The sequence below is a fragment of the Mycobacterium sp. 852014-52450_SCH5900713 genome, from assembly GCF_001667075.1.
GTDB lineage: Bacteria > Actinomycetota > Actinomycetes > Mycobacteriales > Mycobacteriaceae > Mycobacterium.
Genome location: NZ_LZIL01000011.1, coordinates 113,133 through 221,278 on the forward strand (window position 1 = coordinate 113,133; position 108,146 = coordinate 221,278).

Sequence of the window (108,146 nt, forward strand, 5' to 3'; positions counted from 1 at the left end):
GATTGGTCTGTCGATGCTCGGCGAGCTGCCGTGGTGGGTCACGGTCGTGATCCTGGTCCGCGAGTTCGGGGTCACGGTGCTGCGGCTGGCGGTCATTCGCCGGGGGGTCATCCCGGCCAGTTGGGGCGGCAAGGTCAAGACCGTGGTCCAGGCGGTGGCGATCGGCCTGTTCATCCTGCCGCTGGCCGGGCCGTTCCGGGTGACGGCGGCGGTGGTGATGGGTGCGGCCATCGTTCTGACGATCGTCACCGGCATCGACTACGTGGTGTCGACCGTTCGGGAAGTGCGCCGGACGACCGACTGATTTTTCCGGTCGCCGAACGGGAACCAAGACCCCGCCACCCGCGTTTCACGTAGTGAGCATCTGCCGCGGTCGATTTCGTGCCGAGCGGGGCTGACTGGACGAAGGAGGGCAGGGATGCCGTCATTAGTGCGCGAGGTCATCGGCGACGTGCTGCGCGAGGCCCGGGTGACACAGGGCCGGACGCTGCGCGAGGTGTCCGATTCGGCGCGGGTGAGCCTCGGATACCTGTCCGAGGTGGAACGCGGGCGCAAGGAGCCCTCCAGCGAGCTGCTCAACGCGATCTGCGAGGCATTACGGGTGCCGCTGTCGTCGGTGCTCACCGACGCCGGCGAGCGGATGGCCGGCCAGGAACGGGCGGCCCACGGTGCGTCCGTCGATGGCGCCCGCGGTCCCAGCATCGACGCCGGCACCAAGGTCGTCATCCCGCCGGTGGCGTCCCTGGCGATCGCCTGAGCGCAGCCCGGCGCGGCGATCCAGCGCCAGGGGTAGGGCGATCGGCCCCGACCCACTAAATTGAGCGACAAGCGACGGCCCATCCAGGGACCATCCGGCCTACAAGAAGCGAAGGTGGAGCTCACTCATGGCCAATCCGTTCGTCAAAGCGTGGAAGTACCTGATGGCGCTGTTCAACGCGAAGATCGACGAGCACGCCGACCCCAAGGTGCAGATCCAGCAGGCCATCGAGGAAGCGCAACGCACGCATCAGGCGCTGACGCAGCAGGCGGCGCAGGTGATCGGTAACCAGCGCCAATTGGAGATGCGGCTGAACCGGCAACTCGCCGACATTGAAAAGCTGCAGGTCAACGTTCGGCAGGCCCTAACGCTCGCCGACCAGGCCACCGCGGCCGGTGACGCCGCCAAGGCCACCGAGTACAACAACGCCGCCGAGGCGTTCGCGGCCCAGCTGGTGACCGCCGAGCAGAGCGTCGAGGACCTCAAGACGCTGCACGATCAGGCGCTGAGCGCGGCCTCGCAGGCCAAGAAGGCGGTCGAGCAGAACGCGATGGTGCTGCAGCAGAAGATCGCCGAGCGCACCAAGCTGCTCAGCCAGCTCGAGCAGGCCAAGATGCAGGAACAGGTGAGCGCCTCGCTGCGGTCGATGAGCGAGATCGCCGCCCCTGGCAACGTGCCCAGCCTCGACGAGGTGCGCGACAAGATCGAACGCCGCTACGCCAACGCGATCGGCTCCGCCGAACTCGCACAGGGTTCGGTGCAGGGCCGCATGCTCGAGGTCGAGCAGGCCGGGGTGCAGATGGCCGGTCACTCCCGGCTCGAGCAGATCCGCGCGTCGATGCGGGGCGAAGCGCTGCCGGCCGGGGGGACACCCCCCGCCGGGGCCACTCCGGAGGCGAGGCCCGCGTCCGCCGAGACTGGCGCGGTCACCGAGAAGCCGTTTGGCCAGTAACGCGGGTGTCGTGGCGGTGAGCGAGACGCGGCGCGGGCTCTGGCGCACGTTGCTGGGGCGCGGGTTGGCCACGGCCGCCGACCTTTCCGATCTGGTGGCCCAGAAGATCAGCGCCGCCGCGGATCCGCGTGCGCGGCTGCTGCGGCGGCAACGTCGCGCGCTGCGGTGGGGCCTGATCTTCGCCGCCGGCTGCGTGTTCTGGGCGTTGGTGACGATGCTGCTGGCGGCCTGGGGATGGTTCGCGCTGCTGCTGGAGATCACCGGCGCCGTCTCGGTCATCATGGCCATCCCGGCGACGCTGTTGTTGTTCCGCTACCGGTGGCTGCGCTCCGAGCCGCTGCCCACGCCCCGGCCGGCGAACGCGCGCCGGCTGCCGCCACCCGGGTCGGCGGCGCGGCCCGCCATGTACGCGCTGGGCGCCTCCGAACGCGGATTCCTCTCGCTGCTGAACGTGATCGAGCGCGGCTCGATGTTGCCGACCGCCGAGATCCGTGACCTGACCGCGGCGGCCGGCAAGACCTCGGCGGCCATGGCGGCCACCGCCGCGGAGGTGGTGTCGATGGAGCGGGCGGCACAGTCCAGCGAATCATCGCGGGCGTATCTGGTGCCCACCATCAACGCGTTCACCGCGCAGTTGAGCGCCGGCGTCCGTCAGTACAACGAGATGGTAACCGCCGCAGCCCAATTGGTGTCTTCGGCCAACGGCGATCAGTTGGCCGCCTCGCAGCGCTACCGCGCCGAGCTGGCCGGGGCAACCGACCGGCTGGTCGGCTGGGCGCAGGCGTTCGACGAACTCGGCGGCTTGCGCGGCGCGAGCTAGCGGGCTAGAACGTCGCTTTCAGCGACGGCAGCACCACGGCGGCCAGGCCGCGAAGGGGGGCCTTGAACATGTCGAAGAAGTCAAAGTAGTCGCGCCACAACGTGATTCGCCCATCGTGGACTTCGAACACGCCGCACACCCAGAACTGCAGCCGCAACGGGCCGAAGATCAGGGCGTCGGTGCGCTCGGTGAGCACCGCCCCGCCGTCGGCGGCGATGCGGTGGATCTTCACCTCGAAGGCGGCGCGGCCGTCCATCTGGCGAAACAGCTTCATCGCCCTGGCGCGGCCGTGAATCGTCGGCAGCCCGACATTTTCGTACACGAGGTTGTCGTCCAACGCCGCGTCGGCGGCGTCGTAATCCGCATCCTGCAGGGCGTTCAGAAAACCCTCGACCGTGCGGGTGTTCGCAACGGTTGTCCCAGTCAGCTCGGTCATGGGTGCCAGCGTAGGCGAGCGTTTCGCCGGCGCGCTGTGGCAGGGTAAGGCCGATGCGCGTCGCCGTGGTCGCCGGGCCTGATCCCGGGCACTCGTTTCCCGCGATTGCGCTGTGCCAACGCTTCGCCCACGGAGACGAGCCCACGCTGTTCACCGGCGCCGAGTGGGTCGACACGGCCCGCTCCGCCGGCATCGACGCCGCCCCGCTGGACGGGCTGGCCGCCACCGACGACGACGCCGACGCCGGGGCCCGAATCCATCGGCGCGCGGCGCGGATGGCCGTCCTCAACGTGCCGGCCCTGCGCGACCTCGCGCCTGACCTGGTGGTGTCCGACGTCATCACCGCCGGGGGCGGCATGGCCGCCGAGCTGTTGGGCATCCCGTGGATCGAGCTCAACCCGCATCCGCTCTACCTGCCGTCGAAGGGACTGCCGCCGATAGGGAGCGGACTGGCGCCGGGCACCGGCATTCGCGGCCGGCTCCGCGACGCCACCATGCGGGCGCTCACCGCGCGCTCCTGGCGCGCGGGCCTGCGGCAGCGCGCGACCGTGCGGGTCGAGATCGGACTGCCTGCCCGCGACCCCGGGCCGCTGCGGAGGCTGATCGCCACCCTGCCCGCCCTCGAGGTGCCGCGGCCGGACTGGCCGGCGGAGGCCGTGCTGGTGGGTCCGCTGCACTTCGAACCGACCGATCGGGTGCTGGAAATCCCGCCGGGCTCCGGACCCGTGCTGGTGGTTGCGCCGTCGACCGCGATGACCGGGACCGAGGGGCTGGCGGAGGTCGCGCTGGCTCACCTGCGGCCGGGGGAGACGCTGCCGGCCGGATCGCGGCTGGTGGTCTCGCGGTTGGGGGGAGCGGATCTGCAAGTGCCGCCGTGGGCGGTGGTCGGGCTCGGCAGCCAGGCCGAGTTGCTGCGCCACGCCGACCTGGTGATCTGCGGCGGTGGGCACGGCATGGTGGCCAAGACGCTGCTGGCGGGGGTGCCGCTGGTCGCGGTGCCCGGTGGCGGGGATCAGTGGGAGATGGCGAACCGGGTGGTCCGGCAGGGCAGCGGGCGGCTGATCCGGCCGTTGACCGCCGAGGCGCTGGTGGCTGCGGTGAACGAGGTGCTGTCGTCGCCCCGTTATCGGGAAGCCGCCCAAGCCGCCGCAGCTAGCATCGTCGGCGTGGCCGATCCGGTCCGGGTGTGCCACGAAGCGCTCGCTCCGGCGGGATGATCGGACGGGTTCGCGAAGGGAGGGCGTCGGCAATGAGAACGATCGCCGCGGGCTGCCTGCTTCTTGCCTTGCTGTTCGGCTCGGGCGTGGCCCGCGCCGACAGCGGCGACGAGCAGCAGGCATGCCAGCTGATGGACGACCCGGCGGCCGCTGAGCAGGGCTATGCGCCGGCCGAATACGCCTTCATGCAGTTGCGCTCCCGAATGTCGGCGCAGCGGGCGCGCACGACCATGTCCGAGGCCGTCCAGGGCTTCTGCCCCAACCACCTGATCGACCTGCCGGCCAGTTGGCGGTAATGCGGCCGGTGTCCGATCGCTGCCCGGTGGGTATCTTGCTGGCGTGCGGCTAACGGAATTCAACGAGCGCGTCGTCCTGCGATTCGGTGCGGCGTACGGCTCTTCGGTGCTGGCGGACCATGTGCTGAGCGGTTTCGACGGCCGTACCGCCGCCCAGGCGATCGAGGACGGGGCCGAGCCCCGCGACGTGTGGCGGGCCCTGTGCGTCGACTTCGACGTGCCGCACGACCAGTGGTGACGCGAGCCGCAACCTCATTCGTAGGGCGGGTACTCGTTCTGCCGCAATAGAGCCGCGAGGTGAACGGCGTTGCGGGCCGCCGTTTCCGTGGTGGTGGCCACCGCTTCCGGCACATCGTCCAAGTCGTTGAAATTCGTCCCCTGCATGGCCTCGCCGTTCCAGTACGTACACCCCTGAGCGGGAATCGAGAATCCGATGTCGTTGAGCGCCTGGAAGAGGTCGGCGACGATCTTGTGCGCGCCGTCTTCGTTTCCCACGACCGCCGCCAGTGCTACTTTGCCCACCATCCGGGGCCGTCCGGCGTCGTCCTTATCGGAGATGGCAGCGTCGAGGCGCTCCAGGACGCGCTGCGCGACGCTGGACATGTGGCCGACCCAGGTGGGCGTCGCCAGCACCAGGATGTCCGCCGCGGTGATCTTCTCCAGCAGCCCCGGCCACTCGTCGCCCGGACCCATGTCGGCTTCCACGCCGGGCAGCAGCGCCAGGTCCACGCAGCGCACCTTCTCGCCGTCGACGCCCGCGCTGCGCAGTTGGGCCATCACCTGATCGGCGATCAGCTCGCTGCTCGACGGCTCCGGGCTCTTCTTCAACGAGCAGGTCAACGCGAGGGCGCGCAGGGATTGCGGTGCGGCTGTGGACATGATGCTCGAATACCCCTGCACCACAAGCGCAAACGACGCACCGGCTAAGTCCGGTCCGACGGTGGCGCCTCGAACACGCAATCGCCGCAGACCGACCGACCCGGCAGGCGATAGAAGAGGCAGCAACTATGACGTTTGAAGCCCAGGCGTGGGCCGGTGACGCCCGATCCGGCCAGCGCGCCGGTACCGAGCAGCGCATGGGTCATCTCGGCGATCCGCGGGCCGAGGTCGGACCGCACCGCGAGCAGGGCCCGGGCGGCGCCGGTCAGCGCGGAGGCGACATTGCCCGCCAGCAGCGCGGGCGCCAGCTTGACCCGCAGCCCGGCGGCGAGCGGCTCCATGTGCTCTTGCACCACCACCCGGTACAGCACGTCGGATGAGTTCGCGGGGATCCCGACGGGCGCGGGCAGCCGCAGTTGCGCCCCGTCGTCGGCGCGTTGCAAGTCGTTGAGGTCGGGGACGACGCCGTGACCCAGCGCGCATGCGAGCACGGGTGACCACAGCCGGGTGGCGTGGCCGAGGTGAACCAACGAGGCGGCGACGCGCAGGTCCGTCGTGCGATACCGCCTGGCGGTGGCGTCGATCAGGTCGGTGAAGCCGTCGGCGTAGGACCGCCCGACCGGGTGCCAACCCGCGGCATCACCCACGGGCAACGTGAAAAACCCTTTGTAGCAGGCTATTTCGGCCAGCTCAGCGGAGATGTCCATGTATGCGCAAACCAAGCCTTTAAGGGAGATCCGCCCCGGTTGTGGTGAGGAGCGCCGACGGTGGCTCTCCGGTGGGGACAGCCCGGTCCCGGTCACAGTGGCTGGACCGCGCCGGATTCACCCCGGTTTCCTCGGGCTTATGCCCCGTCGGCGCCTTTCGGTAGCAGATGTTGCCATACGGGTGACGGGCTCGGCGTGTCCACTTGAATCGAACAGGTGTTCGGCTACTGTGGAGAACGTTCGGTGAGTCAACTTGTCGGTGGCCTTCTCTAGTGTCACGGCCAACCGACCGACACCGGTCACCGAACACACCGAATCATAGGAGAGGCACCATGACGCAAGCCCCCGACCGCGAGAAGGCTCTCGAACTGGCGATGGCCCAGATCGAAAAGAGCTATGGCAAAGGCTCGGTGATGCGTCTCGGCGACGAGATGCGTCAGCCGATCTCGGTCATCCCGACCGGATCCATCGCACTGGACGTGGCCCTGGGCATCGGCGGCCTGCCCCGCGGCCGGGTCGTGGAGATTTACGGCCCGGAGTCTTCGGGTAAGACCACCGTCGCCCTGCACGCGGTGGCCAATGCCCAGGCGGCCGGCGGCGTCGCGGCGTTCATCGACGCCGAGCACGCCCTGGACCCGGACTACGCCAATAAGCTGGGCGTGGACACCGATTCCCTGCTGGTCAGCCAGCCCGACACGGGGGAGCAGGCCCTCGAGATCGCCGACATGCTGATCCGCTCCGGCGCGCTGGACATTTTGGTCATCGACTCGGTGGCGGCGCTGGTGCCGCGCGCGGAGCTCGAGGGCGAGATGGGGGACAGCCACGTCGGTCTTCAGGCCCGGCTGATGAGCCAGGCGCTGCGGAAAATGACTGGCGCGCTGAACAATTCGGGAACCACCGCGATCTTCATCAACCAGCTGCGGGAAAAGATCGGGGTGATGTTCGGCAGCCCGGAAACCACCACGGGCGGTAAGGCTTTGAAGTTCTACGCGTCGGTGCGCTTGGACGTGCGCCGGATCGAGACGCTCAAGGACGGCACCAACGCGGTCGGTAACCGTACCCGGGTCAAGGTCGTCAAGAACAAGGTGTCGCCGCCGTTCAAGCAGGCGGAATTCGACATCCTCTACGGCAGGGGAATCAGCCGCGAGGGTTCGCTGATCGATATGGGCGTGGAGCAGGGCTTCATCCGCAAATCCGGTTCCTGGTTCACCTACGAGGGTGAGCAGCTCGGTCAGGGCAAGGAGAATGCCCGCACCTTCCTGATGGAAAACGGCGAGGTGGCCAACGAGATCGAGAAGAAGATCAAGGAGAAGCTCGGCATTGGCGCGGTCGTGACCGATGACGACGTCCTGCCCGCCCCCGTCGATTTCTGAGCCCTCTCGCGAGGAGCAGGCGCGGACGCTGTGCCTGCGCCTGCTCACCGCGAGGGCGCGCACCCGGGCCGAGCTGCACGGCCAGCTGGCGAAACGTGGTTACGCCGAGGACATCAGCGCTACCGTGCTCGACCGGCTCGCCGCCGTTGGCCTGGTCGATGACGGCGACTTCGCCGAGCAGTGGGTGCAGTCCCGCCGGGCGAAGAGCAGGCGGGCCCTGGCCGCCGAACTGCGCACCAAGGGTGTCGACAGGGACGTGATCGCCACCGCGCTGTCCGGGATCGACGCCGGTGCCGAGCGGGACCGGGCCGAGCAGTTGGTGCGGGCCAAGCTGCGCCGGGAGACGCTGGACGGCGATGACGCGCGCGTGACCCGCCGGCTGGTCGGGATGTTGGCGCGCCGTGGCTACAGCCAGAACCTGGCGTGCGAGGTCGTCCTCGCCGAACTGGCCGCCGAGCGGGAGCGCCGCCGGGTCTAGCCCGGTGACGTGCGGTTTCTCGCCCGCCGACCGGTCGCCGTACCATGGCCCCGTGACTTCGATGGTGGCCCGAGACGTCTCGGGGGCGCGTACCTACCAGGTGCGCACCTACGGCTGCCAGATGAACGTCCACGATTCCGAGCGGTTGGCGGGTCTGCTGGAAGCGGCCGGCTACCAGCGGGCGGTCGAGGGTGCCGACGCCGACGTGGTCGTCTTCAACACCTGCGCGGTCCGCGAGAACGCCGACAACAAGCTGTACGGCAACCTCAGCCACCTGGCGCCGCGCAAGCGCGGCAACCCCGAGATGCAGATCGCGGTCGGGGGTTGCCTGGCTCAAAAAGACCGGGATGCGTTGCTGCGCAAGGCGCCCTGGGTGGACGTCGTCTTCGGCACGCACAACCTCGGATCGCTGCCCACGCTGCTGGAACGGGCGCGGCACAACAAGGTCGCCCAGGTGGAGATCGCCGAGTCGCTGCAGGAGTTTCCGTCGTCGCTGCCGAGCGCGCGCGAATCGGCTTACGCCGCTTGGGTTTCCGTTTCCGTCGGGTGCAACAACAGCTGCACCTTCTGCATCGTGCCCTCGCTGCGGGGCAAGGAGGTCGACCGCAGCCCGGCCGACATCCTGGCCGAGGTGAAGGCGCTGGTGAACGACGGCGTACTCGAAGTCACGCTGCTGGGCCAGAACGTCAACGCCTACGGTGTCTCGTTCGCCGACCCGGCGCTGCCCCGCGACCGCGGCGCCTTCGCGCGCCTCCTGCGAGCCTGCGGCGACATCGACGGTCTGGAACGGGTGCGGTTCACCTCCCCGCATCCGGCCGAATTCACCGACGACGTCATCGAAGCCATGGCGCAGACGCCGAATGTCTGCCCCGCCCTGCACATGCCGCTGCAGTCGGGCTCCGACCGGGTGCTGCGGGCGATGCGGCGCTCGTACCGCGCCGAGCGCTACCTCGGCATCATCGACCGCGTGCGCGCGGCCATGCCGCACGCCGCCATCACCACCGACCTGATCGTCGGATTTCCCGGTGAGACCGAGGAGGACTTCGCGGCCACCCTGGACGTGGTGCGGCAGGCCCGGTTCGCGGCCGCGTTCACTTTCCAATACTCCAAGCGGCCCGGTACCCCGGCCGCCGAGCTCGCCGGGCAGCTCCCGAAAGCCGTTGTGCAGGAACGCTATGAGCGCCTGGTCGAGCTGCAGGAACAGATCTCGCTGGAGGGCAATCGCGCGCTTGTCGGCCACACTGTCGAGCTGCTGGTCGCCGCCGGCGAGGGACGCAAGGACACCCGCACGGCGCGGATGACCGGACGCGCCCGCGACGGCCGCCTGGTGCACTTCAGCTTGGACGAATCCGGGGCCGACCGAATCCGACCGGGGGATCTCATCACCGCGATGGTCACCCAGGCCGCGCCGCACCACCTCATCGCCGACGCCGGCATCCTCAGCCATCGCCGCACCCGCGCTGGGGACGCGCACGCCGCCGGGCAGCGCCCGGGTGGCATCGGGCTCGGCATGCCCCCCGTCGGACCGCCGGCCGACCCAATCGAACCCCTTGGATGTGCCCGATGAACGAAGAACACCCCGACCTCGACGCCCTGCGCACCGAAATCGAGGCCGCCGAGCGCCGCGTGGCACGCGGATTCGACCCGGGCCCACGGGGTTTCGTCGTGGCCATCCTGGTCTTCGTGCTGCTGGGATCGTTCATCCTGCCGCACACCGGCGCGGTGCGCGGCTGGGACGTGTTGTTCAGCAGCCACGGCGCCGGCGCGGCCGCGGTGGCGCTGCCGTCGCGGGTGTTCGCCTGGCTGGCGCTGGTGTTCGGCGTCGGCTTCTCGATGCTGGCGTTGGTCACGCGGCGCTGGGCGCTGGCCTGGATCGCGCTGGCGGGTTCGGCGCTGGCCGGCGCGGCGGGACTGTTGGCCATCTGGTCGCGCCAGACGGTGGCCACGGGGCATCCGGGCCCGGGGGTGGGGCTGATCGCGGCCTGGATCGTCGTCCTCACGCTGACCTACCAATGGGCCCGGGTGGTGTGGTCGCGCACCATCGTGCAACTCGCGGCCGAGGAGCAGCGGCGCCGCGTCGCGGCGCAGCAGCAGTCGATGACGCTGCTCGACAGCCTGGACGATGGGTCCGCCGCCCCGAACGGCCGGGGAGGGCCGAACGACGCGCCCCCCAGGGATCCCGAAGCCTAGGGCTTGCGGGTCAGCGCCTCGGCGGCCGCCTGCGCCCACTGCCGCCACTGCTCGGCGTTGGCCCTGGCCTCTTCGGCCTCTTTAGTTCGGCCCGCCGCCGCGGCCTTCTCGGCCTGCTGCTCGAATTGTTCGGCGCGGGTGCGGAACTGCTCGGCGCGGGCCTGCGCCTGCGGATCCGACCAATCGGCCTCGCCCGCGTCGCGCACCTTCTTCTCGATCGCGCGCAGCCGGCGCTCCAATTCGGCGGACCGCTCCCGCGGCACCTTGCCGATCGCGTCCCACTTCTCGGCAATCGACCGCAGCGCCGCCCTGGCCGCGTCGTGGTTGCTCGTGTCGATCTTCTCCGCCTCGGCCAGCAGCGCCTCCTTGGCGGTGGCGTTGGCCCGCAACTCCGCGTCCTTCTCCGCCGTCGCCGCGTTGCGGGCCGCGAAGAAGATGTCCTGGGCCGCCTTGAACCGCCGCCACAGGGCGTCGTCGACGTCGCGGGCCGCTCGGCCCGCCGCCTTCCACTCCGTGAGCAGCTTGCGGAATTCCGCGCTGGTGGCGGTCCAGTCCGTCGAATCGGACAACTCCTCGGCCCGTTCGCACAGCCGTTCCTTGGCCTGCCGGACTCCCACCCGTTCCCGGTCCAGCTCGGCGAAATGCGATCCCCGCCGCCGGTTGAACGCCTCCCGGGCCGCCGAATAGCGCTTCCACAGCGCGTCGTCGACCTTGCGGTCCAGGCCGTTGATGGTCTTCCACTCGTCCAGGATGGCCCGCAGCCGGTCGCCGGCCGCCTTCCACTGCGTCGAGTTGGCGCCCAACTCCTCGGCCTCGGCGGCCAGCGCCTCCTTGCGCGCGGTCTGGGTGGCGCGATGCTCGTCGCGGCGGGAGCGCTCCTCGGCGACGGTGCTCTCGACCTGGTCGATGAGGCCGGTCAGCCGGCGCGCGAGCGCGTCGATGTCGCCCAGGACGGACGCCGTCGGCAACGTTTCGGCCAGTTCGGTGGCGTGGGCTTTGATCTTGCGGGCGTCACCGGTTCCGGCCGCGAGCCGCTCCTCCATGAGGGTGATCTCGGTGCTCAGGTCGTCGAAGCGACGGCCGAAGTGGGCGAAGGCGGCTTCTCGGTCGCCGGCCTGCCAGGAGCCGACGATGCGCTCGCCGGCGGCGGTGATCAGCCAGACCGTCCCGTCGTCGTCGACCCGCCCGAACTGATGCGGATCGCTGCGCGGGGGCGCCGGTATGGGATGGGCGGTGGGCCGCGGCCCCGGACTGAGCGGCCGGGGCCCGGGACGTGGTCCCGGACGTGGCACCGGGCGCGAAACCGGTTGGGCCACCGGGTCAGCCGGGTCTCCGCCGTGTGGTTCGTCAACCGTCATGCGCTCGTCACCTACCCTTCGCGCGTTCGCTATTCCGCGCGCACCTGCCGCGCGTAGCGGCACCGTCTGCTGCGGCCGTCGGCCGGGCCGTCTCGGCTCTCCCAACAGCTGCTTAACAGTATTCAAGCAGCTTGGCTGCCCCTGCGCCGCCACCCTGGTGTTCTCGTTCCGGATGCGTTCGCCCGGACGCAGCGGTATGACAGTTGTCCGTACCCCGACTCGGACGGAGAACGCATGGCCAAGGCGGACATCGCCGCGTTGCTCGCGTTGGCGTCCGCACTCTGCGTGGCGATCGGCGACGTCCTGCAGCAGCGCGCGACGCACCGGATCACCGACACGTCGGTCGGGCAGCTCGAGCTCTTCCGCAGGCTGCTGGGCAACCGGCGCTGGCGGTGGGGCGCCCTGATGCTGGTGGTCAGCATCGTGCTGCAGGCCGCCGCACTGGACCAGGGTTCGGTGTTGCTGGTGCAGGCGTTGCTAGTCCTGTCCCTGCTGTTCGCGTTGCCGATCAGCGCCAGGCTGGCCGATCGCGCCGTGACCGCCCGGGAGTGGGCCTGGGCCGTCGTGCTGACCGCCGCGGTGACCGTGATCGTTACCGTCGGCAACCCGCAGGCGGGCCGTTCGACCGCGCCGCTGCGGACCTGGGCCACCGTGGCGGCGGTGTTGGTTCCGTTGCTGGTCGGATGCGTGGTGGCCGCCCGGATCTGGGGCGGCGCCCTGGCCGCGGCGCTCCTCGCATTCGTCTCCGGTTCGCTCTGGGCCGTCTTCGCGGTGCTCGCCAAAGGCGTCGTCCATCGGGTCGGCGACGGTGGGTGGGCGGTGGTCCGGACACCCGAGCTGTACGCCTGGCTGCTGGTCGCGCTGGCGGGGTTCGCTTGGGAGCAATCGGCCTTTCGGGCCGGCTCGCTGACCGCGTCCATGCCGACGCTGGAGGTATCCCAGCCGGTCGTGTCGGCCGTGCTGGGCGTCGTCGTCCTCGGCGAGACCCTCGGTACCGGGCGCGCCGGAATGCTGGCGCTGGCGGTGGCCGCGCTGGTGATGACGGCCGCCACCGTCGAACTCGCTCGCGTCGACGCCTCCGCGACGCGCGATAGGGTCGCGGCGCGGCTCGGGGACATAGCCGCACAACCGGCGTAGCCTGGCCGCCGGTGTAACCGAATCGCGGCGGTACGCACAGGGCCTACTTATGTTGATGAAGTATCAACAGTGGATGAACCGGTCAAAGAGCAGTGACGTGCTGCACGTCATAGAGTTGTTGCTGAACTGATCGCGAATTTTTGGTGTATTTCCCCGCACCCCAGGGAAAGCTGGTCGGGGCAGTTGTGAGGTGAGGGGTCGCACGTGTCAAAGGTTGATGTCGCGGCGCTGATAGCGCTGTGTGCGGCGTTGGCGTCCGCGGTCGGCGATGTGATCCGCCAGCGCTCTGCGCAGGAGATCACGGACAAGAAGGTCGGCCATCTCGAGCTGTTCCGCATGTCGCTGCGGGACACCCGGTGGTGGTTGGGCGGCCTGGCCGCGATCGTGAATTACAGCCTGCAGGCCGGGGCCCTGGCGTGGGGCTCGGTGGTGTTGGTGACCGCGCTGCAGGTGACCGCGTTGCTGTTCGCCCTGCCGATCTACGCGCGGCTGACCAAGCGCCGGGTGACCCGCTGGGAGTGGGTGTGGGCGGTGATACTGGCCGGCGCCCTGGCGGTGGTCATCATCGTCGGCGACCCGGCCTCCGGCCATCAGCGCGCGCCGGTTCAGACGTGGGCCATCGTCGCCGCGGTGATGGTGCCGCTGCTGGTGGCGTGCGTGGTGGCCGCGCGGATCTGGTCGGGCAGCCCGTTCGCGGCCGCGCTGCTCGCGGTGGTGGCGGGTTCGGCCCTGGCGTTGTTCGCGGTGCTCACCAAGGGGATCGTCGAGATCGGCGAGGACGGCCCGCTGGCCGTGCTGACCGCGCCCGAGTTCGTCCCGTGGCTTCTGCTGGCGCTGACCGGGATGATCTTCCAGCAGTCGGCGTTCCGCGCCGGCGCGCTGACGGCCTCGATGCCGACGATGACCGTGGCGAAGCCCGTGGTGGCTGGCCTGCTCGGCATCTTCGTGCTCGGCGAAACGCTGAACGCCGACGGTCCCAAGGCCTTCGTGCTGGTAGCGGCGATCGCGGTGGTGATCGTGGCAACTGTCGCTCTGGCCCGCGGCGAGGCCGCCACCATGGTCGCGGAGGTGGGGCGCGACGACGGACGCATCGCGCCGGACGCGTGGTCATCCGAGGACGGTGACCCCGGCCCTTTTAACACCGGCCCCGTCGTCGTGGCGGCCGAGGCCTGAGCGGACGCGTCGGCGAACCATTAGTTTGGTGGCGTGCTCAGCGGGATTGCCATCGTTCCTTCGGCTCCGCTGCTGGTGCCCGAGCTCGCCGGAGCGGCCGCCGCGGAGGTGACCGACCTGACGGCCGCGGTGCTGGCGGCGGCCGCCCTATTGCCCGCGCGCTGGACCGTCATCGGGACCGCCGGGCGTGACGACGTTTTCGGCCCCGACACGGCCGGCTCGTTCGCGGGTTTCGGCGCCGACGTGCGGGTCGGGTTTTCCCCGCAAGCCCCGTCCGGGCCGCCCGCCGAGCTGCCCGTGTGCGCGTTGCTGGCCGGCTGGGTCCGGGCCCAGGCCCGGCCCGACGCGACCGCGCAGGCCCGCGTCTACTCCGCCGACCACGACGCCGAGACCGCGCTGGCCCAGGGGCGACGCTTGCGCGCCGACATCGACCGATCACCGGAGCCGATCGGCGTGCTGGTCGTGGCCGACGGCGCGAACACCCTGACGCCGGCCGCCCCCGGCGGATTCGACCCGGGCAACGCCGGCGCGCAGGCCGCCCTCGACGACGCGCTGGCGACGGGCGACGTCGCGGCCCTGACGCGGCTGCCTCGGCAGATCCTGGGCCGGGTCGCCTTTCAGGTGCTGGCCGGCCTGTCCGAACCCGGGCCGCGATCGGCCAAGGAGCTGTACCGGGGTGCGCCCTACGGCGTGGGCTACTTCGCCGGCGCCTGGCAGCTCTGAGGTGGCCGTGCGACCGCTGGCGATCATCGGCCCCACCGGAACCGGCAAGTCACAGCTGGCGCTCGACTTCGCAGAACGGGTCGAACGGCTCGAGGGCCCCGCCGAAATCGTGAACGCCGACGCGATGCAGTTCTATCGCGGAATGGACATCGGGACGGCCAAGCTTCCCGTCGACCAACGCCGCGGCATCCCACATCACCAGCTCGACGTCCTGGACGTCACCGAGACCGCGACCGTCGCCCGCTACCAGCGCGCGGCCGCGGCCGACGTCGAGGCGATCGCCGCCCGCGGCGCCGTCCCCATCATCGTGGGCGGCTCGATGCTCTACATCCAGTCCCTGCTCGACGACTGGTCGTTCCCGGCGACCGATCCCGCCGTGCGGGCGCGCTGGGAACAGCGGCTGGCCGAGGTCGGGGTCGGCGGGCTGCACGCCGAGCTGGCCCGCCGCGACCCCGCCGCCGCAGCGGCCATCCTGCCCACCGACGCGCGGCGCACCGTGCGGGCGCTCGAGGTGGTCGAGCTGACCGGCCGGCCGTACGCCGCGTCCGCACCCCGAATCGGCCCCCCGAGGTGGGACACCGCCATCGTCGGACTCGATTGCGACACAACGATTCTGGACGAGCGGTTGGCCCGCCGCACCGACGCCATGTTCGACCAGGGCCTGGTCGGCGAGGTGAGCGCGCTGCTGGGCGGGGGCCTGCGCGACGGGGTCACCGCGTCGCGCGCCCTGGGCTACGCCCAGGTGATCGAGGCGCTCGACGCCGGGGGCGGCGCGGATCGACTGCGCGAAGCGCGGGAACAGACCTACGTGGGCACCCGACGCTACGTGCGACGGCAGCGGTCGTGGTTCCGCCGCGACCACCGGGTCCACTGGCTGGACGCCGCGGATAGCAAGCGGCTCGTCGACGAAGCCCTGCGAGTCTGGCGCCACGTATCCTGAGCAGGTGAATCGCGCGGCGCACCTGACTTTCGTCAAGGGCCACGGCACGGAGAATGACTTCGTGTTGTTGCCCGATGTCGACGCGGCGCTCACACTCACCGCGCCCCGGGTGGCCGCCTTGTGCGACCGGCGGCGCGGGCTGGGCGCCGACGGGGTGCTGCGGGTGACCACCGCCGGTGCTGCCCATTCGGCCGGCGTGCTCGACCGGCTGCCCGACGGCGTGGACTCGGCCGACTGGTACATGGACTACCGCAACGCCGACGGCTCCGTCGCCCAGATGTGCGGCAACGGCGTCCGGGTGTTCGCGCACTACCTGCGGGCCAGCGGGATGGAGTCCCGGGACGAGTTCGTGGTCGGGTCGCAGGCCGGCCCCCGGCCGGTCACCGTGCACCGCGTCGATGCGACGTATGCCGACGTCACCGTCGACATGGGCAAGGCCAACACGCTGGGCGCGGGCGAGGCGACGGTCGGCGGGCGCCGGTTTTCCGGCCTGGCGGTCGACGTGGGCAATCCCCACCTGGCGTGTGTGGATCCCGACCTGACCGCCGAGGAGCTGACGAGGCTCGACGTGGCGGCGCCGGTCAGCTACGACCACGCCCAGTTTCCGGAGGGGGTCAACATCGAAGTTCTCACGGCACCGGCCGGTGGCGCGGTGCGGATGCGGGTGCACGAGCGGGGCGTGGGTGAGACCCGCTCCTGCGGCACCGGCACGGTCGCGGCCACGGTGGCCGCACTGGCCGCCGGCGGGGCGGACACCGGCACCCTCACGGTCCGGGTGCCGGGCGGCGACGTCGTCGTCACCGTCACCGATGCCACCAGCTACCTGAGGGGGCCCTCGGTGCTGGTGGCGCAGGGGCAGCTGAGCGGGGAATGGTGGGACGCGCAGTAGCGTTAATTCGAGTGCACGACGCCGATCCGCCGTGCATCATCTTGTATTGCCTATGACATATCCAGAATCTCCCAATTTCGCTCCCGCAGTAGCGGAGCCAAGCACCGGCGAACTCGCCCTGGAAGAACGGTCGGCGCTGCGCCGCGTCGCCGGTCTCTCCACCGAACTCGCCGACGTATCCGAAGTCGAGTACCGCCAGCTCCGGCTGGAACGCGTAGTGCTGGTCGGCGTGTGGACCGACGGCACCGCCGCCGACAGCGAGGCCAGCATGGCCGAGTTGGCCGCCCTGGCCGAGACCGCCGGTTCCCAGGTGCTCGAAGGGCTCATCCAGCGTCGCGACAAGCCCGACCCGTCGACCTACATCGGCTCGGGCAAGGCCCAGGAGCTACGCGAAGTGGTGCTGGCCACCGGCGCCGACACCGTGATCTGCGACGGCGAACTGTCCCCGGCGCAGCTGACCGCGCTGGAGAAGGCGGTGAAGGTCAAGGTCATCGACCGCACCGCGCTGATCCTGGACATCTTCGCCCAGCACGCCACCAGCCGGGAGGGCAAGGCACAGGTATCGCTGGCCCAGATGGAGTACATGCTGCCGCGGCTGCGCGGCTGGGGTGAGTCCATGTCCCGGCAGGCCGGCGGCCGCGCCGGCGGCAGCGGGGGAGGCGTGGGCCTGCGTGGCCCCGGTGAAACCAAGATCGAGACCGACCGCCGCCGCATCCGTGAACGCATGGCCAAGCTGCGCCGCGAGATCAAGGACATGAAACAGGTCCGCGACACCCAGCGCAGCCGCCGCCTGCACAGCGACGTGCCCTCGATCGCCATCGTCGGCTACACCAACGCCGGCAAGTCCAGCCTGCTCAACGCGCTGACCGGCGCGGGGGTGCTGGTGCAGGACGCGCTGTTCGCCACGCTGGAACCCACCACCCGCCGCGCCGAGTTCCCCGACGGGCGGCCGCTGGTGCTCACCGACACCGTCGGGTTCGTCCGGCACCTGCCCACCCAACTGGTCGAGGCGTTCCGCTCCACGCTGGAGGAGGTCGTCGACGCCGACCTGTTGCTGCATGTGGTCGACGGCTCCGACGCCAACCCGCTGGCCCAGATCAACGCGGTTCGCGCGGTGATCTCCGACGTCATCGCCGACCACAACGGCGACCCACCCCCGGAGCTGTTGGTGGTCAACAAGGTCGACGCCGCGAGCGGCTTGACCCTGGCCAAGCTTCGTCACGCGCTGCCCGGCGCGGTCTTCGTCTCGGCCAGGACCGGCGAGGGCATCGACGCGCTCCGGCGCCGGATGGGCGAGCTGGCCGTTCCGGCCGATACCGCGGTGGACGTGGTGATTCCCTACCACCGCGGTGACCTGGTGGCCCGGCTGCACGCCGACGGTCGCGTGCAGCAGGAGGAGCACAACTCCGACGGCACCCGGATCAAGGCCCGCGTACCGGTGGCGCTGGCCGGGCGCCTGCAGGAGTTCTCGACGCGCTGATCTGCCCGGCGACCGGACCCCGCCGGCCGCCGACCAACCGTCTGGTTGGTATATGTTGGGCGACAGAGTTTCCAGTCGCCGGAGGTCATTCACATGGGCAGTGCCGTCAAGTACCAGCGCACTCTTTTCGAGGCGGAGCACGACCTGTTCCGTGAGTCCTACCGGGCCTTCCTCGATCGCCACGTCGCGCCCCATCACGACGAATGGGAGAAGGCGAAGATCGTCGACCGGGGCGTGTGGCTCGAGGCCGGCAAGCAGGGCTTCCTCGGCATGGCGGTGCCCGAGGAGTACGGCGGCGGGGGCAACCCCGACTTCCGGTACAACACGATCATCACCGAGGAGACCACCGCCGGTCGCTATAGCGGGATCGGCTTCGGCCTGCACAACGACATCGTGGCGCCGTACCTCCTGGCCCTGGCCACCGAAGAGCAGAAGCAACGCTGGCTGCCGAAGTTCTGCAGCGGCGAGATCATCACGGCGATCGCGATGACCGAGCCGGGAACCGGCAGCGACCTGCAGGGCATCAAGACCCGCGCGGTCGCCCACGGCGACCACTTCGTGCTCAACGGTGCAAAGACGTTTATCACCAACGGAATCAACGCCGACTTGGTGATTGTGGTGGCGCAGACCGATCCCGACAAAGGGGCGCAGGGCTTTTCGTTGCTTGTCGTCGAACGCGGCATGGAGGGTTTTGAACGCGGCCGGCACTTGAACAAGATCGGGCTGGACGCGCAGGACACCGCCGAGTTGTCGTTCACCGATGTCAAGGTGCCCGCTGAAAACCTGCTGGGGCAGCAGGGCATGGGATTCATCTACCTGATGCAGAACCTGCCGCAGGAGCGGATTTCGATCGCCATCATGGCCGCCGCGGCAATGGAGCAGGTGCTGGAAGAAACCCTGCAATACACCAAGGAACGCAAGGCATTCAACAAGCCGATCGGCAGCTTCCAGAACAGCCGCTTCGTGCTCGCGGAGCTGGCGACCGAGGCGACGGTGGTGCGCATGATGGTCGACGAGTTCATCCGGCTGCACCTGGACGAGAAGCTGACGGCGGAGCAAGCGGCGATGGCCAAGTGGTACTCCACCGAAAAGCAGGTGCACCTGATCGACCGTTGCCTGCAACTGCACGGCGGCTACGGCTACATGCGCGAATACCCGGTCGCCCGTGCCTATTTGGACGCGCGGGTGCAGACCATCTACGGCGGAACGACCGAGATCATGAAAGAGATCATCGGGCGCAGCCTCGGGGTCTAGCGCTAACACGTTGGTCGACAACGCCATCGGGCCGGCCAATTCGCACCCCGACGGCAAACCTCATCAATGCCCGGCGCGCGAGGCGATTTTTCGGGTAGATCGTTGAAGAGTTAATGGCTTCACGTACCGTCGGCACATGTGTTCGGGGTACGTCGCCCGCGTAATGGCGCATCGTCGAGCCGAAAAGCGCGACGCCGCTGACGACCCCGGTAGGTCCGGCAACTCCCGCGGGCGCGGAATCGCAACGCGCGACGGCGGCCGTGCGCTATTGCGCAGGCGGGCGTCGGGTTCGGATACCCATGCGTCGCGCGACCGATGCTGCTGTCGGTCGCGATTTGAGCGTGGCTCTGCATCATTTCGACATCGGCGTGGTATCCGTTTTTGTAATATTCGTGATTTGACTTCGCATTTTTCGTCCGCGGGAGCAAAGTTATGCGCGCCCGGTGGTAATGCGGATCGGAACGGGGTTGTTTCCCCGCGGTCGGACTACGGCCCGCCTGCCGGCTGTGCAGGCACGGGCCTAGTCGCTGACAGGGGCATGGCCGTCGGCTGGGAGGCTTGGTGAACGGGCAGAGAGGTCACATGCGCAGGCTGGTCGCGAGCGCGCTGGTCACCTTGACCGCCACGGCAATAGCCGCCGCCTTGCTGGCGCCGCCGGCAGCGGCGTCTCCCATCGGCGACGCCGAGGCGGCCATGATGGCGGCCTGGGAGAAGGCCGGGGGCGACGGTTCACCCTTGGGCGCCCGGAAGGGCGATGTGTACCCCGCCGGGGATGGTTTCGCGCTGGACTTCGACGGCGGCAAGATGTTCTTCACCCCGGCGACCGGCGCCAAATTCGTCTACGGGCCGATCCTGGACAAATACGAGATGCTGGGCGGGCCCGCGGGCAGCGATCTGGGGTTTCCCGCCATCAACGAAGTGCCCGGGCTTGCCGGACCCGACAGCCGCGTGAGCACCTTCTCCGCGAGCGACAAGCCGGTGATCTTCTGGACGCCCGAGCACGGCGCGTTCGTGGTGCGCGGCGCGATCAACGCCGCCTGGGACAAGCTGGGCAGTTCGGGCGGCGTCCTCGGCGTCCCGGTCGGCGACGAAACGTACAACGGCGAGGTGTCCGCCCAGAAGTTCAGCGGCGGCCAGGTCTCGTGGAACAGGCAGACGAAACAGTTCTCCACCGACCCGCCCGCATTGGCCGACCAGTTGAAGGGCCTGCAGGTGGCGATCGATCCCACCGCGGCCATCAACATGGCCTGGCGCGCGGCCGGCGGGCCCAATGGGCCGTTGGGGGTGAAGAAGGGTGCGCAATATCCGATCGGCGGTGACGGGATCGTCCAGGACTTCGCCAACGGCAAGGTCTATTTCAGCCCCGCCACCGGCGCGAACGCCGTCGAGACCAACATCCTGGCCAAATACGAGTCGCTCGGCGGACCCGCCGGCAGCGACCTGGGTTTCCCCACCGCCAACGAATCCGACGGCGGCATCCCGTCGAGCCGTATGGTCGCGTTCTCCGGCGCCGACAAACCGGTGATCTTCTGGACGTCGGAGCGCGGCGCGTTCGTGGTGCGCGGCGCCATGAAAGCGGCATGGGACAAGCTCCGCGGACCGACCGGCAAGCTGGGCGCGCCCGTCGGTGACCAGGCGGTCGACGGCGACGTCGTCTCGCAGCAGTTCGCCGGCGGCAAGATCTCGTGGAACCGGGCGAAGAACACGTTCAGCACGGATCCCGCCAACCTTGCGCCGCTGCTGTCCGGCCTGCAGGTGTCGGGCCAGACCCAGCCGAGCAACTCGGCGATGCCCACCCACGCCAAGAAGTTCACGTGGCAGTGGTGGTGGCTGCTGGCCGCCATCCCGGTGCTGGTGCTGATCGCCTTGGCCGGATTGCTGGCGGTCGGTTGGCGTCGGCGTCGCGCCATTCGCGAGGATGCCGGCTACGAGCCTCCCCGCGACCTCGATGCCGGTTACGACGCCGGCGCCGAGCGGCAGTGGGGACGCGACGACGTCAGCACCGAGCATTTCGCGGGTCAGCAGGAAGCGCCCGAGGCGGCCGGCCGGGTCAGCTGGCGGCGCGGCGGCGCCGATGAGGATTCATTCGAGCAGGACCCCGACGCGGTGGACACCGACTCCTTCTCCGCGGTCTCGCCGGCGGCCCTGTCGGAGGCCGGCTACCCCGAAACGGAGACCGAGTACGTCGAATCCGATTACGGCGCATCCGATTACGCCGAGGGGGATTACGCGGACGAGGATTACGCCGAGGTCGAGTACGCCGACGATGAGCGGGAGTCCGCCTACCCGGACGCCGCCCGTGGCGACGATGACTACGTGGAGGCCGAATACCTCGACGTCGCCGTGGCGCCGACGCCCCCGGACCCCGAATTCGACGCGGGTGGCCCCGACTTCGGCGCCCCCGAGGGCGATTATCCGGATGTTGCGGTCACGCACGTCCCGGCGGACGTCGCCGAGGCCCCCACTCCAGAAGCCGCCGCTCCGGAAGCCGTCGTGACGGCCGCGGCCGCGGCCGCTGCCGAGCAGCGCAGCGGGCGGCACGCGGCCACGGATGACGAGGACACCGCCGGAGGGGCCGGCCCGGCCGGGCGCCCGACCATCCACCTGCCGCTCGACGATCCCTATCAGGTGCCCGACGGATACCCGATCAAGGCGAGCGCCCGCTTCGGTCTGTACTACACACCGGGCAGCGAGCTCTACCACGACACGCTCGCCGAAATCTGGTTGTCCAGCGAAGAAGTGGCGCAGGCCAACGGCTTCGTCAAGGCGGACTGAGCCGACCAAAAGTCCGCGACGGGCTAGACCTTGCGGATCACCGTGACGACCTTGCCGAGCACGGTCGCGTCATTGCCGGGAATGGGGTCGAACGCGGGGTTGTGCGGCATCAGCCATACCTGACCGCCCGCGCGCTTGAACGTCTTCACGGTGGCCTCCCCGTCGAGCATGGCAGCGACGATGTCGCCGTTGTCGGCGACGTTCTGCTGGCGCACCACCACCCAGTCGCCGTCGCAGATCGCCGCCTCGATCATGGAGTCGCCGACAACCTTGAGCAGGAAGAGCGTGCCCTCGCCGACCAGCTCGCGCGGCAGCGGGAAGACGTCCTCGACCGCCTCCTCGGCGAGGATGGGGCCACCTGCAGCAATGCGCCCGAGGACCGGAACGAACGTCGGCTCCGGCAGGGCGTCCGAGCCGGCGACATCGGTGGTGCGGGCCGTCACCTCTTCGTCCGCGCCGCGGACATCGACCGCCCTTGGGCGGTTCGGGTCGCGACGCAGGTATCCCTTGCGTTCCAGGGTGCGCAGTTGATGAGCCACCGACGAGGTCGACGTCAGACCGACGGCGTCGCCGATCTCCCGGATGCTCGGCGGGTAACCGCGACTGGTGACCGACGCGCGAATGACGTTCAGGATCGTGCGTTGCCGTTCGGTCAGCGCTGAATCCACGGCGTGCAGCCGACCGCCCGCGCCGGCCGATGAAGTGTCGTTGCTGTCGCTCATGGCACTGAATGTAACCCCACGGCGGCCGAGAATCAAACATGTGTTCGACTAGCGTGTCGCCCTGCCGGCGCAGCCGCGAGATCGCCCGCCGAAGTCGTTAATCACAAAGGTGTAACTCTTCGGCAGATCGGGTATTTCAGCCGCATGTCAGCTCTAGCGACCGCGGCCTTGTCGGTGGCGTGGTCTAGCGTTCGACTCGTGCGACACGCTTCGCTCACATGTTCGGATTTCGAACACACGAGCGATACAGTCGAACAGCTGAGCGAATCAAGTTGACCGGAGGAACGCAGATGACAACGATCCACACGCTGGCGCCGCGTACCAGCAGCCCCCGGCGTCCGGTCAACGGACCGGTCCACGGGCTTCGTTACGGCCGGGACGGGCTGGCCGGTTCCCGCCGGCCCGGTCCGTCGAGGCCGGCGGGCGCGCCCACGCGCTATTCCGGCACCGGCGTCGCGATGTCCGCCGCGCCGCACCGCAAGCGGCCCGTCACGGTGGCGACCACCGTCTGGTTGGCTTTGGCGGCCGGAGCGATCACCCTGTGGCTGGGCCTGGTCGGGAACGTCGGTCAGGTGCTCAACGGCGACGCCGGAAGTTCGGCTGCTCACGTACCCGACCGGTTGGCCGTGGTTCGCGTCGAGGCGGGGGAGTCGCTGCAAGACGTCGCTCACCGGGTGGCGCCCGACGCGCCGGCGCGCCAGGTTGCCGACCGCATCCGCGAACTCAACGACATGAACTCACCGACGCTGGTGGCGGGCCAAACGCTGATCGCCCCGGTCGGCTGACCGCCGCCCTCGCGGGGGCCGGCTGCATTCGCCGCGCAGGTGAGCGCACGGGTACGCTCGTGCTGCGGTACCTGGTGTTTGTCGGCACGGCGAAGGAGCGGCCATGCATTGCCCGTTCTGCCGGCATCCCGATTCCCGGGTGATCGACTCGAGGGAAACCGATGAAGGGCAGGCCATCCGGCGCCGCCGATCCTGCCCGGAGTGCGGGCGGCGTTTCACCACCGTCGAGACCGCGGTTCTCGCAGTGGTCAAGCGCAGCGGCGTCACCGAACCCTTCAGCAGGGAGAAGGTCATCAGCGGTGTCCGCCGGGCATGCCAGGGCCGCCAGGTGGACGACGACGCGCTGAACCTGCTGGCTCAGCAGGTCGAGGACACCGTGCGCGCCGCGGGGTCCCCGGAGGTCGCAAGCCACGAGGTCGGGCTGGCCATCCTCGGCCCGCTGCGCGACCTCGACGAAGTGGCGTACCTGCGGTTCGCGTCGGTATACCGCTCCTTTGAGTCCGCGGACGATTTCGAGCGGGAGATCCAGGCGCTGCGCGAACACCGCCAAGTGACGACACCGAGCTGACAGCCCGGCCCAAGCCGCCCGGGCTAGTTTGGATTGCCCGCCTCCTCAGCAGGCCGTCCCGGCCTGCATCGTCACCTGGCTAAGCTCGGTTCCATGCCCACCGACTTGCATCCCGATCTCGAGGCACTGGCACCACTCCTGGGAACCTGGGCTGGCCAGGGTGCGGGCGAGTACCCGACGATCCAGCCCTTCGACTACCTCGAAGAAGTGGTCTTCTCTCACGTCGGAAAGCCGTTTCTGGCCTACGCGCAAAGGACCAAGGCGCCCGACGGCAAGCCGTTGCACGCCGAAACCGGATACCTTCGCGTGCCGCAGCCCGGTCACGTCGAGCTGGTGCTGGCGCATCCGAGCGGCATCACCGAAATCGAGGTCGGCACGTATTCGGCCGCCGGCGGCCAGATCGAAATCGAGCTGTCCACAACGGACGTCGGGCTCACCCCGACCGCCAAAGAGGTGACCGCGCTTGGCCGTTCCTTCCACATCGATGGCGACGAGCTGTCGTATTCGGTGCAGATGGGCGCGGTCGGGCAGCCCTTGCAGCACCACCTCGCCGCGGTGCTGCGCCGGCAGCGCTGAACCGGGCCCGGGGTCAGTTCAGGTGCGTCACACCGTCATTGACAACGCGCCCGGCCACCCCCACCCAGCCCTCGGCGTTCCACGTCGTCTCGATGACCGATCCCTTGCCCTGGGTGATGTGTAGGTCGCGGCTGAGGTAGTCGGTGATCCGCATCGCTGCCGAGCCGGTTGCCTCGTCTTCCGGCACACCGAGGTTGGCGGCAAACATGCGGGCGCGTACCGATCCGGCGGCCCGGTCGGTCCACGCCCACAGGTAGTGCGCCGTGTCGTCGGAAAAATCTCCCGGGTCGGCGGCGAGAAGGTCCTCTGCTGAACCGAATTCGTGCAGGGCGACCTCGGGAGCCCAGTCCGACCGTGCGCTGATGCCCGCGCTTTCCGCCCCATAGCTCACCTGCACGATGCCGGCCGTCACCTGCAGCGTGTTGATCGGCGTTCCGTTCTGGCGCAGCCACCACGCCGCGCCGACGGTCGGGTGCCCGGCGAACGCAATCTGGATCAGTGGGGTGTAAATGGTGGCGTGCGCCGTCGCTGATCCGGCAGCCGGAAGATCGACGAAAACCGTTTCGCTATAGCCCAATTGAGTTGCGAGCCGTTGCCGAGCCGCGGGCTCGACCTGGGCGGCATCCACGACACCGAGCGGATTGCCGAAATTCCCCTCCGGATCGGTGAACACCCGCAACACGGTGACGTCGATACCCATGGCCCGACTGTACGGCCCGTGGCGCGGCCGCGGGGTTCAGGTAGCGCTGCGCTCGTCGGATCCCATGGCGTTCAGCACGGCGACGCGGGTGGGGGCGGGGCCGGTGACGGCCTTCTCGCCGCCGCCGCTGCGGAGCAGCTCGCGCAGGGCGGCCTGGTCGTAGTCGGCGGGCGCGGTGGTGTCGATGAAGCGTTCGACCACGTCGATGAAGCGAGCCGGGTCGTCGTGGAAGGGGAAGTGGCCGGAGCCCTGGAAGATTTCCAGGCGGGAGCCGGGCATCGCGGCGTGCGCCATCCACGCATGACGAACCGGGACGACCACATCCTTGGTGCCCCAGACGATCTGCACCGGAATGGCTTCGGTCAAATAGCACCGGTCGAGCATGGTGACGATCTGCCCGCGCCAATCCACCACCGCACGCAGCGTCCGGCTGAACGCCGCCGACGCCGTCGGCTCCGGCAGGTCGTCGAGGATCCGCAGGACGTTGGGCAGGTCGCGACCCAGGCCGGTCGATCCGATCGCCAGGCCCGCGATCCGTCCCGCCAGCTGCACCGCCGGCAGCACCAGGGGAAGCCGCAGCAAGGCCAGCGCCTCGCTGCCCATCGGCAACGAGGCCAACCGCAAGGCGACGTTGACATCCTTGGTGACGCCGCCGGCCGCGACCAGGATCAGCCGGTCGACCAAATGCGGGAACTGGTAGGCGAATTGCATGGCCACGCCGCCGCCCAGCGAATGGCCGACAACCGTGACCCGCTCGATGTCGAGCACGCTGAGCAGGTCGCGCATCCCGTTGGCATAGGCCGCGACCGAATAGTCGGCGCGTGGCTTGTCGGATCGCCCGTGGCCCAACAGGTCCGGGGCGATGACCGTGAACCGCTGGGCGAGCTTGGCCTGCACGGTGTTCCAGGTCGTCGAATTGTCACCGATGCCGTGGACCAGCAGGATCGGCGGCCCGTCACCGGCGATGCGGTAGGCCCGCTTGTAGCCGTGGATGGTGCGGAACTCCAGCCGCGGCGCGCTGACCTCCCGCACCGGGCGGAGAGTGCTCTTGCGCTTCCGCTCGGTCATGTCGCCACCTTTGGTGTCGGGCCGGGCTGAGGCCGGGCGGAAAGGTCAGGCCTGGTCGTCGTCGCCGCGCTTCTTCTCCGCCTCCTGGGCGAGGAATCGCTCAAACTCTGCACCAAGCTCGTCGCCGCTAGGCAGGTCCTCGTCGCGAGTTAGTAACGACCTGTTCTCCTGAGCGTCGATGAAGGCATCGTACTGGCGCTCGAGCGCGGTCACCACTTGAGCAACCTCCGCGCTCGCCTCGACCTGCTCGTCGATCTTGCTCCGGATCACCGCCGCGGCTTCGGTCAACGCCGTCAGCGGCAGCTCGAGCGACGCGATCTTGGCCACTTGCTCGAGCAACGCCTCTGCGGCCGCCGGGTAGTCGGTTTGCGTCAGGTAATGCGGCACATGCACGGTGTAGCCGACGACCTCGTGGCCGTGCTGTGCCATCCGATATTCCAGCAGATTCGACGCGCTGCCGGGGACCTGGATCTCCGAAATCCACGGCGTGAACTCGGCGATCAACTCGGGGTTGTTGGAGTGCGCGGTCATCGTGATGGGCCGCGTGTGCGGAACCGCCATCGGCACGGTGCCCAGGCCGATGGTCTGGCGAACGTTGAGACGCTCCGCCAGCAGGCGGACCGCGGTGATGAAGCGCTCCCACTTCAGGTCCGGTTCCATTCCGGCGAGTAGCAGAAACGGCGTGCCGATGGTGTCGCGCAACGCGTACAGGCTCAGCTCGGGGTCGTCGTAGTTCGTGAAGTGATCGGTCTTGAAGGTCATCAGCGGCCGCCGCGACCGGTAATCCAGCAATTCGTCGATGGCGAAGGACGCCACCAGCTCGGAGTCCAAGGCCGCTTTCAGATGCGACGAGGCCAGCCGGATCGCGTGACCGGCATCCGAAAATCCTTCCAACGCGTGCACCAGCACCGGGCCTCGCCCGTCCGACGTCGACAGCTGGGGCGCGGGCAACTCGAGCTCGTACATGCCGGCCTGTCCCGGCTGGTAGTGCTGCTCCTGCGGGTCCTGATCGTGAGCCATCGGAATCGCCTCCTCTCGGGGGGTTCTCCAGCGTGCCCTACCAGTGTCCCCCGAATCGATGGGCACCAATATCAAACAGCGATGTGAAGTTCGCGTTTAATCCACAAGTGAACATGGCGGGGGGTCGCTCGTGAGTTTTGCCGGCGAGCCGGGTGGCACGCGACGCGTCGAAATCTGCTCTCTGTGCAGGTGTCAGGCATGATGAAACCGATGCGCGTTCCGACCGTGATGCTGTGCCTGGTGGTCGCCGTGGCGACGTCACTGACGTCGTGCAAACGGCCGCCGGGCGATCATGCGTCGGCCCCTCCGGCGGCCCCGCCGCACAGCAGTGCGCCGGTGCAGCGGCTCGGTCAGCCCCAGCAAAAGGCGGTGGCGGGGCCGGTGGACCCGGACAAGCGCGTCGGCGCCATCTTCATCGACGGCGGTCCGCTGCACGTGTGCACGGGCTCGGTGGTGCATTCCGCGGGCGGCAACCTGATGATGACCGCGGCGCACTGCCTGGCCGGGGCCACCAAGATCACCTTCGTGCCGGGTTTCGTCGGCAACGCGCCCCCCGCGCCGGCCGACGTGTGGAAGGCCGATGCCGTCTACCTCGACCCCCGCTGGACCGCCAGCAAGGATCCCAACGCCGACTACGCGATCGCGCGGTTGAGTAACGACGCCGGGGGTTCGGTGGAGTCGCACGCCGGCCTGGCGCTGACGCTGGGCACGACACCGCCGCCCGGTAGCCACGTCACCGTGATGGGCTATCCGGCCGGTGTGGGTGGCGCTCCCATCGGGTGTCAGGCGAGCACGTCGTTGACCGAGGCCGGATTTCCCTCGTTTCCGTGCGAGGGGCTGGTGGACGGCACCAGCGGTGCGCCCTGGGTCAGCGGTACCACGTTGACTGGGGTGATCGGTGGTTTCGAGCGCGGTGGGTGCGCCGCGAACGTGTCGTATTCGGCGCCGTTCGACGCGCAGACCGCGCAGCTGTTGGCCCGCGCCGATGCCGGCGGCCCCGGCGACCCGGTTCCCGGGGAGCTCGACGAGAGCTGTTAGGCGCGGAACTGGTTGAGCGCGCGCACTTTGTTCATCACGTCGAGCGCGGCCACCTTGTAGGCCTCGGAGAACGTGGGGTAGTTGAAGACGGCGTCCACCAGGTACTCGACGGTGCCGCCGCAGCCCATGACGGCCTGCCCGATGTGCACCATCTCGGTGGCGCTGGTGCCGAAGATGTGCACGCCCAGCAGCTTGAGATCGTCGGTGGACACCAGCAGCTTGAGCATGCCGTAGGAGTCGCCGGCGATCTGGCCGCGGGCCAGTTCGCGGTACCTGGCCACGCCGACCTCGTAGGGGACCGCGTTCTTGGTCAGCTCGACCTCGGTGGCACCAACGTAGGAGACCTCGGGGATTGAGTAGATGCCGATCGGCTGCAGTTCGGTGATGCCGTCGGTCTGCTCCCCGAACGCGTGGTAGGCGGCCAGCCGGCCCTGTTCCATCGATGTCGCGGCCAGCGCGGGGAAGCCGATCACGTCGCCGACGGCGTAGATGTGCGGCACCTTGGTCTGGAAGAAGTCGTCGACGAAGATCCGGCCGCGGTTGTCGGCCTCCAGCTCGGCGTTGTGCAGGTCGAGGTGGTCGGTCTGGCCCTGCCGCCCGGCGGAATACATCACCGTCTCGGCGGGGATCTGCTTGCCGCTTGCCAGGGTGGTGACGGTGCCCGCCGAGCCGACGTCGACCGCAGTCACCTCCTCGCCGAACCGGAACGTCACCGCCAGGTCGCGCAGGTGGAACTTCAGCGCCTCGACCACCTCGGGGTCACAGAAACCCAGCATGTCGCTCTGCTTCTCCACGACGGTGACCTTGGTGCCCAGCGCGGCGAACATGGAGGCGTATTCGATGCCGATCACCCCGGCGCCGACCACCACCATCGAGGTGGGCAGCGATTTGAGGTCGAGGATCCCGTCGGAATCGAGCACCCGCTCCTCGTCGAACTCGACGCCGGACGGCCGCGCCGGCCGGGTGCCGGTGGCGATGACGATGAATTTGCCGCTAACGGTTAACTTTTCGCGACGGGACGGGTCTTCGACCTCGATGGTGTGCGGGTCGACGAACCGGCCGTGGCCCAGCAACAGGTCGATGCGGTTGCGCATCAGCTGGTTGCGCACCACGTCGACCTCCTTGCCGATCACGTGCTGGGTGCGCGCCAGCAGGTCGGCCGGGGTGATCTTCTCCTTGACCCGATAGCTCGCGCCGTACAGTTCCCGTTGACTCATGCCGGTCAGGTAAAGGACGGCCTCGCGCAACGTCTTTGACGGGATGGTGCCGGTCTGGACGCACACCCCACCGAGCATCTGGCCGCGTTCGACGATTGCAACCGACTTGCCGAGCTTGGCCGAGGCGATGGCGGCCTTCTGGCCGCCGGGCCCCGAACCGATGACCACCATGTCGTACTCTTGCGCCGAACTCATGGGCTAACAGTAGATCAGCAGAACTCACAGTGCTGGGTTCATTCACAGGCCCGGGATTGCATCCGTTCTCCCGAGCGCCGGATGACGGTGCGGCCCGTCAGCGTGGTGCCCATGACGACGCATCGACCTGACTTCAAACTGAACCGGCCCGGCGCACTCATCGCCGCGCTGCCTGCCGTCCTCGGCTTCGTTCCCGAAAATTCATTGGTACTGGTGTCTTTGGATGGTGGCGACCTTGGAGCGGTGATGCGGGTCGACCTCTCCGACGAGCTCGCGGGGCGGGTCGGACACCTCGCGGAGGTCGCCGCCGCGGCCCGGCCCGACGCCGCGATCGCGGTGATCGTCGACGCGGAGGGGGCGCACTGCCCCTGCTGTAACGACGATCACCGGCTGGTGTGCGATGCGCTCGCAAAGTCGTTGTCCGAGCACGACATCGAGCTGTGGGCCGCACACGTGGTCGACCGGGTCGCCCTCGGTGGGCGCTGGCACTGCGTGGACGGTTGCGGCTCGAGCGGTCTCGTCGACGATCCGTCGGCGTCGCCGCTGGCGGCCGCGGCGGTGCTCGACGGCAGGCGGCTGTACGCGCGGCGCGCCGACCTGCAGGCCGTCATCGCGATCGAGGACACGGCGCGCAGCGCCAAATTGACCGCCGTGATCGACCGGCAGGAGACCAGGCGCCGGGCCGCGCACCGCGCGGATCCGGCCCGCTGCGCCCGCGCCGACGTGAAGCACGCGATGGCGGCCGCGTCCCGTGTCGCCGCCGGCGAGGCGCTGACCGCAGGCCAGCTGGCGAAGCTGGGCTGCGCACTCGTCGACCCGCAGGTGCGCGACATCCTCTACGCCCTGGCGGTCGGTGAGCATGCCGACGAGGCGGAGTCCTTGTGGGCGCTGCTGGCTCGCACCCTGCCCCCGCCCTGGCGGGTGGAGGCGCTGGTGCTGCTCGCGTTCAGCGCCTACGTCCGCGGCGACGGACCGCTGGCCGGGATATCGCTGGAGGCCGCGCTGCGCTGCGAGCCCGGGCATCGAATGGCGGGCATGCTGGACACGGCGTTGCAGTCCGGCCTGCGGCCCGAGGACATCCGGGAACTGGCGCTTACCGGCTACCGGCTGGCCAAAGAGCTCGGCGTGCGGTTGCCGCCGCGACGGCCGTTCGGGCGCCGGGCGTGCTAGCCCCTACGTCAGACTTTCTCGACCTTGACGGCGTGCGCCATCTCGTGCGGCAGGGTGACGTTCTCGTGGCCCGGGATGACGATGGTGACCCCGGCGGGCCCGGTCTCGACGGTCACCCGGGCGTTGGGGACGACGCCGGCGTCCTTCAGGCGGGTGATCAGGTCGATGTCACCTTGCACGTGTTCGGTCAGCTGGCGGACGACCACGGCCACCGGCGAACCGGGCGGCAACTCGGTCAGCCGGACGAGGTTGGCGTCGTCGGCGCCGGACTCGGGGCCGACGCCCAGGTCCAACAGCCCCGGGATCGGGTTACCGAACGGGGAGGTGGTCGGGTGGTTGAGCACCTTCACCAGTCGCCGCTCGACGTCCTCGCTCATCACGTGCTCCCACCGGCATGCCTCGGCGTGCACTTCCTCCCAGGGCACCCCGATGACGTCGACGAGCAATCGCTCGGCGAGACGGTGCTTGCGCATGACGGAGATGGCCAGCGCGCGGCCCTTGTCGGTGAGCTCCAGGTGGCGGTCGCCGGCGACGTGGAGCAGCCCGTCGCGCTCCATACGGGACACGGTCTGGCTGACTGTCGGCCCGCTCTGGTCGAGGCGTTCCGCGATGCGCGCACGCAGCGGGGTCACGCCCTCTTCTTCGAGGTCGTAGATGGTCCGCAAGTACATCTCGGTGGTGTCAACCAGGTCGTTCATTCAGCACCTTCCATCGACGCCGAGTCTACTTGGCCAGCTGCGCGAATGGGTGTAACGCTGCCCCGACAAGCAGTATGCCCGCCGCGTGCGCGGCGGGCATACCGTCTGCTACCTAGCTGGGGGTCTTAGCTTGCGTACGACCGTAGCCGGTCGGCGCGCTCGCCGTGGCGGAGTTTGGACATTACATCCCGCTCGATCTGCCGGACCCGCTCGCGGGAGAGGCCGAACAGCTTGCCGATCTGATCGAGGGTGCGCGGCTGGCCGTCGTCCAGGCCGAAGCGCAGCCGGATCACCTGGTGCTCGCGCTCGTCGAGAGTGGCGAGCACGCTGCGGATGTCGGTGTGCAGCAGCTCGGCGATCACCGCGTTCTCGGCGGACATCGCCTCGGCGTCCTCGATGAAATCGCCCAGCGGGGCCTCTTCTTCGGAGCCGACCGGCATGTCCAGGCTTACCGGGTCGCGGCTGTGCTCGAGCAGGTCGTTGATCTTCTCGACCGGGATTCCGGACTCGGCCGCGAGTTCCTCGTCGGTGGCCTCGCGTCCCAGGTTCTGGTGCATCTCCCGCTTGATTCGCGCCAGCTTGTTGACCTGCTCGACCAGATGCACCGGCAGCCGGATGGTGCGGCTCTGGTCGGCCATGCCACGGGTGATGGCCTGACGAATCCACCATGTGGCATAGGTGGAGAACTTGAATCCCTTTGTGTAGTCGAACTTCTCCATCGCGCGGATCAAGCCCAGGTTGCCCTCCTGGATGAGGTCCAGCAGCGGCATACCGCGACCCGTGTAGCGCTTGGCCAGCGACACCACCAGGCGCAGGTTGGCTTCCAGCAGGTGACGGCGCGCGGCCTGTCCATCGCGCGCGACGGCCTCGAGGTCACGCCGGCGGTTCTCGCCGAGGCGCTTGCGAGTTTCGAGCAGATGCTCGGCGTAGAGCCCGGCCTCGATGCGCTTGGCCAGTTCAACCTCGCCCGCAGCGTTCAGCAGCGCCGTCTTACCGATGCCATTGAGATACACGCGCACGAGGTCCGCGGCGGGGCTTTGAGCATCCAGATCGCCGTCAAATCTGCTCGTGCTGGCGTTCGCCATAGCGACCTCCCGTTCGGCTTGTACTGTCATCGAGTTCAACGACAGATCAGCTCTGAGAGTTCCCGGCGTTTTGTGATCTCACACGTCTTGACGTGCGGGAATGTGCCGTCGACCTGAGAATGTCCTGAGAAGTGCGGACTATTCCCAGCCCTGCGGTCCGGTGGGCCAGCTCGAGGGGGGATGCCGGGGCGGTTCGATCGCCGGCCGCTCGGCGCTCGGGAAGAGCGGCGTGCGCCGCCGGGCATCGTCGAACCGCCGCGGTTCGTCGGGGCTGCGCGGTGGCCGGTCGTTGGCGATCAGGACCGCCATCCATGGCAACGGGATCGACACGGCCACGATCGCCAGTGAGATCAGACCGTTGTGCCACGCGCCGTACGCCAGCGCGGCCAGGATGAGCGCCGGGATCCGGAACCCCATCAGCGTCAAGTATTTCCGGACCCGCGCGCGGTGCTGCTCTTCGTAGGAGGGTGCTGCGGCGGTGATGAGCACCGGCCGGCCCTCATCGTCGAACCCCAGATCGGATTCGCGCTTCATTTCTCCACTCTCCCACACCTGACCAATTCCGGCAGAAGCGAGTTACGGGGCACAATGTCAGGTATGGAGACCCAGACGATCGAACGCACCGAGACCGACGAACGCGTCGACGACGGGACGGGCAGCGATACGCCGAAGTACTTCCACTACGTCAAGAAGGACAAGATCGCCGAGAGTGCGGTCATGGGCAGCCACGTGGTGGCGTTGTGCGGGGAGGTCTTTCCCGTCACCAAGGCGGCCAAGCCGGGCTCGCCGGTCTGCCCCGATTGCAAGCAGATCTACGACCGGATGAAGAAGGGCTAGGTCGGCCGCGACGGCTCGGCCGTCAGCGTCGCGGTGTCGGCGGGCGCCGGCTCCGGTGCCGAAGCCGCCGGCCGCTTGAGCGCCGTCACCCGGGATTCCAGCCACTTGCGCAGCCGGTGGGCGTGAGTCTTCGGCGCCGGGAATTCCTCTTGGATCGCCGCGTTGAGTTCGGCGCCGAGCATGACCGCGAAACCGCCGAAGAACGCAAAAAGCAGGAACGCTATCGGTGTGGCCAGCGCGCCGTAGGTGTAGCCGGTGCTGGTGATCCACCGCAGGTAGATCCGAAGGCCCAGCGTCGCGACCAGGAAGACCGCCGTGGCGAGCACGGCGCCGAAGATCAGCCGGTGCGTCGGCAGGGGCTCGGGTAGTGCCACCCGGTACAGGATGACCACCCCGACCAGCAGGCCCAGGATCAGCGCCGGGTAATACCCGTAGCGCAGGACGTTGGCCAGGCTGTCCGGGATGTGTTCGCTCAACTTGCGCGGCCCCACCACCAGTACCGGCGCGGCGACCACCACGAACACCAGCATCACCACGTAGAGGAACAGGGCGAAGAGCCGCTGCCGCACGGGGTGCCGCAGCGGGGTCTGGTCGTGCGCCTCCACCACTGCGTCGACGTAGGCCGAGATCGCCGACGATCCCGCCCACATCGAGATCAGGAAGCCGACCGAAACCACCTCGCCACGCGCGTTGGCGGTGACGTCACGGATGGTCGGCTCGATGATCTCGTTGACGACGCTGGGCGAGAAGAAACTGCGGATCGCGGAGATGATGCTCTTCTCGACCGCCGTCAACGTGTCGGGCCCGAACAGCGGCGCCACGTACGCCAGGCTTCCCAGGATCCCCAGGAGCAGTGGTGGTAGCGACAGCGCCGACCAGAAACCCGCCTGCGCGGACTCGGAAAAGATGGAATCGTCCCAGCTTTTCGAGAGAGTCCTCAGACTGAGTCGCCTGATGTGATGGCGGGACGGTTTTGCGACTTGATCGCTCATACCCGTCCAGCATTACCGAAGACTGCCCCACAAGCCCACATTGGCCGTGGGTGAGTTGAGCCAAACTAGCTTCCGCTGATCTCCAGGACGGCGGCAAGCTCGGTCAATTTCGCCTCGTGCTCGTTGGCGTGATGCTGGCAGAAGAGAAGCTCAGCTCCGGAAGGCAGCTTGGCGCGGACTCGAGCGGCGGCACCGCAGCGATCGCAGCGGTCCGCACGGGTTAGCTCGGGACTGGTCAGAGTTGCATTCATGGCTTCTCCGTTCTTGCTTTCATTCACTCTCTCAGACGTATGGGGTTTTCGCGTTGTTCCCTGATCGTTATCGGGTGTGTCGTTTCTCACGGCCTGTAAACGTTTCGTTTCCGACGCATCTCTAATGTGTTCATCCATGACTTCCGCTCCTGACCTGCTGGTACATCTGTGTGGGGTCGACGAGTGGGCCCGTGCCCGCGCGTGCGGTGAGCTCCACGCGTCCGGCGGCCAGTTCATCCATCTCTCGACGCCGGAACAGGTTCACCTGCCGGCGAACCGGCTCTACCGGGGCCGCGATGACTTGGTGCTACTGCACATCGATCCGGCGCGGCTGCACTCCGAAGTGCGTTGGGAGCCAGGAGCTGCAACGGATCCGGAGTCGATGCTGTTCCCGCATCTGTACGGTCCGCTGCCCACGGATGCTGTGATCAGAGTCACGGCCTACCGCCCGGGCCCCGACGGAACCTTCCCGCCGGTCGCGGGATCCACGTAGGCGTCGGCCTCGATCTCGACCAACAGCTCGGGCGCTATCAGCGCGGACACCTCCACCATGGTGGCCGCGGGACGGATGACGCCGAAGACCTCCGCGTGCACCGCCGCTACCTCGCGCCAGCGGGAGATGTCGGTGACATAGATCCGGGTGCGGACCACGTCGGTAAGCGCCGCTCCCGCCTGCCGCAGTGCAATCTCGATCCGGCGCAAGGCATCTCGGGCCTGGGCCGCGATGTCGCCAGCGGGTCCCGCGCCTGTCGTTCCGGCTACCGACACGTGCGGGCCGACCCGCACCGCGCGCGAATAGCCGACGGCCGCTTCGAACTCGGAGCCGGATGACACCACTGTGCGGTTGGCTGACATGGGAGTCACCGTACGACGGCCACGCCGGCGGCGCGACGCATTTTCTGGGGGCGCTGAGCGTCCTTGCGCGGCAACGGGTCCGGCGAGGACGCTCGGGGTTACTAGTCGAGGTAGTCGCGCAAGACCTGGGAACGGCTGGGGTGGCGCAACTTTGACATCGTCTTGGACTCGATCTGGCGGATGCGCTCGCGGGTGACGCCGTAGACCTGGCCGATCTCGTCGAGGGTGCGCGGCTGGCCGTCGGTGAGGCCGAAGCGCAGCCGTACTACGCCGGCTTCGCGCTCCGACAGCGTCTCCAGCACCGACTGCAACTGGTCTTGCAGCAGGGTGAACGACACCGCGTCGACGGCCACCACGGCCTCGCTGTCCTCGATGAAGTCACCCAGCTGGCTGTCGCCCTCGTCGCCGATGGTCTGGTCCAGCGAGATCGGCTCACGGGCGTATTGCTGGATCTCCAGCACCTTTTCGGGCGTGATGTCCATTTCCTTGGCCAGCTCTTCAGGCGTGGGCTCGCGGCCCAGGTCCTGCAGCAGCTCGCGCTGGATGCGGCCCAGCTTGTTGATCACCTCGACCATGTGCACCGGGATGCGGATGGTGCGGGCCTGGTCGGCCATGGCGCGGGTGATGGCCTGCCGGATCCACCACGTCGCGTAGGTGGAGAACTTGTAGCCCTTGGTGTAGTCGAACTTCTCGACCGCACGGATCAGGCCCAGGTTGCCTTCCTGAATGAGGTCCAGGAACGCCATCCCGCGGCCGGTGTACCGCTTGGCCAGCGACACCACGAGGCGTAGGTTGGCTTCCAGCAGATGGTTTTTCGCGCGGTCGCCGTCGCGGCAGATCCACATCATGTCGCGACGCTGAGCGGCCGGCAGCTTGTCGCCGCGCTCGGCCATCTCGGCCATCAGCTGCGTGGCGTACAGGCCGGCTTCGATCCGCTTCGCCAGCTCGACCTCTTCCTCGGCGTTGAGCAGCGCGACCTTGCCGATCTGCTTGAGGTACGCGCGAACCGAGTCCGCGGATGCGGTGAGTTCGGCGTCCTTGCGCGCCTGACGCAGCGCCTCGGACTCGTCTTCGTCCCAGACGAAATCGCCGGAGGCTTTGTCCTTTTCGGAGGGCTCGGCGATTTCCTCGTCCTCGTCGGCGGGAGCCGCGACGGCCACGACGGGCGGGGTGGTTGCCTCTTCCTCGCTGTCGTCGGTGTCGGGCGGGTCGACTTCGGCGTCCTCGCCGTCGGCCGCGACGTCGTCTTCCTCCAGGTCGTCGAGGCTCAGGTCGGCGGCGTCGATCTCGAGGTCTTCGCCGGGCTCGGCGTCGAGCTCCGCGTCGTCGAGATCTTCGACGGCCTCCAGGTCGACCTCGGCCTCCGCCGGCGCACCCTTGGCCGCTTTGGTCCCGCGGCCCGATGGTGCCTTGGCGGCGCGGGTCTTCTTGGTGTCGGCGGCGGAGCCGGCCTCGGCCGCGCTTGCCGGCGCCTTGGCGGCGCGTTTCGCGGGAGCGGCGGACCCATTAGCGGCCTTGGCCGCCGAGCGCTTGGCGGGGGAGGACGGAGACTTGGTGGCGGTCCGTTTCACCGGCGCATCGGTTGCCGGGCTGGCCTTGGTCGGTGCCACTTACACCCCTTCGTTTGGGCTCACCTTCGGTGGGTAATGGGCATGGTTAACCGAAAGTGTCTGCTATGTCGATGTCGGCGTTGGATCAGCGTGGGTGTTTGCACGCTAACGTTCGGGCGGTCGCCGATGACCATTGTAACGACAGTGAGCGGCCGAACGGCTCTGCCGGGCGAAAATCAGTGCGTCACGTCCGAGGTGGAGGCCATGGCCGCGCCGACGATTCCGGCGGTGTTGAGCAGGGCAGCCGCCACCACCGGGGTGCGATTTTCGAGCAGCGGTAGCCACTTGTCGGCCTTGCGGCTGATGCCGCCCCCCGCGATGAACAGGTCCGGCCACACCGCGTTCTCGATGGCCACCAGCACCCGGGTGACCTGCTTGGCCCACCTTTCGAAGCTCCAACCGTTCTTCTCTTTGACCGACGACGCCGCGCGCTGCTCGGCCTCTTTGCCGCCGACCTCGAGATGCCCGAACTCGGTGTTGGGTATCAGGACGCCGTTGTGGATGACCGCGGAGCCGATTCCCGTGCCGAACGTCAGCAACACCACCAGACCCGACTGATTTCTGCCCGCGCCGTAGTGCTCCTCGGCCAGCCCCGCGGCGTCGGCATCGTTGAGCACCGTGACGTCCTGGCCGTCCAACTCCGCGCTGATGATGTCGCGCGCGTTACAGCCGATCCACGATTTGTCGACGTTGGCCGCCGTCTGGGCGACACCGTGGGTGACGACCCCGGGATAGGTCACCCCGAGTGGACCGGTCCAGCCGAACGCGTTGACCACCTCGGCGATGGTCTTGGCAACCGCCGGCGGCGTTGCCGGCTGCGGGGTGAGCAGCTTGATCCGCTCGCCGATCAGCTGCCCGGTGTCCATGTCGACGATGCCGCCCTTGATGCCGCTGCCGCCGACGTCGATGCCGAATCCCCGACGCTGTGGGGTGCCGACGGCGGCGCCGGTGCCGGGCGTATCCGTGGTCGAGTCCGTGCTGGTCATCGAAGCTCCTGGACGTGGCTGAGGCTGTCCGCCCACCTTAGCCCGGCGCCGGTGCGGCTACGGGGCATCTGCGGGGCCGTGCCGCCTGTGATGCGATAGACGGGTGACCCGAGGAGATGACGAGCCCGCCCGGCTGCGCACGGTGGCCGAATCGCTGGCCACGGAGGCCGCCGCGTTCGTGCGGCGCCGCCGCGCCGAGGTCTTCGGCGAGGCCGCGGCGGCCTCGCAACTTCCGGGCAACGGCGCGGTGCGGTCGAAGAGCACCCCCACCGATCCGGTGACCGTCGTCGACACGGAGACCGAACGCCTGTTGCGGGACCGGCTGGCCGAATTGCGGCCCGGTGACCCGATTCTCGGCGAGGAGGGCGGCGGCCCGGCCGACCCGGCGGGGACCCCCGCGGGCGCGGTGACGTGGGTGCTCGATCCCATCGACGGCACGGTGAACTTCGTCTACGGCATCCCGGCGTACGCGGTGTCGGTCGGCGTGCAAGTCGACGGCGTGTCGGTCGCGGGCGCGGTCGCCGACGTCGTCGCCGGCCGGGTGTACTCGGCCGCGACCGGCCTGGGCGCGCATGTCATCGACGATCAGGGGGTGCGGACGCTGCGGTGCGCCGCGGTCGACGATTTGTCGATGGCGCTGCTGGGCACCGGGTTCGGGTACTCACGGCAGCGACGGGCGACGCAGGCGGCGCTGTTGGCGCGGCTGCTGCCGGTGGTTCGCGACGTCCGCCGGATCGGTTCGGCGGCGCTGGATCTGTGCATGGTCGCGGCGGGCCGGCTCGACGCGTTCTACGAGCACGGCCTGCAGCCGTGGGATTGCGCCGCCGGCGCGCTGATCGCCGCCGAGGCGGGGGCGCGGGTTTCGTTGCCGGCGAACGACATTGAGGGCGCCGGCCTGGTGTTGGCCGCCGCGCCGGGAATCGCCGACGAGCTGCTGGCCGCCCTGGACGAAATCGACGGCCTCGACCCGATTCTCGATTGACGCCGCCGTCAGCAGCTGCTGGCGTGAATCTTCGTGAGCAGCGCAGGGTCTGACGGCTCGGTGGCCCCGGGACGCAGCGTGGCCAACACGGCATCGATGTCGTCGTTGTGGGCCAGCGCGGTGAAGTCCGTACCCAACGCCAGGTCGACGGAGTCGTCGGCGCGGCTGTCGTTGAACAGCTCCATGCACGGCGCCACCAACCAGACCGCTGCCGCGGTGGCCTGCCCCGCCGTCCCGAACCGGATCTGGCCCTGGCAGGTCAGCCGCGTGCCGGCATACAGAGGATCGTTAGCGGCCGTCGGCTGGGCAAACCCGAGGTCTTTGAGGGCGCCTGAGACGTCGCCGGCCTGCCCGCCACGGCCGCTGGCGTTGAGCACGCGGACCTTGGTGTCGCTGAGTTTGGCGGGTGTGACGTCCATCATCGCGCTTCGCGACACCTGCTCACCGAGCTGAGCCGGCGCCCCGGACCCGGCCCCTTTCGGCGGCGGGTTGCACACCGCGACCTCGTGCACCTTCGCCGGCCGGGTCAGTGCGATCGTCCACACCACGGCCGTCACCACCACCAGGAAAACGACGACGACGATGGCGGGGCGGGGATTGCGTCGCCGGAAGGGCCGGCCGTGCTTGTCGAAGGCGGTACCCTCGGTGATTTGTGCGACCACAGGTGCACTCTAGTCACACCCTAAACGCACTGTTCAAAGGCGAACGCAAGGGCAAAGATGGGTGTGTGACGTAAATCACACATAACCGGGCGGCCATCCGGGCACGAATCATTTGGTGGATGCGTTCGACGCTGGTACAAAGCGATGCCTGAGACACGAGGCATGAAGAGGCAATAGGGCAGGGGAAACGAATATGCCTACCGACTACGACGCTCCACGGCGTACCGAGACCGACGACGTCTCGGAAGACTCGCTGGAGGAGCTCAAAGCGCGACGCAACGAGGCGGCTTCGGCCGTGGTGGACGTCGACGAATCCGAAACCGCTGAGTCTTTCGAGCTGCCCGGCGCCGATCTGTCCGGGGAAGAACTGTCAGTTCGCGTCATTCCGAAGCAGGCCGACGAATTCACCTGCTCGAGCTGTTTCCTGGTGCAACACCGCAGCCGGTTGGCCAGCGAGAAGAACGGCCTGATGATCTGTACCGACTGCGCGGCCTGACCGGGCTTCGGGATCAGCTGCGCAATGCCGAAAGCACCCGCTCGGGGTGGCGGCAACTCACCAGCCAGTACGGCGTCGGGTCGTCCGGGTCATCGAGGACGACCAGGATCATCGGCCCGATCCATGCCCGATGCAACACGAAAGCGGCCGGGTCGAGTTGGCGGCCCAGGGCCGCGGACTTGGCCGACGGGGCGACCGCAGCGGACCGGGCGATCACGGTGACCGGCAGGTGCGCCTCGCCGGCCCACAGTTCGACCCCGCCAGGGACGTTCGGGTCGGCGGTCACCCGGATCTCGACGCGGCCCAGCCACAGCAGGGCTCCGGCCGCCACCGCGAAGAGCGTTGCGTACGGCAACCAGGAAGGCCGGGGGGCGACACCCATGTTGACTTCGAAAGCGATCAGCCCCGCCAGCCCGAAGGCCAGCGGCCACCACCACCATGGCACCCACAGTCGTTCGCGATATCGCACACTGTGCGGCGCGACGCGCGTACCGGACACGCAGTCAAGGGTAATCTGTGGCCCCGTGTCGACCAGTCTCGCCATCGTCCGTCTTGATCCCGAGCTTCCTCTGCCCACGCGCGCCCACCAAGGCGACGCCGGGGTGGACCTCTACAGCGCGGAAGACCTCAAGCTGGAACCCGGGCGACGCGCCCTGGTCCGCACGGGCGTGGCCGTGGCGATCCCGTTCGGGATGGTCGGGTTGGTGCATCCCCGTTCGGGATTGGCGTCGCGCGTGGGGCTTTCGATCGTCAACAGTCCGGGAACCATCGACGCGGGCTATCGCGGCGAGATCAAGGTCGCGCTGATTAACCTCGACCCCACCGAGCCCATCGTGGTGCACCGCGGCGACCGCATCGCCCAGTTGCTCGTGCAGCGGGTCGAGCTGGTAGAGCTGGTCGAGGTGTCGTCGTTCGACGAGGCCGGCCTCGCCGACACATCCCGTGGCGACGGTGGCCACGGTTCCTCCGGCGGACATGCGAGTTTGTGATGGCACTCAACAGACGTTCCAGCAACGACGACAGCGACGAGTCGGTGGACGCAGTCGCCGATCCGATCGACGAAGAGTTCGACGAAGAACTCGACGGCCCGTTCGACATCGACGATTTCGAGGACCCGTCGGTCGCGGAGCTCGCGCGCCTGGACCTGGGCTCGGTGCTCATTCCGATGCCGGAGGCCGGCCAGCTGCAGGTCGAACTGACCGAGACCGGCGTTCCGAGCGCCGTGTGGGTCGTCACGCCCAACGGCCGCTTCACCATCGCGGCCTACGCGGCGCCGAAGACGGGCGGCCTGTGGCGCGAAGTGGCCAGTGAACTCGCGGATTCGCTGCGCAAGGACTCGGCCAAAGTCAGCATCAAGGACGGCCCCTGGGGTCGCGAAGTGGTCGGCTCCGCCTCCGGTGCGGTGCGCTTCATCGGAGTCGACGGCTACCGGTGGATGATCCGCTGCGTCATCAACGGCCCCCACGAGACCATGGAAGCCCTCGAGCAGGAGGCGCGAGCGGCGTTGGCGGACACCGTGGTTCGCCGCGGTGACACACCGCTTCCGGTGCGCACGCCGTTGACCGTGCAGCTGCCCGAGCCGATGGCGCAGCAATTGCGGGAAGCCGCGGCCACCCAGCAGGCCCAGCAGGCGGAGGCGCAACAGGCCCAACAAGGCGAGGAGCAGGAGGGGTCCAACCAGCCGGCGGCGCGCCGCAGCGTCGACGGTTCGGCCATGCAGCAGCTGCGCACCACCTCCGGGGGCTGAACCAAAGCCGCTAGCTCAGCTCGGCGAGAGCGGCCAGGCATGCCGCGCCCAGCGCGGCGGGGTCCGAGCCGATCTGGTCGAGCGTCACCGTCCGCAGCGCGGCCCGCGGCGCGGCGGCGACCCACTCCACACCGACCTGGAGTGGGTGGATGGGATCGTCGACGGCGGATGCGACAGCAAGTGGCACGGCCAGCCGGGCCAGCTCGGCGTGGTCGGGCGCCACATGGCCGGCGGCTTCGTCCATGGCGTCGGGCAGTTGTGGCCACTGGGCGCGCCACGACCGCGCCAGCTCGTCGGCCAGCCACGGCGGGCTGGACGCCCGCATCTGGTTGGTCGTCGCCTCCAGTCCGTCGGCACGGAGCTGCGATGCCGTATGCCGCGCCGCGAGTGCCGCGGGCGCCGTTTCGGGCTCCCCGGCCCAGGCCGGCAGCGCGGCCAGGACGGCGACCGCCGTGTCCGGGTGCGCCAGTGCCCAGGCGACCGCCACCGCCGCGCCGATCGAGACGCCGCCGACGGCGATCGGGCCCGTGCGCGCGGCGGCATCCAAAGCGGACACGTAGCCGTCGATCAACCGATCCGGGTTGGGCGGCGGGGTCACCAGCAGGGCACCGGCCTCGCGCAACGGACCCGAAAAAGCCCGGCGAACGTAGTCGTCGTCGGACCCCGTGCCGGGCAGCAAGACGGTCGTGACACCCCGCAGATCGACAGTCATCCCCTGATATTGCCCCGGCGTTCAGTTGTGCCCAACAGCGGTGTTTGAGTCGGTTGGCGCGCGGGAACCAACAGGTCTACGGTGTCCGTTGGCATAAATGGAAGCGCCAAGGCTTATCGGCATTGTCAGGAGGGGCCATGGGGGCCCAGGGATATCTGCGCCGGCTCACCCGCCGCTTGACGGAGGCTCCGGAGCAACGCGACTCGGAGGAGTTGTCCGACGAGGTCGCACTTACCGGCGCGCAACGAGTCATCGATTGCGAGCGTGGCCAAGAGGTCACCATGGTCGGCACGCTGCGCAGCGTGGAATGTAACGGCAAGGCCTGTGCGGGCGGTGTCCGCGCCGAGCTGTTCGACGGCAGCGACACCGTCACTTTGGTCTGGTTGGGCCAGCGCCGGATACCCGGCATCGACTCGGGCCGCAAGCTGCGGGTGCGGGGCCGGCTGGGCAAGCTGGAGAACGGCACCAAGGCCATCTACAACCCGCACTACGAAATTCAGCGGTGACTCGACCCGCCGATCGGGGGTCAAGTCCGGGACCGCATGAGTCGGGCTCGCCCGAACCCGCGAGCGCCAGCCGCATCACACCGGAACGTCTGCTGGGGCAGGTGGGTGGCGTCAGCGGTGTCATCTATTCGTCGCTGCCCGTTGTGATCTTCGTCATTGCTTCGAGCGTGTCCGGCTTGCTCGTGGCGATCGGGTCCGCGCTGGCCGTCGCCGCGCTGGTGTTGGTATGGCGGTTGATCCGGCGCGAATCGCCGCAGCCGGCATTCTCGGGCTTCTTCGGCGTCGCCATCTGCGCGCTCATCGCCTACATCGTGGGGGAGTCCAAGGGTTACTTCCTGCTGGGCATCTGGATGTCATTGGCGTGGGCGGTGGTGTTCGCCGTGTCGGTCGTCATCCGACGGCCTCTGGTCGGCTACGCGTGGAGCTGGGCCAGCGGGCGTGGTCGCGGATGGCGCGACGTGCCCCGGGCCGTCTACGCGTTCGACATCGCCTCGGTCTGCTGGGTGCTGGTGTTCGCCGCCCGGTTCGTCGTCCAGGGCCTGCTTTATGACGCCGACCAGACCGGGTGGCTGGCGGTCGCGCGGATCGCGATGGGGTGGCCACTGACCCTTGCGGCCGCGCTGGCGACGTACGCGGCGATCAAAGCGGTGCAGCGTGCCCTGCCGGCGGTCGGTGACATCGGCGTCCAGGTCGACGCCGATCCCGTCCGGGACTAGCCCTCGAGCGGCGGGCCATCCGGCAGCAGGAGCTTGCGCAGGTCCTCTTCGACCTCCGCGACCGCGACGAAGAGCAGCTCGTCGCCGCCCTCCAGCGGCTCGTCCGCCTCGGGCACGATCACGCGCGGGCCGCGCAGGATCGTCACCAGCGAGGCGTCCCGGGGCAGTTGCAGGCGGCGCACCGGCTTGCCGCCCCAGGGCGTGTCGTCGGGCAGGGTGATCTCGACGAGGTTGGCCTGCCCCCGACGGAATTCCATGAGCCGCACCAGATCACCGACGGCGACGGCCTCTTCGATGAGCGACGCGAGCATGCGCGGCGTGGACACCGCGACATCCACGCCCCAGGCGTCGGTGAACAACCACTCGTTGCGGGGATCGTTGACCCGGGCCACGACCCGCGGCACCGCGAATTCGGTCTTCGCCAGCAAGCTGAGCACGACGTTGGCCTTGTCGTCGCCAGTCGCGGCCACCACGACGTCGAAGTCCTGTAGGTGCACCGATTCCAGCAGGCTCAGCTCGCAGGCATCGCCGAGCCGCCAGTGGGCGGCGGGGATGGCGTCGACGTCGACGTGATCGGGGTTGCGCTCGATGAGCGTCACGTCGTGGCCGTTGCCGATGAGTTCGCGACTGACGGAGCGGCCGACCGCGCCGGCGCCGGCGACAGCTACCTTCATGTTCGCCGCTCCTTAAACCCGGCTGCGCCGGCTTCTTCGTCGTCGGCGGTCTTCATATTCGCCGCTCCTTAACCGAGGTCTTCACTGGGTGGCATGGCCGCGATGGCGATGGCCTCGGCCGCACGGCCGGAGATCGCGGCGACGTAGACCTGATCGCCGGCCTGGATGACCGTCTTCGGTTCCGGCAAGACACCGGCACCGAACCGGATCAGGAACGCGACGCGGGCGCCGGTGGCCTGCTCGAGATCGGTGACCCGGTGCCCGATCCACTCCTCGTGCAGGACGACCTCGGCGACGACCACGGTGCCGGTCGGGTCCCGCCATTTCGCGGTCTCGGTGTCGCGGAGCAGCGCGTTGAGCAGGCGGTCGGTGGTCCAGGGCACGGTGGCGATGGTCGGGATGCCGAGGCGTTCGTAGACCTCGGCGCGCTTGGCGTCGTAGATCCGGGCGACGACGCGCTTGACGCCGAAGGTCTCCCGGGCCAGCCGCGCCGAGATGATGTTGGAGTTATCCCCGGATGACACGGCGGCGAATGCGTCGGCCTCCTCGATGCCGGCCCGCAGCAATACGTCCCGGTCAAACCCCTGCCCCAGGACCCGCTCCCCGGCGTACTCGGGGCTGAGCCGGTTGAAGGCGGTGCTGTCGCGGTCGATGACCGCGACATCGTGGCCGATCCGCGATAACCCGTCGGCCACCGAGGAACCGACGCGGCCGCAGCCCATCACCACTACTCGCACTTTCCGATCCTCTCGGCTGCGTCCTGCGTCCCCGATCGGCAACCGACGTCGGCCAGCCGATTTCGGGTCGGCAAACATTCTCGAATACGAAGCTACCGCCAAACCCTTGTGGGCTTACTCTTGGCTCTCGTGTCCAAACTTTCAACCGCAGCGCGTCGGTTGCTAATTGGCCGGCCGTTTCGCAGCGACCGGCTGAGTCACACCCTGCTGCCCAAGCGGATCGCCTTGCCGGTGTTCGCCTCCGACGCGTTGTCCTCGGTGGCGTATGCGCCCGAAGAGGTCTTCCTGATGCTCTCGGTGGCCGGCCTGTCCGCGTACGCGTTGACGCCCTGGATCGGCCTCGCCGTGGCCGCGGTGATGCTGGTCGTGGTGGCCAGCTACCGGCAGAACGTGCACGCCTACCCGTCGGGCGGGGGCGACTTCGAGGTGGTCACCACCAACCTCGGTGACACCGCCGGCCTGGTGGTGGCCAGCGCTCTGATGGTGGATTACGTTCTCACCGTTGCCGTTTCGACGGCGTCGGCGATGTCTAACATCGGCTCCGCCATCCCGCTGGTGGCTCAGCACAAGGTGTGGTTCTGCGTGGCGGCCATCCTGCTGGTGATGGCGCTGAACCTGCGCGGAATCCGGGAGTCCGGGCTGGCGTTCGCCATTCCGACCTATGCGTTCATCGTCGGCGTCTTCATCATGATCGGCTGGGGCCTGGTCCGGATCTTCGTGCTGGGCAACCCGCTGCGCGCGGAGTCGGCCGGCTTCCAGATGCACGCCGAGCACGGCCAGGTCGTCGGCTTCGCGCTGGCATTCCTGGTGGCGCGGTCCTTCTCCTCGGGCTGCGCGGCGCTGACCGGTGTGGAGGCCATCAGCAACGGCGTTCCGGCCTTCGAGAAGCCCAAGTCGCGCAACGCGGCGACGACGCTGCTGATGCTGGGGGCGATCGCGGTGGCCCTGCTGATGGGCATCATCGTGTTGGCCCAGCAGATCCGCGTTCAGCTGGTCGAGGATCCCGCCACACAACTGGCCGGCGCCCCGCCGGGCTACTACCAGAAGACCCTGGTCACCCAGCTGGCGGAAACGGTGTTCGGCAGCTTCCACATCGGCTTCCTGCTGATCGCCACGGTGACCGCGCTCATCCTGGTGCTGGCGGCCAACACCGCGTTCAACGGGTTCCCAGTGCTCGGCTCGGTGCTGGCGCAGCACAGTTACCTGCCGCGCCAGCTGCACACCCGCGGGGACCGGTTGGCGTTCTCCAACGGAATCCTGTTCCTGTCCGGCGCCGCGCTGCTGGCCATCATCGCGTTCCGCGCCGAGGTCACCGCCCTGATCCAGCTGTACATCGTCGGGGTGTTCATTTCGTTCACCCTGAGCCAGATCGGCATGGTGCGGCACTGGACCCGATTGCTGCGCACCGAGACCGACCCGCGTGCGCGCCGCAAGATGATGCGCTCCCGGGTCGTCAACACGGTCGGATTGCTCTCCACCGGCGCGGTTTTGTTGGTCGTCCTGGTGACGAAGTTCGTCGCCGGCGCGTGGATCGCGCTGTTCGCGATGGGTTTGCTGTTCGGGATGATGAAGATGATCCACCGGCACTACGGCACCGTCACCCGGGAACTGGAGGAGCAGGCCGCCGCCCAGCACGACGTGGTGTTGCCCAGCCGCAATCACGCGCTGGTGCTGGTATCCAAGCTGCATCTGCCGACGCTGCGCGCGCTGGCCTACGCCCGGGCGACCCGCCCCGACGCCCTCGAGGCGGTCACCGTCAGCGTGGACGACGGGGAAACCCGCGAGTTGGTGCACCAGTGGGAGGAAAGCGACATCAGTGTGCCGCTCAAGGTCATCGCCTCGCCGTACCGCGAAATCACCCGCCCCATACTGGATTACGTCAAGCGGGTCAGCAAGGAATCGCCGCGCACCGTCGTCACCGTGTTCATCCCCGAGTACGTGGTGGGCCATTGGTGGGAGCAGGTGCTGCACAACCAAAGCGCGCTGCGGCTCAAGGGCCGGCTGTTGTTCATGCCCAACGTAATGGTGACTTCCGTTCCGTGGCAACTGAATTCGTCGGAGCGGCTGCAGACGCTGGAGCACCACGTGGCTCCGGGGGACACTCGTCGGGGAATCTTCGATTGACCCGCGAATCCCCCCGCGCACCCGCGGCGGTGCTGCCCCCGCACGAGGAGCTCACGTTGGTCACCCGCGCCCCGGCCAACGGCGGCAGCTGCGTGGCGCACCACGAGGGGCGCGTGGTGTTCGTCCGTTACGCGTTGCCGGGTGAGCGGGTGCGGGTGCGGGTCACCGCCGACCGTGGATCTTATTGGCACGCCGAGGTTGTCGAGGTGCTCGAGCCGTCGGCCGACCGCGTCGAGTCGCTGTGTCCCATCGCCGGGGTGGACGGTGCCGGGTGCTGTGACCTCGCGTTCGTCGCCCCGGAGGCGGCCCGCGCGATCAAGGCGCAAGTGGTGGTCAATCAGCTGGAGCGGCTGGGCGGACACCGCTGGAATGGCGAGGCGGAACCGCTGTCGGACTCCGGGCCGACGGGTTGGCGCACCCGGGTCCGGCTCGACGTGGGCGCCGACCGCCGCGCCGGGTTTCACCGGTATCACAGCGACGAGCTGGTGACCGACCTGCGCTGCGCGCAGTTGCCGGCCGGCATGCTCGACGGAATCGCCGAATCCGACTGGCCGCCGGCCGCCCAGCTGCACGTCGTCGTGGACGACGACGGTGCGCGCCACGTGGTGCGCACGCTGCGGCAGGGCAGGAAGACCGCGACCAAGGTCGTCGAGGGCAGCTACGAGGCGGTGCAGCGCGTCGACGGCCGCAGCTGGCAGATCCCGGTGACGGCCTTCTGGCAGGCGCACCGCGGCGCGGCGACGGTGTACAGCCGCCTGGTCGCCGACTGGGCCCAGCCCGGCACCGGCGCGACCGCGTGGGACCTGTACGGCGGCGCCGGCGTTTTCGCCGCGGCGCTCGGCGCGGCGGTCGGGGAGTCCGGTCGGGTGCTGAGCGTCGACACCTCGCGCGCGGCCACGCGCGCCGCCCGGGCCGCGCTGGGCGACCTGCCGCAGGTGCACGTCGTCACCGACTCGGTGCGGCGGGTGCTCAACGCGCAACGATCCGGCGCCGATGTGGCGGTGCTGGATCCGCCGCGCGCGGGGGCCGGGCGCGAAATCGTCGATCTACTGGCCGCCGCCGGCGTCCCGCGGATAGTGCACATCGGTTGCGAGGCAGCATCTTTCGCCCGCGACATCGGGCTCTACCTCGGCCGCGGCTATGCCGTCGAGAAGATCAAGGTGTTCGACGCGTTCCCGCTGACTCATCACACCGAATGCGTCGCGCTGCTGACCGCTGGCAATTAGAAGAAGGGCGCCGCAGCCGATAGACTCCATCGCGGTGTGCCGGGAAGTCTGGTCGGCGATGTCCCTGTCGACCAACCGAAAGGCACGAGTGCCTACCGACAAAGCGCCGTCGCGTCTGCGGGTGCCGCGATCGTGAACGATGGTCTGCGGTTCGCGCTCATCATCTTGTTCTCCAGTGCGGTAGGTCTGGTCGCTGTCTTGGCGAACCGCCTGACAGAGCGGGTCAAGGTCCCCGTTCCACTGCTCGTGCTCGTCGGGACGGCAGCGGTGGTGCACTCCGTGCCCGCGGTGCAACCACCGTCCGAGCGGATCGTGCAACAGGTAATCACCATCGCCCTGGTGCTGGTGCTGTTCGACGGCGGAATGCATATCGGGCCTTCTCGTTTCCGCGCGGCGGTGGCCCCCATCCTGTCGGCCGGCGTCGTGGGCACCGCCCTCACCGCCGCCGGCGCAGCCTTGGTCCTGCACTACGCATGCGGAATCAGCTGGTTCCCCGCGGTGCTCGTCGCAACCGCCGTAGCCCCCACCGATCCGGCCGTGGTGTTTTCTGTCCTGGGCAAACGCGAGATCAGAGGCCGCAGCAGCACCATCTTGGAGGGCGAGTCAGGCGCCAACGATCCTGTGGGCATCTCGTTGATGTCCGGCCTGATCGCTGCCGGCGGCCTCAGCGCGGCCGGATTCGCCAGCGTCGGAACTCAATTCGCTCTGCAGATGGCGATCGGCCTGGGCGTCGGGGTGATCGGCGGCCGCGCCTTGCTCGTCTTCATGCGCCGCGTGGCGCTGCCGAGCGAAGGTCTCTATCCGCTACGAACGCTGGCATCCATCCTGATGCTGTACGGCATCGCCACGCTTGCACACGGATCGGGATTTCTGGCGGTGTTCGTCGCCGGCATCGTGATCGGCGACGCTCGCGCGCCCTACAAGCCGGAGATCAAGCGATTCCACGCCGCCTTGGCCGGTCTGGCCGAGATCGTCGCGTTTGCCATTTTGGGTTTGACCGTCGACCTCAACGTGCTTACCCATCCCGATGTCTGGATTCCCGGGCTCGTCCTCGGTGTGGCCCTAACATTGGTGATTCGCCCGTTGGCGGTGGGTTCCTGCCTGGTTCCAGTCCGACTGCAGCGAAACGAACGCGTCTTCATCCTGTTCGCCGGCCTCAAAGGGGCGGTGCCGATCCTGCTCGGCGAGTTGCTGCGCGCCGCGCACATTCCCAACGCCGAACGCCTCTACGGCATCGTCGTCGTCGTCGTGATCTTCTCGGTTCTGGTGCAAGGCAGCTCGGTGCCCGGCGTCGCAAGACTGCTGGAACTGCCCATGCGCACCGTGCAGACCCAGCCATGGGAGATAGGTGTGCGGCTCGCGGACGAACCGGAGGGGGTCCATCGCTTCAGCGTTGCCGCGGGCTCTGCCGCCGAGGGGTGCACGGTCGAGGGGCTCAGTGACCGTGTCGGCGACATCTGGGTGAGCATCGTGGTCCGCACCACCGGCCTGGTGCCGGTGCGGGGCGACACCGAACTTCAGACCGGTGACGAGGTCGTCGTGCTGGCGGATCCCGAGCTTCGCGACACCCTGGCCGAGCTTTTCGGGCCCTCGTAGTCCGGCCCTCGTAGTCCGGCGACATCAGGCTCCCTGCTGTTCCGGCGCTCGCTGCGTAGACTATCGGGATGCTGGAACAGATCCGCGGGCCCGCTGATCTGCAACACCTGTCCCAACAGCAGCTGCGCGAACTGGCCGCCGAGATCCGCCAGTTCCTGATCCACAAGGTCGCTGCGACCGGGGGACACCTCGGGCCCAACCTCGGCGTCGTCGAACTGACGCTGGCGCTGCACCGGGTGTTCGACTCGCCGCATGATCCGATCGTCTTCGACACCGGTCACCAGGCATACGTCCACAAGATGCTGACCGGGCGCTCGCAGGACTTCGAAAGCCTGCGCAAAAAGGGCGGGCTGTCGGGCTATCCCTCGCGCGCGGAGAGCGAACACGACTGGGTCGAGTCCAGCCACGCCAGCGCGGCGCTGTCGTACGCCGACGGCCTGGCCAAGGCGTTCGAGCTGACCGGCCACCGCAACCGGCACGTGGTCGCCGTGGTCGGCGACGGCGCGCTCACCGGCGGCATGTGCTGGGAGGCGCTGAACAACATCGCGGCGTCGAAGCGGCCGGTGATCATCGTGGTCAACGACAACGGCCGCAGTTATGCGCCGACGATCGGCGGCGTCGCCGACCATCTGGCCACCCTGCGGCTGCAGCCGGCCTACGAGCACGCCCTGGAGAGGGGCCGCGAAGCGGTGCGCTCGATGCCGTTCTTCGGCGAGCTCGCCTACCGGTTCATGCACAGCGTCAAGGCCGGCATCAAGGACTCCCTGTCACCGCAGCTGCTGTTCACCGACCTCGGGTTGAAGTACGTGGGACCGGTCGATGGCCACGACGAACGCGCGGTGGAGATGGCGCTGCGCCACGCGCGGGGCTTCGGCCGGCCGGTGATCGTGCACGTCGTCACCCGCAAGGGCATGGGTTTCGGCCCGGCGGAGGACGACGAAGCCGAGCAGATGCATTCCTGCGGCGTCATCGATCCGGTCACCGGGCAGGCCACCAAGGTCGCCGGTCCCGGTTGGACCGCCACCTTCTCCGACGCGCTGATCGGCTACGCCAGGAAGCGCCGCGACATCGTGGCCATCACCGCGGCGATGCCCGGTCCGACCGGCCTGAGCGCCTTCGGGCAACAGTTCCCGGATCGCTTGTTCGACGTCGGAATCGCCGAGCAGCACGCGCTGACGTCGGCCGCAGGGCTGGCGATGGGCGGCATGCACCCGGTGGTGGCCATCTATTCGACGTTCCTCAACCGGGCCTTCGACCAGATCATGATGGACGTGGCGCTGCACAAGCTGCCCGTCACCATGGTGCTCGACCGGGCCGGGATCACGGGTTCGGACGGCGCCAGCCACAACGGCATGTGGGACATGTCGATGCTGGGCATCGTTCCCGGCATGCGGGTGGCCGCGCCCCGGGACGCCACCCGGTTGCGCGAGGAACTCGGCGAGGCGCTCGACGTCAACGACGGGCCGACGGCGCTTCGGTTCCCCAAAGGCGATGTGGGAGAAGACATTCCGGCCCTCGAGCGGCGCGCGGGTGTCGACGTGCTCGCCGTCCCGGCCGCCGGGCTGAACCACGACGTGCTGCTGGTGGGTGTCGGCGCGTTCGTCCCGATGGCGCTCGAGGTCGCCAAGCGGCTACACAACCAGGGGATCGGCGTTACGGTGATCGACCCGCGTTGGGTGCTGCCGGTGTCCGAGGGCGTGATCGAGCTCGCCGGGCAGCACAAGCTGGTCGTCACGTGCGAGGACAACGGCGTCAACGGCGGCGTGGGGTCGGCGGTATCGGCGGCCCTGCGGCGCGCGGAGATCGACGTGCCGTGCCGCGACGTCGGCCTGCCGCAGCGGTTCTACGAGCACGCCTCGCGGGGTGAGCTGCTGGCCGACCTGGGGCTTACGGATCAGGACGTGGCCCGCCGCATCACCGGATGGGTGGCCGCGCTGGGTAACGCCGTCACCGAAGCGGAGATCCGCGAGCACCTCGACTAGCGGCGATCGGGAGCGCGGCGGAGCCGGGCGAACCGGGTCGCCGCTATCGGGACTAGTCGCTTTCGGCCTCCGGCTCGTCGGGCGGTTGCAGCGCCCGGGCCAGAGCGGGATCCACCAATTCGCGCTGCCAGCGCCGGGCCTGCCCGGCCCGCAGAAACGTCTCGACGGCCTCGAAAGGGTCGGGGGCGGGCTCCCAGTCCCAGCACAGCCGTCGCACCAGGTCGGGCGAGACCAGGTTCTCGGTGGGGACGTGCACCTGCTCGGACACCTCCGACAACGCCGCCCGCGCCGCCTCCAGCCGTGCGGCCGCCTCCGGTTTGCGCCTGCTCCACCGCGCCGCCGGCGGGGGCCCGTTTGGCGGTTCGGCATCGACGGGCGGGTTCTTGGTTTGCCGGGCCGACTCCAGCGCCCCCAACCACGTGGCGGCGCTGCGACGTTGATTGCGCCCACCGAACACCGGCAAGGCGGTGAGGTCCTCGATGGTCTTCGGGTCGGCGATGGCGGCCTCGATGATGGCCGAGTCCGGCAGGATGCGTCGCGGTGCGATGTCGCGGCGCTCGGCGATGCGGTCGCGCGTCAACCACAGCTCGCGGACGGCGGCCAGGGCGCGCTGGTCGCGCACCCGATGAATCCCCGACGTCCGCCGCCATCGGTCCCGCCGTGTGGCCGCGCTGGGCTCCCTGGCGCCCGCCACCCGTAGGAAATCGAATTCCTCTGTGGCCCAACCGGTTTTGCCTTGATCGGCCAGCACATCGGCGATCGCGGCGCGCAGCTCGATGAGCAGTTCCACATCCAGCGCCGCGTAATTGAGCCATTCGGCGGGCAGCGGGCGTTTGGACCAATCGGCCGCCCCGTGCCCCTTGGCCAACCCGGAACCGAGCAGCCGCTCCACCATGGTCGCCAGGTTCACCCGTTCGAAGCCGGCCAGCCGCCCGGCGAGCTCGGTGTCGTACAGCGCGGGGGGCCGCAAGCCGACCTCCGCGAGGCAGGGCAGGTCCTGGTCGGCCGAATGCAGGATCCATTCGTCTTCGCTGAGCACCTCGGCGACGGGCCGCAGAGCCTCGAGCGGCTCGGCGCCGTGACTGACGGGGTCGATGAGCACGGTGCCTGCGCCGGCCCGCCGGATCTGAATCAGGTAGGCCCGGTTGGAGTACCGGAAACCCGAGGCCCGCTCGGCGTCCACCGCAAACGGTCCGCGACCACGGTCGAGGAGCTCCGCCGCCTCCTGGATCTGGCGGACGGTCACCGAGAGGTCCGGGATTCCTTCGGCCGGGTGCAGCAGGGGCGTGGGCGCGGATTCGGTGTCGTCGGACGCCGTGCTGCCGGCCCCATGGGCCGCCGGTTCGCACATGTCAGGCGCGTGACCGCGAGCTCAGATCGGTTACGCCGGTCGGCGGGAGACCCGCCGCGTGTTCCAGTACCTCGCAGAACGCCTCGACATGGACGCCGACTTGCGGCGTGGTCGCCGTCCACGACGCCCGCAGCTCCAACTGGTGGGCGCGCGGCGGTCCCGAAATGTCGCCGTAGCGCACCGAGGTGGTGGCGGTGACCGTGCCGCCGAGGGCGGTGACCTGCTCCATCCGCGACTCGAGCGCGTCGACCAGCCAACTCCACGCCACCTCCGGGAGCAGGGGGTCGACGGCCTCGCTGGGGTCCAGGTCGGCCTGGATGTAGGCGACCAGGCGGATGGTGCCGTCCCACGCGTCGGCGCCTTCCGGGTCGTACAGCAGGATCAGGCGACCGAAGGCGTCGCCGTCGGATCGCTCGGGGACGATTTCGCGGTCGGGATGCTTGACCTCGGCCCCCAGCGCGTAGCTGTAGGGCGCCAGTCGTTGCGGCGGGCGGATGGGGCCCAGCTCGATTTCCGGGCGGACGGTGACGCCGTTCATCGCCGCTACCGCCTCGCGGAATGGCTCCGGTTCAGCTGAGGTCACTTGGCGCCGCTCCTGTTCATCCCGGCCACTCTGCGTCGTCGCGGCCCGGGTCATCTGTGCCGCTCCTCCACATCGCTGCCGTCCCCCGCAAGCGGGAGGTGCCCCCACTGCGTCGTCGCGGCGCGGGTCACAGGGTCCGACGGTAGCGCTATCGGGCGACACGCGGAACCAGGCGCGCCGACCGCTACCAACCCGTTACCCGACCTCAACGGCCGGTATCTCCCCTGCTCAGGAGCCATTTCCGCCGGTAAATCGGGCCGGCCGCTTCTCGCGGTGCGCCGCGAGCCCTTCCTGCACGTCGGGGCCGCTGAAGCTGAGGAATTCCAGGCCGAGCGAGGTCTCGAAGGTGGGCGCGAACATGCGGTACCAGGAGTTGAGGCTGTGCTTGGTCCAGCGGATGGCGTCCTGTGCGCCGCGGGCCAGATCCTCGGCGATCCGCGTCGCCGTGGACAGCACGTCATCGTCGTCGACGCAGGTGGACACCAGCCCGATGCGCTCGGCTTCCTCACCGAGCAGCGTCTCGCAGGTGAGCAGGTAGTACTTGGCCTTGGCCATGCCGACCAGCAGCGGCCAGCAGATCGCTGCGTGGTCGCCCGCGGCCACGCCCAGCTTGGTGTGCCCGTCGATGAGTTTCGCGGTGCGGCCCGCCACCGAGACGTCGGCGAGCAGGGCCACCACCAGGCCCGCCCCGACGGCCGGGCCGCGGATGGCCGAGACGACCGGCTTGTCGAAGTTGACCATGTTGAGCACCAGGTCGCGCGCTTCCCGCATGATGCGCATCCGGCCCTCGTAGTCGCCGATGGTTTCGGCGATGAGGTCGAAGCTGCCGCCGGAGGAGAAGGCCTTGCCCTCGCCGCGGACCAGCACGACGCGCACGTCGGGGTCGCGGGCGATCGCCGGCCAGATGTCGGCCAGGTCCCGGTGCATCTGCGGCCCGACCGAATTGAGGCCGGGGGCGTCGAGAACCAGCGTCAGGATGCCTTCGAGACCGGTTGCGTCGCCGACCTCGCAGCGCAGGCTGGGGAACTCGTCGTAATTCACGGGCGGGTGGCTGACTGGCACGGTCGTCGATATTACGCAGCAGCGCCCTCGTGGCAGCATTGAGGACAATGAGTACTCGCCGCGACCTCCCCGAGTCGCCGTATCTGGCCGCCGTCACCGGTGGCAAACCCGGCCGGATCCCGGTGTGGTTCATGCGGCAGGCGGGTCGTTCGCTGCCCGAATACCGGGCGCTGCGGGCCCAGACCGACATGTTGTCGGCCTGCTTCGACGCCGAGCTGGTCTGCGAGATCACCCTGCAGCCGGTGCGCCGGCACGACGTCGACGCGGCGATATTGTTCTCCGACATCGTGGTGCCGCTGCTCGGCGCGGGCGTCGACCTGGACATCGTCGCGGGTGTGGGGCCGGTGATCGCGTCACCGGTGCGCACCGCGGCCGACGTCGATGCGATGAAACCTCTTGACCGCCAACGGATTCAGCCGGTGTCCGACGCCGTCACGCTGCTGGTGTCCGCGCTCGGCAGCGTCCCGCTGATCGGGTTCGCCGGCGCGCCGTTCACCCTGGCGTCTTATCTGATCGAGGGCGGCCCCAGCCGCCACCACGCCCGCACCAAGGCGATGATGCTGGCCGAACCGGATTGCTGGCATGCGCTGATGGAAAAGCTGACCGACATCACCGTGGGCTTCCTGCGGGCGCAGCTGGAGGCCGGGGTGGACGCCATTCAGGTGTTCGACTCGTGGGCGGGCGCGCTGTCGCTCGCCGACTACCGCACCTACGTGCAACCGCACAGCGCCCGGGTTTTCGGCGCGCTGGCCGACTATGGCGTGCCGATGACGCACTTCGGGGTCGGCACCGCCGAACTGCTGGGGGCCATGTCAACGGTAGGCACGACGGTGGTGGGCGTGGACTGGCGGACCTCGCTCACCGACGCGGCCACCCGGGTGGCACCGGGTAACGCGCTGCAGGGCAACCTCGATCCGGTGGTGTTGCTAGCGGGGTGGCCGGCCGTCGAACGGGCTGCCCGGGCCGTGGTCGACGATGGGCGCCGCGCCGTCGACGCGGGAGTGACCGGTCACGTGTTCAACCTCGGCCACGGCGTGCTGCCTGAGACCGACCCCGGTGTGCTGACCGATCTGGTGTCACTGGTCCACTCCCTATGAGTTCGTATTGCGTTGTCGGGGGCGGTATTTCGGGTCTGACGGCGGCATACCGGCTGCGCGCGGCGGTGGGTGACGACGCGGCCATCACCCTGTTCGATCCCGGGGACCGGGTGGGCGGGATCTTGCGCACCGAGCAGGTCGGCGGGCAGACCATGGACCTGGGTGCCGAGGCGTTCATCCTGCGCCGGCCCGAGATGCCCGCGCTGCTGGCCGAGCTGGGCCTGTCGGGGCGCCAGCTGGTCTCCACCGGCGCCCGGCCGTTGATCTACAGCCAGCAGACGCTGCACCCGTTGCCCACCGGCACGGTGGTCGGGATTCCGTCGTCGGCCGCCTCCGTGGCGGGGTTGGTCGACGAAGCGACCGTCGCGCGCATCGAAGCCGAACCCGGGCGTCCTTTCAGCTGGCGACCCGGCAGCGATCCCGCGACCGCCGAACTGGTGGGCGAGCGGTTCGGCGATCAGGTCGTGGCGCGGTCGGTGGATCCGCTGCTGAGCGGGGTGTACGCCGGTTCGGCGGCCACCATCGGGCTGCGCGCGGCGGCCCCCGGGGTCGCGGCCGCCTTGGACCGCGGGGCCACCAGCCTGACGGACGCGGTCCGGCAGGCGCTGCCGCCGGTGAACGGCGCACCCGTGTTCGGGGCGCTGGACGGCGGGTACCAGGTGCTGCTCGACGCGCTCGTCGAGCGCGGCCGGCCGCACCGGGTCCGGGCCGCGGTGCAACGGCTCGAACCGGCCGGCCCCGGGTGGTCGGTGCTGGATGACACCGGCGCCCGATGGCACGCCGACGCGGTGATCCTGGCCGTCCCGGCCCCGCGGGTGGCGCGCCTGCTCGCCGATGTCGCCCCCACGAGCGCCGCTGCCGCGGGCCGGATCACCAGCGCGTCGTCGGTGGTGGTGGCGCTGGCGGTGCCGGGCGACACGCCGTTCCCGCGGTGTTCCGGCGTGCTGGTCGCCACCGGCGAGCCGTTGCGGAGCAAGGCGATTACGCTTTCGTCGCGCAAATGGGGCGCCCGCGGGGACACCCAGCTGCTTCGGCTGTCGGTCGGGCGCTGCGGCGACGACGTGGCTGTCAGCATCTCGGACGACGAACTGCTGGGCTGGGCGTTGAGCGACCTGGTCGACGTGTTCGACCTGGCCGTGGACCCCGTCGATGCCCGCGTGCAGCGCTGGATCGAGGCCATGCCGCAGTACGGACCCGGCCACGCCGAACTGGCGGCCGAGATCCGCGCGGGTCTGCCCCCGACGCTCGCCGTGGCCGGCAGCTACCTCGACGGCATCGGCGTGCCGGCATGCATCGGGGCGGCCGGCCGCGCGATCGAGGCCCTCGACGTGGAAGTGGCACGATAGGTTCCATGGCCAAGCTCGACTACGACACCCTCAACGCGACGATCCGCTACCTGATGTTCTCGGTCTTCTCCGTGCGGCCGGGCGAGCTCGGAGAAGAGCGCGATGCCGTCATCGATGACGCGTCGCGGTTTTTCAAGCAGCAGGAGGAGCGCGGGGTCGTGGTGCGCGGCCTCTACGACGTGGCGGGTCTGCGGGCCGACGCCGACTTCATGATCTGGACCCACGCCGAAACCATCGAGGCGCTGCAGGCCACCTACGCCGACTTCCGGCGCACCACCGCGCTGGGACGGGCCTGCTCGCCGGTGTGGAGCAGCGTGGCGCTGCACCGGCCGGCCGAGTTCAACAAGAGCCACATCCCCGCATTCTTGGCCGGTGAGGAGCCCGGCAACTACATCTGCGTGTATCCGTTCGTGCGGTCCTACGAGTGGTACCTACTGCCCGACGAGGAGCGGCGCCGCATGCTCGCCGAACACGGCATGGCCGCCCGCGAGTACAAGGACGTTCGCGCCAACACGGTGCCGGCGTTCGCGCTCGGTGACTACGAATGGATCCTGGCCTTCGAGGCCCCCGAACTGCACCGCATCGTCGACTTGATGCGCGAGCTGCGCGCCACCGACGCCCGCCGGCACACCCGCGAGGAGACGCCGTTCTTCACCGGCCCGCGCGTGCCGGTCGAGCAGTTGGTGAACGCGCTGCCGTGACAACCGCACCGTTCGACCCCACCGACCCGGCCCGTTTCGAGGAGATGTACCGCGACGAGCGGACGTCGCACGGACTGCCGGCCGCCACGCCGTGGGACATCGGCGGCCCGCAGCCGGTGGTTCAGCGACTGGTCGCTCTGGGCGCGATCAAAGGTGAGGTGCTCGACCCGGGCACCGGCCCGGGCCACCACGCGATCTACTACGCGTCGAAGGGGTATGCGGCCACCGGCATCGACGGGTCGGCAGCCGCGCTGGAGCGGGCCCGCGAAAACGCCCGCAGGGCAGGGGTTTCGGTCAACTTCGAGCTGGCCGACGCCACCAAGCTCGAGGGCATGGAAGGCCGGTTCGACACCGTCGTCGACTGCGCCTTCTACCACACCTTCAGCACCGATCCCGAGCTGCAGAGGTCCTACGTGCAGGCCCTGCACCGGGCCACCAAGCCCGGTGCGCGGCTGTACATGTTCGAGTTCGGCGAGCACAACGTCAACGGATTCAAGATGCTGCGGACGTTGTCCGATAAGGCTTTTCGCGACGTGCTTCCCCTCGGCGGCTGGGAGATCACCTACCTCGGCCCGACGACCTACCTGGTCAACATGAGCGTCGAGCAGATCGAGATGATGGCCGCGCGCAATCCCGACATGGCCGATCAGGTCCATGAATTGCTGGAACAGTTCCGCTTGATGGAACCGTGGCTGGTGAACGGCCGGGTGCACGCCCCGTTCTGGGAAGTGCACGCCACCCGGGTGGACTAGCCCCACCCGCCTTATCGCAACTGGTCCAGTGTCGCGGAACGCAGGAGTAGCTACTCGCCCTTAGGCACCAGGCGCAGCGAGATGGAGTTGATGCAGTAGCGCTGATCGGTCGGGGTGGGGTAGCCCTCGCCGGCGAAGACGTGGCCCAGGTGGCTGTGGCAGTTCGCGCACAGCACCTCGGTGCGCGTCGTGCCCATCGAGTGGTCGGGCCGCAGGATCACCGCATCGGAGTTCGTGGGGTCGAAGAACGACGGCCAGCCGCAGTGCGACTCGAACTTCTCTGTGCTGCGGAACAATTCGGCCCCGCAGGCGCGGCACTGGTAGACGCCTTCGGTCTTGGTGTCGGTGTACTCACCGGTGAAGGGCCGCTCGGTGCCGGCCTGGCGCAACACGTGAAACTCTTCGGGCGTGAGCTTCTGGCGCCACTCGGCATCGGTCAGCTGGAGCTTGGGATTCATGCATCCACGCTAGCGCGCTGACGCCCGGTCGTCAGCCAGGCCGGATCGATGCCCTCGTCCAGCCGGTTCTCGGCCTTCGCGTCCAGATACCGGAACAGCAGCACCGTAAACACCACGATGAGCAACAGCGACCAGCCGTAGGTGATCTTCAGATAGTGCAAGGCGCGGCCGTACCTCATCCACCGGTAGATCAGCCAGTCGTCCAGCGCCAAGAAGCCGTAGATCCCGAGCCACGCCGGCCAGTTGCGGATCAGCGAGTTGGGCAACACCACGGTCATCAGGAACGGGAACAGCATCATCGAGTAGTAGCCCTGGGCCAGCGACAGGACCAGCCACGACCACAGCAACAGCACGCCCGACGAGCTGGTGAACCAGAACAGTGGGTCGCGGGTGCGGTAGTAGCGATACAGCAGCCACATCGCGCCGGTCGCAATGACGGTGAACAGCAGCCGCAGGAACACGATCAGCCACGTGGGCAGGCCGAAGTAGACGCCGTTGCCCTCGATCGAGCTGTTGAAGTAGTCACGCGTGCCAAGGATGTACGGCACCGTCTTGGTGACGAAGTCCATCGGATCGCTGACCAGAGGCCACGCCGCCAGGTTGACCACGACGGGTACGACGATCGCGGGAACCAGCGCCCGCCACTGGCGGTTCAGCAGCGGCAACAACAGCAGCGGCCCGAGCAACGGTTTGAGCGTCAGCGTCAGCCCGATCGCGACGCCGGCCCACCACTGACGGCTGACGCGGCCGTCGAGCAACCAGCGCAGGAACAGCATCTCCGCCAGCAGCACGCAGCCGTTGATGTTGGTGAACACCAGAGTGCTGGTGACGCTTTCGGTGCAGAACATGGCCAGCAGCAAGGCGGGCGCGGCCACCGACGACAGGGCGAATTTGAACATCCGCAGCAGGAGGTACCAGGCCAGCAGGATCGCGACGGTGTTGATCAAAACGAACAGATACCGCGACGGCGTGAAGGACAGGTACCCGAACGGCGCCATCAGCAGCGTCCCGCCGGGCGGGTACAGGTAGTGCGGGTCGACGTAGTCGAAGTGCTCGTTGTAGATGTCCCAGCCGCGCCGGAAGTTCAGCACCGCCCGGTAGACCGGCTTGAAGTCGTCGGTGATGTTGCCGTTGAGGGTGAGGATGATGCTGCGGTGCAGCACCGACATAATCGCCAGGGGCCACAACGCGGACCGCACGATGGTCGCCGCGCTCGGGGGGCCGCTGCGGGGACGAAAGGCGGCCAGGATCCAATCGCGAGAGCCGGCTCGGCTCGATTCAGCTGCCGTCACCAGCGCACCGTACACCGGCGCGCGGCCGGAAAATCAGGCGGGACAGTACGTGTCGGTGCCGGGCAATTTGCCGCTGTTGACGTAGCCGATCAGTGGGGGGACGGCGCAGCTCGAGTAGATGCTGGCGCCGTGTCCGATGCCTTGCCACATCACCCGCTTGCTGGCCGCGTTGGCGTTGATGACGGTGGCCGCCGTCGCCGCGACCCCTTCGGTGCCGACGATCGGGTCGTTCTGCACGCCCAGCAACAGGACGTCGACCTTCAACGATTTCGGCGGTGCCGGCGGCGAGCCGGTGGGCCAGTGCACGCATTTGACCATGTTGAGCGCCGCGACGGTGCCGAACTGGGGGTACAGCTTGGCCCACGCCACGACCAGTTCGCGCACGCGGTCCGGGGTGGGGCGGTTGACGGCGTCGCTGCAGGTGTTGACGAACTGGCCGTCGGAGTCCTCGGTGGCGTCGGCGTGGTTGATCAGGTTGGTCAGCTGATTGGTGTCGCCGGATCGGGCGGACGCCAGAGCGTTGGCCAGGCCGGTGGTGGCGTTGACGCGGCCGCCCGAGGGAAAGCCCAGCGCGACGGTGATGGCGCTCGCCAGCTGGGCCACCGACGCCCCGGCGGGTCCCTTGCCGGCGCGGGCGTCGGCCAGCAACCCGCTGACGGCGCCCTTGGGGTCGGGGCCCAGCGCGCAGTTCACCGCGAGGCACTGGGCGGCGAACGCATCGAGCGCGGCCTGCTGGCCCTTGGCCTGTTGCTCGGCGGCGGCTTCGGCGCTGGCGCCCAACGCAACTGGCGAGTCGAGTATCAGCCGGGCGACCTTGTCGGGGCGCGACGCGGCATAGGCCAGCGCCACCTGCGCGCCGTTGCCGATCCCGACCAGCGCGACCGCCGGCACGTCCCACAGCGACCGCAGTCGCTCGATGTCCGAGGCGGCGTGGGCGTTGTCGTAGGCGGACGCGCCGGGCGCGATGGCGTCGGTGCAGTTGGTGGTGGCGTTGTTCGCGACGTCCGACAGGTTGGCGACGGGGTCGTCCCCGGTCTGGAACTGCGCCTGATCGCGCATGATCTGCCGGTCGGAGGTGTCCCGGCAGTCGATCGGGTTCGACATGCCCATGCCGCGACGGTCGACGGCGACGATCGGGTGGGTCTGCAGCACGTCGGCGCCGCCCCGGGACAGCCAGACCGGCAACTGAGTTGAAGACGGCAGGTCCGAGCCGGTGGTGAAGACCAGCGGGCCCGCGTCGCGCGGCGTCTGGTTCGAGCGGGCGCGGACCACGCCCACGCTCACTGTGCCGGTTCCGCCGCCGTTCGGGTCCAGGTCGGCGTCGTAGTTCGCGCAATCCAGCTGGACCCCGGCCGCGGGCGGCACCGCGGCGTCGCCGAACACCCGCGACGTGCAGTCGTGCCACGGCAGGTCGTTCTTGGGGGCGGCGAGCGGCGGCGGGCCGCTGGGGGGCGGCTTGGCGGTGGCCGCACCCTGGGGTTTGGCGCCGGAATTGGTGGCGAAGCGCGGGTCGGCGGCCAGGCCCGGGACGCAGCCGGCCACCACGGTGGTCGCCGCAATCAAGATCGTGGCGAACGTGATCTGCCGACTCATGTCGACCACAGTAGCTAGCGGCGATCGCAAGCGCGGCGAAGCCGGGCGCAGCCGGGTCGCCGTAAAGCTAGGCCTTGACGTAGCGGGTGTACAGGTAACCGGCGTCGTCGGTCAAAACGTGGGCACAGCGCATCCGGGTGAGCAGCTGGCTGGGGCCCGTCGCGATGCGCCGGGCCAGCCCGCCGACGATGTAGGGCGCGATGGTCAGGCAGAGCTCGTCGAGCATGTCGCGCTGGATCAACGAATCGAGCAGCATCGGTCCGCCCTCGGTCAGGACGCGGCGCATGCCGCGAGCGCCGAGGGTGGCCAGCATGACGTCCTCGTCGACCTCGCCGGGGTCGCTGCCGGAGCAGTCGATCACTTCGCACAGGTCGGCGAGCAGGCGGCGCGCCGGGGCGGCGGCCGCCGCACAGGTGAGGATCAGCGGCGGCACCTCGGTCCTGGTGAACACCGCCATGTCGCGGTCCAGCCGACCCGACTTGGTGACGATCGCCAGCGGCGGTACCTCGCTTTGCCCGCGGGCCTGCCGCTGCTGGCGTTGGGCGACGCTCAGCTGCGCACCGGAATAGCCCTCGACCCGCACGGTCCCCGCGCCGACCAGGATGACGTCGGCGAGCTCACGCAGCAGGTTGAAGACGAATCGGTCGCCGGGACCTCCCATCGTTCCGCTGCTGCCGCCGGAGGTGGCCCCGCCGTCCACGCTGGTGATGAAATTGGCCCGCACCCATGTCCCGTCGTGTTCGGGGTAGCCGTAGAGCCGGGGGAGTTCACCGTCGTCGACTTCGCGTATCGATCCGAGCAGCGACAGCGGCGTCTCGGGAAGGGACATGAGGTCGATTGCAGCACGTCGTTACAGTTCTGGCATGCACGGGTCCCCGTCCACGCGAGTCGCGCACCTGGTGGATCGGCATCCGACCGTCTCACCGGAGCGGTTGATCGCTCAATTGAGGCCGCCCCCAACGTTCGCCGACGTGAGCTTCGCGACGTACCAGCCCGATCCGGCCGAGCCGACGCAGGCCGCCGCCGTCGTGGCATGCCGCGACTTCTGCCGACAGGCCGTGGAACGGCGCGCGGGCCGGCGAAAACTGTTGGGCCGACGGGCGGTTCTGCCCGGTGTCGGGTTGTACCTGGACGGTGGCTTCGGCGTGGGCAAGACCCACCTGCTCGCGTCGGCCTACTACGAGCTGCCCGGCGATGGCCCGGAGTCGTCAAATCCCAAGGCGTTCGGAACCTTTGGGGAGCTGACACAGTTGGCCGGGGTGTTCGGTTTCGCCGAATGCGTCGACCTGCTGGCCCACTACACGGCGGTGTGCATCGACGAGTTCGAGCTCGACGACCCCGGCAACACCACGCTGATATCCCGGCTGCTTTCGTCACTGGTCGAGCGGGGGGTGTCGGTGGCGGCCACCTCCAATACGCTGCCCGAGCAGCTCGGCGAGGGCCGATTCGCCGCCCAGGACTTTCTTCGGGAAATCAACACTCTGGCAAGTATTTTCACCACCGTGCGGATCGAGGGTCCCGACTATCGGCACCGCGGCCTGCCGCCGGCGCCGCAGCCGCTGTCGGACGAAGAGGTGGCCGATCGCGCCGCACGGGTCGACGGCGCGACGCTCGATGATTTCGACGCGCTGTGCGCGCACCTGGCCACCATGCACCCGTCGCGGTATCTGACCCTCATCGAGGGAGTGACCGCCGTGTTTCTGACTGGCGTGCACGGCATCGATGACCAGAACGTCGCGCTGCGGCTGGTGGCGCTGACCGACCGGCTCTATGACGCCGGTATCCCGGTGGTGGCCTCCGGCGCGAAGCTGGACACCATCTTCAGCGAGGAGATGCTGGCCGGCGGGTACCGAAAGAAGTATCTGCGGGCCATGTCTCGGCTCCTGGCGCTGACGGCTGGGGTCAACGAAGCACGCGGGTCATGACGAAGTCGTTCTCGCGTCCGGCGCCGACCTGAAAAGTCCGGGTGCCACTAACCGTGAATCCGCTCTTGGTGTAGAACCGCTGTGCGCGTTGGTTTGCCTGATTGACGCCCAGCCACACGCGCCGCACGTCCCATTCGCGGGCCGTGGCCAGCGCGAGGTCCATCAGCGCGGTGGCGACCCCGGTGCCGTGGTGCTCGGGCGCAACGTAGATCTTGGACAGCTCGGCGGCGTCACCGTCGCGAATCAGCATGGCGTAACCAATGATTCGGTTGTCATCCGCCGCGGTCAGGACGGCGCGTTGCGGATCGGCCAGGTATTCGGCGAACCGGTCGGGTGACAGGTTGGCCTCGACGAACGCTGCGATGTTCGCCGGCGCCATCGAGGCGGGGCAGGCCAACGGGAATGTGCGAGCGGCGATATCGGCAAGCTGCTGAACGTCAACCGAGTTCGTTGTTGCGACGCGTGTCAGAGGTTCCACTGCGCGAGGTGGTAGCCCGTCTTCTTGTCCAGCAGCACCACGGTGGAAACGGGATCACGGTAGGCGTCCCAATACACTTCGCCGCGCACGATCGCGCCGTTCGGCGCGTTGGTGAGCACGTTGTCCAGGGCGTCGGGCGCATCGGTGGCTCGTGGCTTGTAGGCGTCGGCGAACGGGGTCACGCCGTCGAAGCTGAAGTTGGTCGCCATGATGAACGGGTTGGGTACCCGGACCGCGCGGACGACCACGTCGGCCCGCTCAACCGAGCTGCCTGGAAAGCCGCGGAAGGTACCTTCGCGCGTGTAGCCGAATCCGGGGGGTGGGTCACAGGGTGACACGCCGGTGACGGTGACGTCGGCGACGTAGGTGCCGGTGTCCACCCGCAGCGTGTCCCCGATGTGGCCGATCGGTGCGTCACCGGCCCACGCGCGGGGAGCGGGAAGCCCGGCGACGGCGGTGGCGCTCGCCGCGGCGACGAGGAACGCGGACAGGACGACCAGCCAGCGGTGCATCTTCGCCTCCTAGCACCCTTGGAAGGGGACCATCGAATGATCGCACACGCGGTGAGGCGGCCGGGAGGGGTCAGACCACACCCGATCAGCCGTCCGCGTGGTCGGTCTTGCCGCCGGCGAGCGATTCCAGCGCCTTGATCAAATCGGCCTCCACACGGGCCTTGTCGACACCGCATCGGCGCAGCGGTCCCTCGTCGGAGGAGGCTTCCTCCAACTCGAGCAGGGCCAGCAGCAGATGCTCGGTCCCAATGTAGTTGTGGCCCAAACGAAGTGCTTCCCGGAAGGTCAGCTCGAGGGCTTTGCGCGCCGGGCCGCTGAACGGGATGAGGTCGGGAGTCCCGCTGCTGGGCGGGGGCAGCTCGACCGCGGCGCGCAGTGCTTCGGTGTCGACCTTTTGCAGGTGCAGCAACACGGTGGCCAGGGCGGCCGGATCGTCGAGGAGACCGAGGAGCAGGTGCTCGGGGGTGATCTCGTTGTTGGCCGCCTCGTGCGCGGCGTTCTGGGCGGCCACCACGGCGCCGCGCGCCCGCGGGGTGAAGCGGCCGAAGCCCTGTTCGGGGTCCAGAGTGGCCGGCTCGGCGCGCGGCACGAACCGCTTCTGAGCGGCCTGTTTGGTAACGCCCATGCTCTTGCCGATGTCGGTCCACGACGCCCCGGATCGGCGGGCCTGATCGACGAAGTGCCCGATGAGGTGGTCGGCGACCTCGCCCAGGTGCTCGGCGGCCAGCACGGCGTCGGCCAGTTGATCCAGCGCGTCGGCGTGCACCGATTTGATGGCGTCGATCAGCTCGTCGAGGCGGACGGGATAGGCGGTGCGGGTCGGGTCCGGCATGCCGTCAACGATAGGTTGACGACCCTGGAGCTGTCAACCAGTGGTTGACGATTGTTAAAAATTGTTTCGCCAGCGGCGAACCGCCCGCGCGTCTGGGACGATTTCGAATTTATGAAGCTTGTTCTGACGATTTCCAGTGTTGCGGCCGTGATTGGCTTGGCCGTTCCCGCGCACGCCGATGACACCGACGACGCGTTCCTCGCGTCGCTGAATTCGGCCGGCTTCACATATAACGATCCGGCGCAGGTTATCCAGGCCGCCCACTACGTGTGCTCGGCGGCCGGCGGCGGCACGGCGATGGCGGATATCGCGAAGGCGATGACATCGAAGGCGGCAGCACTGACCGAGGAGAAGGCGGAGAAATTCACCGCGATCGCGGCGAGCGCCTACTGTCCGGACGCGATCTCGTCGACCACCACGACGACCGCGGCCGCGAGCTCCTAAGCGACCGATCCGCGCCACGAGATGCGGACCGTCGCCAGCTCTGGAACGATCTGTGAGCCGTGAGGCTACTTCTGACTCTGCTCGGCCTTGCGGCCGCGATCGGCCTGGCCGGCCCCGCGCGCGCCGACAGCAACGACGACGCCTTCCTCGCCACGGTGCACGCGGCCGGCCTGACCTATTCGGATTCCGAACAGGCTATTACCTCCGGCAGGTCGGTGTGCAAGTTGGTGAGCGAAGGCTCGAATCTGGCCGACGTCGTCCGGATGATCCAGATGCTCAATCGGGGGCTTCAGGGGGACGACGCCACCCGGTTCGCCGCTATCGCCGCCAACTCCTATTGCCCCCAAGCGCTCTCGGCGCCCACCGCCGCCTCCTAGGGGTGGGCCCGGTGGGGAAATGTGATGCGCTTTTTACATATCCGCCCGCTAACGGCGGGTGAACGAAACCTGTAATCAACAATTCGCCCATACCATTTCGGCGACGGATCGCGGCCGTAGTCGAAAGGAAGCAGGGGTTTGGACTTCCTTCAGCAGCAGTTGGTCGAACCCCTTAGCAACATCCTCAATACGCACATCTTGATCTATTTGCTGATCGGCGGCGGCATCTATTTCACGGTGCGCACCCGGTTCATTCAGATCCGCTACTTCGGCCGCATGCTTCGCCAGCTCCGGAGAGCGCACCACCACGACGGCGGGATCTCATCCTTCCAGGCGTTCTGCGTGGGTCTCGCCTCGCGCGTGGGTACCGGCAATATCGCCGGTGTCGCGATCGCGCTGACCGTCGGCGGGCCCGGTGCCGTCTTCTGGATGTGGGTGGTGGCAGCGGTCGGCATGGCCACCGCGGTGATCGAGGCCACCCTGGCCCAGATCTTCAAAGTCCGCTCGGACGACGGCGCCTTCCGTGGCGGTCCCGCGTTCTACATCCAACGTGGGCTGCGGTCACGCGCGGGCGGCGTCGTGTTCGCCATGCTGTTGGTGCTCACGTTCTCCACCGCGTTCAACATGGTGGAGACCAACGCGATCAGCGGGGTCTTGCAATCGTCACACGGCATCGGGGTCGGTTGGACGACAGCCATTTTGGCGGTGCTGGCGGCGCCCGTGCTCTTCGGTGGCGTGCGACGGGTCGCCCAGTTCGCCGGGTCGGTCCTTCCGGTGGTGGCGCTGGTGTACACGGTGCTCGCGCTGGGAATCGTGGCGGTCAACATCACCGAACTGCCGACGGTGGTCAAGGAGATCATCGGCGGGGCGTTCGGAATCCGGCAAATGGCAGGCGGTTTCGCGGGGGGTGCGCTCGCCGCGATGTTCACCGGCGTCAAGCGCGGCCTGTTCGCCTGTGAGGCAGGGATGGGCAGCTCACCCAATATCGCCGGAGCCGCGACCGTGGCACATCCGGTGGAACAGGGGCTGATTCAGTCGCTCGCCGTGTTCGTCGACACGATGGTGATCTGCACGGCGACGGCATTCATCGTGCTGCTGTCGGGTCCCGAAACCTACAACCCGGCCCGGCTGGGAGCGATTGCCGGTGCGAGCCTGACGGAGTCGGCGGTTGCCGCCGATCTCGGTTCGTGGACCACGGTGTTGATGACCGCGGTGGTGTTCGTCTTCGCGTTCGCCTCGGTGCTGAGCAATTACGTGGTCGCCGAGGCCAATCTGTTCTACCTGGGTGGCCGGCGCCTGGCGGCCAATCTGTTGAAGGTGGTCACGCTGCTGTCGATCATCTTCGGGGCCCTGGCCAAGCTCACGTTGGTGTGGGCGCTTGCCGACCTGACGATGGCGGTGATGGCCATCGCGAACCTGCTCACCATCTGCCTGCTGGGGAAGTGGGCGTTCGCGGCGCTCACGGATTACCACCGACAGTTCGTGCAAGGCGTCGCGCCGGTTTTCATTGCCAGCCAGGCCGGCCTGCCCGGCGTCCTCGACGGCGACATCTGGGAACCCGCGGAGCGCCGGCAGGTCGGGGCGCTGCCCGAGTCGTTGACGTTGCGCCGCCCCGCGCTGCGCTTCTCCCGCGCGCCCGCGGCATAGCCGGGGGGCCGGGGGAGAGTTCACCCGCCGTTTGCCCGGCGAGGTGCCATTCCCCAACAGGTCTGCGACAATCGCTGCGTTATGCGATTTCTACTGGTGCTGGCGAGCGTCGCCGCAATCGGCCTGGCCGCGCCCGCGTATGCCGACATCGACAACGATCAGGACTTCCTCAAAGACCTGCGAGACGCCGGTCTCACCTACCAGGACGGCGGCAACGCGGTCACCATCGCCAAGTCGGTGTGTGAACTGCTCGACGACGGTCAGTCGTCCGCCGAGATCGTGACGCAACTCCGCAACCAGAATCCGGCTTTCCAGGGTGCCAGCGCGGCCAAGTTCACGTACCTGGCTTCTGCCCACTACTGCCCGAAGTACATAACCGGCGAAGACCGTGGTCCCAAGCCCGAGGGTCAACCCGGCAACTGATTACGCGGAGTTGTTCCGCCGTGGCTGAGCGCGCTCAGGCTGCCCGCGCCGTCCAGGTGAAGTTGTGCATCTCGGGGATCTTCGGCGCCAGGGCGGCGGCAACCAGACGGCCTGTCCGTTCGGCCACTGCCAGCGGAGTCTCGGGGGAGAGGAAGCCCTCCACCTCGACCCGCAAAGTCCGGCCGGTCCACCGGGCCCGGGCGTGCGCGTGCGTGACGCCCGGCACCGTGGCGGCGAGGGCCTCGGCGGTCGTAATGATGTCGGGGTCCACGCCGTCGAGCAGGCGGTGAGCAATGTCGGCGGTCACCTCCCAGCCGACGTGGCAGATGAATCCGGTGACGACGATCCCGGCGACCGCGTCGGCCCAGGCCCAGCCGAGCGCCACCCCGATCAGCCCCAGCATTGCCCCGGCCGACGACAGCGCGTCCAGCCAGGAATGTTTGGCGTCGGCCACCATGGTCGCCGAGCGAATCCGCTTGCCCACCGCCAACTTGTAGCGTGCCACCAGCTGATTGCCCGCGATTCCCACGATGGCCGCGGCGATGCCCCAGCCCACGTATTCGGTGCCGCCGTGCCGGAGCAGCTTGTTGATGCTCTCGTAGGCGGCGACGGCGGCGCTGCCCCAGATGACCAGTGCCACACCGATTCCGGCGAGGTCCTCGGCGCGTTCGTAGCCGTAGGGGTAGCGCTCGGTGGGCAGTTTGCGCGACGCCCGAAAGCCGACGAACACCAGGACGCTGGTGGAGACGTCCGACAGGTTGTGCAACGCGTCGCCGAGCAATGCCACCGAGCCGGACAGCAGCGCGATGGCCAATTCGATGAGCCCGGTCAGCGCCAGGCCGACGGCGCTGACGGCGACAGCCCGGTTGGCCTGCCGGCGCTCGGCCGCATCGTCGGTGACGGTGTCGAGAGGAAAACTTGCCGCGGGGTCACGGACGCCGTTGACGAGGTGCATAGGGCAAGCATGCCCGATCGAGAGCCGGCACCGCATCCCTCGCTGGCGCCCTGGGTCACTTGTCCTGATCGAGGCGGGGGGTTTGTTCCCGCGGTGAGCGATTACGCCTCGGCAGCAGCATGAGCATGACCGGGAACCGCAGCCGCGCGTCACGGTGGGAGATTTCGAGGAACACGGTTTCTATCTCGACGTTTCTTATCGGTTGTCGTTCCATCATCAAACGCGTCCGCAGATAGTGCGGGGTCCTCAGCCACTCCACCAAATTCATGCCCGTGACTGTACTCCTCTGACGAAAGCCGTTGCAGCGCAGAATGGTTGAGTGTGCGTGGCCCCGAGTGGCGTATGTCACCGCGCATTCAGCCGGCCGGTAGGCGTAGGGGTTGGTTCCCATTGACTTCGGCTCGCGTCACCGCCGATTGTCAGGAATTCTCCAGGTCTTTAGCAGGACCGCACGGCTAGAATTCATAGCGTGAACGCGCAGGCCGAAGGCTAGCGACAATCGCCTTGGTGGATCCCCATTCACCGGAATCGCGATGAGGAAGTCGGCAGCGATATTTGTGGCCGTTGGGGCACTAATGCTCAGCGGGGCCACCGCTCACGCTGACAAGCCGTCGCCGGGTCCCACGCCGCCGCCCGGCACGCCCAAATGCCTGACGTTCGATGGCCCCCAGCTGAACTGGCTGCCCTGCGGGTGGACCACCGACGGACGGCGATGGACGCCGCCACCGCCTCCGCCGCCCGCACCGTGACCAGTGGCCCACTAATCGGGGGCCCGGCGATTGGCATCCGCAAATCCGATTATTCAGCTTCCCATAAGCTGGATTTTTCCTGCACTTCCTATTCTTCGTATTCCTCCCGCATTGGAGCCGGCCCTGACGGCCTCGTCGCCGGCGTGAGAAAGGAAGTGGATCCATGCCGCTACCTCGTTGGCGTGCGCGACTGGTCGCCCCCGTCATGGCAATCGCGGCCTTGTTCGCGAGCGCTGCGATTGCCGTCGCGGATCCCGCCGACGACGCCTACCTCGCCCAACTGCGCGCCGCGGGATTTAGTTGGCCGCCGGACCACGACGCCGCGCTGACCGGGATGGGGCGCCTCGTCTGTGACGATCTCGGGTGGGGCTGGACCTACGAGCAGATCGCTCAGAATGTGCATGCCGACTTGGATCCGAGGAACGTGACGCTGGGAGACGTCCAGTCCATGGTGAGCATCGCGCATGCGACCTATTGTCCGCTTCAGCGGTGCTGGGCCGCGCACTGCTGAGGGCTTCCCGGGCCGGGGGGTGGCCCGACTCGTTACGAAGGCGCCGGCTGGCTAAAGCGCGAAATCGCTTGCCTGAGAAGTAGGTTCACGCGGTGCGCCGCCGACGCGTGTTCGCGGAGGGAACCCGCGGAGCTGAGTCAGTCGACCCTGGGCCGTGGTTGGAGACTAGGGGCCTACTGGCCGCTCGTGCGATCGCCCCTTTCGGAGAAGGGCAGGGCGGAATGGCGGCCGTTGGTCGCCGAGATTTAACTCCCTTGAGGTTCGTTCGGGATAACGTCGCCGGTTGCTCGCTGATGAGCGCTAGTTTCCTTAAGGAATTACGCTCGAGTTCTTATTACCATTTCAAACACATAACGTTTGCTGCTGGTGTAGCGTCCCGATCAATTTCATAGGGACGTGGCAGAAAGACCGGGCAATGAAAGCAGCAACCGCGGTCGCGACGGCAGCCGTTTTTGCGTTAGGTCTGCCCGCTGCCGCGCCGGCTCACGCGGAGACGACTGCGACCGTCAAAGCGCAGACCACGAACCGCATGAACGGCCCCAACTTGAAGGCGGGCCAAGAAGGCGTTTACAACGCCGGCCAGGTCCTCACTCTCGTGTGTCACGCCGCGGGCGACCCGGTGAAGGGCTTCTTCAGCTACCAGATTGCCAATGGGGGCTGGGACAGCCTCTGGTACAAGACAACCGACGGCCATTACGTCGCCGATGTCGACGTGGACACGCGCACGCTCGACGCCCTCGGTCCGGACTGCGGCGGGGGCGGGGGAGCGCCCGCTTCCGCTGCCGGCGACGACAAGGCCGCCCATGCTCTGGCGTGGGCTCGCGACCAAATGGCGGCTGACCCCAATAACACGGTCCAATGCGAGGCATTCGTCGAGCAGGCCTACAACCGTGCGTTCAGATATCCGTCGGCGATGGATGCTTTCAACGACTTCAACCGTAAAGGGCAGATCCATACCAACGCCGACAACATTCCGGAAGGGGCGCTCGTTTTTACGAGCAATCCGGGATTCGACCACGGCACCGGGCACGTCATGCTTAGCGAGGGCAACGGTCAGTACCTCACCGCCAACTACTTCACTCCGCCGCACATTCGGGAAATAAGGCCAAGCCCCAACGATTCGCAAAACATCTTTCTCGGCTGGGCGTATGCCCCGTAGGCGCTGAGGCCGAGGCGCACCGGCATTTGGACTCCGCCAGGGACAACACCCGTTCCGGAGACGCCGCGGCCTGTGGTACTCACGACCCCATGAACAATCCTTCGCCGGGCCCTGGCTGGTGGCTGGCCGCCGACGGCAAGTGGTATCCGCAGCAGTGGGAATACACGTGGGATTACCGGGAGGGGGACACCGCCATGGACGAGATGAAGCTGAGGGCCGACGAGCTGGGGCGGCTGGGGTGGGAGATGGTCGGACTCGACGCCGACCACCGCGGAGCCTTCTCTGTCGCATGCTTCTTCAAGCGGCCGATCGCACCGTAAGAACGATGCACTAGGTCGATTTGGGCCCCCACGAGTGAGGCGTTACCGGCACAAGTGGGTAAACAACGCAGTAACGCGCCGGGACGCGTCGGTTGTGCGATCAGGTCACTAGTCGGAAGGCGGCAGCAAATGGTTCGTCAAGAGGGCGGCCGGTGGGACGTCGGCATCAAAGACAACGCGGTTTACCTCCAGCGCGTCTCGGAGGGCGACGAGCAATTATTCGACGACTCGCTGGACTCTGATGAGGCCCGCAAACTTGCGGGGCTCTTGACGAAATTCGCCGACAAGCTCGACGACTCAGACAAGTCCGACGATTCCGACGAGGACAAGGACTCGAAGGACAAGGGCTCGAAGGACAAGGACTCGAAGGACAAGGACTCCAAGGACAAGGACTCCAAGGACAAGGACTCGAAGGACAAGGACTCCAAGGACAAGGACTCCAAGGACAAGGACTCCAAGGACAAGGACTCCAAGGACAAGGAGTCGAAGAAGTCGAAGGAGTCGAAAAACTCCGATGACGACGAAGATGAGGATGAAGACGACGATGAAGACGACGATGATGAGTCCGACGACTCCGACAAGTCCTCGGATTAGGTGCCGCTAGACGCTGCGAGCCCATCCCGACCTGGTGGAGAACTGAGGGATGCGCGCCGGGAAAACCGGAGGTCACCGACAGGTCAGGCCTCCCAATTTCCTTAGCTGGACACGCCTTCCGCGCGGCCGTGGGCGTCCTGCGGACCGTGGGAGGATGGCGGTGATGGCCACGGTATCCGCGGGGTTTCCAGTTTTAATGCCGCTGACAGGTCGAGCATGCCCCTGAAGCGTGTCGACGAATTGGAGCCCGGGGACAAGATCCGGATGAAGATCGGGCATGCCACCGTCGTCGCGACTGAGCCGCTTGACGACGGCCGCACCCTGCTCACCTTTGCCTACGGGACCAAAGCCCCCGCTGACAACGATCTCACGGTGGATGTCCTGAATCCTGACGAGTGGGGTTGGTAAGGCGAGGATCCACGGGGACGCCTAGACAATCGGCCAAAATGCTTGTCGCCGATAACTCTGGGTACGACCATTGGGGAAATGGTCACGGACTCAGAGGAGAAACGATGACCTCGGACCGCTTGAAAATGTTCGTCGGTTTATCCGCGGCGTCGCTCCCGATCGCCCTGTCACTTTCCCCGACAGCCTTCGCCGACAACCCGTCCTGGAACGGCCAGTACGCGATCACGTTCATGGTTGGGCCGAAGGCCGGGACCAGCATGGCGGTCGGCGACCCTGAGGGGCAGCACACCGAGACCTACGGTCTCCGCTCGAGCTGCACGAACGGAAAATGCGTCGCCACAATCATCAGTGGCCCTCCGCCCAGCAACCCGACTGTTCCACAGCCGGTTCAGTTCACGTGGGATGGAACGGCCTGGTCGCAGACCAATGATTTTCAGTGGGACTGCATGATGCCCGACACGACGATCCAATGGAGTCCGGCGCGAGCCACTGTGCGCTACACGCCGCAACCCGACGGGTCGCTTGACGGGGTCATGCACACCGACATCTTGAGCGGGCCGTGCCAGGGCACCATCGACATGGACATGAAGGCCGAGCGCGTGTGAAGTTCAAATTCGCCCAAAAGCATTGACGCACAACGTATTTCAAACGATGAGTCGTGTTTTGCCGGCGATTTCGGCGGGCGCGCTAATGCGGCCGGTTGGCCATGAAGCAGTGCACTCGTTTAACGGCATCGGCCGGCGCGACTCCCATTTCCACTAATCTCGCCTCTACCTGGTTAGAGGGCACTCCACCATCGATATCCGTCGCTATGACATGAATGCTGGGAAACCAATCTTCTGCATTTACCCCCGGCGGCGGGGGCTTCGCATCGCCTCCCACGCATTGAACGTAACCATTGACCCCGGTGTCAGCGTGAGCCGGCGACGCCCCCATCGGCACGGCGATGGTTATGCCGACCGCCGCGGCGACATAGATGAAACGCATGCTGCATTATCGCTGCGTTCGCGCGTTCGCGGAAGACCTGAATTGAGACATCAGGCCGTCTAGCGCCGGTTTATCTGGCGCTTGCCGAACCAGGCTCGGTAGGCGAGGTAGCTCATCAACACGGCGAGGCCCCCGGTACTGATCAGGCCCAGCGTCGTGCCGTGGGTGCAGACATTCAGCACGAAGAGGGTCAAGAACAGCACAGCCATCAGTGTGTAGAGGGCTCGGGCGTAGCCGGAGTTCGCGTTCACGCGCGCATTCTGCCTGTCGTGCGCGTGTCTGGGATCAGCTTGTCAATCATCATCCAGCGTCAGCCGCACCATCAGGGCGAGAAGCTCACTGCCCCTGAGAACGTGGTTCAAGGATGGGACCGCAGACGCACGTGCCAGCCGCGAACGCCGCTCGAGGCGATGAGACGATGAGCGGATGACCACCCAAACCTGCATGGGTTGTGGCCTCAAAACCCGCTACTCGTACGGGCGCACCTGCATGGGTTGCGGCTTACAAACCCGTTACTCGTACGGTCGGCGTCCGGATCATGCGCCGCGCGCGGCAGAGGCGCTCGCGGCGCTGACGAGAATTGTGAACCTGAGCGGCCGGCATCCCACGGCCGCGCTGGCGCTGACGGTGCCGAGCGTGATCCTCGGGTTGGCCGCGGTCGCCGCGTACCCGTTCGTGTTCGTGCCATTGCTGGTTTTGCTCAGCGTGGCTTTGGTGGCCTCAGCCCGCTACGAGGAAGCCCGCAACCACTCGAAGTAGTGGGTTGGCCGCAGGGTGCAAGCGAAGCCCAGGAGACGGCCGAGCGGTGACGCGAGCCCCCGAACCTCTCGGGGGGCGGCTCACCGCACACGTCAAACCCGGCTGCACCTCGATCTACCTGCCGCCACAGCCAGACCCATACCGCGAAGGGGCGCTACGCGGGCTCAGATAAGCCGTCTCAGAGGACTTCCCGGCTCAAGGGCCAGTGCATTGACCCAACCCAAATGTCCTCATCGCAAGCGCCACATGGAGTTTCGCGGCGGCGACAGTCCCATGAACCCGGCCAGGAAAGAAGCCCGCAACGTCGAGAACCGACTTGGTGCATGAGGTCAGCGCTCGGGAGGACGGCGCCACGTAACACTCGTCGTTGCGTCGGCGTATCACCAACAGGGCATAGCGGGCCTGACACCGACGACGCTGGTGTCGAAAGGTGGTCGTTCGCCCTCCCACGTCGGCACGTGATCGACTGGGGCTGACGGCGAACAAATCCTTCGCTGACATCGTGTCTTTGGTATGAAGTTCGCAATGATCGCCGCGCTGGTGTTCGCACCGCTGGCGCCGTCGCCGGGTGACCAGTGTCCGCTGGGCGCACCACCCGCCACAGACGGGCAGGGCAAGCAGATGGTGTGCGTGCATCATCACGAGTTGAACCACACAAACATCTGGGAATACCCACCCGATAACTGAAGAAGTTGTCCGTCCTTGATGATGCACAGCCCATCTGGCTCGTTGTCGCCGGCCACAGAACACACGGCTACTGCTGCCCGAAATGCTGGGCTAATTAGTGACGGCTTCAGTGTGTTTGCGAGGCTTGCACTTTCCGGGTCAGAACCGGAGTGTGATTGGGCGGTGCGACCGGCCGGTGGGGATTTGTGCGTGCCGGCGCAGCACTGACGACGATTTTCCCGCCGGTGCAGGTGACGAGCTTGCCTCCGACGATGACGCCCTGGCCCTCGTCGATCGGGATGTCGTAGCCGTCAGGGTCGGTGTAGTGGCATCCGCTGCTCGAGCCGGTTGACCCGTTGGGCTCGGCGTAGGCGGTGGCAGGGGCCAATGCGGCTATGGCCAGCGCGCCAAACAGCGTGGCGGCGTAGTGGATGCGAGTCGGTTTGCGGGTGGTGTTCTTCATGATGATCTCCTTTAGGTCGTCGCGGCCCGTCCTTTGGGCTGCATTCATAGACCTGGAGCAACCAGGAACACCGAAAAGGGACACTTTCCCTTGTGCGGGGGTGGATGGCATGCCATAACTGGTCGGCAGGGGGCGCCTGCTCACTATTGACGCCGCCCTCAAGCAGCCGTCACTGATCGCGAAGCTCGCCGAGCGGCCAGGGCATAGCCCTAAAATAGATCCTGACCTGCAAAAACTCTGGTGCGCGATACTGGGATTGAACCAGTGACCTCTTCCGTGTCAGGGAAGCGCTCTCCCGCTGAGCTAATCGCGCCGGGGTCAAAAGCTGGAGGTGGAGACGGGAATCGAACCCGTGTGCACGGCTTTGCAGGCCGTTGCCTCACCACTCGGCCACTCCACCGCTGGATTGATGCCACTTGCACCTTCGAGCGGATGACGGGATTCGAACCCGCGACCCTCACCTTGGCAAGGTGATGCGCTACCAACTGCGCTACATCCGCGCGCCCCGGACGAGATCGTCGCCCGGTGCGAAGCACGACGATAGTCGACGTGAGCGGGCACATACAAATTTCTTGGTACGGACCGCGTCTAGGCTATCGCGGCGTACCGATGACGCGCAGGCGGCCGGTACTGTCGAGGCCAGGCTCGTGCTAATCTTCGACGTCGTTCGCCTCTCGGCGCCGGTCCCGTGGCTCAGTGGGAGAGCGTCCGCTTCACACGCGGAAGGTCGCTGGTTCGATCCCAGCCGGGACCACAAGTAAAGACGCAGGCACAGCGGGCGCGAATGGTGCTCAACCCCGCAGCCGCAAAACCTCGCTGAGCGGTCGACGCGGCGTTGGCTTGGGTGGTTCGGCCGCCGCGGGCGCCACACCCACACGGACCAGGACCTGCGGCCGCCTGCCCTCTTCCAGCAGGTCCGCAATCATCTCGCGCGTGACTTTGAGCTCGGTGACGTGAGTGACCGGGCACGTGGCCAGGTTCGCCACCGTGCATTCCAGTAGCACCGCGGAGAGCGCCTCGCCGGACAACAACGCGCCAAGCTGACTGTCGTCGTCGGTGGACAGCATCAGAATCGTCGACTCGTCGGCGGGGATGTCGGTGCGCCGTTCAAGGTTATGCGTCATCGGGAACGTCCGCCCCACGTCGACGCGCTCCCTTTCGGCCGGCGACACCAGCGCACTGTACGGAATGCCCTCAGCGGCCTCGAAAGGCGCTGTCCACCAACGAAGTTCCTCCTGATAGGCGGTGTCATAGAGGCGCACCGATTCGGCCACCCACGACGCCTGTGCCAGCCTGCCGCGCGCGTCGTCGGCCATCACGTCCAGATGGACGGCATCGTTGTCGATGGCACCCCGCAGCGACGGCTCGAACGCCTCCCAGTTCATCGGCGCGATGAACGGCAATCGGTCGGTCCGGCGGGCCCAGATCGCGGAGGCGCGACGCCGTTCTTCGTCGGTGACGTTCTCCGCCGGGGTGAAGTCGACGGACGCCAGATGGTTCGGATCCTTCGGGTCGGGGAATCGCGAGATCCGGGCTTGCCACCCCGCAGCGGCGAGTGCCACTCGAAGGTGATCGAGCGCGGCGCCACAGCTGATCAGCGCCTCCCGGCCGGACCGGTCGGACACCATCGCCCGGCTTGCATCGAGAAAGAGATCCAGCTGACGGCCGCCGGCCACCCACTGCCAGGGTTGGCTGTTGTGCAGTGACGGCGCGCGGCATGCTGACCGCACCGCGTCCTCGAGGAGTTCGGTGTCCGCCATGGCGGCTGGCATTTCGACCTCAATTCTTGTCCTGGCACCGAGCATTCCACTTCTCAAGCCTATTGTCGGCCGAGTTTCGATATGACGATTGCGAACGGTCCAGATGACCGCGGGGACGCCGCCGTAAAGACGCGGTGGCGCCTCGTCTGGATGGTTGGCCACGCGCTCATGGGAGGAGCCGAGCGGCTATTCGCCAGGGCTTACGGGTGCTCCTGGATAACGCACTCCACAATCCGATTGGCCAAGCGCGGGTCGAACCCCATACGCGACACCTTCTGCGCTTCGGCAGCGGGCGATACACCAGAATTGAGGTCCTGCTCAACAACGCCAATGAGCTGCTGGTTTTGGGAGTCGTGTTCCCACAACGGGACTTCCGTAACGCTTCCCACGCAATTTCCGTAACCGCTCAAGTCGGCGCGAGCCGGTGCGGCCAACAGAGTGGCGATGGCTATGCCGACCGCCGCAGCAACGGAAAAGAAACGCACGGTCACCTGGGTACCCGGGTACAACGCAAAATAATCAGCAAACCTTTGCACGGCCGGCCTCTCGCTCGAAGACGTGTTGCCCTCAGCTATGAACGATGCTGGGATTCAAGAGAACTCCGCAAAGGATGGTGGACGATGATCGGCAATCAAGAGGGCGTCGGCACGCTGAAACTCGAGTGTCCGCAAGGCCATCCCGTGGGCAGGATCCTCAAGGACGCCCCGCACCAGGCTGTTCAGTACGATCCCGGCGCCATGGTGGGGGCGCGCCGGTTCTGGCCGGACGAGGATGACCAGCCGCAATTCAAAACGAGCTGCCGATTCTGCGACAAGCCGGTCGGGGATGCCACGGCCACGCTGCAGGTGAAACTGGCCGAAGTGATCGCCGACGCGGCCGCGACCACCGGGACGGCCACGCTGGCGTATCTCTAAGCGGCCGCCGCCGCTACTGTAAGTGCGACAGTAGCGACCGACGTAGAGGAGTCCCGTGGCCCAGGTTCCCCCGAACTCGCATGACGCCCCCCGCCCGCCCGAGGGGGATTGGCTTGGCACGCCATACCTCACCTTCGAGCGTCAGGGGTCGATCGCGGTGTGCACCATCGACCGTCCCGAAGCGCGTAACGCGCTGACGCCCGCGATGTACTTCGGAATCCGTTACGCCGTCGGGCGTCTCAACGAGGATCCCGATCTGGCCGGGCTGCTGATCACCGGGACCGGAGACGTGTTCGCGCCCGGAGGTGACATGGGCGGCGGGGGAGCCACCGACAACTGGATCACCTTCGGCGGCGCGCTGGGCATGGACGTCACCCCGTTCGACACCGTGCGCACGTCGGCCAAGCCGATCGTCTCGGCGGTCAATGGCCTGTGTCAGGGCGGCGGGTTCCAGATCGCGCTGTGCAGCGACCTGTCGGTGGTCAGCGACCGGGCCACCTTCCGCGTGCCCGAGCTGTTCCGCGGGTACGCCGACACCTACTACAGCCAGATGCTCACCCGGGTCATCGGGCCGGTGCGCACCCGCGACCTGATGTTCACCGGACGGGTGCTGACCGCCGTCGAGGCCCTGGACTGGGGCCTGGTCACCCGCGTCGTGCCGCACGAAAGCCTGCTCGACGCTGCCAAAGACCTGCTGGCGCAGTGCTGCCGCACCGCGCCGCGCGCCCGCGGCGTCATCAAGTCGAGCATCGACAGCTACCTGGGCCTCTACGACCGCATCGGCATGACCAGCAGCCTGAGCGACGCCGAGGCGCGGGAAGGCTTCCGCGCCTTCAAGGAGCGCCGCTCGCCCGACTGGGTGCACCCGGACCTGCGCGCCGAGGGGCGGCTATAAGTCGATCCACTCCCCGTGGGCAGCGATCCGCAACCGGTCGCCGATCCCGGCCTGATCGAACGCCGCGGCGAACTCGTCGACGCCCTCGCTGAAGTGCGCCCAGCCGTCGACGTGGGCCGGTATCACCACCCGGGCGCCCAGGACCTCGGCGGCGGCGGCCGCGCGCGCCGCGGTCAGCGTCAGCGGCCGCCCGCGCTCCTTGGTCGGCACGCTGGCCGCCCCGGCGAACAGCACCGCGACGTCGATGGCGCCCACCCGGTCGGCCACGTCCTTGACCGCCGCCATCGAGGCGTTGTCGCCGCTGAGGTACACAGTGGGCAGGCCGGCCCCGGACAGCACGAAGCCGGTCACCTCGCAGTTGATGTGGCCGCCTTCGTCGCGCTGCCCGTCGGCCGGGCCGTGCACCGCCGGAACCGCTTGCACCGCAAGCGATCCGGAGAGCTCATGAGTCTGCCAGGGCGCAACCCCCACCGCCGGCGGTCCCAACCGGCCGGCGCCGCCGGGATGGGTGAGTACCAGCGGCGCGGCCAGGGCCATCCGGCGGCCGTCGTCGTCGAGGTTGTCGGGATGCTGGTCGTGGCTGATCAATACCGCGTCCACCGGGCCGAGCGCCTCGGCGCTCACGGCGGGCCCGGTGAGCTTGGTCAGGTACGCGTGCACCCCTGGCGGGTCGAACGTCGGGTCGATCACGATCCGGTGGCCCGCGATGTCGACGACCGTGGTCGGGCCGCCCAGCACACTGATGGCGCAGGCGCGCCGCTGCGCGTTCACCAAGGCGCTCATATCCCCCGGGTCCGGTCGCGCCAATACGGTTCGCGCAGCTCGGTTTTGAGGATCTTTCCGCTGGCATTGCGGGGCAGCGATTCCACGAAGTCCACGGTTCGCGGGCATTTGTAGCCGGCCAGGTGCTCACGGCAGAATGCGATGACGTCGTCGGGATCGATCTCGCCGGTGGCCACCACGATCGCCTTGACCGATTCCCCCCAGAAGTCGTCGGGCACGCCGATCACCGCGGCGTCGGCGATGGCGGGATGCTCGATGAGCACGCTTTCCACCTCGGGCCCATACACGTTCTCGCCGCCGGTGATGATCATGTCCTTGAGCCGGTCTTCGATGTACACATAGCCGTCGGCGTCCAGGCGGCCGATGTCACCGGTGCGCACCCAGTCGTCGTCGGTGATCGTCTCGGCGGTCGCCTCCGGCCGGTTCAGGTAACCGCTCATGTTCTGGTTGCTCCGCACCCAGATCTCGCCCGGCTCCCCGGCCGGCAGCTCGGCACCCGTCTCCGGATCGACCACGCGAATCTCGGTGCCCAGCACCGCCTTTCCGGCCGCCAGCTGCAGGTGTGGGCGGGCGGAATCGCGATGATCGGCGTCGCTGAGCGCGGTGACCGCGCCGCACAGTTCCGTCTGCCCGTACACCTGCACGAAACGCGTTTCGGGCCAGGTGGACAGCGCCCGATGCAGCAGGGGCAACGGCATGGGCGCGGCCCCGTACACGATGTAGCGCAGGCCCGCGAACATGGCGTGCGCCGCTTCGCCGGCGTCGAGGAACCGGGCGATCACCGGCGGGACGAAGAACGCGTGGGTCGCGCCGGACCGCACCGCGCCCATCAGGGCGGCGGCGTCGGGCTCGCGGGTCATGATCGTCGGCACGCCGGCCCGAATACCGAAGAGCGCGTAGCCGATTCCGCCCACGTGGAAGAGGGGCATGGCGACGAGATTCGCGTCCCCGTCGTCAAACGGGAACGCCGGCGCCAGGTTCGCCGCGTGATTGACCAGCGCGCGCTGGCTCAGCAGCACGCCCTTCGGCCGCCCCGTGGTGCCGGAGCTGTAGATCACCAGCGCGGTCTCGCTCCCGTCGACCTGAGCGTCGCTGTCCGTGGGCGCCGTCGCGTCCAGCAGCGATTCGTACTCGTCGCCCACCACGACGATGCGCTGCACGCCCGGCGCTCGTTGGGCGGCCGCCTCGGCCGCGGCCTGCAGCTCCGCGCCGACGAAAAGCAGCCGCGCGCCGCTGTCCTCGAGCACGTGGACGAGTTCATCGCCGACGATGCGCCAGTTGACGACGGTCGTCACCGCGCCGATCGACGCCGCGGCGAACAGCACCTCGAGGCAGGCGGGGTGGTTCTTGTCCAGAACGGCCACGCACTGCCCGCGCTGCACACCGGCGTCGCGCAGCGCGCCGGCCGCGCGCCGGATCCGCGCGGCCCAGTCCGCCCAGGACCACTGCCCTTCGCCGTAGCGGATCGCGATGGCGTCGGGCTGCTGGCGCGCGTGCCGGTCGACGAATCCGGCGAGCGTCTCCGTCGTGTTCGCCGTGGTGTCGGCTGGTGGCATGAACTCCTCCGAGGTCGATTTGCTCCAGTCTGTGATACGCGGTCGCGGCCGCGCACGCCACGGCGGCCCTCATTCCATCGATCGGATCATCATCGCGCCGTCGTCGACGGCCTGAGGAGTCGCGTTGTTGTTCTGTCGGAAGTCGATGAAGGCCGACCGTTGGTTGGATGTGTTCAGCAGCTCGGTGAAAGTGCCGAGGACGGGAATCGGTCCCTCTGCTGCCGGCACATCGGCGGTGTAATCCACTGAAGCCTGTTGCTGAAAGCTGGCGCTCTGGAGCGGTTGCGTATCGGGTGCGGCCAAGTTCCTCAGATTGCCCAGGCCGGACGCGGATGCGTATTGATTCATGTCGTCCTGCAGGACCGCGCCGACATCCGTACTGCCGGCCTGCTTGACCGCCACTCGTAGTTGCGCGCTGCCGTCGGTATTGCTGAGTGCCACCCAATTCGGACCGCGGTGCCCGAGAACCCACCCGGGTGCCGGAGCGACCGAGACGCCGTCGGCAACAGCGATCGGCTCGGCCGATGCGAGCCGCACAGCAGGCGGTTCGGCGGTGGCGATCAGGACGGTCGCCGCCGTTATTGCGGTGGCCACGGCCATCGCGGCGGCGACCCGCTTGGGATGTATTGGCCCGAGTATCGACGAACGCATGCGCTGGCTCCTGGTCCGGGGGCAAAAAGGGGATTCGCCCGCTGGTTCTACGATCTCCCCGGAAGGCGCGCGGTGTCCAAGATTGGGCCGCTATTTGCTGATCGCCCTTCCTTATCGAGGAAAGCCGGGAAAAGCGCCGCGCCGGAGTTCCCCCTCGCGCGGGGGCGCGGTGTGCCAACATGACTGCCATGGTGAACCCCGACCGGGCCGGCTCGCGCACCTTCGTCGTGACGGGCGCCGCGTCGGGAATCGGCCTGGCGACCGCGAGGCGCCTACTGGCCGAGGGCGGCACGGTGATCGGCGCCGACCTGGTCGCAGCGCCGGACCTCGGTCCCCGGTTCCAATTCGTCACCGCCGACGTGACCGACGAAGCCGCGATCGCCGAGGTGCTGGCCGCCGTGCCCGGCCGCCTCGACGGCGTCCTGCACGCCGCCGGGGTCGCCGGGGGAGGCCCGGTGCACCTGCTCGACCGGACCGAGTGGGATCGGGTGATCGGGATCAACCTCACCGGCACCTTCCTGGTCGCGAAGGCGGCGTTGGCCCGGATGATCGAGCAACCCCGCGTCGGCGGGGAACGCGGTTCGCTGGTGACCGTCGCGAGCGTCGAGGGATTGGAAGGCACCGCGGGCGGAAGTTCGTACAACGCGGCCAAGGGTGGCGTCGTGCTGCTCACCAAGAACATCGCGCTCGACTACGGGCCGAGCGGCATCAGGGCGAACGCCATCTGCCCGGGCTTCATCGAAACACCAATGGCGCAAAGCGTGTTCGGTCTCCCGGGGATGGAGGGCCCGCTGCAATCCATCACCTCCGAACACGCCCTGCAACGGTTGGGCCAGCCGGAGGAGGTGGCGGCCATGGCGGCATTCCTGCTGTCGCCCGACGCCTCGTTCGTCAGCGGCCAGGCGATCGCCGTCGACGGCGGCTACACCGCCGGTCGCGATCACGGTGTGGTCAAACTCTTCGGCTTTCCCTCCTAGCGCCTTAAGATTCGCGCATGGTCACTCCCGATGAGGCGATCGAGGCGATCCGAGGCACCGGCGGTGCGCAGCCGGGCTGCCGCGCGCTCCACGCCAAAGGCACGCTCTACCGCGGCACGTTCACCGCGACGCCCGACGCCCTCATGCTCACGCGCGCAAAGCATCTCGACGGCTCGCCGGTCCCGGCGCTGATCCGCTTCTCCAACGGCGCAGGCAATCCCAAACAGCGCGACAACGTGCCGGGCATCCGCGGGATGGCGGTGAAGTTCACCCTGCCCGACGGCTCCACCACCGACGTGTCGACGCAGACCGCACGCCTGTTCGTTTCCAGCACACCCGACGGGTTCGTCGATCTGCTCAAGGCGATGCGACCCGGCCTGACCACACCCCTGCGCATGGCCAAATACTTCCTCACCCATCCGAAGCTGCTGGGCGCGCTGCCGGTGGTGCGGGACGCCAACAGGATTCCGGCGAGCTACGCCACCGTCGAGTACCACGGCCTGCACGCCTTCCGCTGGGTCGCCGCCGACGGCAGCGCCAGATTCGTTCGCTATCACCTGGTTCCGGCCGCCGCGGAGAACTTCCTATCGGCGTCGGCCGCCCACGGCAACGGGGCGGACTTCCTCACCGACGAGCTGAACACGCGCCTGGAGAGCGGGCCGGTGCGGTTCGGATATCGCGTGCAGATCGCCGGGCCCACCGACTCGACGGTCGATCCGTCGGCGCCCTGGCAGAGCACGCAGATCGCGACCGTCGGCACCATCGAGATCACCGGGCTGGAGACCGAGCGCGAGCACGGCGGCGACATCGTCGTTTTCGACCCGATGCGTGTCACCGACGGCATCGAGCCCTCCGACGACCCGGTGCTGCACTTCCGGACGCTGGCCTATTCGGCGTCGGTCAAGCTGCGCACCGGCGTCGGTCGCGGGGCCGAAGCGCCGCCCGCCTGACGGGGGAACGCAACCGGCGGTCGCCCGCCTGCCGAAACCTGCGGCAGGCTAAGGTTTTTCTTCAGTGTCGCCTTCCCACATGATTCTCATTTGCTTGGCCGGGTTCTGCGCCGGCGCCATCAACGCGCTGGTCGGGTCCGGGACGCTGATCACGTTCCCCACGCTGGTCGCCCTCGGCTTCCCGCCGGTGACGGCCACCATGTCGAACGCGATCGGTCTGGTCGCCGGCAGCGTGTCGGGCACCTGGGGCTACCGTGCCGAGCTGCGCGGCCAATGGGATCGGCTGCGCTGGCAGCTTCCGGCGTCGCTGTGCGGCGCGGTGCTGGGTGCGTTCCTGCTGCTGCATCTGCCGGAGAAGGTCTTCGCCGAAGTGGTGCCGGTGCTGTTGGTCCTGGCGCTGGTCCTGGTGGTCGCCGGGCCGCGGATTCAGGCGTGGACGGGCCGGCGCGCCGAGGCCGCGGGCCGCTCGCCCGAGCACATCACGCCCCGCCGCATGGCCGTCCTGGTGTTCGGGACATTCGCCGTCGGCGTCTATGGCGGTTATTTCACCGCCGCTCAAGGCATCCTGTTGGTCGGCCTGATGGGCGCGCTGCTGCCGGAGTCGGTACAGCGGATGAACGCCGCCAAGAACCTGCTGGCGCTCGTGGTGAATGTCGTTGCCGCGATTGCCTATACGTTGGTCGCCTTCGGTCGCATCAGCTGGCCGGCCGCCGGGCTGATCGGCGCGGGGTCGCTGATCGGCGGGCTGATCGGGGCGCGCTACGGCCGCCGGCTGTCGGGAAACGCGCTGCGCGCGACGATCGTGGTGGTCGGCCTGATCGGGCTGTATCGACTCCTCGCCGTGGCCTGACGGGCGTGGCTGCGCCCCAAGGGGTTCAGCTCAGCGTGGCGGTGGCCACTTCGTCGATGACGTCCATCACCTCGCCCCGAGTGCGCCACGCCCGCAGCTGACGCATCGCCCCGTTGCCCTGCGTGGCGACACGGTCGAGTTCGCCCACCACGCGGTCATATTCGCCGAGCGTCTCCAGCGCCGGCCGCACGCGCTGTACGAGGGCGCCCAACTGCTCGCGCGCGGACACCGCTCCGCGGCCGTGGACAAGGTCGAGCGTGCGTCCGGCGAGCCCGTCGTGGGCGGCCTTCCAGTACGCCGCGCGCAGGGCCGCCGGCGGAAGCCGCCCGGGCTGGTCGTCGTCCAGCGCCGTCATCACCGCGGCCCGGACCAGCGTGGCGAGCAACACCGTTTCCGCGACGGTCGCCGGCACGTCGGCCACCCGCACCTCGATCGTCGGGAAGTTCTCCGACGGGCGCACGTCCCAATACACCATCTTCTCGTCCAGGATCACTTCGCTGTCGATCAGCATCCGCACTGTGCGGTCGTATTCGTCGGGCGACGGGAAGAAGGGCGGCGGCCCGGCCACCGGCCAGCGTCGCCACAGGACACTGCGCCAGCTCGCGTAGCCGCTGTCGGCGCCGCGGTACACCGCCGAATTAGCCGCCAGCGCAAGCAAATTCGGTAGCCACGGCCGCAGCCAGTTGCTGACATGGATGGCAGCCGCGCGGTCGGGAACCTCGACGTGCACATGGCATCCGCAGATCCCTTGCTCGTGTGCGACCATCCCGTACTCCGCGCCGATCCGGCGATAACGGGGGGTGTCGGTGACGGGAAACTCGTGCGGTGTGGCCGGCGGCAGACCGGCGGCGAGCAGCCGAAGCCCCACAGCCTCGGCCGCCTGTGCCGCGGTGCGCCGCAGCCGGGCCAGCTCTTGGCCGAGTTCCGTGCTGGTCGACACCACGCTGGAGGTGGTTTCCACTTGGCAGCTGCTCAGTTCCAGCTGCAGCTCAACACCCCGGCGCTTGGCCTCGGCGGCCACATCGGCGTTTTGCGGAGCCGGTTCGCCGGTTCGCGGGTCGACAAGGAGGAATTCTTCCTCCGCGCCGAAGGTGGGAGGGTCGTTCATCCAGCCGCAGGGGCCCTATCGGTGTCCGTGCCGCGCCGTCACCAACGGGCCGCGGATGCCAGCGCGGAATCGGCGGTCGGGTAGATGGGCAGCAGGGCCGACAGGCCGCACGCGTCGACGATACGGGCGACGATCGGCTCGCGGCTCACCAGGCGCAACTCGACGCCGCGCTCCTTGCAGCGCTTCGCCTCGTCGGCCAGCACCGCGAACGCGCAGCAGGCCATGAAATCCAGCCCCGTGACGTCGACGACCAGGGACCCCGGCGCGATGACGATGCCGGCGACTTCGCTGACCAGCTGGCGCCAGGTGTGCTCGTTGCAGGCGTCGACCTCCCCGCCGGCATAGATCAGTACCGCCGGGCCGCTGCGATCGGCTGACGCGCGCAGCGTGCTGTTGGGGTCGCCAAGCTCGTAGACCAGCTTCGTGCTCAGCATCAGGTGGGTAGTTGTCATGGGTTCTGCAATGACCGAGCTCAACATCGTGGACTCCTAATCGACCGGCGTCTACGACGCTGCGATGGATGCCCGTCCTGCCGTCTGAAGACAGACTTTTTCGCGGAATGCGAATCTCATTTCTATAACAAGACAGGTCTGTCTGTCTACCTATGCCAGCTAAGAGTATGTTGTGGGTTGCTATGACAACCTCCGATGTCGGAACGCCCGCCGCGTCGGCTCGTGAACGTATCCTGTCCGCGGCATATGAGCTGTTCAGTCGGCGTGGAATCCGTGCGGTCGGCACCGAAGAGGTGATCGACCGGGCCGGTGTCGCCAGGGCCACGTTGTACCGGCATTTCGCCACCAAGAACGACCTTGTGCTGGCCGTGCTGCAGCGGCGCGAGGAACTGTGGACCCACGGCCTGATCGAGGAGCAGTCACGGCAGCGGGGCGAGACGCCCGAGCAACAGTTGCTCGCGATCTTCGACGTCATGCACGACTGGATTCAGCTGCGTGACGGCTACGAGGGCTGCTCGTTCATCAACGTGCTGCTCGAACTCGGGCCCGATTCGCCTGCGGGACGGGCCTGCATCACCCACATCGAGCACGTACGCGACATCGTGCGTCAGCGCGCCGTGGCGGCGGGCCTGACCGACGTCGAGGACTTCGCCTCGTCCTGGCACATCTTGATGAAGGGCGCCATCATCCTGGCGGCCGTGGGCGACATTGATGCGGCGTTGCGTGCCCGCAGGATGGCCGTTGCCCTCATCGAAGAGCACCGTCCGGCTGCGCCCGAGGATCTCGGCGAGGCGGCCAGCTAACCGCTGTCTCAAGCTGCGTCGGCCGCGGTGCTGTCGGCGTTGCGGTAATGCTCGGCCTCGAGCTCGGCGATGGCCCGGGAGGTGCGTTCTCGCAGCGCGAAGGCGGCGATCAGCCCGAACACGATCGCGATGACCAGCGCTATCCAGGAGAACCGCTCCAGCCAGCGTTCCGCGGCCATTCCGGCGTAGTACACCAGCGCGGTCGTGCCGCCGGCCCAGCAGATGGCGCCCGAGACGTTCGCCGCCAAGAAGCGCGGGTAGTGCATCTTCAGGGCGCCGGCCAGCGGCCCGGCGAAGATCCGCAGCAGCGCGATGAACCGGCCGAGGAAGACCGCCCGAACTCCCCAGCGGTTGAACAGCTTTTCGGCCAACGCGACGTGTCCGGGACCGAAATGTTTGGGGAACCGCCGGCCCAGGCGGTCGAAGAGCGGCATGCCGAACCGGCGTCCGATCGCGTACCCGATCGAGTCGCCGACCACGGCGCCGATCACCGCCGCGACGCCGACGCCGACGGGGTTGACGGGCAGATCGTCGTGCGACGACATCAGCGCGGCGCTGACCAGGATGATCTCCCCGGGAAGCGGAATGCCCAGGCTTTCCAGCCCGACCACACCGCCTACCACCAGGTAGACCGCGAGCGGCGGGATCGCGTGCAGCAAAGCCTCCACATCCATGCGTCCAGGATGCCTGACCGTCCGGCGATACGCGCCCTAAACCCTCCGGGTCGCGTCGGCCGGTCGGCTCGGCGCGCTGAGGCTCTCCAGCTGGGGCCGTTTGGGCTCGCGGCCGTCGGCCGACGACAGGCCGCGCAGGCGCCGCCAGATCCACGGGAAGAAACTGTCCTGCGTCCAGCGCAATTGCTCGTAGGTGCCCGTGGTCAGCGACCGGCGCCTCGCATCGGGGCTCCCGTGGGCCCAATCATGGTTGCTGCCGGGCAGATTCAATGCCTCGGCGGCCGCGGCGGCGAACAACATGTGCCCCTTGGTGGAGGCGTGCACCCGGTCGATGGCCCAGGTGTCCAGCTCGCGCATCGACGGCGCGTTGTACAGGTCGACGAGCCGGAAACCGTAGCGATCGGCGGCGGCCGTGATCGCCGCATTGATGCGGGCGAGACGCCCGGACACCAGCCGACCGAGCGGCAGGAACTGCGCGACGTTCGGGAAGGTCGTCGTCACCACCGTCGCGCCGGATCTGGCCAGCGCGGCGTAGACGTTTTCGAGGTCGGCCAGGGCCGGACCGAACGACCGCCCCGGCTGGATGACGTCGTTCATCCCCGCGCAGACGGTGATCAGGTCGGGCCGCATCGCCAGGGCCAGCGGGACCTGCTCGGACAAGACGTCGGCGACCCGTTTGCCGCGGATCGCCAGGTTGGCGTAGTGCAGTCCCGGATACAACGAATCGATCGTGACGGCGAGCCGGTCGGCGAATCCGAGGAGACCGACGACGTCGTCGCCGTCCCACAAGCCCTCGGTCTGACTGTCCCCGATGGCGACGTAACGGCGATATCCAGACGGAATAGCCCCGAACACGAAGCCGAGAATAATAGCGATCGCGATTGCGGTGTGGTAGGCATGGCCGCCACTTGCCGCGCGCGGCCGTGCTCAGCTTGCTGTGAGTCGCAACCGGCGCGAGTACCTTCGCTGTCATGGCGAGAAAGAGCGAGCGGGCCACGGCCGCGCCGGACGCCGATTCGCTTGCGCCGCAGTATCCGATCGAGTCGGTCGACAACGCGCTCAAGCTGCTGCTGTTGTTGGGGGAACAACCACAGATCCGGTTGAGCGAGGCCACCCGCTACCTGGGCGTGGCGTCGTCCACCGCGCATCGGTTGCTGGCGATGCTGGCCTACCGCGGGTTCGTCCGGCAGGACCCGGTGTCGAAGGCGTACCTGCCCGGACCGGCGTTGACCGGTGTGGCGTTCGCGATCTTCGGCCGCATCGACATCCAGCGATCGGCCGCCCCGATCATGCGAAGCCTCGGTGAGCAGCTGCGCGAAACCATCCACGTCGGGATGTTGGACGGCGCCAGCGTCCGCTTCATCGCCGCCGTCGAAGGCCCGGCCGCGGTCCGGGTGGCCTCGCGACTGGGCCGCACCATGCCGGCGCATTGCACGTCCACGGGCAAGGTGATGCTGGCGCAGCTGCCCGAACCGGAGCTGCGTCAGCTGCTGCCGCACGAGCGGTTGGAACGCATCACGGCCGCGTCGATCGGCAGCCGGACCGAGTTGGAGGCCGAGCTCGCCGCTATCCGCGAGCGCGGCTACGCCATCAACCGCGAGGAAAGCGAGGAAGGCGTGGCTTCGGTCGCGGTGCCCATACCGACGCGGGCGCCGGGCCTGCGCCTCGCGCTCAACGCCGCCGCCCCGCAGAATCGGCTGGACGCCTCCCGCTACGGCGCGGTGGCCGCGGCTCTTGGCAAGGCGGCCAAGGAGATTGGCGACCAACTCGGCTGAGACGGCGCCCCGAACGCTGCCCGGCGACCGCGGCATTGTCATGGCCGTGCGGGGGATGGCGCGGGGTTTGATACCGTCCGCGCTACCAGCGCTCTCCGCAAGGATGTGTGCACTCCCGTTTTTGATAGCGCCCGCGCTATCAAATTCCGCGTGAGCCATATGGTCCGGAGAGCCGCGCCTCCCCGGGACATGAGTGACTCCCGATCTTGATAGCGCCGGTGCTATCAAATCCGGCGTGAGCCGCCATCGACCACGTGACAGCTGCTGGTGCCCGAATGATTTGAGTATTCTTACGGATTCCGGCGAGCAGCGCGCTGCCGCAGGCTCTTTGGCATGACCGTTCCCAATAGCATCTCCAAAACCACAGCCGCATTCTTCGTTCAGGCCGCCGTCGCGTTCGCGATCAGCCTCGTGGCAGCGCTGGGCGGGATCTACTTCCTTCCGCTCGATGGGTGGCAGCGATCGTTTCTCGGCATCACCTTCTTGTTCTTGGTGTCGAGCGCGTTCACCCTGGCCAAGGTGATCCGCGACCAACAGGAAGCCGCGACGGTGCGCGTGCGCCTGGACGAAGCACGCATCGAGAAACTGCTGGCCGACTACGACCCGCTCAATGCCGCCTCGAACTAAGTAGTACTACTCAGGCCTGACGCGTAGAACTGCGCGGGCGCGGGCCCTGCGCGATCGGCGATGCTCTTCACGACAGCGCGCCGATTAATCCCTTGTTCACCAATAGATTCCCCGAAAGGGCCGGTACATCCCCATGGCAGCTCTCGCAAGATTCCCCGACGTCGCCGAGGTGGCGGCGGCCACCCCGGCCGACCGCGATCGCGTACTGGACGTCATCCGCATCACGTCGCTGATCGGTGTGGTGCTCGGCCACACCGTGATGGCCATCAGCATCATCGAAAACCACGTCTTGATCTGGGATAACCTGCTGACCACCTCGGTGGTGTTTCAGGCAGCGACCTGGCTCCTACAGATCATGCCGCTGTTCTTCTTCGCCGGCGCCGCGGCCTGCCTATCCTCGTGGTCTGCCGGCACAAACTGGGGTGACTGGTTGATGAAACGCTGCACCAGACTGTTCCGGCCGGTGTTCTACTACCTGGCGTTTTGGGCGGTCGCGCTGACGGTGCTGTATCAAATTCTCCCGCAACACATCTACGAGCCGGTCGCCGGTGTCAGTACGCAGCTGCTGTGGTTCTTGGGCGCCTACGTGCTGGTGCTGGCCGCCATGCCGGTGCTGTACAGCATCAACAGCGCCGGGCGCCTCGCCGCCGCTGTGGCCGGCGTCTACGCGACCATCGCGGCGATCGACGCCATCCGGCTGCACTGGCCGGCCATGATGCCGCTGGGCTACCTCAACCTGGCCGTCTGGCTCATCCCCGCCATGTTCGGCATCGCGTACCGCCGCCGACTGCTCACCGGGCGCGCCGCATTCGTCATCGCGGCCATCGGGTTCGCCGTCGACGTCGCGCTCGTGCACTGGGGTCCGTATCAGATCAGCATGGTGGGCACCGGTGATCACCAGCTGTCCAACACCAGCCCGCCCTCGCTGCTGTTGGCCGGGCACGCAATCATCCTGAGCGCCTTGGCTATTGCTGCCGCGCCGACGATCGCACGCTGGGCCCAGCGACCGAGGGTGTGGTGGTGGACCGCCATTGGTAACTCCGGCGCCATGACGCTTTACCTGTGGCACATGCCCGTGCTGCTCGGCGTGCACCTGGTCTTCGACTGCCTCGGCTGCCCTCGTTACCCGGGCTCGCGGGACTTCCTCGCCGTCAGCCTCGCGCAACTGCTCGTCGTGGCGGTCGCCGTGGCGGTGCTTTTCGTCGCGCTGCGGCCGCTGGAGAACAACCCACTGTCGGGCTGGGACGGCGCCCCGACGGTGACAGGGCGCGGGCGGGGAACGGCGATCGGCGCCCTGTTGTGCGTGGCGGGCGTGGCCATCCTTGCCGCCATCAGGTGGGGGCTCAAAGACGACGGCCTGGTGTGCATGGCCGTAATGGTGACTGCGTTGGTGGGTGCCCGCGTGGTGGCCGCCGCTTCGGCCAAGCGCCCCAACACGGTTCGCGGGTAGAGATTTCGTTGACCCGCAGGGCGGTCAGCTGGCTGCTCTGCGGGTCACGGGTCCTCGTCGAGGCCGTGCTCGATGGCGTAGCGCGCCAACTCCACCCGGTTGGCGACCTGAAGTTTGCGAAAGGTCGCCTGCACGTGGTTTTCCACCGTGCGGTGGCTAAGCGACAGCTTCTGGGCGATCTGCTTGGCGGACAAGCCCTTTGCCACATAGCGCAAAACCTCGGTTTCGCGTTCGGTGAGCGTGGGCCGAGCGGGACCGTCGTCCTTGCTCTGCGCCATCCGTCGGTATTCACCCAACACCAGCCCGGCCAGACTCGGGGTGAACACGGCGCGGCCTTCGGCGGTCGCTGCCACGGCTTGCGCCAGTTCTGATTTGGATGCGCTCTTGACCAGATACCCGGTCGCGCCGGCCTTGACGGCTTCCAACACGTCGTCTCGCTCATCCGAGGCCGAGAGCACCAGCACCCGAGACGAGGGAGAGACCGCGAGCACCCCCGCGGTCGCTTGTGCGCCATCGCCGTCGGGCAGCTGCATATCCATCACGACGACGTCGGGCTTGACCACGGCCGCCCGCCGCCCCGCCGCGGCAACGCCATCGGCGGTGGCGACCACGGTGAACCCCTCGTCGGCCAGGTCGCGGGCGACCGCGTCACGCCAGATGGGATGGTCGTCGACGACCATCACCGTCGTGGGGGTCTCATCGGCCATGGGACGCCTTTCCGCGTGGGACGCACAACTCCCATTCGGCGCCTTCTCCCGGTTCACTGCGCAGGTGGGCGCTGCCGCCCAGCGAAGTCAACCGCCCGACGATCGATTGCGAGATGCCCAAGCGCCCCTGCCCGGCCGCTTCCTCGAGCCGTCCGGCGGCGATTCCCACCCCGTCGTCGCGGATGCTCACCACAACGGAATCGCCGAGGTCTTCGACGAGCACGAACGCGTGTGCACCGGGCCCGGCATGTGCTTCCACGTTGTCCAGCGCGTTGCCCACCGCCGCGTCGAGCTCGGTGCCCACCCGGCGAACCACGGGCACCGGTATTGCGGGCAGGCTCAGCGACACCCGGTCGGATTCCCGGCAGCGCAGCAGGGTGCGCAGATCGATGGTGGCGCCGTCGGTGTCGTGGTCGATGTCCGTGCTGGCGAGCCATCGTCGTAGCGCGCGTTCCTGCTCGCTGGCGAGGTCGGCGAGTTCTGCTGTGGCGCCGCCGATTTCGTGGCCCTTCTTGGCCACCAGCGCCAGCACCTGGATGGCCCCGTCATGGACTTGGCGGGACAAGCGTTCCCGTTCCTGCACCGCGGCCGTCAATCGGGCCGCCTGTTGGAGCTCATCGTGGGCGCGCCGCGCGGTTTGGGCGGCCATGCCGATCGCCATGCCGATCGCCAGCTCGATGATGACGGTGGCGTTATGCCCAAGGTTGAGGGCGAGATAGTTCTTGACCGCGAAATTGGTGGCCATCACCACCAGGCCCGCGAGCATGCCGCCGGCGGGGCCGAACTGGATAGCCGCCGAGATCGTGGGGTTGCTGGCCCACAGCGTTGTCGGCCAGGTCTGATTGTCGGCCGCCCAGTGGGGGGTGGTGACGATGGTGTTCGACGACATGAGCAGCACGACGATCACGACTTCGGCGAGTACCCACGCTGGTTTGCGACCGAACCCGCGTAAGTAAGCCACCGCGCACGCCGCGCTCCAGCCGATCAGCACCGCGAACAGCACCCAGCCCAGCGCGGGCCGACGCAGATCCGGGTTGATGGCGATCTGGAACCCTGCGGCGTAAATGCAGCTCAGCAGCCGGAACACTTGCGCCGCACGCCATAACGGCGTGGTGGGATCAAGGCTGTTTTTCGCCATCGTGGTCAGCATAAATGTGGGGCCTGATGGCGGTGGGGAAGACTGGCGTGTGACGCAACGTCAGTCGGCCGGCAACCGTGCAACTTCGTGCCGCCAGGCTGCCTCGGCGGTGAACGAGGGCCCCAGGTCGGGCAGGTCTTCCCAGTCGGCGTCGTCGATGTCCCGCAGGGTCCCACCCGCGCCTCGCACCCGCAACGACATTCGGGCCAGCGCGTCGAGGCTGATGGCCTGCAGCACCGCCTCCGGCACGGTGGCGGCCGCGCTGGTGATCCCGTGTCCGCGGCAGATCACCACCGGCCGCCCGCGCATGGCGGCCACCATCTCCTTGCCCAGCGCCGGGGTGCGGATCAGCACGGCGCGTTCGTAGACGGGCACGCCGCCGCGTGCGAGCCACGCGCCGGGAATGTCGTACGCACCGTAGATCGGCCGGATCGCGATGCCGGCCAGGTCGGCGGCGACCACGGCGGGCGGGTGCAGATGCGCCACGGAACGATGCCGGGGATCGGCCAACATGGTCTCGACGTGGATGGGCAATTCGTTGGGCACGCGATAGCCGTCGAGTTCGCCGTCGGCGCCTGCGCCGCCGTCGAAGGTGACGAGCCGGATGTCGCTGGGCCGGGTGAAAGCCACCCCGGTATCGGTGTCGCTGCGGCAGCGGACGAGCAGGCGCTCGTCGTCGACCCGCATGCTCAGGTGGCCGAGGATGCCGTCGACGAGGCCGCGGGCCGCGGCCACTCGGCAACCCTGCGCCACCAACGCGCGCTGCTCGTCAAGGGGGGTCATCTTGGCGCACCCAGCCCGAATCCCCCGTCGGGACGGACGGTTTCGCCGGTGATCCCGCGGGCCCGGTCGGAGGCCAGGAACGCGAAGCTCCACGCGTGGTCCTGCCCGGAGAGCGCGACGTTCAGCGGCGTGCGCGCGGCCAGCTGTTGTGCCCGGTCGGCGGTGTCGTCCAGTCGGACGTCCCCGAGCCCCAGGCTGGCAAGCCCACGGAGGTCGGTGCCCAGCGTGCCGCCGGGCGCCACCCCGTTGACCCGGATCTGCGGCGCCAGCTCGTGGGCCAGGGCGGACACCAGGCCGCGGACCGCGAATTTCGACGACACGTACAGCGCGCCGCCACGTCCCGGATAGAACGACGACGCGGATTCGGTCAGGATGATCGAGGATCCCGTTCCGTCCCGCAGCCGGGGGAGCGCCGCCTTGACGGACTGCAGATGGCTGAGCACGTTGGTGCGAAACATCTCGTCGAACGCGCCGGGCAAGTCATCGGCGTCGATGTCGCCGATGCCGCGGTAGAAGTCGAAGACTCCGACGCAGTTGACCAGCGTGTCCAATCCGCCGTAGGCGTCCACCGCGGCGGCGACCGCTTGGTCATTGGCTTCCCGGGTGGTCGCGTCGCCGTCGACGACCGGAACATCGGGCAACTGCCGGCGCAATTTCTCGCATTTTTCGTGATCGCGTTCCAGCGCAGCAACTTTCGCGCCCTCGCTGCGGAACGCGTCCACCACGGCCCGGCCGATCCCGGAACCGGCGCCGACGACCAGCGCGCGCTTGCCCTCAAGCCAGCCGGTCATCACCCTCCTCGGCTTCATCGGGCAGCAGCGGCGCGTGGGAATTGCCGACCATTGCCGCCAGGGTGCGACCGTTCTGCCATGTCAGGGCCTCGACCTCGAGCGCGTCCAAGGTGATCCACTGCCCGGATCGCGGTGCGCCGATCAGCAGCCTCGACCCGTTTCGGGTGTCGACCCGGCGCACCACCACCTCGGTGAACTCGTTTGCGACGACGAGGGGTTCGCCGACCGCGCCGTCCAGGAGTCGCTGCAGTTCGTCATTCACAGGAACACCGCCAGGTTTTGCATCCGTAGCACCGACTCGTCGGCGATGATATTGCGGCGGGCCAGCTTCCAGCGATCATCGCACCAGCGCAACAAGTCCTCGCGCCCGCATGACAGCAAGGCGCTTTCGCTCACGTCGCCCCGGCTGCGGAACAGCAGTTCGGCCGACTCCACCCACAGGTGCGCCGGGTCGTCGTGCTCGAACGCGCGCACGTTGGTGACGAAGTGGCGCAGCCGCGACGGCGGATCCTCGGCCCAGGCGTGTTCGGTGCCCATCCGCGCGACCCGCTGACTCAGCGAATATTTGTCCTCGTCGAAGTGCGCCATCCCCGGGGAGGCGTCGAACCCGGCGCCGCGAGCGGTGGTGACCCGCACTGGCATCACGTAGCGGACATCGTCGGTCATCGTGTCCAGCCACGCCTCGTACTGCTGGGCATCCAGCAGATAGGCCTCGTCCACCAGGAACTGGTGCGCCTGCAGGTGCCGGACGTCATGAAACGGCAAGGACGGCAACGCCTTTCTCATGTGCCGACGCCCTGCAGGTAATCGGCCCACATGTTCAGCAGCGCGCGCTGGTTGTATTCGTTGTAGCCGACCTGCGCGCGGCCCGGCCCGTGGAAAGCATCGGCGCTCAGCGGCTCGACCACCGGGCTGCCGTCGGACAGCAGCCCCATCCGGCTGTTCAGCAGTAGCCGCCGGGCCATCGAACCGCCCGCGGTGGTGGTCAGCGACACCCAGTTCTCCACGTCGTCCTGCTCGAACATGCCGGTCGAACCGAAGCACATCAGATACGCCTTGTACGAGTCCTGTTTGTACTGCGGGGGAGCGGCGGAGTCCACCGCGAACCACGAGCACACCTCGGTCTCGTTCTCGCTGACGGGCTGCCACAGCCGAATCGAGATGAAGGGCAGCACTTGGTCTTCGCGGTCATGCACCTTCGGCCAGTTATGCACGAAGCTCAGATTCGGAAAGCAGGTGGCCGCCGAGATCATGAAACCGTCCTCGCCGACCATCCGCTGCTGCCGCGACGTCCACACGCCTTTGATCCGGCCGATCATCTCGTCGGGATAGCCGACGTAGCGCATCCGTTCGTCGAAGCCACCCGGCGGAAGTTTGTAGGTGGTGCCGCCGCCGCGGTGCGCCCAGTAGGTGGCGCCGTCCTTGCGTTTCTGCGCTTTCGGCTCGCGGAACAGGCCGATGTCCACGATCGACGCGTGCGTGTGCGGCGTGTGGTACATGTCGCCGGCGAAGTTCTCGGCGCCGATCTTCCAGTTGGCCTTGATGCGCCAGCGCTGCGGCCCCCGCACTTCGAGGCCGCCGGCACTCTGTTTGGTGTAGAAGTCCAGATAGAACTCGAAGTCGCCGAGGAAGTCCTCGAGCGGCTCGGCGTTCGGGTCCATGCTGATGAACAGCAGACCGTTGTAGCTCGCGAATTTCGGTGCGGGCAGCAGGGTTTGGGCATTCCTGGCGAACCCGTCCTCGCCGCCGTAGGCCTCCCGATGAAACGGCAGGCCGGTGAGCTGGCCGTCGTTGCGGTAGGTCCAGCCGTGGTAGGGGCAGCGGAAGTTGGAGGCGTTTCCCATCTCCGCGCGGCAGACCTGCATGCCCCGATGCAGGCACATATTGAACAAGGCGCGCACATCGCCCGTCGAGTCGCGAGTGATGATGAAGGAGTCGTCGAGCACCCGGCGCACCACGTAGTCGCCGTCCTGCGGGATCTCGGACTCGTGCGCCACGAACATCCACGCCCGTCCGAACAGCCGCTCCTTCTCCAGCGCGAAGAGTTCACTGTCGTTGTAGATGTAAGCGGGGATCATCCCGTCGCGGACGCTGGCGAACACGCCATCGCGGGCATCGCGATGGGCCGTCATGGTGACCCCCTCACACCCTAATTGTCTGCTGTGCAGAGAAGTATTCCGCTAAGTAGAATCCCGCATCTACCCGCCGCCGGTCAATCGCGACGCTTGCCGGGCCCGCTCCGCGGTCAGGGTTTTACAAGAATGCTTTCTGGTAACTCACAGGTTTCTGACAACTAAGCGGCCAGAAGCCCGGGCTACGGTGGTCACGTCAGCTCCGCTGCGCATGTGAGCGTGCGGTAATCAAGGGGTAAACGGTTCGATTTTGCGTGCGCGGCCGAATTATGGCGACGTATGTGAGGAAGGCGGGTGCAATGGCTGCTCGGTCACTGGATGGTCGATTGCAGAAAGTCGGATCGCGAGTGGTGTCCGCCATCGGGCGTCAAGAGTGGCTGGATCGGCCGAGCTACCGGTTCGAACACTTGTTGAGCTTCGCCTTCAACGGCCTGGGCAGCGCCCGCAACACGGTGACCAACGCGCTGCATGGGGTGTGGCTCGGTCACCCGGTTCACCCGCCGCTGGCGTCGTTGACGAGCGGCGCGCTGGGAACCACCGTCGCGTTGGACGCCCTGAGCCTGCTGCCGGGCCAGCCCGCCACCGAAGTCCGCGACGCGTCGAAGTTCGCGTCGCGCGCCCTGGGGGTGGGCATTCTGGCCAGCATCGGGTCGGCCGTCACCGGCGTCACCGATTGGCAGCACACCCACGAATCCGATCGCCGGGTCGGTGCCGTGCACGGCCTGGTGAACCTGGTGGCCACCGGGCTGTACGCGCAGTCCTGGTGGGATCGGCGCCGAGGCCGGCACGGACGCGGCATCGCGCTCACCGCACTGGGTTACGGCATCACCGTCGCGGGCAGCTACCTCGGTGGGGCGCTGGTGTTCGAGTCCGGCATCGGAATCGACCAGTCGGGCGCGCGGCTGCGCACCGCGGAATGGACGCCAGTGCTGCCGGCGGCTTCGCTGAACGGAAAGCCGGTGCGTGTCGAGGTCGACGGGGTGGGGCTGGTGGTGTGCCAGACCAGCCCCGGGGAGGTCGCGGCGTTCGGGGAGTTGTGTCCACACCTGGCCGCCCCGATGGCCGATGGCTGGATCGACCGTGGCCGGCTCGTATGCCCTTGGCACGGTTCGTGGTTCGCGGCCGAGACGGGTTACGTTCTGCGCGGCCCGGCGGCTGCCCCGCTGCCGTGTTACCAGGCGAGGTTGGTCAACGGAATGGTCGAAGTTCGGGGCGAACCCGAGCCCGGGCTCGGTGCAGCGGTGGGAATCGGAGAAGGGAAAGCGCAATGAACGCCTACGACGTGCTGAAGGAACACCACATAGTGATCAAGGGCCTCGGCCGCAAGGTCAGCGAGGCGCCGGTGAATAGCGAAGAGCGGCATGCCCTTTTCGACGACATGCTGATCGAGCTCGACATCCACTTCCGCATCGAGGACGACCTGTACTACCCGGCCCTCAAAGACGCCACCAAGCTGATCGCCGTCGCTCATGCCGAGCACCGCCAGGTGGTCGACCAACTCTCGGTGCTGCTCAGGACCCCGCAGAGCGCCCCGGGTTACGAGGACGAGTGGAACTCCTTCAAGACGGTGCTGGAGGCGCACGCCGACGAAGAGGAGCGCGACATGATCCCGGCTCCCCCCGAGGTCAAGATCACCGACGCGGAGCTCGAGGAACTGGGCAACAAGATGGCCGCGAAAATGGAGCAATACCGCGGGTCCGCCCTCTACAAGATGCGCACCAAGGGGCGGGCCGCGCTGGTGCGCTCGCTCTAAGTCCGGCCGCGTCGCCGATTTGCGCGGCGTGCGGGGTCATCGAGAGTAGCGTCACGGCACATGAACCCCGAGTGTCTCGCGTCCCAGCGGGACATCACGGCCGAGATCGCCAGCATCGCAGCCGAATACCGGGGGAGCGAAGCGCAGCCCCGGCTCGACTACCCGCCCTACCGCAGCACCATCCTGCGCCACCCCAAACAACCCCTGGTGCCGGTCGATCCCGAGGAGGTCGAACGCTGGGCGCCGTGCTTCGGCCACCAGGACGTCGACCCGGTCGAGGCTGACCTGACGGCCGGCCACCCGGGCCAACCCCTCGGAGAACGCGTCGTCGTCGCCGGGCGGGTGCTCGACGGCTCGGGCAAACCGGTGGCGGGTCAGTTGATCGAGATCTGGCAGGCCAATGCCGGCGGCCGGTACCGCCACCAGCGTGACCAGCACCCGGCTCCGCTCGACCCGAACTTCACCGGCGCCGGCCGGTGTCTGACCGGGCCGGACGGGTCGTACCGCTTCCTGACCATCAAGCCCGGCCCGTATCCCTGGCGTAATCACCGCAACGCGTGGCGCCCGGCGCACATCCACTTCTCCCTCTTCGGCACCGCCTTTCCGCAGCGCCTGGTCACCCAGATGTACTTCCCCGGCGACCCGCTGTTCGACCTGGATCCGATCTTCCAGTCGGTCCTCGACCCCGCCGCGCGTCGACGGCTGATCGCCCGCTACGACCACGACCTCACCGAGCCGGAGTATGCGACCGGGTATCGGTGGGACATCGTGCTGTCCGGTGGCGCCCGAACGCCGGTCGAGGACGTCGATGGCTGAATTCGCTTGTACCCCAGGGCAAACGGTCGGGCCATTCCTGGACCTCGGGCTGCCGTATCCCGGGGACAGCGCCCTGGTCGACGATGGTCATCCGCACGCCGTCCGGCTACACGGCACGGTCTACGACGGCGCAGGCGACGGCGTCCCGGACGCCCTGGTCGAGCTGTGGCAACCCGATGGCACCGGACGAATCCCGCGGCAGGCCGGCTCGCTGCGCCGCAATGTCCCGACGTTCACGGGCTGGGGCCGGTCGGCGACCGACGCCGCCGGTCATTACGGCTTCACCACCGTGGCGCCCGGTTCGGCGAGCGTCGGGCGGCCGCCGTTCTTCGCCCTGACCGTCTTCGCGCGGGGCCTGCTGGACCGGTTGTTCACCCGGGCCTACCTGCCCGGCGGCGACGTGAGCGCCGACCCGCTGCTGACGAGCCTCGATGCCGAGCGGCGCGCCAGCTTGCTCTGTGACGCCGAAAGCGGTTGCAGGCAATACCGTTTCGACATCCACCTGCAGGGTCCGCGCGAGACCGTGTTCCTGACGTACCGGGGCGGTGGGCGATGACCAACCTGCTGTGGCCCGGCGACCACCGGGCCCGAGACCACATGACGGATCGGGCCCTGCTGGAATCGATGGTCGCGGTGGAGGCCGCCTGGCTGGACGCCCTCGTCGCCGGAAGCCTGGCCCCGGCCGAGTGCGCCGGGATGGACCTGCCAATGCTGTTGACCTTCAACGATTGTGAATCCCTGGCAGCCGACGCCGAAGACGGCGGCAACCCGGTCATCGGTCTCGTCGCCCTGCTGCGGCAGCGTGCGGCGCCGGCCGTCGCGCCGTGGATCCACCGGGGACTCACCAGCCAGGACGTCCTGGACACCGGCCTGATGCTCGGAGTGCGTGACGTGGTCGGCGCGCTGAAAGCGCAGCTCGCGGAGCAGATCTCGACGCTGACCGAGCTCACCACCCGGCACCGGGCGACGCCCATGGTGGCCCGCACCCTGACCCAGCACGCGGCACCGACCACGTTCGGCGCGAAGGCGGCCGGCTGGCTGAACGGCGCCGTCGACGCCGTCGAGGGGCTGTCCGCGGTGGTCGCTCCGATCCAGATCGGCGGGGCCGCCGGGACACTGGCGGCCAGCACGGAGCTGGCGGCGCTGCTCACCGGCGCCGACGACCCCGCCGAGGTCTCGATCGGCCTGGTGCAAAGCGCGGCGACGGCTTTGGGTCTGACCGTCCGACCGCCCTGGCACACGACGCGAACGCCGGTCACCGCGGCCGCCGACGCGTTCGTCGGCTGCACCGACTCCTGGGGCCGCATCGCCTCGGACATCGTCACCCTGGCCCGCCCGGAGATCGGCGAACTGAGCGAGCCCGGCGGCGCGAACCGCGGCGGTTCGTCGTCGATGCCGCACAAACGAAACCCGGTGCTGTCCATCCTCATTCGCCGGGCCGCGCTTTCCGCGCCGCAGCTGGCGGCGACCCTGCACACCGCCGCGGCGCTGGCCAACGACGAACGGCCCGACGGCGCCTGGCACGCCGAGTGGGATGCACTGCGCACCTTGGCCCGCCGCACCGTGGTCGCCGGATCCCAATGCGCCGAGCTGCTGGCGGGGCTGGTGGTGCACGCCGATCGGATGTCCGAAAACCTGGCTGCGGCAGACGTTCTGGCGGAGCAGAAGGCGATCGCCGACTTGGTGGGGAGGCCGGCGTCGCCAAGCTACTTGGGAGCGGTGGACCGGCTGATCGACGAGAGCCTGGACCGAGCCCTCCGGGCGCTGGGTCAGCGCTGATAGATGCTGGCCAGCCAGATGTGCAGCAGCGTCTCGATCGCCCGGTCCTCGGGCATCGCCTCGTCCTCGGCGGTGAATGTCGCGGCCATCACCCGCTCGCTCAACATGTTGAGGGCCACCGACAGCTGCTCCGCCGGGACGGTGTCGGGGGCGGCGCCCCGGCCGCGCTCCGCCTTGATGGCCGCCGTGGTCAGCAAGATCCACCTCTGCATGAGCGTGGACCACAATTGCCGCACCTCGGGGTTGGTCGCCTTCGCCGAGGCGCCCGCCACCGCGACCGCCGGGTGAGCGCCCGACACCTCGAAGAACGCCTCGATGCGGGCCCGCCAGAGCTCCGCGGGGTCATCGGTCGATATGCCGCCGAGCGACATCAGGGCCGCATGCGCCTTGGCGTTCATCTGGTCGAGCAGCGACAGCAGCACCGCGTTCTTCGATGGGAAATAGAAGTAGAAGGTGGGGCGCGAAATCCCGGCGCCTTTTGCTAGGTCATCGACGGAGAAGTCGGCGAGCGGCCGTTCCTGCAGCAGGCGTTCGGCCGTGGCAAGTATCGCCTGTTCGCGGTCGTCGCCCGAGTGCGGAGCCGACCGGCGGCCCCGCGAGGCATGCAGGTACTTGGTCTGTGTCGGGAGGTCGGACACGCCCGTTACTGTTGGGCACGACGATATACGCGAACGAAACTGTCGATTAAGCCCAGCAATAATGTCGATTAAGTTCGACATTTTCTTCGTATGCGTCAACGTATTTGCTGGCCGTTTCAACCCACCGACCCCGCGTCGCGGCGGGTCGACGAACGACCTCACGATTCGGGACTTCCGCCCCTACTCGGGCCCTGGCGCGGAATGGTCGCATCTGGTGGTGACAAAGAACGACGACGGCACCCAGACATGCCGCATCGACCTGCTGGTCGAGGAGCGCGACGAACGGACCCGGGCGAAGGCGCGGTTGTCCTGGGCGGGCAAGACCCTCGTCGGCGTCGGCCTGGCGCGACTCGACCCGGCCGATCAGCCCGTGGCCGCGATCGGCGACGAGCTCGCGATCGCCCGCGCGCTGTCCGATCTGGCGAATCAGCTGTTCGCGGCGACATCCGTCGACATCCAAACCAGCACCCACGAACCCGTCACGGGTCTGCATCACTGAGCGATCAGCGACGAAGCAAGAAAGCCACCATGAGACACCGACCCGATTTACCGGGCGCCTTCGACGTCCAGATAACGACGCACGGCCAGCTGCCCGACGCCGAGGAATACGCGCGCACCAAGATCGGCGAGCTCGGCCACCTCGCCCACGAACCGGTGCTGCGCGCCCACGTCAGGTTGGCCGAGCACGGCGACCCCGCGGTGACCCGCCGGGTGATCGCGCAGGCAAGCCTGGACGTCAACGGCCGGCCGGTGCGCGCACAGGTCGAAGGCGTCACCGCGCGCGAAGCCATCGATCGACTCGAGGCGCGACTGCGTCGCCAACTCGAGCGTGCGGCCGAGCACTGGGAAGCCAAGCGAGGCGGCATGCCCCGGCCGCATGAATGGCGGCATGAAACCGAACACAACCACCGGCCCAAGTACTTCCCGCGACCGGAAAGCGAACGCCGGATCATGCGGCACAAGTCCTACAGCCTGCCCACCTGCACAGTCGAAGAGGCCGCGCTGGAGATGGAGCAGCTCGACTACGACTTCCACCTCTTCACCGAGGAGGGCACGCAGCAGGACAGCGTGCTATACCGCGAAGGTCCGACCGAATACCGCCTGGCACAGGTCAATCCGGGCTCTGCCGAGCAGCTGGCGCCGTTCCAGTTGCCGCTGACCGTCAGTCCGCAGCCGGCACCGCGGCTGGACGTCCAGCAGGCCATCGAGCGGATCGGCTTGCTCGGCCTGCCGTTCCTGTTCTTCGTCGACACCGCCCGGGATCGTGGCAGCGTGTTGTATCACCGCTACGACGGCCACTACGGACTCATCACGCCGGCGAGCGAACACCAATAGACCAACCGAAGCCGCGGCGGTCCCGGCAATCCCCCCGTCCGGGACCGCCGCTCCAAACCTATTGCAGCGCGGGCGGTTCGCGCCTACGCGCCGCGACGACGAATCCGGTCGCCCGCGGCGTAGCGCAGCAGGGCGCCCACTCCTTCGGCGGGTGCCATCAACTGACCGGCCCGGACCAACGAGGCGCCCACCGCGATGGCGTTGAAAGGCAACGCCTCATCGGCCCGTGCCACCCGTGCCACGGGTTCGCCGAGTTCGGACAGCGCGTCGGCGTCGGCCGCGATGGTGGTCAGTGCCGTGCCGGTGACCACGGTGGCATCGCCGAGCTCGCCGACGATCAGCGTGTCGACGTTACCGTCGCGAAGGGCCCGGCAGACCTCGGCAAGGCCTTCGGTCGCCCGCCCGGATCCGCGGCCGATCTCCGCTTCGAATCGTTGGGCCAGGGCGGACATCTCGATTCCACGACGCCGGGCGAACTCCTCGCCCTTCAGCTCGCTCATCTCTTCGTCGTCGCAATGGCTCTTGCGGGTTCCGGCATGCAACTCCGACACCCGTTCGCCGACCCGCTCGGGCAGTTCGGCAACCAGATCCGCGAGCGAACGCACTTCCCCGCACAAGAACACCACTTCGGGATCCGCGTCGTCCACCAGGCGCGTGAGTTCGTCGGCGACCGCACGGCAATTCATTCGAATGGCTTCCTCGGTCGTGTGCTGAAAATCGCCGTAGCCGTTCCAACCGGCAGTCGTCGGCTTGTGCACCGGATAGCCGCCGCCCTCAACGCTTTCGGAGCTGACGGCACCGCCTCGATACAGGCTGATGTCCGCCCCGGCACGGTCGATCGCGGCGAACACGTAGGTGGGGCGCCGAATTTCCGAATCGATCAACGGCACGAGGTAGGGATACTCCGACACCCGAATCACCGTGGCCGGCGGCGGATTGATCAGGTGCTCGTTGATCAGTACATGTTCGGCGGTCGCGATCACCGCGCGGCCGCGCCGTCCGACAGCCGGTCGATGATGCAGCACCGCATCCTCGAGCATGCCGACGATTGCCCCGTCGGCGCCCATCTCGTGCAAATGCTGACGGATGCCGTTCCATTTCGCTTCGAGCTGCTCGGCGGCGTCCAGGCTGTCGTGCGAGTCGTCGAAATATACCGAGGCGAATGGGCCTTTCACTTTTACCAGCCACCTGAGGCGATCTGATTGCATGCCATCCCTCTTCACTGTTGCCGTTGCCGATATCCGCCCACCGTATGGACGGTGGACGTGGCTCCACGAGAGTCGTTAGCCCCCAGCACCGGGTCTTAGGTCCCGGGCCAAGGCCCGGTTGTCAATGCTCGTAGAGGGCCTCGAGGCGGTCGGAGAATTTGTCGATGACCGCCTTCCGGCGCAGTTTCATGCTCGGCGTCAGATCGCCCGACTCAACGGTCAGTTCGCGGTCGGCGATCGTGAACTTCTTGATCTGTTCCCAGCGATTCAGTTCGGCGTTCAGGGCGTCGATGTATCCGGCGATCAGCTGCTGTGTCTTGTCGTCACGCGCTATCTCGGCGAAGGACTTGCCCGCCAGGCCATTCTTATTGGCCCAGTCGGAGATCGCCTCGCCGTCGAGGCTGACCAGGGCGACACAGTATGGCTTGCCCTCGCCGTAGACCAGCAGCTCGCTCACGTACGGGCATGTGCCTTTGAACCGGGCATCGATCGCCGACGGCGCCACGTACTTGCCCTGGGAGGTCTTGAACATGTCCTTCTTGCGGTCGGTGATCCGCAAAAATCCGTCGGGGTCGACCTCTCCGATGTCGCCGGTGTGGAACCACCCGTCCTCGTCCAGCGCCTCGGAGGTGGCGTCCGGCAGGTCGTGGTAGGCGGTCATCAGGCCCGGCCCTTTGAGCAATACCTCGCCGTCGCCGGCGATCTTCACATCGGTGGCGGGGAATGGCCAGCCCACGGTCCCGAGCCGATAAGCGTTGGGGCGGTTGATGAATGATGCCGCCGCGGTCTCCGTCAGCCCGTAGCCCTCGAGCACGATGATGCCCACGGCGTCGAACCACTGGGCGACGTCGCGGTCCAGCGCGGCGGCGGCGGAGACGAAGAACCGCAGACGTCCGCCGAACCGCTCGCGGATGTTGGTGAACACCAGGCGGTCGGCCACCTTGTAGGCCAGCGATGTCGTAAGCGAGGGCTTTCTACCGGTCTGCCGGGCTTCCGACACCTTGATACCGACCTTGATCGCCCAGTCGAACATCATTTTCGTGAGGCCGCCCTGTTCGGCGACCATGTCCTGGACGCGGGCGTGCGCCTTTTCGAAGATGCGCGGTGCCGCGCCCATCAGGGTGGGCCGCAGGGCGGCCAGGTTGTCGACGATCCGCTCGACGCGGCCGTCGATGGCGGTGGCAAAGCCGATCTGCAGGGGCAGTGCCAGCATCACCTTGCCGAACGCGTGCGCCAGTGGCAGCCAAAGGAAATTCAGGTCGGTGGGGCCGAGGATGTCCAGCGAATCGATGGCCGCGGCGGTGTACGTCCACGCGCCGTGCGTCAGCCGCACGCCCTTGGGCCGCCCCGTGGTGCCGGAGGTGTAGATGAGGCTCGCCAGGTGATCGGGGCCGACGGCTGCGACCCGCTCGTTGACGGCCTCGGGTGAGTCCGCGAGCAGTTGCTTGCCCAACAGATCCAGGTCGGCGAGGGTGATCACCCAGTCGCCGTCGCCGTTGCCGTCGATGACGACGACCTTGCTGACGTCGGGCAGTTCGTCCCGGTGTTCGATCAGCTTGTCGAGCTGGGCCTGGTTCTCGGCGACCACCACCCGGCTCCCGGAATTGGCGACGATATACGCGACATCGGCGGCGTTCGTCGTCGGATACACGGTGGTGGTGGCGGCGCCCGCGCACATGATCGCGAAATCGACGAGCACCCACTCGTAGCGCGTCGCCGAGGCGAGCGCCACCCGGTCCTCATGCTCGATGCCCAGCGCGATCAGACCCGCGGCGAGATTGCTGACGCGTTCACCGACTTGCTGCCAGGTCACGCTCGCCCAGGTGTGGTCTTGCGGATAGCGGAAGGCCTCCGCGTGCGGGGTGGCGGCGACACGGTTGACGAACATCTGTGCCACCGAGGGCGCGCGGTTTTCTATCTTGTGGAAATCGGGCCTCTCCATTGAGGCCAGTGGTGCTTTCATAACGCGATCCATTGCTCCCGAAACGTTTACCGATGACATAGGCGAACCGGTATACCGTTCGATCCTG

At 68.1% G+C, this 108,146-nt stretch carries 125 protein-coding genes, 4 tRNA genes and 1 pseudogene (1 of these 130 only partly in view); 70 read left to right on the forward strand and 60 right to left on the reverse strand.

The window, feature by feature from the left end:
* The 4 genes from pgsA to A5773_RS04325 form a co-directional block, all read left to right on the forward strand.
* On the forward strand, positions 1-304 hold the 3' portion of the coding sequence (pgsA, locus tag A5773_RS04310) for a CDP-diacylglycerol--glycerol-3-phosphate 3-phosphatidyltransferase (RefSeq protein WP_067789619.1). It extends 296 nt beyond the left edge of the window; only the last 304 of its 600 coding nucleotides appear in the window; the start codon falls outside the window, past its left edge; the stop codon is at positions 302-304.
* 114 nt (positions 305-418) lie between these two features.
* Positions 419-757 carry a transcriptional regulator ClgR gene (gene clgR / locus A5773_RS04315; RefSeq protein ID WP_066950425.1) on the forward strand — a complete coding sequence of 113 codons (339 nt, stop codon included), beginning with the start codon at positions 419-421 and terminating at the stop codon, positions 755-757.
* Between the two features lie 127 nt (positions 758-884).
* Positions 885-1,709 (forward strand): phage shock protein PspA, encoded by an 825-nt coding sequence (pspA, locus tag A5773_RS04320; RefSeq protein ID WP_067789622.1) that lies wholly within the window; start codon positions 885-887, stop codon positions 1,707-1,709.
* A 10-nt stretch (positions 1,710-1,719) separates the two neighbouring features.
* A complete protein-coding gene (locus A5773_RS04325; RefSeq protein ID WP_066950419.1) occupies positions 1,720-2,529 on the forward strand; it encodes a hypothetical protein in 810 nt (269 codons plus the stop codon).
* A 4-nt stretch (positions 2,530-2,533) separates the two neighbouring features.
* Here A5773_RS04325 and A5773_RS04330 read toward each other — a convergent pair whose 3' ends face one another.
* Positions 2,534-2,965, reverse strand: a complete 432-nt coding sequence (locus A5773_RS04330; RefSeq protein ID WP_067789624.1) for a limonene-1,2-epoxide hydrolase family protein — start codon at positions 2,963-2,965, stop codon at positions 2,534-2,536.
* 53 nt (positions 2,966-3,018) lie between these two features.
* Between A5773_RS04330 and A5773_RS04335 the strand changes: the two genes are divergently transcribed.
* The 3 genes from A5773_RS04335 to A5773_RS04345 are packed head-to-tail and all read left to right on the forward strand — an operon-like array spanning position 3,019 to position 4,716.
* Positions 3,019-4,182, forward strand: coding sequence for a glycosyltransferase (locus A5773_RS04335; RefSeq protein WP_067789627.1), 1,164 nt, complete (start codon positions 3,019-3,021; stop codon positions 4,180-4,182).
* 32 nt (positions 4,183-4,214) lie between these two features.
* On the forward strand, positions 4,215-4,478 hold the full coding sequence (locus A5773_RS04340; protein ID WP_067789630.1) for a hypothetical protein: 264 nt from the start codon (positions 4,215-4,217) through the stop codon (positions 4,476-4,478).
* Positions 4,479-4,497: 19 nt separating this feature from the next.
* Positions 4,498-4,716: a DUF3046 domain-containing protein gene (locus A5773_RS04345; RefSeq protein ID WP_197505401.1), complete on the forward strand. Its 219-nt coding sequence runs from the start codon at positions 4,498-4,500 to the stop codon at positions 4,714-4,716.
* Between the two features lie 14 nt (positions 4,717-4,730).
* Here the strand turns inward: A5773_RS04345 and A5773_RS04350 are convergent, their stop codons facing one another.
* A complete protein-coding gene (locus A5773_RS04350) occupies positions 4,731-5,357 on the reverse strand; it encodes a flavodoxin family protein (RefSeq protein WP_066950636.1) in 627 nt (208 codons plus the stop codon).
* Between the two features lie 44 nt (positions 5,358-5,401).
* Positions 5,402-6,064 (reverse strand): (2Fe-2S)-binding protein, encoded by a 663-nt coding sequence (locus A5773_RS04355; protein ID WP_067789632.1) that lies wholly within the window; start codon positions 6,062-6,064, stop codon positions 5,402-5,404.
* Positions 6,065-6,396: 332 nt separating this feature from the next.
* Here A5773_RS04355 and recA point away from each other — a divergent pair, with 332 nt between their 5' ends.
* From recA to A5773_RS04375, 4 genes are all read left to right on the forward strand, one after another.
* Complete coding sequence (gene recA, locus A5773_RS04360) at positions 6,397-7,437, forward strand: recombinase RecA (RefSeq protein ID WP_066950396.1); 1,041 nt, start codon at positions 6,397-6,399, stop codon at positions 7,435-7,437.
* On the forward strand, positions 7,403-7,915 hold the full coding sequence (recX, locus tag A5773_RS04365; RefSeq protein WP_067789635.1) for a recombination regulator RecX: 513 nt from the start codon (positions 7,403-7,405) through the stop codon (positions 7,913-7,915). Before recA ends, recX begins: the two co-directional genes overlap by 35 nt.
* A gap of 61 nt (positions 7,916-7,976) precedes the next feature.
* On the forward strand, positions 7,977-9,482 hold the full coding sequence (gene miaB / locus A5773_RS04370) for a tRNA (N6-isopentenyl adenosine(37)-C2)-methylthiotransferase MiaB (protein ID WP_197507850.1): 1,506 nt from the start codon (positions 7,977-7,979) through the stop codon (positions 9,480-9,482).
* A complete protein-coding gene (locus A5773_RS04375) occupies positions 9,479-10,105 on the forward strand; it encodes a hypothetical protein (RefSeq protein ID WP_067789640.1) in 627 nt (208 codons plus the stop codon). Before miaB ends, A5773_RS04375 begins: the two co-directional genes overlap by 4 nt.
* Here A5773_RS04375 and A5773_RS04380 read toward each other — a convergent pair.
* A complete protein-coding gene (locus A5773_RS04380; RefSeq protein ID WP_067789643.1) occupies positions 10,102-11,463 on the reverse strand; it encodes a DUF349 domain-containing protein in 1,362 nt (453 codons plus the stop codon). The two genes, A5773_RS04375 and A5773_RS04380, sit on opposite strands and share 4 nt — an antisense overlap.
* 234 nt (positions 11,464-11,697) lie before the next feature.
* Here A5773_RS04380 and A5773_RS04385 point away from each other — a divergent pair, with 234 nt between their 5' ends.
* From A5773_RS04385 to A5773_RS04420, 8 genes are all read left to right on the forward strand, one after another.
* Complete coding sequence (locus A5773_RS04385) at positions 11,698-12,600, forward strand: DMT family transporter (RefSeq protein WP_066950379.1); 903 nt, start codon at positions 11,698-11,700, stop codon at positions 12,598-12,600.
* Between the two features lie 204 nt (positions 12,601-12,804).
* On the forward strand, positions 12,805-13,773 hold the full coding sequence (locus A5773_RS04390; protein WP_067789646.1) for a DMT family transporter: 969 nt from the start codon (positions 12,805-12,807) through the stop codon (positions 13,771-13,773).
* Positions 13,774-13,806: 33 nt separating this feature from the next.
* Entirely contained in the window at positions 13,807-14,496 is a 690-nt protein-coding gene (locus A5773_RS04395) for a hypothetical protein (protein ID WP_066950372.1), read from the forward strand.
* A gap of 7 nt (positions 14,497-14,503) precedes the next feature.
* Positions 14,504-15,436 (forward strand): tRNA (adenosine(37)-N6)-dimethylallyltransferase MiaA, encoded by a 933-nt coding sequence (gene miaA, locus A5773_RS04400; RefSeq protein WP_067789817.1) that lies wholly within the window; start codon positions 14,504-14,506, stop codon positions 15,434-15,436.
* Positions 15,437-15,458: 22 nt separating this feature from the next.
* The gene (gene dapF / locus A5773_RS04405) at positions 15,459-16,325 is read left to right on the forward strand and encodes a diaminopimelate epimerase (protein ID WP_067789820.1); all 867 of its coding nucleotides are present in this window, start codon (positions 15,459-15,461) and stop codon (positions 16,323-16,325) included.
* 52 nt (positions 16,326-16,377) lie between these two features.
* Positions 16,378-17,805: a GTPase HflX gene (gene hflX, locus A5773_RS04410; RefSeq protein ID WP_067262341.1), complete on the forward strand. Its 1,428-nt coding sequence runs from the start codon at positions 16,378-16,380 to the stop codon at positions 17,803-17,805.
* A gap of 93 nt (positions 17,806-17,898) precedes the next feature.
* Entirely contained in the window at positions 17,899-19,059 is a 1,161-nt protein-coding gene (locus A5773_RS04415; RefSeq protein WP_066950365.1) for an acyl-CoA dehydrogenase family protein, read from the forward strand.
* A 582-nt stretch (positions 19,060-19,641) separates the two neighbouring features.
* A complete protein-coding gene (locus tag A5773_RS04420) occupies positions 19,642-21,834 on the forward strand; it encodes an LGFP repeat-containing protein (RefSeq protein ID WP_067789649.1) in 2,193 nt (730 codons plus the stop codon).
* 23 nt (positions 21,835-21,857) lie between these two features.
* Here A5773_RS04420 and lexA read toward each other — a convergent pair whose 3' ends face one another.
* Positions 21,858-22,556, reverse strand: coding sequence for a transcriptional repressor LexA (lexA, locus tag A5773_RS04425; protein ID WP_066950360.1), 699 nt, complete (start codon positions 22,554-22,556; stop codon positions 21,858-21,860).
* 290 nt (positions 22,557-22,846) lie between these two features.
* On the opposite strand from lexA, the gene A5773_RS04430 reads away from it, so the two are divergent.
* The 3 genes from A5773_RS04430 to A5773_RS04440 all read left to right on the forward strand — a co-directional run bounded on the left by A5773_RS04430 (position 22,847) and on the right by A5773_RS04440 (position 24,485).
* A complete protein-coding gene (locus A5773_RS04430; RefSeq protein ID WP_067789652.1) occupies positions 22,847-23,341 on the forward strand; it encodes a LysM peptidoglycan-binding domain-containing protein in 495 nt (164 codons plus the stop codon).
* A gap of 103 nt (positions 23,342-23,444) precedes the next feature.
* Positions 23,445-23,909: a transcriptional regulator NrdR gene (nrdR, locus tag A5773_RS04435; RefSeq protein ID WP_046184812.1), complete on the forward strand. Its 465-nt coding sequence runs from the start codon at positions 23,445-23,447 to the stop codon at positions 23,907-23,909.
* A gap of 93 nt (positions 23,910-24,002) precedes the next feature.
* Positions 24,003-24,485 (forward strand): peroxynitrite isomerase, encoded by a 483-nt coding sequence (locus tag A5773_RS04440; protein WP_066950354.1) that lies wholly within the window; start codon positions 24,003-24,005, stop codon positions 24,483-24,485.
* A 13-nt stretch (positions 24,486-24,498) separates the two neighbouring features.
* Here A5773_RS04440 and A5773_RS04445 read toward each other — a convergent pair whose 3' ends face one another.
* Genes A5773_RS04445 through A5773_RS04455 form a run of 3 tightly spaced genes read right to left on the reverse strand, consistent with a single transcriptional unit; the run spans position 24,499 to position 27,273 of the window.
* Positions 24,499-25,185, reverse strand: a complete 687-nt coding sequence (locus A5773_RS04445; protein WP_067789654.1) for a PhzF family phenazine biosynthesis protein — start codon at positions 25,183-25,185, stop codon at positions 24,499-24,501.
* A gap of 36 nt (positions 25,186-25,221) precedes the next feature.
* Positions 25,222-26,253 (reverse strand): alpha/beta fold hydrolase, encoded by a 1,032-nt coding sequence (locus tag A5773_RS04450; protein WP_067262339.1) that lies wholly within the window; start codon positions 26,251-26,253, stop codon positions 25,222-25,224.
* A 45-nt stretch (positions 26,254-26,298) separates the two neighbouring features.
* Positions 26,299-27,273, reverse strand: a complete 975-nt coding sequence (locus tag A5773_RS04455) for a proteasome assembly chaperone family protein (RefSeq protein ID WP_066950344.1) — start codon at positions 27,271-27,273, stop codon at positions 26,299-26,301.
* Between the two features lie 198 nt (positions 27,274-27,471).
* On the opposite strand from A5773_RS04455, the gene A5773_RS04460 reads away from it, so the two are divergent.
* Positions 27,472-28,311: a serine protease gene (locus A5773_RS04460; RefSeq protein ID WP_067262337.1), complete on the forward strand. Its 840-nt coding sequence runs from the start codon at positions 27,472-27,474 to the stop codon at positions 28,309-28,311.
* Here the strand turns inward: A5773_RS04460 and sthA are convergent.
* On the reverse strand, positions 28,308-29,723 hold the full coding sequence (gene sthA, locus A5773_RS04465) for a Si-specific NAD(P)(+) transhydrogenase (protein WP_067262334.1): 1,416 nt from the start codon (positions 29,721-29,723) through the stop codon (positions 28,308-28,310). The genes A5773_RS04460 and sthA overlap by 4 nt on opposite strands.
* A 111-nt stretch (positions 29,724-29,834) precedes the next feature.
* On the opposite strand from sthA, the gene A5773_RS04470 reads away from it, so the two are divergent.
* On the forward strand, positions 29,835-30,893 hold the full coding sequence (locus A5773_RS04470) for a DUF4192 domain-containing protein (RefSeq protein WP_067262466.1): 1,059 nt from the start codon (positions 29,835-29,837) through the stop codon (positions 30,891-30,893).
* 8 nt (positions 30,894-30,901) lie between these two features.
* On the opposite strand, the gene ideR is transcribed toward A5773_RS04470, so the two are convergent.
* From ideR to A5773_RS04485, 3 genes are all read right to left on the reverse strand, one after another.
* Positions 30,902-31,591, reverse strand: coding sequence for an iron-dependent transcriptional regulator IdeR (gene ideR, locus A5773_RS04475; RefSeq protein WP_066950336.1), 690 nt, complete (start codon positions 31,589-31,591; stop codon positions 30,902-30,904).
* Between the two features lie 125 nt (positions 31,592-31,716).
* A complete protein-coding gene (sigB, locus tag A5773_RS04480) occupies positions 31,717-32,706 on the reverse strand; it encodes a sigma-70 family RNA polymerase sigma factor SigB (protein ID WP_082948083.1) in 990 nt (329 codons plus the stop codon).
* A gap of 108 nt (positions 32,707-32,814) precedes the next feature.
* Complete coding sequence (locus A5773_RS04485; protein WP_369817315.1) at positions 32,815-33,228, reverse strand: DUF3099 domain-containing protein; 414 nt, start codon at positions 33,226-33,228, stop codon at positions 32,815-32,817.
* 45 nt (positions 33,229-33,273) lie between these two features.
* Here A5773_RS04485 and A5773_RS04490 point away from each other — a divergent pair, with 45 nt between their 5' ends.
* On the forward strand, positions 33,274-33,513 hold the full coding sequence (locus A5773_RS04490) for a DUF3039 domain-containing protein (RefSeq protein ID WP_066950325.1): 240 nt from the start codon (positions 33,274-33,276) through the stop codon (positions 33,511-33,513).
* On the opposite strand, the gene A5773_RS04495 is transcribed toward A5773_RS04490, so the two are convergent.
* Positions 33,510-34,505 carry a YihY/virulence factor BrkB family protein gene (locus tag A5773_RS04495; protein ID WP_067262331.1) on the reverse strand — a complete coding sequence of 332 codons (996 nt, stop codon included), beginning with the start codon at positions 34,503-34,505 and terminating at the stop codon, positions 33,510-33,512. The two genes, A5773_RS04490 and A5773_RS04495, sit on opposite strands and share 4 nt — an antisense overlap.
* A 65-nt stretch (positions 34,506-34,570) precedes the next feature.
* Positions 34,571-34,756 carry a hypothetical protein gene (locus A5773_RS25370; RefSeq protein WP_082948084.1) on the reverse strand — a complete coding sequence of 62 codons (186 nt, stop codon included), beginning with the start codon at positions 34,754-34,756 and terminating at the stop codon, positions 34,571-34,573.
* A 136-nt stretch (positions 34,757-34,892) separates the two neighbouring features.
* On the opposite strand from A5773_RS25370, the gene A5773_RS04500 reads away from it, so the two are divergent.
* Positions 34,893-35,249 (forward strand): DUF952 domain-containing protein, encoded by a 357-nt coding sequence (locus A5773_RS04500; RefSeq protein ID WP_067789657.1) that lies wholly within the window; start codon positions 34,893-34,895, stop codon positions 35,247-35,249.
* Here A5773_RS04500 and A5773_RS04505 read toward each other — a convergent pair.
* The 3 genes from A5773_RS04505 to ppgK all read right to left on the reverse strand — a co-directional run bounded on the left by A5773_RS04505 (position 35,198) and on the right by ppgK (position 38,207).
* Positions 35,198-35,611 carry a RidA family protein gene (locus A5773_RS04505; protein ID WP_067262329.1) on the reverse strand — a complete coding sequence of 138 codons (414 nt, stop codon included), beginning with the start codon at positions 35,609-35,611 and terminating at the stop codon, positions 35,198-35,200. The genes A5773_RS04500 and A5773_RS04505 overlap by 52 nt on opposite strands.
* A 101-nt stretch (positions 35,612-35,712) precedes the next feature.
* Complete coding sequence (locus A5773_RS04510; protein WP_082948085.1) at positions 35,713-37,221, reverse strand: RNA polymerase sigma factor; 1,509 nt, start codon at positions 37,219-37,221, stop codon at positions 35,713-35,715.
* Between the two features lie 176 nt (positions 37,222-37,397).
* Positions 37,398-38,207 (reverse strand): polyphosphate--glucose phosphotransferase, encoded by an 810-nt coding sequence (gene ppgK / locus A5773_RS04515; RefSeq protein ID WP_066950316.1) that lies wholly within the window; start codon positions 38,205-38,207, stop codon positions 37,398-37,400.
* Between the two features lie 103 nt (positions 38,208-38,310).
* Between ppgK and A5773_RS04520 the strand changes: the two genes are divergently transcribed.
* Positions 38,311-39,189, forward strand: coding sequence for an inositol monophosphatase family protein (locus tag A5773_RS04520; protein ID WP_066950313.1), 879 nt, complete (start codon positions 38,311-38,313; stop codon positions 39,187-39,189).
* Between the two features lie 8 nt (positions 39,190-39,197).
* On the opposite strand, the gene cei is transcribed toward A5773_RS04520, so the two are convergent.
* A complete protein-coding gene (gene cei, locus A5773_RS04525; protein ID WP_066950310.1) occupies positions 39,198-39,851 on the reverse strand; it encodes an envelope integrity protein Cei in 654 nt (217 codons plus the stop codon).
* Between the two features lie 193 nt (positions 39,852-40,044).
* Between cei and A5773_RS04530 the strand changes: the two genes are divergently transcribed.
* Positions 40,045-40,347: a DUF4193 domain-containing protein gene (locus A5773_RS04530; protein ID WP_007171590.1), complete on the forward strand. Its 303-nt coding sequence runs from the start codon at positions 40,045-40,047 to the stop codon at positions 40,345-40,347.
* Between the two features lie 13 nt (positions 40,348-40,360).
* Here A5773_RS04530 and A5773_RS04535 read toward each other — a convergent pair whose 3' ends face one another.
* Positions 40,361-40,846, reverse strand: a complete 486-nt coding sequence (locus A5773_RS04535; RefSeq protein ID WP_066950306.1) for a DUF3093 domain-containing protein — start codon at positions 40,844-40,846, stop codon at positions 40,361-40,363.
* 25 nt (positions 40,847-40,871) lie between these two features.
* Between A5773_RS04535 and dut the strand changes: the two genes are divergently transcribed.
* Positions 40,872-41,336 carry a dUTP diphosphatase gene (dut, locus tag A5773_RS04540; protein WP_066950303.1) on the forward strand — a complete coding sequence of 155 codons (465 nt, stop codon included), beginning with the start codon at positions 40,872-40,874 and terminating at the stop codon, positions 41,334-41,336.
* The gene (locus tag A5773_RS04545) at positions 41,333-42,094 is read left to right on the forward strand and encodes a DUF3710 domain-containing protein (RefSeq protein WP_067262326.1); all 762 of its coding nucleotides are present in this window, start codon (positions 41,333-41,335) and stop codon (positions 42,092-42,094) included. Before dut ends, A5773_RS04545 begins: the two co-directional genes overlap by 4 nt.
* A 10-nt stretch (positions 42,095-42,104) precedes the next feature.
* Here the strand turns inward: A5773_RS04545 and A5773_RS04550 are convergent, their stop codons facing one another.
* Positions 42,105-42,806, reverse strand: a complete 702-nt coding sequence (locus tag A5773_RS04550) for a hypothetical protein (protein WP_067262323.1) — start codon at positions 42,804-42,806, stop codon at positions 42,105-42,107.
* Between the two features lie 137 nt (positions 42,807-42,943).
* Between A5773_RS04550 and A5773_RS04555 the strand changes: the two genes are divergently transcribed.
* Both A5773_RS04555 and A5773_RS04560 read left to right on the forward strand, forming a co-directional pair.
* Complete coding sequence (locus A5773_RS04555; RefSeq protein WP_066950294.1) at positions 42,944-43,312, forward strand: OB-fold nucleic acid binding domain-containing protein; 369 nt, start codon at positions 42,944-42,946, stop codon at positions 43,310-43,312.
* A 74-nt stretch (positions 43,313-43,386) separates the two neighbouring features.
* The gene (locus A5773_RS04560; protein ID WP_067789823.1) at positions 43,387-44,028 is read left to right on the forward strand and encodes a DUF3159 domain-containing protein; all 642 of its coding nucleotides are present in this window, start codon (positions 43,387-43,389) and stop codon (positions 44,026-44,028) included.
* Here A5773_RS04560 and A5773_RS04565 read toward each other — a convergent pair.
* Both A5773_RS04565 and A5773_RS04570 read right to left on the reverse strand, forming a co-directional pair.
* Positions 44,025-44,702: a TrkA family potassium uptake protein gene (locus A5773_RS04565; protein WP_066950292.1), complete on the reverse strand. Its 678-nt coding sequence runs from the start codon at positions 44,700-44,702 to the stop codon at positions 44,025-44,027. The two genes, A5773_RS04560 and A5773_RS04565, sit on opposite strands and share 4 nt — an antisense overlap.
* Positions 44,703-44,770: 68 nt before the next feature.
* Complete coding sequence (locus A5773_RS04570) at positions 44,771-45,439, reverse strand: TrkA family potassium uptake protein (protein ID WP_156659340.1); 669 nt, start codon at positions 45,437-45,439, stop codon at positions 44,771-44,773.
* 129 nt (positions 45,440-45,568) lie between these two features.
* On the opposite strand from A5773_RS04570, the gene A5773_RS04575 reads away from it, so the two are divergent.
* The 4 genes from A5773_RS04575 (at position 45,569) to dxs (ending at position 52,367) form a co-directional block, all read left to right on the forward strand.
* Positions 45,569-47,563, forward strand: a complete 1,995-nt coding sequence (locus A5773_RS04575; protein WP_066950286.1) for an APC family permease — start codon at positions 45,569-45,571, stop codon at positions 47,561-47,563.
* A gap of 29 nt (positions 47,564-47,592) precedes the next feature.
* Positions 47,593-48,789, forward strand: coding sequence for a class I SAM-dependent RNA methyltransferase (locus A5773_RS04580; protein ID WP_067789660.1), 1,197 nt, complete (start codon positions 47,593-47,595; stop codon positions 48,787-48,789).
* A 132-nt stretch (positions 48,790-48,921) separates the two neighbouring features.
* Positions 48,922-50,385: a potassium/proton antiporter gene (locus A5773_RS04585; RefSeq protein ID WP_082948096.1), complete on the forward strand. Its 1,464-nt coding sequence runs from the start codon at positions 48,922-48,924 to the stop codon at positions 50,383-50,385.
* A gap of 68 nt (positions 50,386-50,453) precedes the next feature.
* On the forward strand, positions 50,454-52,367 hold the full coding sequence (gene dxs, locus A5773_RS04590) for a 1-deoxy-D-xylulose-5-phosphate synthase (RefSeq protein WP_066950280.1): 1,914 nt from the start codon (positions 50,454-50,456) through the stop codon (positions 52,365-52,367).
* A gap of 52 nt (positions 52,368-52,419) precedes the next feature.
* On the opposite strand, the gene A5773_RS04595 is transcribed toward dxs, so the two are convergent.
* The 4 genes and pseudogenes from A5773_RS04595 to A5773_RS04605 all read right to left on the reverse strand — a co-directional run bounded on the left by A5773_RS04595 (position 52,420) and on the right by A5773_RS04605 (position 55,363).
* Positions 52,420-53,718, reverse strand: coding sequence for a ribonuclease D (locus A5773_RS04595; RefSeq protein WP_067789663.1), 1,299 nt, complete (start codon positions 53,716-53,718; stop codon positions 52,420-52,422).
* A gap of 1 nt (position 53,719) precedes the next feature.
* A complete protein-coding gene (locus tag A5773_RS04600; RefSeq protein ID WP_066950274.1) occupies positions 53,720-54,355 on the reverse strand; it encodes a DUF3000 domain-containing protein in 636 nt (211 codons plus the stop codon).
* A pseudogene (locus A5773_RS26735) lies at positions 54,352-54,430 on the reverse strand (hypothetical protein); the annotation flags it as partial. The pseudogene A5773_RS26735 and the gene A5773_RS04600, both read right to left, overlap by 4 nt.
* A 99-nt stretch (positions 54,431-54,529) precedes the next feature.
* Positions 54,530-55,363, reverse strand: a complete 834-nt coding sequence (locus A5773_RS04605) for an enoyl-CoA hydratase/isomerase family protein (protein WP_066950271.1) — start codon at positions 55,361-55,363, stop codon at positions 54,530-54,532.
* Positions 55,364-55,410: 47 nt separating this feature from the next.
* On the opposite strand from A5773_RS04605, the gene hemE reads away from it, so the two are divergent.
* Genes hemE through A5773_RS04625 form a run of 4 tightly spaced genes read left to right on the forward strand, consistent with a single transcriptional unit; the run spans position 55,411 to position 59,259 of the window.
* Positions 55,411-56,460, forward strand: coding sequence for a uroporphyrinogen decarboxylase (hemE, locus tag A5773_RS04610; protein ID WP_067789665.1), 1,050 nt, complete (start codon positions 55,411-55,413; stop codon positions 56,458-56,460).
* Positions 56,457-57,806, forward strand: a complete 1,350-nt coding sequence (locus A5773_RS04615) for a protoporphyrinogen oxidase (RefSeq protein ID WP_067789668.1) — start codon at positions 56,457-56,459, stop codon at positions 57,804-57,806. The genes hemE and A5773_RS04615 overlap by 4 nt, the downstream gene beginning before the upstream one ends.
* A gap of 5 nt (positions 57,807-57,811) precedes the next feature.
* On the forward strand, positions 57,812-58,507 hold the full coding sequence (gene hemQ / locus A5773_RS04620) for a hydrogen peroxide-dependent heme synthase (protein WP_067789672.1): 696 nt from the start codon (positions 57,812-57,814) through the stop codon (positions 58,505-58,507).
* Positions 58,508-58,551: 44 nt separating this feature from the next.
* A complete protein-coding gene (locus tag A5773_RS04625; RefSeq protein WP_067789825.1) occupies positions 58,552-59,259 on the forward strand; it encodes a class I SAM-dependent methyltransferase in 708 nt (235 codons plus the stop codon).
* Between the two features lie 50 nt (positions 59,260-59,309).
* Here the strand turns inward: A5773_RS04625 and msrB are convergent, their stop codons facing one another.
* From msrB to A5773_RS04645, 4 genes are all read right to left on the reverse strand, one after another.
* Positions 59,310-59,717, reverse strand: coding sequence for a peptide-methionine (R)-S-oxide reductase MsrB (gene msrB, locus A5773_RS04630; protein WP_066950260.1), 408 nt, complete (start codon positions 59,715-59,717; stop codon positions 59,310-59,312).
* Complete coding sequence (gene aftC / locus A5773_RS04635; RefSeq protein WP_067789675.1) at positions 59,714-61,024, reverse strand: arabinofuranan 3-O-arabinosyltransferase; 1,311 nt, start codon at positions 61,022-61,024, stop codon at positions 59,714-59,716. The genes msrB and aftC overlap by 4 nt, the downstream gene beginning before the upstream one ends.
* Positions 61,025-61,042: 18 nt before the next feature.
* A complete protein-coding gene (locus A5773_RS04640; protein WP_082948097.1) occupies positions 61,043-62,602 on the reverse strand; it encodes an alpha/beta hydrolase in 1,560 nt (519 codons plus the stop codon).
* Between the two features lie 67 nt (positions 62,603-62,669).
* Positions 62,670-63,431 (reverse strand): pyrimidine reductase family protein, encoded by a 762-nt coding sequence (locus A5773_RS04645; RefSeq protein ID WP_066950251.1) that lies wholly within the window; start codon positions 63,429-63,431, stop codon positions 62,670-62,672.
* Here A5773_RS04645 and zapE point away from each other — a divergent pair.
* Positions 63,430-64,527: a cell division protein ZapE gene (gene zapE, locus A5773_RS04650; RefSeq protein WP_156744717.1), complete on the forward strand. Its 1,098-nt coding sequence runs from the start codon at positions 63,430-63,432 to the stop codon at positions 64,525-64,527. The genes A5773_RS04645 and zapE overlap by 2 nt on opposite strands.
* Here the strand turns inward: zapE and A5773_RS04655 are convergent.
* The 3 genes from A5773_RS04655 to A5773_RS04665 all read right to left on the reverse strand — a co-directional run bounded on the left by A5773_RS04655 (position 64,505) and on the right by A5773_RS04665 (position 66,349).
* The gene (locus A5773_RS04655) at positions 64,505-65,005 is read right to left on the reverse strand and encodes an N-acetyltransferase (protein ID WP_067789683.1); all 501 of its coding nucleotides are present in this window, start codon (positions 65,003-65,005) and stop codon (positions 64,505-64,507) included. The two genes, zapE and A5773_RS04655, sit on opposite strands and share 23 nt — an antisense overlap.
* Positions 64,993-65,517: a hypothetical protein gene (locus A5773_RS04660; protein ID WP_066950243.1), complete on the reverse strand. Its 525-nt coding sequence runs from the start codon at positions 65,515-65,517 to the stop codon at positions 64,993-64,995. Before A5773_RS04660 ends, A5773_RS04655 begins: the two co-directional genes overlap by 13 nt.
* Positions 65,518-65,602: 85 nt before the next feature.
* A complete protein-coding gene (locus A5773_RS04665; protein WP_067789686.1) occupies positions 65,603-66,349 on the reverse strand; it encodes a Clp protease N-terminal domain-containing protein in 747 nt (248 codons plus the stop codon).
* A 51-nt stretch (positions 66,350-66,400) separates the two neighbouring features.
* On the opposite strand from A5773_RS04665, the gene A5773_RS04670 reads away from it, so the two are divergent.
* From A5773_RS04670 to A5773_RS04685, 4 genes are all read left to right on the forward strand, one after another.
* Complete coding sequence (locus tag A5773_RS04670; RefSeq protein WP_232001794.1) at positions 66,401-66,793, forward strand: DUF732 domain-containing protein; 393 nt, start codon at positions 66,401-66,403, stop codon at positions 66,791-66,793.
* A gap of 59 nt (positions 66,794-66,852) precedes the next feature.
* Entirely contained in the window at positions 66,853-67,170 is a 318-nt protein-coding gene (locus A5773_RS04675) for a DUF732 domain-containing protein (RefSeq protein WP_066950234.1), read from the forward strand.
* 138 nt (positions 67,171-67,308) lie between these two features.
* Positions 67,309-68,817, forward strand: a complete 1,509-nt coding sequence (locus A5773_RS04680; protein WP_067789689.1) for a sodium:alanine symporter family protein — start codon at positions 67,309-67,311, stop codon at positions 68,815-68,817.
* A gap of 81 nt (positions 68,818-68,898) precedes the next feature.
* Positions 68,899-69,240 (forward strand): DUF732 domain-containing protein, encoded by a 342-nt coding sequence (locus A5773_RS04685; RefSeq protein WP_066950229.1) that lies wholly within the window; start codon positions 68,899-68,901, stop codon positions 69,238-69,240.
* A gap of 34 nt (positions 69,241-69,274) precedes the next feature.
* Here the strand turns inward: A5773_RS04685 and A5773_RS04690 are convergent, their stop codons facing one another.
* Positions 69,275-70,195 (reverse strand): cation diffusion facilitator family transporter, encoded by a 921-nt coding sequence (locus tag A5773_RS04690; RefSeq protein ID WP_066950226.1) that lies wholly within the window; start codon positions 70,193-70,195, stop codon positions 69,275-69,277.
* A 55-nt stretch (positions 70,196-70,250) separates the two neighbouring features.
* On the reverse strand, positions 70,251-70,463 hold the full coding sequence (locus tag A5773_RS04695) for a hypothetical protein (protein ID WP_066950223.1): 213 nt from the start codon (positions 70,461-70,463) through the stop codon (positions 70,251-70,253).
* Between the two features lie 644 nt (positions 70,464-71,107).
* On the opposite strand from A5773_RS04695, the gene A5773_RS04700 reads away from it, so the two are divergent.
* The 6 genes from A5773_RS04700 (at position 71,108) to A5773_RS04725 (ending at position 74,541) form a co-directional block, all read left to right on the forward strand.
* On the forward strand, positions 71,108-71,455 hold the full coding sequence (locus A5773_RS04700) for a DUF732 domain-containing protein (RefSeq protein ID WP_066950220.1): 348 nt from the start codon (positions 71,108-71,110) through the stop codon (positions 71,453-71,455).
* A gap of 415 nt (positions 71,456-71,870) precedes the next feature.
* The gene (locus A5773_RS04705; protein WP_067789692.1) at positions 71,871-72,614 is read left to right on the forward strand and encodes a hypothetical protein; all 744 of its coding nucleotides are present in this window, start codon (positions 71,871-71,873) and stop codon (positions 72,612-72,614) included.
* Between the two features lie 89 nt (positions 72,615-72,703).
* Positions 72,704-72,934 carry a hypothetical protein gene (locus A5773_RS04710; protein ID WP_066950214.1) on the forward strand — a complete coding sequence of 77 codons (231 nt, stop codon included), beginning with the start codon at positions 72,704-72,706 and terminating at the stop codon, positions 72,932-72,934.
* Positions 72,935-73,063: 129 nt separating this feature from the next.
* Complete coding sequence (locus A5773_RS26415; protein ID WP_067789695.1) at positions 73,064-73,528, forward strand: hypothetical protein; 465 nt, start codon at positions 73,064-73,066, stop codon at positions 73,526-73,528.
* Positions 73,529-73,744: 216 nt separating this feature from the next.
* Positions 73,745-73,936, forward strand: coding sequence for a hypothetical protein (locus A5773_RS04720; protein ID WP_066950207.1), 192 nt, complete (start codon positions 73,745-73,747; stop codon positions 73,934-73,936).
* A 104-nt stretch (positions 73,937-74,040) separates the two neighbouring features.
* Entirely contained in the window at positions 74,041-74,541 is a 501-nt protein-coding gene (locus A5773_RS04725) for a hypothetical protein (protein ID WP_082948090.1), read from the forward strand.
* A gap of 82 nt (positions 74,542-74,623) precedes the next feature.
* On the opposite strand, the gene A5773_RS26740 is transcribed toward A5773_RS04725, so the two are convergent.
* A complete protein-coding gene (locus A5773_RS26740) occupies positions 74,624-74,923 on the reverse strand; it encodes a hypothetical protein (RefSeq protein WP_082948091.1) in 300 nt (99 codons plus the stop codon).
* Positions 74,924-74,982: 59 nt separating this feature from the next.
* The gene (locus A5773_RS04730) at positions 74,983-75,132 is read right to left on the reverse strand and encodes a hypothetical protein (protein ID WP_156744727.1); all 150 of its coding nucleotides are present in this window, start codon (positions 75,130-75,132) and stop codon (positions 74,983-74,985) included.
* A gap of 217 nt (positions 75,133-75,349) precedes the next feature.
* Here A5773_RS04730 and A5773_RS25910 point away from each other — a divergent pair, with 217 nt between their 5' ends.
* A complete protein-coding gene (locus A5773_RS25910; protein WP_156744719.1) occupies positions 75,350-75,682 on the forward strand; it encodes a hypothetical protein in 333 nt (110 codons plus the stop codon).
* A 513-nt stretch (positions 75,683-76,195) separates the two neighbouring features.
* A complete protein-coding gene (locus A5773_RS25915) occupies positions 76,196-76,369 on the forward strand; it encodes a hypothetical protein (protein WP_156624693.1) in 174 nt (57 codons plus the stop codon).
* Between the two features lie 106 nt (positions 76,370-76,475).
* Here A5773_RS25915 and A5773_RS04735 read toward each other — a convergent pair whose 3' ends face one another.
* The 4 genes from A5773_RS04735 to A5773_RS04750 all read right to left on the reverse strand — a co-directional run bounded on the left by A5773_RS04735 (position 76,476) and on the right by A5773_RS04750 (position 77,311).
* Positions 76,476-76,811: a hypothetical protein gene (locus A5773_RS04735; RefSeq protein ID WP_197507847.1), complete on the reverse strand. Its 336-nt coding sequence runs from the start codon at positions 76,809-76,811 to the stop codon at positions 76,476-76,478.
* A gap of 238 nt (positions 76,812-77,049) precedes the next feature.
* Positions 77,050-77,124: transfer RNA gene (locus A5773_RS04740), tRNA-Val, on the reverse strand.
* Between the two features lie 13 nt (positions 77,125-77,137).
* Positions 77,138-77,211 (reverse strand) — tRNA-Cys (locus tag A5773_RS04745).
* 27 nt (positions 77,212-77,238) lie between these two features.
* Positions 77,239-77,311 (reverse strand) — tRNA-Gly (locus tag A5773_RS04750).
* Positions 77,312-77,493: 182 nt separating this feature from the next.
* On the opposite strand from A5773_RS04750, the gene A5773_RS04755 reads away from it, so the two are divergent.
* Positions 77,494-77,565 (forward strand) — tRNA-Val (locus A5773_RS04755).
* A gap of 37 nt (positions 77,566-77,602) precedes the next feature.
* Here the strand turns inward: A5773_RS04755 and A5773_RS04760 are convergent.
* Together A5773_RS04760 and A5773_RS04765 are read right to left on the reverse strand one after the other, a co-directional pair.
* Complete coding sequence (locus tag A5773_RS04760) at positions 77,603-78,583, reverse strand: NAD(P)H nitroreductase (RefSeq protein ID WP_067789704.1); 981 nt, start codon at positions 78,581-78,583, stop codon at positions 77,603-77,605.
* 188 nt (positions 78,584-78,771) lie between these two features.
* On the reverse strand, positions 78,772-79,062 hold the full coding sequence (locus tag A5773_RS04765) for a hypothetical protein (RefSeq protein WP_156664305.1): 291 nt from the start codon (positions 79,060-79,062) through the stop codon (positions 78,772-78,774).
* 129 nt (positions 79,063-79,191) lie between these two features.
* On the opposite strand from A5773_RS04765, the gene A5773_RS04770 reads away from it, so the two are divergent.
* Together A5773_RS04770 and A5773_RS04775 are read left to right on the forward strand one after the other, a co-directional pair.
* On the forward strand, positions 79,192-79,485 hold the full coding sequence (locus A5773_RS04770; RefSeq protein ID WP_067789707.1) for a hypothetical protein: 294 nt from the start codon (positions 79,192-79,194) through the stop codon (positions 79,483-79,485).
* Positions 79,486-79,540: 55 nt separating this feature from the next.
* Positions 79,541-80,380: an enoyl-CoA hydratase/isomerase family protein gene (locus A5773_RS04775; RefSeq protein WP_067262256.1), complete on the forward strand. Its 840-nt coding sequence runs from the start codon at positions 79,541-79,543 to the stop codon at positions 80,378-80,380.
* Here A5773_RS04775 and A5773_RS04780 read toward each other — a convergent pair.
* The 3 genes from A5773_RS04780 to A5773_RS04790 all read right to left on the reverse strand — a co-directional run bounded on the left by A5773_RS04780 (position 80,375) and on the right by A5773_RS04790 (position 83,319).
* Complete coding sequence (locus A5773_RS04780; RefSeq protein WP_067789828.1) at positions 80,375-81,151, reverse strand: MBL fold metallo-hydrolase; 777 nt, start codon at positions 81,149-81,151, stop codon at positions 80,375-80,377. The genes A5773_RS04775 and A5773_RS04780 overlap by 6 nt on opposite strands.
* Before the next feature lie 8 nt (positions 81,152-81,159).
* A complete protein-coding gene (locus tag A5773_RS04785) occupies positions 81,160-82,719 on the reverse strand; it encodes a long-chain-fatty-acid--CoA ligase (protein ID WP_067789710.1) in 1,560 nt (519 codons plus the stop codon).
* Positions 82,720-82,788: 69 nt separating this feature from the next.
* Positions 82,789-83,319, reverse strand: coding sequence for a hypothetical protein (locus tag A5773_RS04790; protein WP_369817317.1), 531 nt, complete (start codon positions 83,317-83,319; stop codon positions 82,789-82,791).
* Positions 83,320-83,549: 230 nt separating this feature from the next.
* Here A5773_RS04790 and A5773_RS04795 point away from each other — a divergent pair, with 230 nt between their 5' ends.
* The 3 genes from A5773_RS04795 (at position 83,550) to A5773_RS04805 (ending at position 86,147) form a co-directional block, all read left to right on the forward strand.
* Positions 83,550-84,347, forward strand: coding sequence for an SDR family NAD(P)-dependent oxidoreductase (locus tag A5773_RS04795; RefSeq protein ID WP_197505392.1), 798 nt, complete (start codon positions 83,550-83,552; stop codon positions 84,345-84,347).
* A 17-nt stretch (positions 84,348-84,364) separates the two neighbouring features.
* Positions 84,365-85,297, forward strand: coding sequence for a catalase family peroxidase (locus tag A5773_RS04800; RefSeq protein ID WP_067789713.1), 933 nt, complete (start codon positions 84,365-84,367; stop codon positions 85,295-85,297).
* A gap of 64 nt (positions 85,298-85,361) precedes the next feature.
* The gene (locus tag A5773_RS04805; protein WP_067262253.1) at positions 85,362-86,147 is read left to right on the forward strand and encodes a sulfite exporter TauE/SafE family protein; all 786 of its coding nucleotides are present in this window, start codon (positions 85,362-85,364) and stop codon (positions 86,145-86,147) included.
* 25 nt (positions 86,148-86,172) lie between these two features.
* Here A5773_RS04805 and A5773_RS04810 read toward each other — a convergent pair whose 3' ends face one another.
* Together A5773_RS04810 and A5773_RS04815 are read right to left on the reverse strand one after the other, a co-directional pair.
* Positions 86,173-87,255 (reverse strand): glutamate--cysteine ligase, encoded by a 1,083-nt coding sequence (locus tag A5773_RS04810; protein ID WP_067262250.1) that lies wholly within the window; start codon positions 87,253-87,255, stop codon positions 86,173-86,175.
* A gap of 38 nt (positions 87,256-87,293) precedes the next feature.
* Positions 87,294-87,689, reverse strand: coding sequence for an anti-sigma factor antagonist (locus tag A5773_RS04815; RefSeq protein ID WP_066950170.1), 396 nt, complete (start codon positions 87,687-87,689; stop codon positions 87,294-87,296).
* Positions 87,690-87,889: 200 nt separating this feature from the next.
* Between A5773_RS04815 and A5773_RS04820 the strand changes: the two genes are divergently transcribed.
* Positions 87,890-88,510: a TetR/AcrR family transcriptional regulator gene (locus A5773_RS04820; RefSeq protein WP_066950167.1), complete on the forward strand. Its 621-nt coding sequence runs from the start codon at positions 87,890-87,892 to the stop codon at positions 88,508-88,510.
* Positions 88,511-88,518: 8 nt separating this feature from the next.
* On the opposite strand, the gene A5773_RS04825 is transcribed toward A5773_RS04820, so the two are convergent.
* Positions 88,519-89,184, reverse strand: coding sequence for a DedA family protein (locus tag A5773_RS04825; RefSeq protein WP_066950164.1), 666 nt, complete (start codon positions 89,182-89,184; stop codon positions 88,519-88,521).
* Positions 89,185-89,220: 36 nt separating this feature from the next.
* Positions 89,221-90,039, reverse strand: coding sequence for an SGNH/GDSL hydrolase family protein (locus A5773_RS04830; RefSeq protein WP_082948092.1), 819 nt, complete (start codon positions 90,037-90,039; stop codon positions 89,221-89,223).
* Positions 90,040-90,155: 116 nt separating this feature from the next.
* Here A5773_RS04830 and A5773_RS04835 point away from each other — a divergent pair, with 116 nt between their 5' ends.
* The 3 genes from A5773_RS04835 to A5773_RS04845 all read left to right on the forward strand — a co-directional run bounded on the left by A5773_RS04835 (position 90,156) and on the right by A5773_RS04845 (position 93,036).
* Positions 90,156-90,959 (forward strand): IclR family transcriptional regulator, encoded by an 804-nt coding sequence (locus tag A5773_RS04835; RefSeq protein WP_067789719.1) that lies wholly within the window; start codon positions 90,156-90,158, stop codon positions 90,957-90,959.
* A gap of 333 nt (positions 90,960-91,292) precedes the next feature.
* A complete protein-coding gene (locus tag A5773_RS04840) occupies positions 91,293-91,586 on the forward strand; it encodes a YiaA/YiaB family inner membrane protein (protein WP_067789722.1) in 294 nt (97 codons plus the stop codon).
* 133 nt (positions 91,587-91,719) lie between these two features.
* Positions 91,720-93,036: an acyltransferase gene (locus A5773_RS04845; protein ID WP_067789725.1), complete on the forward strand. Its 1,317-nt coding sequence runs from the start codon at positions 91,720-91,722 to the stop codon at positions 93,034-93,036.
* Between the two features lie 44 nt (positions 93,037-93,080).
* Here A5773_RS04845 and A5773_RS04850 read toward each other — a convergent pair whose 3' ends face one another.
* The 7 genes from A5773_RS04850 to A5773_RS04880 are packed head-to-tail and all read right to left on the reverse strand — an operon-like array spanning position 93,081 to position 98,587.
* Positions 93,081-93,743 (reverse strand): response regulator transcription factor, encoded by a 663-nt coding sequence (locus A5773_RS04850; protein ID WP_067789730.1) that lies wholly within the window; start codon positions 93,741-93,743, stop codon positions 93,081-93,083.
* Positions 93,733-94,893: a MacS family sensor histidine kinase gene (gene macS, locus A5773_RS04855; RefSeq protein ID WP_067789733.1), complete on the reverse strand. Its 1,161-nt coding sequence runs from the start codon at positions 94,891-94,893 to the stop codon at positions 93,733-93,735. Before macS ends, A5773_RS04850 begins: the two co-directional genes overlap by 11 nt.
* A 48-nt stretch (positions 94,894-94,941) precedes the next feature.
* Positions 94,942-95,664 (reverse strand): class II aldolase/adducin family protein, encoded by a 723-nt coding sequence (locus A5773_RS04860; protein ID WP_067789735.1) that lies wholly within the window; start codon positions 95,662-95,664, stop codon positions 94,942-94,944.
* Positions 95,661-96,455, reverse strand: coding sequence for a 3-(cis-5,6-dihydroxycyclohexa-1,3-dien-1-yl)propanoate dehydrogenase (gene hcaB, locus A5773_RS04865; RefSeq protein ID WP_067789738.1), 795 nt, complete (start codon positions 96,453-96,455; stop codon positions 95,661-95,663). Before hcaB ends, A5773_RS04860 begins: the two co-directional genes overlap by 4 nt.
* The gene (locus tag A5773_RS04870) at positions 96,439-96,717 is read right to left on the reverse strand and encodes a dihydrodiol dehydrogenase (protein ID WP_066950141.1); all 279 of its coding nucleotides are present in this window, start codon (positions 96,715-96,717) and stop codon (positions 96,439-96,441) included. Before A5773_RS04870 ends, hcaB begins: the two co-directional genes overlap by 17 nt.
* Positions 96,714-97,241, reverse strand: coding sequence for a 3-phenylpropionate/cinnamic acid dioxygenase subunit beta (locus A5773_RS04875; protein WP_067789742.1), 528 nt, complete (start codon positions 97,239-97,241; stop codon positions 96,714-96,716). Before A5773_RS04875 ends, A5773_RS04870 begins: the two co-directional genes overlap by 4 nt.
* Positions 97,238-98,587, reverse strand: coding sequence for a Rieske 2Fe-2S domain-containing protein (locus tag A5773_RS04880; RefSeq protein WP_067789745.1), 1,350 nt, complete (start codon positions 98,585-98,587; stop codon positions 97,238-97,240). The genes A5773_RS04875 and A5773_RS04880 overlap by 4 nt, the downstream gene beginning before the upstream one ends.
* 299 nt (positions 98,588-98,886) lie before the next feature.
* On the opposite strand from A5773_RS04880, the gene A5773_RS04885 reads away from it, so the two are divergent.
* The 5 genes from A5773_RS04885 to A5773_RS04905 are packed head-to-tail and all read left to right on the forward strand — an operon-like array spanning position 98,887 to position 102,935.
* Positions 98,887-99,858, forward strand: coding sequence for a Rieske 2Fe-2S domain-containing protein (locus A5773_RS04885; protein ID WP_067789748.1), 972 nt, complete (start codon positions 98,887-98,889; stop codon positions 99,856-99,858).
* Complete coding sequence (locus tag A5773_RS04890) at positions 99,855-100,340, forward strand: hemerythrin domain-containing protein (protein WP_066950130.1); 486 nt, start codon at positions 99,855-99,857, stop codon at positions 100,338-100,340. The genes A5773_RS04885 and A5773_RS04890 overlap by 4 nt, the downstream gene beginning before the upstream one ends.
* Before the next feature lie 60 nt (positions 100,341-100,400).
* Positions 100,401-101,156, forward strand: coding sequence for a protocatechuate 3,4-dioxygenase subunit beta (pcaH, locus tag A5773_RS04895; protein WP_067262223.1), 756 nt, complete (start codon positions 100,401-100,403; stop codon positions 101,154-101,156).
* Complete coding sequence (pcaG, locus tag A5773_RS04900) at positions 101,149-101,712, forward strand: protocatechuate 3,4-dioxygenase subunit alpha (protein WP_067789834.1); 564 nt, start codon at positions 101,149-101,151, stop codon at positions 101,710-101,712. Before pcaH ends, pcaG begins: the two co-directional genes overlap by 8 nt.
* Entirely contained in the window at positions 101,709-102,935 is a 1,227-nt protein-coding gene (locus A5773_RS04905; protein WP_067789751.1) for a lyase family protein, read from the forward strand. The genes pcaG and A5773_RS04905 overlap by 4 nt, the downstream gene beginning before the upstream one ends.
* Here A5773_RS04905 and A5773_RS04910 read toward each other — a convergent pair.
* Complete coding sequence (locus A5773_RS04910; RefSeq protein ID WP_066950108.1) at positions 102,926-103,573, reverse strand: TetR/AcrR family transcriptional regulator; 648 nt, start codon at positions 103,571-103,573, stop codon at positions 102,926-102,928. The two genes, A5773_RS04905 and A5773_RS04910, sit on opposite strands and share 10 nt — an antisense overlap.
* Positions 103,574-103,790: 217 nt before the next feature.
* Between A5773_RS04910 and A5773_RS04915 the strand changes: the two genes are divergently transcribed.
* On the forward strand, positions 103,791-104,072 hold the full coding sequence (locus A5773_RS04915; protein ID WP_067789835.1) for a DUF1876 domain-containing protein: 282 nt from the start codon (positions 103,791-103,793) through the stop codon (positions 104,070-104,072).
* A 29-nt stretch (positions 104,073-104,101) separates the two neighbouring features.
* On the forward strand, positions 104,102-104,908 hold the full coding sequence (locus tag A5773_RS04920; RefSeq protein WP_067789754.1) for an HPF/RaiA family ribosome-associated protein: 807 nt from the start codon (positions 104,102-104,104) through the stop codon (positions 104,906-104,908).
* An 83-nt stretch (positions 104,909-104,991) separates the two neighbouring features.
* Here A5773_RS04920 and A5773_RS04925 read toward each other — a convergent pair whose 3' ends face one another.
* A complete protein-coding gene (locus tag A5773_RS04925) occupies positions 104,992-106,116 on the reverse strand; it encodes a Vms1/Ankzf1 family peptidyl-tRNA hydrolase (protein WP_066950102.1) in 1,125 nt (374 codons plus the stop codon).
* 121 nt (positions 106,117-106,237) lie between these two features.
* Positions 106,238-108,079, reverse strand: a complete 1,842-nt coding sequence (locus A5773_RS04930) for a long-chain fatty acid--CoA ligase (RefSeq protein WP_067789757.1) — start codon at positions 108,077-108,079, stop codon at positions 106,238-106,240.
* Positions 108,080-108,146 lie beyond the last annotated feature (67 nt).

Excerpts from the sequence above, each read along its gene's own strand:
- A5773_RS04470 (WP_067262466.1), top strand. The coding sequence starts at position 29,835 with ATGACGACGCATCGACCTGACTTCAAACTGAACCGGCCCGGCGCACTC.
- A5773_RS04355 (WP_067789632.1), bottom strand. The coding sequence starts at position 6,064 with ATGGACATCTCCGCTGAGCTGGCCGAAATAGCCTGCTACAAAGGGTTT.
- sigB (WP_082948083.1), bottom strand. The coding sequence starts at position 32,706 with ATGACAGTACAAGCCGAACGGGAGGTCGCTATGGCGAACGCCAGCACG.
- A5773_RS04850 (WP_067789730.1), bottom strand. The coding sequence starts at position 93,743 with ATGGCCGATGAGACCCCCACGACGGTGATGGTCGTCGACGACCATCCC.
- A5773_RS25370 (WP_082948084.1), bottom strand. The coding sequence starts at position 34,756 with ATGAATGCAACTCTGACCAGTCCCGAGCTAACCCGTGCGGACCGCTGC.
- pcaH (WP_067262223.1), top strand. The coding sequence starts at position 100,401 with ATGAACCCCGAGTGTCTCGCGTCCCAGCGGGACATCACGGCCGAGATC.
- A5773_RS04690 (WP_066950226.1), bottom strand. The coding sequence starts at position 70,195 with ATGCACCTCGTCAACGGCGTCCGTGACCCCGCGGCAAGTTTTCCTCTC.
- pspA (WP_067789622.1), top strand. The coding sequence starts at position 885 with ATGGCCAATCCGTTCGTCAAAGCGTGGAAGTACCTGATGGCGCTGTTC.
- A5773_RS04890 (WP_066950130.1), top strand. The coding sequence starts at position 99,855 with ATGAACGCCTACGACGTGCTGAAGGAACACCACATAGTGATCAAGGGC.
- A5773_RS25915 (WP_156624693.1), top strand. The coding sequence starts at position 76,196 with ATGAAGTTCGCAATGATCGCCGCGCTGGTGTTCGCACCGCTGGCGCCG.
- hemE (WP_067789665.1), top strand. The coding sequence starts at position 55,411 with ATGAGTACTCGCCGCGACCTCCCCGAGTCGCCGTATCTGGCCGCCGTC.
- A5773_RS04415 (WP_066950365.1), top strand. The coding sequence starts at position 17,899 with ATGGGCAGTGCCGTCAAGTACCAGCGCACTCTTTTCGAGGCGGAGCAC.
- A5773_RS04840 (WP_067789722.1), top strand. The coding sequence starts at position 91,293 with ATGACCGTTCCCAATAGCATCTCCAAAACCACAGCCGCATTCTTCGTT.
- A5773_RS04450 (WP_067262339.1), bottom strand. The coding sequence starts at position 26,253 with ATGACCGAGCGGAAGCGCAAGAGCACTCTCCGCCCGGTGCGGGAGGTC.
- zapE (WP_156744717.1), top strand. The coding sequence starts at position 63,430 with ATGAGGTCGATTGCAGCACGTCGTTACAGTTCTGGCATGCACGGGTCC.
- A5773_RS26740 (WP_082948091.1), bottom strand. The coding sequence starts at position 74,923 with ATGCGTTTCATCTATGTCGCCGCGGCGGTCGGCATAACCATCGCCGTG.
- miaB (WP_197507850.1), top strand. The coding sequence starts at position 7,977 with ATGGTGGCCCGAGACGTCTCGGGGGCGCGTACCTACCAGGTGCGCACC.
- A5773_RS04920 (WP_067789754.1), top strand. The coding sequence starts at position 104,102 with ATGAGACACCGACCCGATTTACCGGGCGCCTTCGACGTCCAGATAACG.
- A5773_RS04810 (WP_067262250.1), bottom strand. The coding sequence starts at position 87,255 with ATGAACGACCCTCCCACCTTCGGCGCGGAGGAAGAATTCCTCCTTGTC.
- A5773_RS04905 (WP_067789751.1), top strand. The coding sequence starts at position 101,709 with ATGACCAACCTGCTGTGGCCCGGCGACCACCGGGCCCGAGACCACATG.
- A5773_RS04375 (WP_067789640.1), top strand. The coding sequence starts at position 9,479 with ATGAACGAAGAACACCCCGACCTCGACGCCCTGCGCACCGAAATCGAG.
- A5773_RS04925 (WP_066950102.1), bottom strand. The coding sequence starts at position 106,116 with ATGCAATCAGATCGCCTCAGGTGGCTGGTAAAAGTGAAAGGCCCATTC.
- A5773_RS04640 (WP_082948097.1), bottom strand. The coding sequence starts at position 62,602 with ATGAGTCGGCAGATCACGTTCGCCACGATCTTGATTGCGGCGACCACC.
- A5773_RS26415 (WP_067789695.1), top strand. The coding sequence starts at position 73,064 with ATGGTTCGTCAAGAGGGCGGCCGGTGGGACGTCGGCATCAAAGACAAC.
- A5773_RS04875 (WP_067789742.1), bottom strand. The coding sequence starts at position 97,241 with ATGAGAAAGGCGTTGCCGTCCTTGCCGTTTCATGACGTCCGGCACCTG.
- ideR (WP_066950336.1), bottom strand. The coding sequence starts at position 31,591 with ATGAACGACCTGGTTGACACCACCGAGATGTACTTGCGGACCATCTAC.
- hcaB (WP_067789738.1), bottom strand. The coding sequence starts at position 96,455 with ATGACCGGCTGGCTTGAGGGCAAGCGCGCGCTGGTCGTCGGCGCCGGT.
- A5773_RS04695 (WP_066950223.1), bottom strand. The coding sequence starts at position 70,463 with ATGAATTTGGTGGAGTGGCTGAGGACCCCGCACTATCTGCGGACGCGT.
- A5773_RS04495 (WP_067262331.1), bottom strand. The coding sequence starts at position 34,505 with ATGAGCGATCAAGTCGCAAAACCGTCCCGCCATCACATCAGGCGACTC.
- A5773_RS04550 (WP_067262323.1), bottom strand. The coding sequence starts at position 42,806 with ATGACTGTCGATCTGCGGGGTGTCACGACCGTCTTGCTGCCCGGCACG.
- A5773_RS04735 (WP_197507847.1), bottom strand. The coding sequence starts at position 76,811 with ATGAAGAACACCACCCGCAAACCGACTCGCATCCACTACGCCGCCACG.
- A5773_RS04645 (WP_066950251.1), bottom strand. The coding sequence starts at position 63,431 with ATGTCCCTTCCCGAGACGCCGCTGTCGCTGCTCGGATCGATACGCGAA.
- ppgK (WP_066950316.1), bottom strand. The coding sequence starts at position 38,207 with ATGACCAGCACGGACTCGACCACGGATACGCCCGGCACCGGCGCCGCC.
- A5773_RS04815 (WP_066950170.1), bottom strand. The coding sequence starts at position 87,689 with ATGCTGAGCACGAAGCTGGTCTACGAGCTTGGCGACCCCAACAGCACG.
- A5773_RS04665 (WP_067789686.1), bottom strand. The coding sequence starts at position 66,349 with ATGCCGGACCCGACCCGCACCGCCTATCCCGTCCGCCTCGACGAGCTG.
- A5773_RS04455 (WP_066950344.1), bottom strand. The coding sequence starts at position 27,273 with ATGGCTCACGATCAGGACCCGCAGGAGCAGCACTACCAGCCGGGACAG.
- A5773_RS04350 (WP_066950636.1), bottom strand. The coding sequence starts at position 5,357 with ATGTCCACAGCCGCACCGCAATCCCTGCGCGCCCTCGCGTTGACCTGC.
- dxs (WP_066950280.1), top strand. The coding sequence starts at position 50,454 with ATGCTGGAACAGATCCGCGGGCCCGCTGATCTGCAACACCTGTCCCAA.
- A5773_RS04710 (WP_066950214.1), top strand. The coding sequence starts at position 72,704 with ATGAACAATCCTTCGCCGGGCCCTGGCTGGTGGCTGGCCGCCGACGGC.
- macS (WP_067789733.1), bottom strand. The coding sequence starts at position 94,893 with ATGCTGACCACGATGGCGAAAAACAGCCTTGATCCCACCACGCCGTTA.
- hemQ (WP_067789672.1), top strand. The coding sequence starts at position 57,812 with ATGGCCAAGCTCGACTACGACACCCTCAACGCGACGATCCGCTACCTG.
- A5773_RS04770 (WP_067789707.1), top strand. The coding sequence starts at position 79,192 with ATGATCGGCAATCAAGAGGGCGTCGGCACGCTGAAACTCGAGTGTCCG.
- A5773_RS04440 (WP_066950354.1), top strand. The coding sequence starts at position 24,003 with ATGCCCACCGACTTGCATCCCGATCTCGAGGCACTGGCACCACTCCTG.
- A5773_RS04600 (WP_066950274.1), bottom strand. The coding sequence starts at position 54,355 with ATGACCCGGGCCGCGACGACGCAGAGTGGCCGGGATGAACAGGAGCGG.
- A5773_RS04330 (WP_067789624.1), bottom strand. The coding sequence starts at position 2,965 with ATGACCGAGCTGACTGGGACAACCGTTGCGAACACCCGCACGGTCGAG.
- A5773_RS04705 (WP_067789692.1), top strand. The coding sequence starts at position 71,871 with ATGAAAGCAGCAACCGCGGTCGCGACGGCAGCCGTTTTTGCGTTAGGT.
- A5773_RS04615 (WP_067789668.1), top strand. The coding sequence starts at position 56,457 with ATGAGTTCGTATTGCGTTGTCGGGGGCGGTATTTCGGGTCTGACGGCG.
- A5773_RS04490 (WP_066950325.1), top strand. The coding sequence starts at position 33,274 with ATGGAGACCCAGACGATCGAACGCACCGAGACCGACGAACGCGTCGAC.
- A5773_RS04660 (WP_066950243.1), bottom strand. The coding sequence starts at position 65,517 with ATGCACCGCTGGCTGGTCGTCCTGTCCGCGTTCCTCGTCGCCGCGGCG.
- A5773_RS04505 (WP_067262329.1), bottom strand. The coding sequence starts at position 35,611 with ATGTCAGCCAACCGCACAGTGGTGTCATCCGGCTCCGAGTTCGAAGCG.
- A5773_RS04385 (WP_066950379.1), top strand. The coding sequence starts at position 11,698 with ATGGCCAAGGCGGACATCGCCGCGTTGCTCGCGTTGGCGTCCGCACTC.
- A5773_RS04730 (WP_156744727.1), bottom strand. The coding sequence starts at position 75,132 with ATGGCTGTGCTGTTCTTGACCCTCTTCGTGCTGAATGTCTGCACCCAC.
- nrdR (WP_046184812.1), top strand. The coding sequence starts at position 23,445 with ATGCATTGCCCGTTCTGCCGGCATCCCGATTCCCGGGTGATCGACTCG.
- A5773_RS04930 (WP_067789757.1), bottom strand. The coding sequence starts at position 108,079 with ATGAAAGCACCACTGGCCTCAATGGAGAGGCCCGATTTCCACAAGATA.
- hflX (WP_067262341.1), top strand. The coding sequence starts at position 16,378 with ATGACATATCCAGAATCTCCCAATTTCGCTCCCGCAGTAGCGGAGCCA.
- A5773_RS04530 (WP_007171590.1), top strand. The coding sequence starts at position 40,045 with ATGCCTACCGACTACGACGCTCCACGGCGTACCGAGACCGACGACGTC.
- sthA (WP_067262334.1), bottom strand. The coding sequence starts at position 29,723 with ATGAGTTCGGCGCAAGAGTACGACATGGTGGTCATCGGTTCGGGGCCC.
- A5773_RS04685 (WP_066950229.1), top strand. The coding sequence starts at position 68,899 with ATGCGATTTCTACTGGTGCTGGCGAGCGTCGCCGCAATCGGCCTGGCC.
- A5773_RS04785 (WP_067789710.1), bottom strand. The coding sequence starts at position 82,719 with ATGCCACCAGCCGACACCACGGCGAACACGACGGAGACGCTCGCCGGA.
- A5773_RS04820 (WP_066950167.1), top strand. The coding sequence starts at position 87,890 with ATGACAACCTCCGATGTCGGAACGCCCGCCGCGTCGGCTCGTGAACGT.
- A5773_RS04845 (WP_067789725.1), top strand. The coding sequence starts at position 91,720 with ATGGCAGCTCTCGCAAGATTCCCCGACGTCGCCGAGGTGGCGGCGGCC.
- A5773_RS04700 (WP_066950220.1), top strand. The coding sequence starts at position 71,108 with ATGCCGCTACCTCGTTGGCGTGCGCGACTGGTCGCCCCCGTCATGGCA.
- A5773_RS04555 (WP_066950294.1), top strand. The coding sequence starts at position 42,944 with ATGGGGGCCCAGGGATATCTGCGCCGGCTCACCCGCCGCTTGACGGAG.
- A5773_RS04885 (WP_067789748.1), top strand. The coding sequence starts at position 98,887 with ATGGCTGCTCGGTCACTGGATGGTCGATTGCAGAAAGTCGGATCGCGA.
- A5773_RS04790 (WP_369817317.1), bottom strand. The coding sequence starts at position 83,319 with ATGGCCGTGGCCACCGCAATAACGGCGGCGACCGTCCTGATCGCCACC.
- A5773_RS04340 (WP_067789630.1), top strand. The coding sequence starts at position 4,215 with ATGAGAACGATCGCCGCGGGCTGCCTGCTTCTTGCCTTGCTGTTCGGC.
- msrB (WP_066950260.1), bottom strand. The coding sequence starts at position 59,717 with ATGAATCCCAAGCTCCAGCTGACCGATGCCGAGTGGCGCCAGAAGCTC.
- A5773_RS04500 (WP_067789657.1), top strand. The coding sequence starts at position 34,893 with ATGACTTCCGCTCCTGACCTGCTGGTACATCTGTGTGGGGTCGACGAG.
- A5773_RS04430 (WP_067789652.1), top strand. The coding sequence starts at position 22,847 with ATGACAACGATCCACACGCTGGCGCCGCGTACCAGCAGCCCCCGGCGT.
- A5773_RS04595 (WP_067789663.1), bottom strand. The coding sequence starts at position 53,718 with ATGTGCGAACCGGCGGCCCATGGGGCCGGCAGCACGGCGTCCGACGAC.
- A5773_RS04860 (WP_067789735.1), bottom strand. The coding sequence starts at position 95,664 with ATGACCCCCCTTGACGAGCAGCGCGCGTTGGTGGCGCAGGGTTGCCGA.
- A5773_RS25910 (WP_156744719.1), top strand. The coding sequence starts at position 75,350 with ATGACCACCCAAACCTGCATGGGTTGTGGCCTCAAAACCCGCTACTCG.
- A5773_RS04835 (WP_067789719.1), top strand. The coding sequence starts at position 90,156 with ATGGCGAGAAAGAGCGAGCGGGCCACGGCCGCGCCGGACGCCGATTCG.
- recX (WP_067789635.1), top strand. The coding sequence starts at position 7,403 with ATGACGACGTCCTGCCCGCCCCCGTCGATTTCTGAGCCCTCTCGCGAG.
- A5773_RS04825 (WP_066950164.1), bottom strand. The coding sequence starts at position 89,184 with ATGGATGTGGAGGCTTTGCTGCACGCGATCCCGCCGCTCGCGGTCTAC.
- A5773_RS04625 (WP_067789825.1), top strand. The coding sequence starts at position 58,552 with ATGTACCGCGACGAGCGGACGTCGCACGGACTGCCGGCCGCCACGCCG.
- A5773_RS04800 (WP_067789713.1), top strand. The coding sequence starts at position 84,365 with ATGGTCACTCCCGATGAGGCGATCGAGGCGATCCGAGGCACCGGCGGT.
- A5773_RS04565 (WP_066950292.1), bottom strand. The coding sequence starts at position 44,702 with ATGAAGGTAGCTGTCGCCGGCGCCGGCGCGGTCGGCCGCTCCGTCAGT.
- A5773_RS04880 (WP_067789745.1), bottom strand. The coding sequence starts at position 98,587 with ATGACGGCCCATCGCGATGCCCGCGATGGCGTGTTCGCCAGCGTCCGC.
- A5773_RS04460 (WP_067262337.1), top strand. The coding sequence starts at position 27,472 with ATGATGAAACCGATGCGCGTTCCGACCGTGATGCTGTGCCTGGTGGTC.
- A5773_RS04795 (WP_197505392.1), top strand. The coding sequence starts at position 83,550 with ATGACTGCCATGGTGAACCCCGACCGGGCCGGCTCGCGCACCTTCGTC.
- A5773_RS04725 (WP_082948090.1), top strand. The coding sequence starts at position 74,041 with ATGACCTCGGACCGCTTGAAAATGTTCGTCGGTTTATCCGCGGCGTCG.
- A5773_RS04445 (WP_067789654.1), bottom strand. The coding sequence starts at position 25,185 with ATGGGTATCGACGTCACCGTGTTGCGGGTGTTCACCGATCCGGAGGGG.
- recA (WP_066950396.1), top strand. The coding sequence starts at position 6,397 with ATGACGCAAGCCCCCGACCGCGAGAAGGCTCTCGAACTGGCGATGGCC.
- pcaG (WP_067789834.1), top strand. The coding sequence starts at position 101,149 with ATGGCTGAATTCGCTTGTACCCCAGGGCAAACGGTCGGGCCATTCCTG.
- clgR (WP_066950425.1), top strand. The coding sequence starts at position 419 with ATGCCGTCATTAGTGCGCGAGGTCATCGGCGACGTGCTGCGCGAGGCC.
- A5773_RS04720 (WP_066950207.1), top strand. The coding sequence starts at position 73,745 with ATGCCCCTGAAGCGTGTCGACGAATTGGAGCCCGGGGACAAGATCCGG.
- lexA (WP_066950360.1), bottom strand. The coding sequence starts at position 22,556 with ATGAGCGACAGCAACGACACTTCATCGGCCGGCGCGGGCGGTCGGCTG.
- A5773_RS04380 (WP_067789643.1), bottom strand. The coding sequence starts at position 11,463 with ATGACGGTTGACGAACCACACGGCGGAGACCCGGCTGACCCGGTGGCC.
- A5773_RS04335 (WP_067789627.1), top strand. The coding sequence starts at position 3,019 with ATGCGCGTCGCCGTGGTCGCCGGGCCTGATCCCGGGCACTCGTTTCCC.
- A5773_RS04760 (WP_067789704.1), bottom strand. The coding sequence starts at position 78,583 with ATGCCAGCCGCCATGGCGGACACCGAACTCCTCGAGGACGCGGTGCGG.
- A5773_RS04420 (WP_067789649.1), top strand. The coding sequence starts at position 19,642 with ATGCGCAGGCTGGTCGCGAGCGCGCTGGTCACCTTGACCGCCACGGCA.